At 63.1% G+C, this 112,429-nt stretch carries 115 protein-coding genes and 1 riboswitch (2 of these 116 running past the window's edge); of the genes, 47 read left to right on the top strand and 68 right to left on the bottom strand.

Annotated features, from left to right (window positions below):
- The 3 genes from P8Q88_RS03660 to P8Q88_RS03650 form a co-directional block, all read right to left on the bottom strand.
- On the bottom strand, nt 1-994 hold the 5' portion of the coding sequence (locus P8Q88_RS03660) for an O-antigen ligase family protein (protein WP_278322465.1). 425 nt of this gene lie to the left of the window's left edge; only the first 994 of its 1,419 coding nucleotides appear in the window; its start codon is at nt 992-994; the stop codon falls past the left edge of the window.
- Nucleotides 995-1,077: 83 nt separating this feature from the next.
- Nucleotides 1,078-2,412, bottom strand: coding sequence for an O-antigen ligase family protein (locus P8Q88_RS03655; protein WP_278322464.1), 1,335 nt, complete (start codon nt 2,410-2,412; stop codon nt 1,078-1,080).
- Nucleotides 2,413-2,582: 170 nt separating this feature from the next.
- Entirely contained in the window at nt 2,583-3,923 is a 1,341-nt protein-coding gene (locus P8Q88_RS03650; protein WP_278322463.1) for an exopolysaccharide biosynthesis polyprenyl glycosylphosphotransferase, read from the bottom strand.
- Nucleotides 3,924-4,199: 276 nt separating this feature from the next.
- Here P8Q88_RS03650 and P8Q88_RS03645 point away from each other — a divergent pair, with 276 nt between their 5' ends.
- The 5 genes from P8Q88_RS03645 (at nt 4,200) to P8Q88_RS03625 (ending at nt 12,141) form a co-directional block, all read left to right on the top strand.
- Nucleotides 4,200-5,420, top strand: coding sequence for an NADP-dependent isocitrate dehydrogenase (locus tag P8Q88_RS03645; RefSeq protein WP_278322462.1), 1,221 nt, complete (start codon nt 4,200-4,202; stop codon nt 5,418-5,420).
- 106 nt (nt 5,421-5,526) lie between these two features.
- A complete protein-coding gene (locus P8Q88_RS03640; RefSeq protein WP_278322461.1) occupies nt 5,527-7,182 on the top strand; it encodes a carbon-nitrogen hydrolase family protein in 1,656 nt (551 codons plus the stop codon).
- Between the two features lie 227 nt (nt 7,183-7,409).
- A complete protein-coding gene (locus tag P8Q88_RS03635; protein WP_278322460.1) occupies nt 7,410-9,989 on the top strand; it encodes a M10 family metallopeptidase C-terminal domain-containing protein in 2,580 nt (859 codons plus the stop codon).
- 162 nt (nt 9,990-10,151) lie between these two features.
- The gene (locus tag P8Q88_RS03630; protein ID WP_278322459.1) at nt 10,152-11,912 is read left to right on the top strand and encodes a cation:proton antiporter domain-containing protein; all 1,761 of its coding nucleotides are present in this window, start codon (nt 10,152-10,154) and stop codon (nt 11,910-11,912) included.
- A 43-nt stretch (nt 11,913-11,955) separates the two neighbouring features.
- Nucleotides 11,956-12,141, top strand: a complete 186-nt coding sequence (locus tag P8Q88_RS03625; RefSeq protein ID WP_278322458.1) for a hypothetical protein — start codon at nt 11,956-11,958, stop codon at nt 12,139-12,141.
- Between the two features lie 58 nt (nt 12,142-12,199).
- Here P8Q88_RS03625 and alaS read toward each other — a convergent pair whose 3' ends face one another.
- The 10 genes from alaS to dapA form a co-directional block, all read right to left on the bottom strand.
- Nucleotides 12,200-14,851, bottom strand: coding sequence for an alanine--tRNA ligase (gene alaS, locus P8Q88_RS03620; RefSeq protein WP_278322457.1), 2,652 nt, complete (start codon nt 14,849-14,851; stop codon nt 12,200-12,202).
- 54 nt (nt 14,852-14,905) lie between these two features.
- Nucleotides 14,906-15,736 carry a class I SAM-dependent methyltransferase gene (locus tag P8Q88_RS03615; protein ID WP_278322456.1) on the bottom strand — a complete coding sequence of 277 codons (831 nt, stop codon included), beginning with the start codon at nt 15,734-15,736 and terminating at the stop codon, nt 14,906-14,908.
- Nucleotides 15,737-15,740: 4 nt separating this feature from the next.
- Nucleotides 15,741-16,763, bottom strand: coding sequence for an NAD-dependent epimerase/dehydratase family protein (locus P8Q88_RS03610; protein ID WP_278322455.1), 1,023 nt, complete (start codon nt 16,761-16,763; stop codon nt 15,741-15,743).
- Entirely contained in the window at nt 16,763-17,929 is a 1,167-nt protein-coding gene (locus P8Q88_RS03605) for a nucleotide sugar dehydrogenase (protein ID WP_278322454.1), read from the bottom strand. The genes P8Q88_RS03610 and P8Q88_RS03605 overlap by 1 nt, the downstream gene beginning before the upstream one ends.
- Before the next feature lie 92 nt (nt 17,930-18,021).
- Nucleotides 18,022-18,648: a glutathione S-transferase family protein gene (locus P8Q88_RS03600; RefSeq protein WP_278322453.1), complete on the bottom strand. Its 627-nt coding sequence runs from the start codon at nt 18,646-18,648 to the stop codon at nt 18,022-18,024.
- A 225-nt stretch (nt 18,649-18,873) separates the two neighbouring features.
- Nucleotides 18,874-19,938 (bottom strand): recombinase RecA, encoded by a 1,065-nt coding sequence (gene recA / locus P8Q88_RS03595; protein WP_278322452.1) that lies wholly within the window; start codon nt 19,936-19,938, stop codon nt 18,874-18,876.
- Between the two features lie 134 nt (nt 19,939-20,072).
- Nucleotides 20,073-22,550 (bottom strand): hybrid sensor histidine kinase/response regulator, encoded by a 2,478-nt coding sequence (locus P8Q88_RS03590; RefSeq protein ID WP_278322451.1) that lies wholly within the window; start codon nt 22,548-22,550, stop codon nt 20,073-20,075.
- Nucleotides 22,547-23,152 (bottom strand): DUF2062 domain-containing protein, encoded by a 606-nt coding sequence (locus P8Q88_RS03585; RefSeq protein ID WP_278322450.1) that lies wholly within the window; start codon nt 23,150-23,152, stop codon nt 22,547-22,549. The genes P8Q88_RS03590 and P8Q88_RS03585 overlap by 4 nt, the downstream gene beginning before the upstream one ends.
- Nucleotides 23,153-23,260: 108 nt before the next feature.
- Entirely contained in the window at nt 23,261-23,743 is a 483-nt protein-coding gene (smpB, locus tag P8Q88_RS03580; protein ID WP_278322449.1) for an SsrA-binding protein SmpB, read from the bottom strand.
- Between the two features lie 46 nt (nt 23,744-23,789).
- Nucleotides 23,790-24,671: a 4-hydroxy-tetrahydrodipicolinate synthase gene (gene dapA, locus P8Q88_RS03575; protein WP_278322448.1), complete on the bottom strand. Its 882-nt coding sequence runs from the start codon at nt 24,669-24,671 to the stop codon at nt 23,790-23,792.
- Between the two features lie 104 nt (nt 24,672-24,775).
- On the opposite strand from dapA, the gene P8Q88_RS03570 reads away from it, so the two are divergent.
- The 3 genes from P8Q88_RS03570 to P8Q88_RS03560 are packed head-to-tail and all read left to right on the top strand — an operon-like array spanning nt 24,776 to nt 27,708.
- Nucleotides 24,776-26,719, top strand: a complete 1,944-nt coding sequence (locus tag P8Q88_RS03570) for a lytic transglycosylase domain-containing protein (RefSeq protein ID WP_278322447.1) — start codon at nt 24,776-24,778, stop codon at nt 26,717-26,719.
- Nucleotides 26,720-26,741: 22 nt separating this feature from the next.
- Nucleotides 26,742-27,233: a GreA/GreB family elongation factor gene (locus tag P8Q88_RS03565; RefSeq protein WP_278322446.1), complete on the top strand. Its 492-nt coding sequence runs from the start codon at nt 26,742-26,744 to the stop codon at nt 27,231-27,233.
- Nucleotides 27,226-27,708 carry an invasion associated locus B family protein gene (locus P8Q88_RS03560; protein WP_278322445.1) on the top strand — a complete coding sequence of 161 codons (483 nt, stop codon included), beginning with the start codon at nt 27,226-27,228 and terminating at the stop codon, nt 27,706-27,708. The genes P8Q88_RS03565 and P8Q88_RS03560 overlap by 8 nt, the downstream gene beginning before the upstream one ends.
- 60 nt (nt 27,709-27,768) lie before the next feature.
- On the opposite strand, the gene P8Q88_RS03555 is transcribed toward P8Q88_RS03560, so the two are convergent.
- Nucleotides 27,769-28,437, bottom strand: a complete 669-nt coding sequence (locus P8Q88_RS03555) for an outer membrane protein (protein WP_278322444.1) — start codon at nt 28,435-28,437, stop codon at nt 27,769-27,771.
- Between the two features lie 280 nt (nt 28,438-28,717).
- Here P8Q88_RS03555 and rlmN point away from each other — a divergent pair, with 280 nt between their 5' ends.
- From rlmN to P8Q88_RS03515, 8 genes are all read left to right on the top strand, one after another.
- Entirely contained in the window at nt 28,718-29,959 is a 1,242-nt protein-coding gene (rlmN, locus tag P8Q88_RS03550) for a dual-specificity RNA methyltransferase RlmN (RefSeq protein ID WP_278322443.1), read from the top strand.
- 4 nt (nt 29,960-29,963) lie between these two features.
- On the top strand, nt 29,964-30,971 hold the full coding sequence (locus P8Q88_RS03545) for a septation protein IspZ (RefSeq protein ID WP_278322442.1): 1,008 nt from the start codon (nt 29,964-29,966) through the stop codon (nt 30,969-30,971).
- The gene (locus P8Q88_RS03540; RefSeq protein ID WP_278322441.1) at nt 30,968-31,564 is read left to right on the top strand and encodes a class I SAM-dependent DNA methyltransferase; all 597 of its coding nucleotides are present in this window, start codon (nt 30,968-30,970) and stop codon (nt 31,562-31,564) included. The genes P8Q88_RS03545 and P8Q88_RS03540 overlap by 4 nt, the downstream gene beginning before the upstream one ends.
- A gap of 178 nt (nt 31,565-31,742) precedes the next feature.
- The gene (locus P8Q88_RS03535) at nt 31,743-32,390 is read left to right on the top strand and encodes an MOSC domain-containing protein (RefSeq protein ID WP_278322440.1); all 648 of its coding nucleotides are present in this window, start codon (nt 31,743-31,745) and stop codon (nt 32,388-32,390) included.
- 131 nt (nt 32,391-32,521) lie between these two features.
- Entirely contained in the window at nt 32,522-32,908 is a 387-nt protein-coding gene (locus P8Q88_RS03530; protein ID WP_278322439.1) for a glycine zipper 2TM domain-containing protein, read from the top strand.
- Nucleotides 32,909-33,023: 115 nt separating this feature from the next.
- A complete protein-coding gene (locus P8Q88_RS03525) occupies nt 33,024-33,797 on the top strand; it encodes an SDR family oxidoreductase (RefSeq protein WP_278322438.1) in 774 nt (257 codons plus the stop codon).
- Nucleotides 33,794-34,465: a cytochrome b/b6 domain-containing protein gene (locus P8Q88_RS03520; RefSeq protein ID WP_278322437.1), complete on the top strand. Its 672-nt coding sequence runs from the start codon at nt 33,794-33,796 to the stop codon at nt 34,463-34,465. Before P8Q88_RS03525 ends, P8Q88_RS03520 begins: the two co-directional genes overlap by 4 nt.
- Complete coding sequence (locus P8Q88_RS03515) at nt 34,455-35,195, top strand: molybdopterin-dependent oxidoreductase (protein ID WP_278322436.1); 741 nt, start codon at nt 34,455-34,457, stop codon at nt 35,193-35,195. The genes P8Q88_RS03520 and P8Q88_RS03515 overlap by 11 nt, the downstream gene beginning before the upstream one ends.
- Before the next feature lie 3 nt (nt 35,196-35,198).
- On the opposite strand, the gene P8Q88_RS03510 is transcribed toward P8Q88_RS03515, so the two are convergent.
- Nucleotides 35,199-35,636, bottom strand: a complete 438-nt coding sequence (locus P8Q88_RS03510) for a DUF1801 domain-containing protein (RefSeq protein WP_278322435.1) — start codon at nt 35,634-35,636, stop codon at nt 35,199-35,201.
- A gap of 53 nt (nt 35,637-35,689) precedes the next feature.
- Here P8Q88_RS03510 and P8Q88_RS03505 point away from each other — a divergent pair, with 53 nt between their 5' ends.
- The 5 genes from P8Q88_RS03505 to P8Q88_RS03485 all read left to right on the top strand — a co-directional run bounded on the left by P8Q88_RS03505 (nt 35,690) and on the right by P8Q88_RS03485 (nt 41,580).
- Nucleotides 35,690-36,940, top strand: a complete 1,251-nt coding sequence (locus tag P8Q88_RS03505; RefSeq protein ID WP_278322434.1) for an SAM-dependent methyltransferase — start codon at nt 35,690-35,692, stop codon at nt 36,938-36,940.
- Between the two features lie 53 nt (nt 36,941-36,993).
- Nucleotides 36,994-38,175 (top strand): hypothetical protein, encoded by a 1,182-nt coding sequence (locus tag P8Q88_RS03500; protein WP_278322433.1) that lies wholly within the window; start codon nt 36,994-36,996, stop codon nt 38,173-38,175.
- Nucleotides 38,176-38,232: 57 nt separating this feature from the next.
- On the top strand, nt 38,233-38,706 hold the full coding sequence (locus P8Q88_RS03495) for a hypothetical protein (protein WP_278322432.1): 474 nt from the start codon (nt 38,233-38,235) through the stop codon (nt 38,704-38,706).
- Nucleotides 38,707-38,918: 212 nt separating this feature from the next.
- Nucleotides 38,919-40,133 carry an argininosuccinate synthase gene (locus P8Q88_RS03490; protein WP_278322431.1) on the top strand — a complete coding sequence of 405 codons (1,215 nt, stop codon included), beginning with the start codon at nt 38,919-38,921 and terminating at the stop codon, nt 40,131-40,133.
- Nucleotides 40,134-41,112: 979 nt separating this feature from the next.
- Nucleotides 41,113-41,580, top strand: a complete 468-nt coding sequence (locus P8Q88_RS03485) for a septal ring lytic transglycosylase RlpA family protein (RefSeq protein ID WP_446532534.1) — start codon at nt 41,113-41,115, stop codon at nt 41,578-41,580.
- 253 nt (nt 41,581-41,833) lie between these two features.
- Here the strand turns inward: P8Q88_RS03485 and P8Q88_RS03480 are convergent, their stop codons facing one another.
- From P8Q88_RS03480 to uvrA, 6 genes are all read right to left on the bottom strand, one after another.
- The gene (locus tag P8Q88_RS03480; RefSeq protein WP_278322429.1) at nt 41,834-42,475 is read right to left on the bottom strand and encodes a hypothetical protein; all 642 of its coding nucleotides are present in this window, start codon (nt 42,473-42,475) and stop codon (nt 41,834-41,836) included.
- Nucleotides 42,476-42,558: 83 nt separating this feature from the next.
- Entirely contained in the window at nt 42,559-42,864 is a 306-nt protein-coding gene (locus P8Q88_RS03475; RefSeq protein ID WP_278322428.1) for a hypothetical protein, read from the bottom strand.
- Nucleotides 42,865-42,939: 75 nt separating this feature from the next.
- Entirely contained in the window at nt 42,940-43,296 is a 357-nt protein-coding gene (locus P8Q88_RS03470; protein ID WP_278322427.1) for a hypothetical protein, read from the bottom strand.
- A 622-nt stretch (nt 43,297-43,918) separates the two neighbouring features.
- A complete protein-coding gene (locus P8Q88_RS03465; RefSeq protein WP_278322426.1) occupies nt 43,919-44,581 on the bottom strand; it encodes a hypothetical protein in 663 nt (220 codons plus the stop codon).
- Complete coding sequence (locus P8Q88_RS03460) at nt 44,574-45,266, bottom strand: hypothetical protein (protein ID WP_278322425.1); 693 nt, start codon at nt 45,264-45,266, stop codon at nt 44,574-44,576. Before P8Q88_RS03460 ends, P8Q88_RS03465 begins: the two co-directional genes overlap by 8 nt.
- Nucleotides 45,267-45,386: 120 nt before the next feature.
- On the bottom strand, nt 45,387-48,338 hold the full coding sequence (uvrA, locus tag P8Q88_RS03455) for an excinuclease ABC subunit UvrA (protein WP_278322424.1): 2,952 nt from the start codon (nt 48,336-48,338) through the stop codon (nt 45,387-45,389).
- Between the two features lie 106 nt (nt 48,339-48,444).
- Here uvrA and P8Q88_RS03450 point away from each other — a divergent pair, with 106 nt between their 5' ends.
- The 6 genes from P8Q88_RS03450 to P8Q88_RS03425 all read left to right on the top strand — a co-directional run bounded on the left by P8Q88_RS03450 (nt 48,445) and on the right by P8Q88_RS03425 (nt 56,241).
- Nucleotides 48,445-49,536, top strand: coding sequence for a helix-turn-helix transcriptional regulator (locus P8Q88_RS03450; RefSeq protein WP_278322423.1), 1,092 nt, complete (start codon nt 48,445-48,447; stop codon nt 49,534-49,536).
- A 131-nt stretch (nt 49,537-49,667) separates the two neighbouring features.
- Complete coding sequence (locus P8Q88_RS03445) at nt 49,668-50,837, top strand: GGDEF domain-containing protein (RefSeq protein ID WP_278322422.1); 1,170 nt, start codon at nt 49,668-49,670, stop codon at nt 50,835-50,837.
- Nucleotides 50,838-51,009: 172 nt separating this feature from the next.
- Nucleotides 51,010-51,912 (top strand): lysozyme, encoded by a 903-nt coding sequence (locus P8Q88_RS03440; RefSeq protein WP_278322421.1) that lies wholly within the window; start codon nt 51,010-51,012, stop codon nt 51,910-51,912.
- A 53-nt stretch (nt 51,913-51,965) separates the two neighbouring features.
- Nucleotides 51,966-52,547 (top strand): RNA 2',3'-cyclic phosphodiesterase, encoded by a 582-nt coding sequence (gene thpR / locus P8Q88_RS03435; RefSeq protein ID WP_278322420.1) that lies wholly within the window; start codon nt 51,966-51,968, stop codon nt 52,545-52,547.
- Nucleotides 52,548-52,676: 129 nt separating this feature from the next.
- Nucleotides 52,677-54,923, top strand: a complete 2,247-nt coding sequence (locus P8Q88_RS03430; protein ID WP_278322419.1) for a M3 family metallopeptidase — start codon at nt 52,677-52,679, stop codon at nt 54,921-54,923.
- A gap of 118 nt (nt 54,924-55,041) precedes the next feature.
- The gene (locus P8Q88_RS03425; protein WP_278322418.1) at nt 55,042-56,241 is read left to right on the top strand and encodes a GGDEF domain-containing protein; all 1,200 of its coding nucleotides are present in this window, start codon (nt 55,042-55,044) and stop codon (nt 56,239-56,241) included.
- Nucleotides 56,242-56,244: 3 nt separating this feature from the next.
- On the opposite strand, the gene P8Q88_RS03420 is transcribed toward P8Q88_RS03425, so the two are convergent.
- The 5 genes from P8Q88_RS03420 to P8Q88_RS03400 are packed head-to-tail and all read right to left on the bottom strand — an operon-like array spanning nt 56,245 to nt 60,893.
- The gene (locus P8Q88_RS03420; RefSeq protein ID WP_278322417.1) at nt 56,245-56,535 is read right to left on the bottom strand and encodes a GCN5-related N-acetyltransferase; all 291 of its coding nucleotides are present in this window, start codon (nt 56,533-56,535) and stop codon (nt 56,245-56,247) included.
- Nucleotides 56,532-57,278: an ABC transporter ATP-binding protein gene (locus P8Q88_RS03415; RefSeq protein ID WP_278322416.1), complete on the bottom strand. Its 747-nt coding sequence runs from the start codon at nt 57,276-57,278 to the stop codon at nt 56,532-56,534. Before P8Q88_RS03415 ends, P8Q88_RS03420 begins: the two co-directional genes overlap by 4 nt.
- Complete coding sequence (locus P8Q88_RS03410) at nt 57,275-58,228, bottom strand: FecCD family ABC transporter permease (RefSeq protein WP_278322415.1); 954 nt, start codon at nt 58,226-58,228, stop codon at nt 57,275-57,277. The genes P8Q88_RS03415 and P8Q88_RS03410 overlap by 4 nt, the downstream gene beginning before the upstream one ends.
- On the bottom strand, nt 58,225-59,037 hold the full coding sequence (locus P8Q88_RS03405) for an ABC transporter substrate-binding protein (RefSeq protein ID WP_278322414.1): 813 nt from the start codon (nt 59,035-59,037) through the stop codon (nt 58,225-58,227). Before P8Q88_RS03405 ends, P8Q88_RS03410 begins: the two co-directional genes overlap by 4 nt.
- On the bottom strand, nt 59,034-60,893 hold the full coding sequence (locus P8Q88_RS03400) for a TonB-dependent receptor plug domain-containing protein (RefSeq protein ID WP_278322413.1): 1,860 nt from the start codon (nt 60,891-60,893) through the stop codon (nt 59,034-59,036). The genes P8Q88_RS03405 and P8Q88_RS03400 overlap by 4 nt, the downstream gene beginning before the upstream one ends.
- 115 nt (nt 60,894-61,008) lie before the next feature.
- A riboswitch (cobalamin riboswitch) is annotated at nt 61,009-61,197 on the bottom strand.
- Nucleotides 61,198-61,392: 195 nt separating this feature from the next.
- On the opposite strand from P8Q88_RS03400, the gene P8Q88_RS03395 reads away from it, so the two are divergent.
- The 14 genes from P8Q88_RS03395 to P8Q88_RS03330 all read left to right on the top strand — a co-directional run bounded on the left by P8Q88_RS03395 (nt 61,393) and on the right by P8Q88_RS03330 (nt 75,996).
- Nucleotides 61,393-62,400 carry a cell wall hydrolase gene (locus P8Q88_RS03395; protein ID WP_278322412.1) on the top strand — a complete coding sequence of 336 codons (1,008 nt, stop codon included), beginning with the start codon at nt 61,393-61,395 and terminating at the stop codon, nt 62,398-62,400.
- 135 nt (nt 62,401-62,535) lie between these two features.
- Complete coding sequence (locus P8Q88_RS03390) at nt 62,536-62,865, top strand: hypothetical protein (protein ID WP_278322411.1); 330 nt, start codon at nt 62,536-62,538, stop codon at nt 62,863-62,865.
- Nucleotides 62,866-63,107: 242 nt separating this feature from the next.
- A complete protein-coding gene (mdh, locus tag P8Q88_RS03385) occupies nt 63,108-64,070 on the top strand; it encodes a malate dehydrogenase (RefSeq protein WP_278322410.1) in 963 nt (320 codons plus the stop codon).
- Nucleotides 64,070-64,312, top strand: a complete 243-nt coding sequence (locus tag P8Q88_RS03380; protein ID WP_278322409.1) for a hypothetical protein — start codon at nt 64,070-64,072, stop codon at nt 64,310-64,312. Before mdh ends, P8Q88_RS03380 begins: the two co-directional genes overlap by 1 nt.
- Entirely contained in the window at nt 64,313-65,203 is an 891-nt protein-coding gene (gene sucD / locus P8Q88_RS03375; RefSeq protein WP_278322408.1) for a succinate--CoA ligase subunit alpha, read from the top strand. It begins immediately after the preceding gene.
- A 100-nt stretch (nt 65,204-65,303) separates the two neighbouring features.
- Complete coding sequence (locus P8Q88_RS03370) at nt 65,304-68,138, top strand: 2-oxoglutarate dehydrogenase E1 component (RefSeq protein ID WP_278322407.1); 2,835 nt, start codon at nt 65,304-65,306, stop codon at nt 68,136-68,138.
- Nucleotides 68,139-68,179: 41 nt separating this feature from the next.
- Nucleotides 68,180-69,433 (top strand): 2-oxoglutarate dehydrogenase complex dihydrolipoyllysine-residue succinyltransferase, encoded by a 1,254-nt coding sequence (gene odhB, locus P8Q88_RS03365; protein ID WP_278322406.1) that lies wholly within the window; start codon nt 68,180-68,182, stop codon nt 69,431-69,433.
- Between the two features lie 11 nt (nt 69,434-69,444).
- A complete protein-coding gene (locus P8Q88_RS03360) occupies nt 69,445-69,750 on the top strand; it encodes a hypothetical protein (protein ID WP_278322405.1) in 306 nt (101 codons plus the stop codon).
- Between the two features lie 2 nt (nt 69,751-69,752).
- On the top strand, nt 69,753-71,165 hold the full coding sequence (gene lpdA, locus P8Q88_RS03355; RefSeq protein WP_278322404.1) for a dihydrolipoyl dehydrogenase: 1,413 nt from the start codon (nt 69,753-69,755) through the stop codon (nt 71,163-71,165).
- A gap of 66 nt (nt 71,166-71,231) precedes the next feature.
- On the top strand, nt 71,232-72,392 hold the full coding sequence (locus P8Q88_RS03350; RefSeq protein ID WP_278322403.1) for a serine hydrolase domain-containing protein: 1,161 nt from the start codon (nt 71,232-71,234) through the stop codon (nt 72,390-72,392).
- A gap of 48 nt (nt 72,393-72,440) precedes the next feature.
- Nucleotides 72,441-73,253 carry a hypothetical protein gene (locus tag P8Q88_RS03345; protein ID WP_278322402.1) on the top strand — a complete coding sequence of 271 codons (813 nt, stop codon included), beginning with the start codon at nt 72,441-72,443 and terminating at the stop codon, nt 73,251-73,253.
- A gap of 50 nt (nt 73,254-73,303) precedes the next feature.
- The gene (locus P8Q88_RS03340) at nt 73,304-74,638 is read left to right on the top strand and encodes an amidase family protein (RefSeq protein ID WP_278322401.1); all 1,335 of its coding nucleotides are present in this window, start codon (nt 73,304-73,306) and stop codon (nt 74,636-74,638) included.
- Nucleotides 74,639-74,653: 15 nt separating this feature from the next.
- Nucleotides 74,654-75,379: a PepSY domain-containing protein gene (locus tag P8Q88_RS03335; protein ID WP_278322400.1), complete on the top strand. Its 726-nt coding sequence runs from the start codon at nt 74,654-74,656 to the stop codon at nt 75,377-75,379.
- Complete coding sequence (locus P8Q88_RS03330) at nt 75,376-75,996, top strand: trimeric intracellular cation channel family protein (RefSeq protein ID WP_278322399.1); 621 nt, start codon at nt 75,376-75,378, stop codon at nt 75,994-75,996. Before P8Q88_RS03335 ends, P8Q88_RS03330 begins: the two co-directional genes overlap by 4 nt.
- Here P8Q88_RS03330 and P8Q88_RS03325 read toward each other — a convergent pair.
- The 38 genes from P8Q88_RS03325 to P8Q88_RS03140 all read right to left on the bottom strand — a co-directional run bounded on the left by P8Q88_RS03325 (nt 75,993) and on the right by P8Q88_RS03140 (nt 103,606).
- Nucleotides 75,993-76,733, bottom strand: coding sequence for a hypothetical protein (locus tag P8Q88_RS03325; RefSeq protein WP_278322398.1), 741 nt, complete (start codon nt 76,731-76,733; stop codon nt 75,993-75,995). The two genes, P8Q88_RS03330 and P8Q88_RS03325, sit on opposite strands and share 4 nt — an antisense overlap.
- Before the next feature lie 123 nt (nt 76,734-76,856).
- Nucleotides 76,857-77,435: a hypothetical protein gene (locus P8Q88_RS03320; RefSeq protein ID WP_278322397.1), complete on the bottom strand. Its 579-nt coding sequence runs from the start codon at nt 77,433-77,435 to the stop codon at nt 76,857-76,859.
- A 133-nt stretch (nt 77,436-77,568) separates the two neighbouring features.
- Nucleotides 77,569-78,930 carry a serine hydrolase domain-containing protein gene (locus tag P8Q88_RS03315; RefSeq protein ID WP_278322396.1) on the bottom strand — a complete coding sequence of 454 codons (1,362 nt, stop codon included), beginning with the start codon at nt 78,928-78,930 and terminating at the stop codon, nt 77,569-77,571.
- A gap of 90 nt (nt 78,931-79,020) precedes the next feature.
- Entirely contained in the window at nt 79,021-79,440 is a 420-nt protein-coding gene (gene rplQ, locus P8Q88_RS03310; protein ID WP_278322395.1) for a 50S ribosomal protein L17, read from the bottom strand.
- Between the two features lie 91 nt (nt 79,441-79,531).
- Nucleotides 79,532-80,587: a DNA-directed RNA polymerase subunit alpha gene (locus P8Q88_RS03305; protein WP_278322394.1), complete on the bottom strand. Its 1,056-nt coding sequence runs from the start codon at nt 80,585-80,587 to the stop codon at nt 79,532-79,534.
- 107 nt (nt 80,588-80,694) lie between these two features.
- On the bottom strand, nt 80,695-81,084 hold the full coding sequence (gene rpsK / locus P8Q88_RS03300) for a 30S ribosomal protein S11 (protein ID WP_006831904.1): 390 nt from the start codon (nt 81,082-81,084) through the stop codon (nt 80,695-80,697).
- A 56-nt stretch (nt 81,085-81,140) separates the two neighbouring features.
- A complete protein-coding gene (gene rpsM, locus P8Q88_RS03295) occupies nt 81,141-81,509 on the bottom strand; it encodes a 30S ribosomal protein S13 (protein WP_278322393.1) in 369 nt (122 codons plus the stop codon).
- 288 nt (nt 81,510-81,797) lie between these two features.
- Nucleotides 81,798-83,159 carry an NADP-specific glutamate dehydrogenase gene (gene gdhA / locus P8Q88_RS03290; RefSeq protein WP_278322392.1) on the bottom strand — a complete coding sequence of 454 codons (1,362 nt, stop codon included), beginning with the start codon at nt 83,157-83,159 and terminating at the stop codon, nt 81,798-81,800.
- A 104-nt stretch (nt 83,160-83,263) separates the two neighbouring features.
- Nucleotides 83,264-83,821: an SRPBCC family protein gene (locus tag P8Q88_RS03285; RefSeq protein WP_278322391.1), complete on the bottom strand. Its 558-nt coding sequence runs from the start codon at nt 83,819-83,821 to the stop codon at nt 83,264-83,266.
- An 85-nt stretch (nt 83,822-83,906) separates the two neighbouring features.
- Nucleotides 83,907-84,554 carry an adenylate kinase gene (locus tag P8Q88_RS03280; RefSeq protein WP_278322390.1) on the bottom strand — a complete coding sequence of 216 codons (648 nt, stop codon included), beginning with the start codon at nt 84,552-84,554 and terminating at the stop codon, nt 83,907-83,909.
- Nucleotides 84,555-84,588: 34 nt separating this feature from the next.
- Nucleotides 84,589-85,953, bottom strand: a complete 1,365-nt coding sequence (gene secY, locus P8Q88_RS03275) for a preprotein translocase subunit SecY (protein WP_278322389.1) — start codon at nt 85,951-85,953, stop codon at nt 84,589-84,591.
- A 104-nt stretch (nt 85,954-86,057) separates the two neighbouring features.
- A complete protein-coding gene (gene rplO, locus P8Q88_RS03270; RefSeq protein ID WP_278322764.1) occupies nt 86,058-86,582 on the bottom strand; it encodes a 50S ribosomal protein L15 in 525 nt (174 codons plus the stop codon).
- 116 nt (nt 86,583-86,698) lie between these two features.
- On the bottom strand, nt 86,699-86,884 hold the full coding sequence (gene rpmD, locus P8Q88_RS03265) for a 50S ribosomal protein L30 (protein WP_278322388.1): 186 nt from the start codon (nt 86,882-86,884) through the stop codon (nt 86,699-86,701).
- Between the two features lie 5 nt (nt 86,885-86,889).
- A complete protein-coding gene (gene rpsE, locus P8Q88_RS03260; protein WP_278322387.1) occupies nt 86,890-87,741 on the bottom strand; it encodes a 30S ribosomal protein S5 in 852 nt (283 codons plus the stop codon).
- Nucleotides 87,741-88,085, bottom strand: a complete 345-nt coding sequence (gene rplR, locus P8Q88_RS03255; protein WP_278322386.1) for a 50S ribosomal protein L18 — start codon at nt 88,083-88,085, stop codon at nt 87,741-87,743. Before rplR ends, rpsE begins: the two co-directional genes overlap by 1 nt.
- 1 nt (nt 88,086) lies before the next feature.
- Nucleotides 88,087-88,620 (bottom strand): 50S ribosomal protein L6, encoded by a 534-nt coding sequence (gene rplF, locus P8Q88_RS03250; protein ID WP_278322385.1) that lies wholly within the window; start codon nt 88,618-88,620, stop codon nt 88,087-88,089.
- Entirely contained in the window at nt 88,620-89,015 is a 396-nt protein-coding gene (gene rpsH, locus P8Q88_RS03245; protein WP_278322384.1) for a 30S ribosomal protein S8, read from the bottom strand. Before rpsH ends, rplF begins: the two co-directional genes overlap by 1 nt.
- Nucleotides 89,016-89,026: 11 nt before the next feature.
- On the bottom strand, nt 89,027-89,332 hold the full coding sequence (gene rpsN, locus P8Q88_RS03240) for a 30S ribosomal protein S14 (RefSeq protein WP_278322383.1): 306 nt from the start codon (nt 89,330-89,332) through the stop codon (nt 89,027-89,029).
- Nucleotides 89,333-89,358: 26 nt separating this feature from the next.
- The gene (gene rplE / locus P8Q88_RS03235) at nt 89,359-89,937 is read right to left on the bottom strand and encodes a 50S ribosomal protein L5 (protein ID WP_278322382.1); all 579 of its coding nucleotides are present in this window, start codon (nt 89,935-89,937) and stop codon (nt 89,359-89,361) included.
- Nucleotides 89,930-90,250, bottom strand: a complete 321-nt coding sequence (rplX, locus tag P8Q88_RS03230) for a 50S ribosomal protein L24 (RefSeq protein WP_278322381.1) — start codon at nt 90,248-90,250, stop codon at nt 89,930-89,932. The genes rplE and rplX overlap by 8 nt, the downstream gene beginning before the upstream one ends.
- Nucleotides 90,250-90,618 (bottom strand): 50S ribosomal protein L14, encoded by a 369-nt coding sequence (gene rplN / locus P8Q88_RS03225; protein ID WP_067464754.1) that lies wholly within the window; start codon nt 90,616-90,618, stop codon nt 90,250-90,252. Before rplN ends, rplX begins: the two co-directional genes overlap by 1 nt.
- A 73-nt stretch (nt 90,619-90,691) precedes the next feature.
- Entirely contained in the window at nt 90,692-90,982 is a 291-nt protein-coding gene (rpsQ, locus tag P8Q88_RS03220) for a 30S ribosomal protein S17 (protein ID WP_278322380.1), read from the bottom strand.
- 10 nt (nt 90,983-90,992) lie between these two features.
- Nucleotides 90,993-91,205: a 50S ribosomal protein L29 gene (rpmC, locus tag P8Q88_RS03215; protein ID WP_278322379.1), complete on the bottom strand. Its 213-nt coding sequence runs from the start codon at nt 91,203-91,205 to the stop codon at nt 90,993-90,995.
- Nucleotides 91,205-91,639 carry a 50S ribosomal protein L16 gene (gene rplP / locus P8Q88_RS03210; protein ID WP_278322378.1) on the bottom strand — a complete coding sequence of 145 codons (435 nt, stop codon included), beginning with the start codon at nt 91,637-91,639 and terminating at the stop codon, nt 91,205-91,207. Before rplP ends, rpmC begins: the two co-directional genes overlap by 1 nt.
- Before the next feature lie 21 nt (nt 91,640-91,660).
- Nucleotides 91,661-92,356 carry a 30S ribosomal protein S3 gene (gene rpsC / locus P8Q88_RS03205; RefSeq protein ID WP_278322377.1) on the bottom strand — a complete coding sequence of 232 codons (696 nt, stop codon included), beginning with the start codon at nt 92,354-92,356 and terminating at the stop codon, nt 91,661-91,663.
- A gap of 1 nt (nt 92,357) precedes the next feature.
- Nucleotides 92,358-92,735: a 50S ribosomal protein L22 gene (gene rplV / locus P8Q88_RS03200; protein WP_278322376.1), complete on the bottom strand. Its 378-nt coding sequence runs from the start codon at nt 92,733-92,735 to the stop codon at nt 92,358-92,360.
- Complete coding sequence (gene rpsS, locus P8Q88_RS03195) at nt 92,735-93,010, bottom strand: 30S ribosomal protein S19 (RefSeq protein WP_278322375.1); 276 nt, start codon at nt 93,008-93,010, stop codon at nt 92,735-92,737. The genes rplV and rpsS overlap by 1 nt, the downstream gene beginning before the upstream one ends.
- A 6-nt stretch (nt 93,011-93,016) precedes the next feature.
- The gene (rplB, locus tag P8Q88_RS03190) at nt 93,017-93,853 is read right to left on the bottom strand and encodes a 50S ribosomal protein L2 (protein ID WP_278322374.1); all 837 of its coding nucleotides are present in this window, start codon (nt 93,851-93,853) and stop codon (nt 93,017-93,019) included.
- Between the two features lie 14 nt (nt 93,854-93,867).
- Nucleotides 93,868-94,176 (bottom strand): 50S ribosomal protein L23, encoded by a 309-nt coding sequence (locus tag P8Q88_RS03185; RefSeq protein ID WP_278322373.1) that lies wholly within the window; start codon nt 94,174-94,176, stop codon nt 93,868-93,870.
- On the bottom strand, nt 94,169-94,792 hold the full coding sequence (gene rplD / locus P8Q88_RS03180) for a 50S ribosomal protein L4 (protein ID WP_278322372.1): 624 nt from the start codon (nt 94,790-94,792) through the stop codon (nt 94,169-94,171). The genes P8Q88_RS03185 and rplD overlap by 8 nt, the downstream gene beginning before the upstream one ends.
- Before the next feature lie 3 nt (nt 94,793-94,795).
- The gene (gene rplC, locus P8Q88_RS03175; protein WP_278322371.1) at nt 94,796-95,677 is read right to left on the bottom strand and encodes a 50S ribosomal protein L3; all 882 of its coding nucleotides are present in this window, start codon (nt 95,675-95,677) and stop codon (nt 94,796-94,798) included.
- A gap of 271 nt (nt 95,678-95,948) precedes the next feature.
- Nucleotides 95,949-96,260, bottom strand: a complete 312-nt coding sequence (rpsJ, locus tag P8Q88_RS03170; protein WP_006831877.1) for a 30S ribosomal protein S10 — start codon at nt 96,258-96,260, stop codon at nt 95,949-95,951.
- A gap of 324 nt (nt 96,261-96,584) precedes the next feature.
- A complete protein-coding gene (tuf, locus tag P8Q88_RS03165; RefSeq protein ID WP_278322370.1) occupies nt 96,585-97,760 on the bottom strand; it encodes an elongation factor Tu in 1,176 nt (391 codons plus the stop codon).
- Between the two features lie 93 nt (nt 97,761-97,853).
- Nucleotides 97,854-99,947 carry an elongation factor G gene (gene fusA / locus P8Q88_RS03160; RefSeq protein WP_278322369.1) on the bottom strand — a complete coding sequence of 698 codons (2,094 nt, stop codon included), beginning with the start codon at nt 99,945-99,947 and terminating at the stop codon, nt 97,854-97,856.
- Between the two features lie 107 nt (nt 99,948-100,054).
- Nucleotides 100,055-100,525 carry a 30S ribosomal protein S7 gene (gene rpsG / locus P8Q88_RS03155; protein ID WP_278322368.1) on the bottom strand — a complete coding sequence of 157 codons (471 nt, stop codon included), beginning with the start codon at nt 100,523-100,525 and terminating at the stop codon, nt 100,055-100,057.
- 143 nt (nt 100,526-100,668) lie between these two features.
- On the bottom strand, nt 100,669-101,040 hold the full coding sequence (gene rpsL, locus P8Q88_RS03150) for a 30S ribosomal protein S12 (protein ID WP_006831873.1): 372 nt from the start codon (nt 101,038-101,040) through the stop codon (nt 100,669-100,671).
- 527 nt (nt 101,041-101,567) lie between these two features.
- Complete coding sequence (locus P8Q88_RS03145) at nt 101,568-102,554, bottom strand: GTP pyrophosphokinase (protein ID WP_278322367.1); 987 nt, start codon at nt 102,552-102,554, stop codon at nt 101,568-101,570.
- Nucleotides 102,551-103,606: a nucleoid-associated protein gene (locus P8Q88_RS03140; RefSeq protein WP_278322366.1), complete on the bottom strand. Its 1,056-nt coding sequence runs from the start codon at nt 103,604-103,606 to the stop codon at nt 102,551-102,553. Before P8Q88_RS03140 ends, P8Q88_RS03145 begins: the two co-directional genes overlap by 4 nt.
- Before the next feature lie 348 nt (nt 103,607-103,954).
- On the opposite strand from P8Q88_RS03140, the gene P8Q88_RS03135 reads away from it, so the two are divergent.
- Together P8Q88_RS03135 and P8Q88_RS03130 are read left to right on the top strand one after the other, a co-directional pair.
- A complete protein-coding gene (locus P8Q88_RS03135) occupies nt 103,955-104,458 on the top strand; it encodes a hypothetical protein (protein WP_278322365.1) in 504 nt (167 codons plus the stop codon).
- Nucleotides 104,459-104,552: 94 nt separating this feature from the next.
- A complete protein-coding gene (locus P8Q88_RS03130) occupies nt 104,553-105,218 on the top strand; it encodes a GNAT family N-acetyltransferase (protein ID WP_278322364.1) in 666 nt (221 codons plus the stop codon).
- Here P8Q88_RS03130 and P8Q88_RS03125 read toward each other — a convergent pair.
- Together P8Q88_RS03125 and P8Q88_RS03120 are read right to left on the bottom strand one after the other, a co-directional pair.
- The gene (locus tag P8Q88_RS03125) at nt 105,179-105,703 is read right to left on the bottom strand and encodes a GNAT family N-acetyltransferase (RefSeq protein ID WP_278322363.1); all 525 of its coding nucleotides are present in this window, start codon (nt 105,701-105,703) and stop codon (nt 105,179-105,181) included. The two genes, P8Q88_RS03130 and P8Q88_RS03125, sit on opposite strands and share 40 nt — an antisense overlap.
- Before the next feature lie 114 nt (nt 105,704-105,817).
- The gene (locus tag P8Q88_RS03120) at nt 105,818-106,603 is read right to left on the bottom strand and encodes a LysR family transcriptional regulator (protein WP_278322362.1); all 786 of its coding nucleotides are present in this window, start codon (nt 106,601-106,603) and stop codon (nt 105,818-105,820) included.
- Between the two features lie 141 nt (nt 106,604-106,744).
- Between P8Q88_RS03120 and P8Q88_RS03115 the strand changes: the two genes are divergently transcribed.
- Nucleotides 106,745-108,916, top strand: coding sequence for an RNA degradosome polyphosphate kinase (locus P8Q88_RS03115; protein ID WP_446532533.1), 2,172 nt, complete (start codon nt 106,745-106,747; stop codon nt 108,914-108,916).
- The gene (locus P8Q88_RS03110) at nt 108,913-110,391 is read left to right on the top strand and encodes a Ppx/GppA phosphatase family protein (protein WP_278322360.1); all 1,479 of its coding nucleotides are present in this window, start codon (nt 108,913-108,915) and stop codon (nt 110,389-110,391) included. Before P8Q88_RS03115 ends, P8Q88_RS03110 begins: the two co-directional genes overlap by 4 nt.
- 23 nt (nt 110,392-110,414) lie before the next feature.
- On the opposite strand, the gene apaG is transcribed toward P8Q88_RS03110, so the two are convergent.
- Complete coding sequence (gene apaG, locus P8Q88_RS03105) at nt 110,415-110,813, bottom strand: Co2+/Mg2+ efflux facilitator ApaG/CorD (protein ID WP_278322763.1); 399 nt, start codon at nt 110,811-110,813, stop codon at nt 110,415-110,417.
- 316 nt (nt 110,814-111,129) lie between these two features.
- Complete coding sequence (locus P8Q88_RS03100; RefSeq protein ID WP_278322359.1) at nt 111,130-111,741, bottom strand: 2-hydroxychromene-2-carboxylate isomerase; 612 nt, start codon at nt 111,739-111,741, stop codon at nt 111,130-111,132.
- 79 nt (nt 111,742-111,820) lie between these two features.
- Between P8Q88_RS03100 and P8Q88_RS03095 the strand changes: the two genes are divergently transcribed.
- Nucleotides 111,821-112,306, top strand: a complete 486-nt coding sequence (locus tag P8Q88_RS03095) for an MgtC/SapB family protein (protein WP_278322358.1) — start codon at nt 111,821-111,823, stop codon at nt 112,304-112,306.
- A gap of 81 nt (nt 112,307-112,387) precedes the next feature.
- Nucleotides 112,388-112,429: the 5' portion of a DUF6628 family protein gene (locus P8Q88_RS03090; RefSeq protein WP_278322357.1), read on the top strand. It continues 372 nt past the right edge of the window; only the first 42 of its 414 coding nucleotides appear in the window; it begins with the start codon at nt 112,388-112,390; the stop codon falls past the right edge of the window.

The raw sequence follows: 112,429 nt of genomic DNA, 5'->3' as shown, positions 1-112,429 counted from the left end.
ACGAACCCAGGCCCGATCCGAATGGGAGGAAGTCCACCGCCATTGCCCGCATCTGCGGCAGGAACTGAACCCTTGCGTCGGCGGTAACGTCCGCGGCAAGTACCCTCGAAAGAGCGGTGTTTCTTTGCGAGAACGCCAGAATCGCGAAGACAGCCAGGATCGGCACGAGCAATATTCCTGCCCCAATCGCCAGTGTTACCCGGGAACGACGTCGCGAGCGTTTCAGGATGTCGCGGACCGCGCTGGTTCTGGAAAGAAGCCAGGCACTTATGATGATCGCAGGTACTGAGAGTGCAAGGCCGGCCCTCGAGCCGGCTAAGACGACCAGCGGAAAAAGAACGAGGATTGAACCGAGCGCGGTAGCAACCGAGGCTCGTGGGCTGACCCGCCCGAAAAAGCCGGTTGTCGCCGCCCAGCTCACAGCAGTCATCAGCCAGACCAGCATGACGGACTGGTGGTTCTTGTTCGCGAACAGTCCGGCCGGAAACCCGTAGTGAGCGATATCGTAAAATTGCAGAAACCGAAGACCGATGGCCTGCAGTATGCCGAAAGTCGTGCTAGCTATTGCCGCCAGAATGACAAGCCCGATCATTGCGCCCTGCCTCCTGGGGTTAAGCATAGCGCAGAGCGCGATGGTCGCGAGCGGGATCGCAAGCGAGAACAGGGTATTCCACGTACCGGCAGGATCGAGCGTAAGAGGTCGCCAGTGCGCTGTGATACCCAAAAGGTCTTCGATCTGCGAAATCGTCTCTCGCTGCGGCAGAGCCGTCCAAGCAGAGGGAGGCAGCGGTATCAGCTGCAATACCGCAATGATTGCCACGCCGGAAACTATCGCAAAAGGTATGGCGACGGAGCGCAGCTGTTCCCGCGTACAGAGATAGAGGGCAAAGGCGAGGAACAGGACGGCTGCAGGGCGAAGAAAAACAAGAGATTGTATGTCGCTGCGCGACCCGCCCCCTGTGGCAGTTACAAGGATGACGAATAACGCGGCCACCCAAAGTTGCCAATCCCGCTGCCTCCTCGCCCGCGGGTCGTGCGAACGGGATTTACGGATGCGTCCGCCCTCATACCCGGCGTTCATGCGAATGCTGCCTCCGACGTGCTGTTTGCGCCACCCGATTTCCTGCGTTCCGGCTTATTCAGCCGGTCCGCAAATGCGAGCCCTATCGCCAGCATGCACCATTCCGACAATGAAACATCGCCGCCCCCGGCAACCGACATCCGCAGCAGCGATGAGGACAGGGCGTACACGACAATCAGATAGATGCATGCGATCTCGAAACTGTCGGCTCGAAGCCCCGCCCGGTATGTCACAATCATCACGGATACGAGGTGCGCGCCTAACGCAAGCACCGCAAGCGCTCCGGCAATTCCCGCTCCATGCCATACGTGGAAGAAAAAGTTGTGTGCTTCGTCGAAGCGCACGAACATTCCCTCGATTGGCGTTCCTATACCTGCGCCCAGCCACGGGTTCTCGCTAATGTTATCGATCACGTCGCCGAAATCGCTGACGCGAGGATTGTTGACGATATCATCGATAAACTTGCCCTGAAGCACTTCGGTAACGCCGCCCGTGGAATCACTCACCGACGCGACCGAGACGGCAAGCAGCCCAATCAGCAGACCAAAAACACCCATGAGCACGAGCGGACCCGGGCGTCGCAGAACAACGAGGTGAAGAAGAAAGACGATCGGGACCAACAGCGAAAAGACCGCCGATCTGCTCATGCTGATGGCGAGAAAGAAAAGCACTGCCAGCATACTGGCGAAAATAAGTATCCTGGTCGCGGGAGTAACTTGGCGAAGCGCCACGCTGGCGATAATCGACAAGAAAACGAGCGAAAGCGCGATTGTGTGACGCGCCGCCGAGCTGTAGTTTTCCATTTCCGATGGTGCCAGGCTGTAATCATTGAACAGCTTGTAGAATACGTGATACTGCAGGGCATTGGGGTTGCCGGAGAACAGAGCCTCGAACACTACGGCAAAGAAATTCTGGCCGGCGATGGCGAATGAAATAATGATCAGAGCATAAAGGACCGCCACGGACGCCGGAAACAGGCGGGACGCGTGAAACGAAAACCGTCCCATGTCGGCTTTCACGAACCAGAAATAGATGCCGAGGGAAATGGCGAGATAGAAGAAGGATCTTGCCACCGCGCTGAGGCCCGCCGCCACATCCTCCGACCACATCAGTGAACCGAGCTGTATCACCAGCACCAGCATGAACAGGAAATAGAACGGATTGATTTGTACCTTACCCCTGCCGGAGAACGTCGTTGCCCACGCTAGCAGGCTCAGGGCGATGACAGAGAGATGAGCAACCTTGAGCGAAAATCCGCCGATGTCGACGATCGTGATCCATTGGAGCGGAAACAGCAGGATAAAAAGCGATTGGACGCTGACCGCCAGCATACTGCTGCGCCTTTGCGCTATTGGCGCGCTGATTGGCGCACCGGTCGGTTCGGTCAGGGATACATGGGCCACGGTCAAAACCTAACGGATCACTTCGTTTCTCTATAGCCGTCCGAGGCTGAAACCAAACAGGGACCCGATGGACGATCCCCGCTTATCTCGCGATCGGACTAGTAAGCGTTCGGGTGCACGACAACCCGCACCGTGGCAAAGAGGATCTTGATATCGCCCCAAAGCGACCAGTTCCGAATATATTCCAGATCGGCGCCAAGTCTGTCGACCAAATGGGATTCCGTTTCTGTTGCCCCGCGATGTCCACGCACCTGAGCCAATCCGGTCAGCCCCGGCTTAAGCGAATGCCTCTGCCAGTATTCGCTGTCGACCTCCCAGAACAGCTTGTCTCCCGCGTGAGAGCCGAGCGCATGTGGACGGGGCCCGACCAGACTCATTTCGGACCGCAGAACATTGATGAGCTGGGGCAATTCGTCGATCGACGTCTTGCGGATGAAGCGGCCGATTTTGGTGATCCGATCATCGGATCGAGAGGTGGATCGCGCGCCCTCGTGATCGCCCTTGTCTACTCGCATCGACCGGAACTTGAGCATCTTGAACAGGCAATTGTGCTGACCCATGCGCGGCTGGACAAAAAACACAGGGCCGCCGTCTTCCAGTTTGATCAGCAGTGCGACGAGCAACAGGATCGGGCTGAGCAACAGGAGAGCGGGAACGGTAATGACCAGGTCCAGCGCTCGTTTGAAAAGGCGGGCGTGCAAGGCCAGGGGCCCGGACGACACAACCAGCGACGCATTTCCGTCGACGCGACCTATAGCGATTGCGCCCAATTCCTGGACGACCGGGCTCAAGACTTCGCCACGCACGCCTGCACTTCGCAGGAGCGTCGCCCATTCAGCCCGCGCCTCGGTTTTGCAGCTCACGACAACGCGGTCGGCTCCGCGGATGAGGCGGCCTATCTTGTCGAGCGCCCGGGGATCGGCCCTCGCACCGGCAATATCGAAAGCGTTGGTTTTCACGACTTCAGCGCCCGGCACATCGACTTGCGGTCCTCCATCGAGCACCAAGAGGATCGAACTCATCGTTGGACCATAGCGTTTCCGCAGGATCGCACGCATTACCGTTCGTGACACGCCGATCCCGAGAAAGGTCAGTACGAGAGCAAGCGAAAGCATCACTCGCGAAAAGTCGGTCGCGGCCTTGGCATAGAAAATCATGACCGTGCACAGCATGGCGGTGATCACGAGGGCGAGTGCGACCTGCCCTATAGCAAAACGAACCTCATCAAGAGCCCGGATCGAATAACACCGCTGGTATACGGCAATGACGATGAAAATCGGCAGGACAGCCCAAGCCATGGCGACAGCAAACTGCAGGGGCCATTCGTTCCGATATATACCACCAGAAAGGACGAAACTGCCGAAAAGTATCACCGCATCCGTCAGGAGCATCGCGAGATAGATCTGCACCCGCTTGCTCTCCATCACCGGTCGAGCCATGGCAGTTTTCATATTCTCGAGATACACGCGCGAGACTCCAAACGCTGGTTCCCCGGGCCCGGCCGGGATTTTCATACACGAGTTCGCTTTCCCATCAGGTTGAAACGGTGCGACCCTGAATCAACCTTCCCCTTAGCGTCTTGCGCGAAGATGTTAACGCAAAAATACACATTTCTCGCCTTCGACACGCGGGAAAGGCGAAACGCGGCGCTCCCTTGCCCTCGCGCTCCCCTCTGCTAAAGCGCGCGCAACCTCATTCGAAACGACAGGAAAACGATGGCCAAGATCAAGGTTGCGAACCCGATCGTCGAACTCGACGGCGACGAAATGACGAAAATCATCTGGCAGTGGATCCGCGAGCGGCTGATCCTGCCTTATCTCGACGTCGATCTGAAATATTACGATTTGTCGATCGAAAAGCGCGACGAAACCGACGACCAGATCACGGTCGATGCGGCCAACGCGATCAAGGAACACGGCGTCGGCGTGAAATGCGCCACCATCACGCCCGACGAGGCGCGGGTCGAGGAATTCGAGCTCAAGAAGATGTGGGTCAGCCCTAACGGGACGATCCGCAATATCCTCGGCGGCGTGGTCTTTCGCGAGCCGATCGTCATCGACAACGTGCCGCGCCTGGTCCCGGGCTGGACCGACCCGATCGTGGTCGGCCGCCACGCTTTCGGCGACCAGTATCGCGCCAAGGACACGCTGATCCCCGGCAAGGGCAAGCTGCGCATGGTCTTCGAAGGCGAGGATGGCAACAACATCGACATCGACGTGTTCGAATTCCCGAGCCCGGGCGTCGCGATGACGATGTACAACCTCGACGATTCGATCCGCGACTTCGCGCGCGCCAGCTTCGCCTACGGCCTCGACCGCAAATGGCCGGTTTACCTATCGACCAAGAACACCATCCTCAAGAAATACGATGGGCGTTTCAAGGACCTGTTCCAGGAAGTCTTCGAAGCCGAATACAAGGCGGACTTCGACAAGCACGGCCTGACCTACGAACACCGTCTGATCGACGACATGGTTGCCGCCGCCCTCAAGTGGAGCGGCAAGTTCGTCTGGGCCTGCAAGAACTACGACGGCGATGTACAGTCGGACATCGTGGCGCAGGGCTTCGGCTCGCTCGGCCTGATGACCAGCGTGCTGATGACGCCCGACGGCAAGACGGTAGAGGCCGAAGCGGCGCACGGCACCGTCACTCGCCACTATCGCCAGCACCAGCAGGGCAAGGCGACTTCGACCAATCCGATCGCCAGCATCTTCGCCTGGACGCGCGGCCTGATGTATCGTGGCAAGTTCGACAACACGCCCGAAGTGGTGAAATTCGCCGAAACGCTGGAGAAGGTCTGCATCAAGACGGTCGAGAGCGGGAAGATGACCAAGGACCTCGCCTTGCTGATCGGGCCGGACCAGAGCTGGATGACCACCGAGCAGTTTTTCGAGGCGATCGTCGAGAATCTCGAGCAGGAAATGGCCAACTGGGCCTGAAACCCATTCCAGCCTGCGTCATTACGTAGGCAAGGCTAGACCAGACGGGGTCGGCATGTGCCGGCCCCGTTTGCATTTGCGGATCGTGTGAGAACGGGGAACATTCATGGCAAAGGCACCGGCGAAGAAGCGCGCTCTCAAGCGCAAGACCAGCGAAAAGTTCGGCCAGCGCCGGCTCGAGGTTCGCAACGCCAAGACCAAGGACATTCGCGGCATCGCCGATCTTGTGCGCCGGGTCTATGAGGACATGCCCGCCTATACGCACGGCGAGATCCGCGGGCAGATCAACAACTTCAAGGAAGGTTGCTTCGTCGCTCTCCTTGACGACGAAGTCGTTGGCTACTGCGCAACCATGCAGCTGGCCGAGGCTCTGGCGTTCCAAGATCACGATTGGGAAGAGATCACGGGCAACGGCTTCGGCAGCCGCCACGATCCCACGGGCGACTGGCTCTACGGCTACGAGATGTGTGTCGATCCCAAGGTGCGGGGCGTACGCATCGGCCGTCGCCTCTACGAAGAGCGCCGCGCGCTGGCCGAGGAAAAGGACCTGACCGGTATCGTCTTCGCCGGCCGCATGCCGAACTACCGCCGCTTCCGCCGCCGCGTCGAAGGGCCGCGAGACTATCTCGACAAGGTCGTTGAAGGGAAGCTGCACGATCCCGTTTTGCGCTTCCAGCTTGCCAACGGGTTCGAGCCCGAGCGTATCATGGAAAGCTACTTGCCGGAGGACAAGGCCAGCATGGCGAATGCCGTGATGATGGTCTGGCGAAATCCGTATGTAGAGCGCGACCAGCCGGTAAAAAAGCGCCTGCCCCGCGGGGTCGAGGCCGTGCGCGTCGCCACCTGCCAGCTGCAGGCGCGCGCGGTTGCCGACTACGACGAATTCATGCGCCACATCACGTATTTCGTAGACGTGGCAAGCGATTACGAGAGCGACTTCATCGTCTTTCCAGAACTCTTCACGCTGATGCTGCTGAGCTTCGAGGAAAAAGAGCTTTCCCCGGTCGAGGCGATCGAGCGCCTGTCCGAGTATACGCCGCGCCTGCAGGCGGACATCTCCGACATGGCGATGCGCTACAACATCAACATCATCGCCGGCAGCCACCCGACCCGCATGGACGATGGCGACATCCACAATGTCGCCTACGTGTGCCTGCGCGACGGATCGGTCCACGCGCAGGAAAAGATTCACCCCACCCCCAACGAGCGGTACTGGTGGAACATCAAGGGCGGCGACAAGGTCGAGGTCATCCAGACCGATTGCGGGCCGATCGGCGTGCAGATCTGCTACGATAGCGAATTCCCCGAGCTGAGCCGCCGCCTGGCCGACGAAGGCGCGCGGATCATCTTCGTGCCCTTCTGCACCGACAGCCGGCAGGGGTACCTTCGGGTCCGTTATTGCGGGCAGGCCCGGGCGATCGAGAACCAGTGCTTCGTGGTGCTGTCGGGCAATGTCGGCAACCTGCCCAACGTCGGCAATATGGACATCCAGTATGCCCAAAGCTGCATCCTGACGCCCTGCGACTTCCCCTTTGCGCGTGACGGGATCGCCGCCGAGTCGAGCGAGAACGTCGAGACGCTCACGATCAGCGACGTGAACCTCGCGGACCTCAGCTGGGCGCGCGCGGAAGGCACGGTCCGCAACCTCGCCGACAGGCGGTTCGACCTCTACCGGATCGAGTGGGACGAAGCCGGGAAACACCCCGGCAAGCCGCGCCCGCGCCGCGAGCCCCTTGGCCATGGCGGTCCGGGCGGGGGCTGATCGCCGCAAGGATTTCCGAATTGGGACCAGCGACTTGGCGAACTTGGGGACACTTGTTCTTCGATAGTGCGGAGCCGCTCTGTGCCGGATGTCACCCCACGGCAACGTAGTTCTCGATCCGTTGCTGATCGAGATCTGCGGAGAACGTTAAGGTATGGGCAATCGGTTAGACCTATTACTGTCAGTTCGACGGACTCGTATTTTTTACGTTGGGTTGGGGTGGTCAGATGTATCAATTCGCAAACTTCTCTGCGCGCGCGGCTGAAAGTCTTTCGAGCGCCGAGTTGTTTTCCATGTCGGTCCGTGCCTCTTTCGGCCTCGAGCAACTGCAGCGTGGCGAAGTCGATTTCGGCCACTTCATGGGCTGTGCTTGTGCAGGATGCTCCGCCGTCGCTAGCGAAGGGCACCCAAAGGTTCTGGCCCAGGACGAAAGCTCTCTCGCGACCTTCGCGGGCGGCGTCGATGTCCCCGGTGATCTCTCGACCGGGGCGACCATTGCAGTCGGTGGCAGCCTGACGGGCGAACTCGAGGTCGTCGGGGATACGGACTGGTATCGCATAGAGCTCGCCGCGGGCGATTCTATCGGAATCTCGCTGTTTGGTTCGGGGGCATCGCCTGTCAGCGACACATATTTGAGGATCTACGACGCCAACGGGAATCTGGTTGCGGAGAACGATGATGGCGGCGAGGGACTCAACTCTTTCCTCCGCTTCGTCTCGGACAATGGCGGGACATACTATATCGAAGCCGACTCTTATGGGAATAACAAGATCGGTGAATTCACGCTGCAGGTTTCCGAGGTCCAGCCGCTGGAATTGTATTCGAATGACCAGATCGCCTATCAACTGACCAACGGCTATTGGGGGGGTACGGCCAGATCCTGGAATGTCGGGAGTGACGGACAGCTTACCTACGATGTAAGCGCTCTGCCGGCGGACGCCCGTTTCCTTGCGCAGCAGGCTTTGCTGCTATGGGGCGACGCGACCGGAATTCAATTCGTCCCGGTAACCGGAAATGCGGAAATCACCTTTCAGGACAGTGCGAGCGGCGCATATGCCTCTTCCAGCTGGTCGGGCGGCACCATCATTTCTGCGACCGTGAACATATCCGCCCAATGGCTGGCGAATTACGGCACCGGCCTCAACAGCTATTCTTTTCAGACTTATATCCACGAAATCGGCCATGCACTTGGTCTCGGACACGGCGGTAATTATAACGGCAGCGCCAGCTATGCGACCGACGCGTCCTACCTGAACGATAGTTGGGCGACGACTGTAATGTCGTACTTCAGCCAGACGGAAAACGATTATTTTGCGCAGCTCGGCTTCTCCCAAGCCTATGTCACCACCCCGATGAGCGCTGACCTGGTAGCGGTCGATGACCTGTACGGTCTGTCGACCACGACCCGGCTTGGAAATACGGTTTATGGCTTCAACAATACGAGTGGCCGCGCCGTGTTCGATGCCGCAGCTCATCCTGCTACCGCCTATGCGATTATCGATAGCGGCGGGCGCGATACCCTGAACTACAGCGGCTTCACCGCCGATCAGCTGATCGACCTGCGTGCCGAAAAATTTTCGAGCATCGGCGGTCTGGTCGGCAATGTCAGCATTGCCCGGGGCACGGTGATCGAAGACGCACAGGGCGGATCAGGCGCAGACACGATCATCGGGAATGATGCGGCGAATACCGTTCGCGGCAATGCCGGCGACGACACCATCTTCGGCGGCCTCGGCAATGACCGTTTACTTGGCGGAGATGGCAACGATTCTATCGATGGGGAAGGCGGGAACGACCGGATCGAGGGCAACGACGGCAATGACACGATTTACGGCGGATCCGGAGATGACATTATCGACGGTAAGAATGACGCAGACACAATCTTCGGCGAAGAAGGAAAAGACCGTCTCTACGGAGCCAAGGGCAATGACCTCGTTTACGGTGGCGATGATAACGACGTTATCTACGGCGGCGGCGGCTCGGACCTGATCTTCGGCGAGAGTGGCTCGGATTGGATCTCAGGCGGGCACGGCAACGATACACTGAACGGAGACGGCGGAAACGATCGGATCGACGGGAACGAGGGAAACGACCGCATCAACGGCGGCGATGGAGGCGATACTCTGTACGGCGGTGACGGCCACGACACGATCAATGGTGGAACCGGCAATGACATCATTGATGGCAAGGATGGCGCCGACAAACTCTATGGTGATGATGGACAGGACCGCATCTATGGAGCTTGGGGGGACGATAGCATCTACGGTGGCGGCGATGGCGACGATATCTATGGCGGCGGTGGCTCAGACCTTATGTTTGGCGGCAGTGGCGCCGACCAAATCTTCGGCGGGCATGGCAACGATCTGCTTCGTGGCGACGCAGGCAATGATATTCTGAGCGGAGAGAATGGCAATGACGTCTTTTTCTTCGACCTCGCAGGCGCGGGCGATGCTGACCAGATCACCGATTTCGCTTCGGGGCAGGATACGATCAGGCTCGACATGGGCGGCGATTTCGCCGGACTGACCCAGACCGGCACTCTCTCGGCATCCGCTTTTCGGAGAGGAACGGCTGCAGGGGACGCCGATGACAGGATCATCTACGATGAGACTACCGGTAATCTCTGGTACGACGCCGATGGCGACGGTGCCCAGGCAGCTGAGCTGTTCGCGACGCTGGCCCCTAATACCGTGCTGGCCGCAAGCGATTTCGATGTCGTCAATTCCGCTTCGGCAGCAGCGGCAGCTTCGACTTCAGGTCATGCCAAGGAGCCGATCATTGAAGCCGATCAGGTTCTTTTCATCTGATCGGTCTACCGATCGCTCAATGTGCGGCAGCCGTTTTTGTCCCGTACCAAAACGGAGAGTGTAACAGCCGATTTACCGGCACTGCCCTGTGTGGGGCAATTCTTCGCGAGATTCTTGAATTCGGTGTGTGACAGGGCAGACGAAGCTTTCTAACAGGACCTCATGGCCTCTGCCGAACTTGCTTCACCCGCTCTATCCGATGCGCTTGTCATCCTGGGCGCAGCGGGTCTCGTCATCCCGGTCTTTACCCGGTTCCGCATCACGCCGGTCATCGGGTTCATCCTGATCGGAATACTGGTGGGGCCATACGGCCTCGGACGGATGGTGTTCGAGCACCCATGGCTCAATCACATAACCATATCCGACCCGGACTCCCTCGATTTATTCGCAGAGTTCGGGATCATCCTCCTCCTCTTCGCCATCGGGCTGGAGTTGAGCTTCAACCGGCTCTGGCAGATGCGCCGATTGGTCTTCGGCCTGGGCGCGCTGGAACTGATCGTCATCGGCAGCTGCCTTGCAGTGTTTCTCGCCATGATGGGGCAGTTCTGGACCGGGGCGCTGGCGCTCGGCTTCGCCCTCGCCTTCTCCTCGACCGCCATCGTGCTGCCGATATCGGGCACGCATACGCCGGTGGGCCGCGCGGCGCTGTCGATGCTGCTGTTCGAGGATATCATGATCGTCCCGATTATCTTCATCCTCGGCGCGATGGCGCCCAATGCCGAGGCGGAAGGGTGGGAGGGCCTGCTGACCACGCTATGGCAGGGCGGGCTCGTGATTCTGGCGATGATGGTGCTCGGTCGTTTCGCCCTGCCCCGCCTGTTCGGACAAGCCGCGCGTACGAAAAGTCCCGAGCTTTTTCTCGCCGCATCGCTACTGGTGGTGATCGGCGCCAGCCTGGCCACGGCCGCCGTCGGCCTGTCGCCGATCGTCGGCGCGCTGATCGCCGGCCTGCTGATCGCCGAAACCGAGTACCACGGCGAGGTCGAGGGCATTCTGGAGCCGTTCAAGGGCCTTGCGCTGGGCATCTTCCTCATCACCGTGGGCATGAGCATCGACCTGGCGACGATCTGGGACAATCTCGGCATGATTCTCACGGCAGTCGTGCTGGTGCTCGTCTTCAAGGCATCGGTGACTGGAATTCTCCTGCGCCTCATGGGCGCGCGACGCAGCACCGCAGCGGAAACCGGCATCCTCATGGCGAGCCCATCGGAAACCACGCTGATCGTGCTTGCCGCGGCGAGTTCCGCCGTCCTGATTCAGCCGGGGACCGCGCAGTTCTGGCAGATCGTGACTGCTATCGGCCTCACCGTGACGCCGCTACTCGCCATGCTGGGACGCGCCGTGGCGCGCCGGGTCGAACCGATTCCCGAGCTGCCGGACGATGACGAAGGCGAAGGCCGCGTCGTCATCATCGGCGCGGGCCGCGTCGGCTTGCTGGTTGCGCAGATGTTGCAGGCCCACGACAAGCCATATGTCGCGCTCGACGCCAATCCCGACCTGATCGAGAGCGCCAAGCGCCGTGGCTATCGCGCCACTTTCGGCGATGCTGCGCGCGGCGATGCGCTCAGCCGATTGGGGCTGGAAGATGCGCTGGCCGTGGTGCTCACCATGGATGAACCGGTGCTGGTCCAGCGACTGGTATCGAAATTGCGCAAGGAATACCCCGACCTGCTGATCGTGTGCCGCGCGCGCGATGTGAAGCATGCAGCCGAACTGTATCGAGCGGGTGCCAGCCACGCGGTACCCGAAACCCTCGAAAGTTCGCTGCAATTGTCCGAGGCGGTGCTGGTCGATATTGGCGTCGCCATGGGGCCGGTAATCGCCTCGATCCACGAAAAGCGCGACGAGTTCCGCTCCCGGATCGAGAAGGACGGTGCGCTCGACTACAAGCCGAAGCTACGCTCAAGCACGGCGGATGCCTGAACCTTTGCCGCTCCGATGCGTTGAAGGGGCAAAGGAGAAAGTCATGAGCGACAACGAAATCGATCCGACGAAGCCGATCCCCAACGACGAGAAATTCAAGCCGCAGAACGTAAAGGGTCCGCTGAAGGACCAGGCGCCCGACCAGTTGCGCGGCGCGCCGGGTGACACCGAAGGCTATGACGTGGCCCACGGTTCGCAGCCGACTACAAAGAAGACGCCTAGCGCCTGAATCTTTCTCGTGAGGAGAGAGGATACGCCCGGCAGGTTCGCGCCTGTCGGGCGTTTTCCTATGCCAGCGCGTTGCGCACCGCGGCGATGGCTTCGCCGGCCTTGGAACCGTCCGGGCCCCCGCCCTGCGCCATGTCGGCGCGACCGCCCCCGCCCTTGCCGCCAAGCGTTTCCACTCCGGCCCGAACGAGTTCGACCGCGCTGAAACGGTCGGTCAGGTCATCGGTAACCGCGACGGCAAAGGCCGCCTTGCCATCGTTGACCGCGCAGATTGCCGCGATGCCCGAACCCATGCGGGACTTTGCCTCGTCCAGCAGCGTGCGCAGTTCCTTGGGGTCGAGGCCTTCGATCACTTGGCCGGAGAATGTGACCCCGCCGATATCCTCGTCTTTCGTGGCTGCATCGCTGCCACCACCGCCGCCCAGTGCCAGTGCACGCTTGGCTTCGGCGAGTTCCTTCTCGAGCCGCTTGCGCTCCTCGACCAGAGCCGACACGCGCTGCGGCGCCTCATCGGGCGAGGTCTTCAGTGCACTCGCAATTGCGCGCACGGCCTCATCACGGGCGATGAGCCACTCGCGCGCCGCCTCGCCGGTCAGCGCCTCGATCCGCCGTACCCCCGAGCTGACCGCGCTTTCGGACACGATCTTGAACAGGCCGATATCGCCCGTCGCCTTTACATGGGTGCCGCCGCATAGCTCGACCGAATAATTGCGGCCTTCGTCGCCCTTGCGGCCCATCGACAGCACGCGGACCTCGTCGCCATATTTTTCGCCGAACAATGCGAGGGCGCCCGCGGCCACTGCATCGTCGGGCGTCATCAGGCGGGTCGAAACCTGCTCATTGGCGCGGATTTCGGCATTCACCTCGGCCTCGATCGCCGCGATGTCCTGTTCGTTCAGCGGTTTGGGATGCGAGAAATCGAAGCGGAACCTGTCGGCCGATACCAGCGAACCTTTCTGCGTCACATGCTCGCCAAGCCTGTGCCGCAGGGCCGCATGAACCAGGTGTGTGGCAGAGTGGTTTGCCCGGATGCGGTCGCGGCGATCGGCATCGATCTCGAGATGCACCGCATCCCCGACCTTGACCGAGCCTGTGCGCACCTTGCCGACATGCGTGTGAAGGCGGCCCAGTGGCTTGTTGGTCGTTTCGACCGAGAACTCGAGGCCCTCCGGCGTCCAGATCCGTCCAGCATCGCCGGTCTGGCCGCCGCTTTCGCCATAAAATGGCGTCTGGTTAGTGAGGATCACGACTTCGTCGCCCTGCGACGCGCTTTCGACTTCAACGCCGTCCCTGACGATAGCGACCACGGCCCCCTCGCCCGTATCGGAGCTGTAGCCGGTGAATTCGGTCGAGCCTTCGCGCTCGGCAATGTCGAACCAGACCTCCTCGCTCGCCGCCTCACCCGAGCCTTTCCAGGCCGCGCGAGCCGCGGCCTTCTGCTCGGCCATGGCGGCGTCGAAGCCGTCCCGGTCGACCGCGATCCCGCGGCTGCGCAGCGCATCTTCGGTGAGGTCGTAAGGGAAGCCGTAAGTGTCGTAGAGCTTGAACGCGGTTTCGCCGGGCAGCGTGCCGCCCTCGCCCATGTCGGCAGTCGCGTCGTCGAGCAGGCGCAATCCCTTGTCGAGCGTCCGGCGGAATTGCACCTCCTCGCGCTCGAGCACTTCCTGGATAAGCGCCTGCCCGCGTACGAGCTCGGGATAGGCGGCGCCCATCTCGCTCACCAGTTCCGGCACCAGGCGATGCATCAGCGGCTGGCTCGCGCCCAGCAGGTGCGCGTGGCGCATTGCGCGGCGCATGATACGGCGCAGGACATAGCCGCGGCCTTCGTTGCTCGGCAGGACCCCGTCTGCCAGCAGGAAGCTGGTCGAGCGCAGGTGATCGGCGATCACGCGGTGGCTGGCGGTCTTGTCACCCGCGGCCTTGACGCCAGTCATGTTCTCGCTCGCGCCGATCAGCGCCTTGAAGGTATCGGTATCGTAATTGTCATGAACGCCCTGCATCACCGCAGCGACGCGCTCGATCCCCATGCCGGTATCGATGCTGGGCTTTGGCAGGTCGCCGACAATCTCGTCATTCTCCTGCGTGAACTGCATGAAGACGAGGTTCCAGATCTCGACGAAGCGATCGCCGTCTTCCTCCGGCGACCCCGGAGGGCCGCCCCAGATGTGATCGCCGTGATCGTAAAAAATCTCCGAGCACGGACCGCAGGGTCCGTCAGAACCCATGGCCCAGAAATTGTCCTTGGTCGGAATGCGGATGATCTTTTCGTCGGCAAAGCCGGTGCGCTTCTTCCACAGGTCGAAGGCTTCGTCGTCCGTGTGGTAGACTGTGACCAGCAGGCGCTCGGGGTCGAGGCCCCATTCCTTGGTCAGCAGCGTCCAGGCATGATCGATCGCCTGTTCCTTGAAATAGTCGCCAAAGCTGAAATTGCCGAGCATCTCGAAGAAGGTGTGATGCCGCGCGGTGTAGCCGACATTGTCGAGGTCATTGTGCTTGCCCCCGGCGCGGACGCATTTCTGCGAACTTGTTGCGCGCGGTGCGGGCGGGGTCTCAAGACCGGTGAACGCATTCTTGAACGGCACCATGCCCGCATTGACGAACATCAGCGTGGGATCGCTGAAGGGCACCAGCGGCGCGCTCGCGACCTCTGCATGACCATTTGAGGCAAAATAGTCGAGGAAGCTGCGGCGAATGTCGTTGGTCGAGGTCATGCCAGCGCAGTTAGGCAATCCGCGCCACACCGACAAGCCGCAAATGCTGCCCTGTCAGGGGGCGCTGGCCGATACGATCCACGCCGCTGCTGGCAGCGTCACGACCCCCGCATCAAGGTGTTGGCGAAGCACCTCCTCCAGCTTCGCCAGTGCCGTTTCGCGCGCATCCTCTTCAAGCTCCGCCATCGCCCGGGCGGCCGGGCCGATACGCAGGAAATAGGACATGGCATCGCCGACAGGATCTGCACCTGCCCCTGCAATCATGGGGTAATCGACCGGCTGGAACGCGATATCCTGCCACCCGGCCTGCTCCAGTATCGGCGCAACCCGCTCGCTCCGGCCGAAAGCGAAGGGACCGGGCTCCTCCGGCGACGATGGTGGCGCAGTTTCGCTTTCCGGCAAGGCCTTGGCCAGTTCCGCCACCCATTGGTTTTCAGCCCGTTGCCGGAAACAGGAGAAGACCAGGCGAGCGCCCGATTGGGCCTGCGCACGGATATGCGCAAAGGCCGCGACGGGATCGGCGAAGAACATGACCCCGTGGCGCGACAGGACAAGGTCGGGCCGGAAATCCTCGCTAGGCATCCAGCGGGACGCATCGCCCAGCTCGATGGCTGCGTTGGAAAGGTCACGTACACGCTCGCGCGCTACGGCGACCAGATCCTGGCTGATGTCCAGCCCTATGACGCGTGCGGAGGGTTCGGCTTCCGCCAGACCGGCGGTCATCTCCCCTGCCCCGCACCCGATATCGAGCGCGGCGGTGAAGGGCCGTTCGATAGCCCGAGCGAGCAACAATTCGGTCAGCGCGCCGAAGCTGCGATCGGTTCGCCGCCATTCCCGCGCCCAGCTGGTGCCGACGCGGCCCTGCCATTCCGAAATGTCGGTCATCGCCTCAGACCTGGTAATAGTCCCGATACCACTCGACGAAGCGCCGCACGCCGTCGCGAATATCGGTTTGCGGGACATAGCCAGTCAGCGATTGGAGCAATTGCGTGTCGGCCCAGGTCGCCGGAACGTCGCCCGCCTGCATTTCCATGAAGTTCTTGTCCGCCGCGATGCCGAGCGCATTCTCGACCGCGTCGATCATGTCCATCAGCTGCACCGGCGACGAATTGCCGATATTGACGATCCGCCAGGGCGCCACGGGTGAAAGGCTGTCATGATCCGCGATTTCCTCGTCCGCTTCCGGGCGCACCGGCGGCGCATCGACCAGGCGGCGGATGGCCTCGACCAGATCCTCGACATAGGTGAAATCGCGCATCATCCGGCCGTGATTGTAGACATCGATCGCCTCGCCCCGCAGCATCGCGCGCACGAACTTGAAGAGCGCCATGTCCGGCCTTCCCCACGGTCCATAGACGGTGAAGAAACGGAACATCGTCACCGGCAGATCGAACAGGTGGGCGTAGGAATGCGCCATCGCCTCGTTCGCCTTCTTCGTCGCGGCATAGAAGGACATCTGGTGGTCGGTCTTCATCGTTTCGCGATAGGGCATTTCCGTATTGGCGCCGTAGGCGGACGACGTCGACGCGAGCAGCATGTGCTGTGGCGGATGGGCGCGTGCAGCCTCCAGCAGCTCGAACGTGCCGATGAGGTTGCTTTCCACATAGGTGCGCGGATTCTCGATCGAATACCGCACTCCGGCCTGCGCCGCGAGGTGGATCACGATATCGGGCTCGCTATCGGCCATCAGCTCCGCGAGCAAGCCGGGTGTCTCGATCGGCTGGTTGACCGCGCGAAAGCCCGCATTCTGCAGCAAGTGCGCCTGTCGCCGCCGCTTCAGCTCCGGATCGTAATAATCGGACAGGGAATCGACGCCGACGACCCGGAAGCCGTCTTCAAGCAAGCGCTTGCTTAGGAAATAGCCGATGAAGCCCGCCGAACCGGTGACAAGGGCGGAACGGGTCTCCGCCATCAGTCGGCGCCGAACAGGTCGCGCGTGAACACCTTGTCGCGCACGTCTTCCAGTTCGGGATCGAGGCGGTTGGCGATGATGATGTCCGCTTCCTGCTTGAAGGCGTCAAGATCGCGCAGCACGCGCGATCCGAAGAAGCTGTCCTCCTCCATCACCGGCTCGTAGACGACGACTTCGATACCCTTGGCCTTCACGCGCTTCATGATGCCTTGGATCGAGGATTGGCGGAAATTGTCGGAGCCGGCCTTCATGACCAGGCGGAACACGCCGACCTTGCCAGGCTTTTTCTCGATGATCCGGTCGGCAAGGAAATCCTTGCGCGTGCGGTTCGCATCGACGACGGCCCGGATGAGGTTCTGGGGCACTTCCGAATAGTTGGCGAGGAGCTGCTTCGTGTCCTTCGGCAGGCAGTATCCGCCATAGCCGAAGGACGGATTATTGTAGTGCGCGCCGATGCGCGGATCGAGCCCGATGCCTTCGATGATCTGGCGCGAATCGAGGCCGCGCGACAGCGCATAGCTATCCAGTTCGTTGAAGAAGGCGACCCGCATCGCGAGGTAGGTATTGGCGAACAGCTTGATCGCCTCGGCTTCCTCGGCATCGGTGAGCAGGACAGGGACGTCGTCCTCGAGCGCGGGCTCCAGCAGCAGGTCGGCGAACTTGCGGGCCCGGTCCGATCGCTCGCCAACGATGATCCGCGACGGATGGAGATTGTCGTAGAGCGCCTTGCCCTCGCGCAGGAATTCGGGGCTGAAGATGACATTCTGCGTGCCGAACCGCTCCCGCGCCTCGGTGGTGTAGCCAACCGGGATGGTCGATTTGATCACGATGACCGTATCGGGACTGGCATCGCGAACCTGCTCGATCACGCTGTCGACAGCTGACGTGTCGAAAAAGTTGGTGTCCGGATCGTAATTGGTGGGCACGGCAACAACGGCGAATTCGGCACCCGAGATGGCATCGGCGAAATCGGTGCTGAAGGTCAGGTCGAGATCGTCATGGGTGAGATATTCCTCGACCAGATCGTCCTGGATCGGCGAGCGGCGTTCATTCAGCATGGCGACCCGTGCAGGCGCGATATCGTATCCGACGACCGCATTTTGCTGCGCGAGCATTATGGCGTTGGAAAGCCCGACATAGCCGAGGCCGAACACTGCAATCTTCATGTTTTATCTGTGCCCTTCGATCCGGCTTGTGCCCTTCCGACCGTGTTCTGTGGGGAAGCCGACACTATTTCAAGTTGGCCAAAAGAGAGGTGCTACCATACGAAATAGGGGCCGCCGCGCTCCCGCGCGCGCTGCCAGGCAGGCCGCGAATGGACCTTCTCGACGAAGCGGGCGGCCTTCGGCGCAGTTTCCGCAAAGCCCTGCATGACGGCGATTTCCGCCGGAAAGCTCATCATCACGTCCGCTGCTGTCCAGCTGTCGCCGACGAAATGGCCATGCTCGTTGATCCCGTCCTCCATGAAGGCGACGTGGGCGGCAAACTGCTCGTCGATGCGCGGCATGATCGGCGCCGCGCCCTCCCCCAGCCGTCCGGCCATGATCTTCAGCATCACGGGGACGAAAAAGCTGCTCTCGCCGAACTGCATCCATTCAAGGTGACGGACGTGCTCTTCGCTGGCCGGGTCGGGCAGCCACTCGCCGCCGGCGTGGCGTTCGCACAGATACTGGATGATCGCGCCGCTTTCCGCGACCCTCAAACCCTCGTCCTCGATGAGCGGCGACTTGCCCAGCGGATGGGGCTCCTTCAGTTCAGGCGGAGCGAGATTGGTCTCGGCATCGCGCTGATAAGCCACGATCTCATATTCCGTGCCGAGTTCTTCGAGCAGCCAGAGGATACGCTGCGAACGGCTGTTGTTGAGATGGTGGACGGTAATCGTCATGGCGCTCTCCTGGGCAAGGCGGGAGGACCGGTCCTTCCGGTCGATTCGGGGCGACCCTAGGCGAGGCGGTCGGCGCCCGCCACATCAGACATGCCGGATACGGAAAAGCCGGTGCGGCCATCAAAAGGCGCGCACCGGCTTTCCGTTCGTTCGGGAGCACCGGGGGACAGTCCGGCTGGAACGCTCGCCCGGGGGAATGGGCGGCGCGCTCCCGCTTGAGGGGAATCAGTCCTCGTCCGCGTCCGGACCGGTCATCATCTCCTCGGCCACCTCGTCGGTGCGGCCGCGGATCGCGGCTTCCAACTTGGCGCACATCTCGGGATTTTCCTTCAGGAAGGTCTTGGCGTTCTCGCGGCCCTGGCCGATGCGGACGCTGTCGTAGCTGAACCAGCTACCCGACTTCTCGACCACGCCGGCCTTTACGCCCAGATCGAGGATCTCCCCGATCTTCGAAATGCCCTCGCCATACATGATGTCGAATTCGACCTGCTTGAACGGGGGGGCGACCTTGTTCTTGACCACCTTCACGCGGGTCGCGTTGCCGATCACCTCGTCACGGTCCTTGATCTGGCCGGTGCGACGGATGTCGAGGCGGACCGAAGCATAGAACTTGAGCGCATTGCCGCCGGTCGTCGTCTCGGGATTGCCGTACATCACGCCGATCTTCATGCGCAGCTGGTTGATGAAGATCACCATGCATTTCGAGCGGTTGATCGAACCGGTCAGCTTGCGCAGCGATTGCGACATCAGCCGGGCCTGCAGACCAACGTGGCTGTCGCCCATCTCGCCCTCGATCTCGGCCCGCGGAACGAGTGCCGCGACGGAGTCGACTACGAGCACGTCGATCGCATTGGAGCGCACCAGCGTGTCGGTGATCTCAAGTGCCTGTTCGCCCGTGTCGGGCTGCGATACGATCAGCTCGTCGATGTCGACGCCCAGCTTCTTGGCATAGACCGGATCGAGCGCGTGTTCCGCATCGACGAAGGCGGCCGTGCCGCCGGCCTTCTGCGCTTCGGCGATGACATGCAGCGCCAGCGTCGTCTTGCCCGAACTTTCCGGGCCGTAAACCTCGATCACGCGGCCCTTCGGCAGGCCGCCAATACCCAGTGCGATGTCGAGACCGAGCGAGCCGGTCGAAATCGCTTCGACATTCATCGTTTCCTTCGAGCCCAGCTTCATCGCCGAGCCCTTGCCGAAAGCACGATCGATCTGAGAGAGCGCGGCATCGAGTGCCTTCTGACGGTCTGCGTCCACTTGCTTTCCTTCTACCAGCTTCAGATTGGCCGCCATGACATCACCTCCTGCGCTTGCAAAGAGCCGCCCTCCGACTCTTCAACTGCCACGGTATGTATCTGCTTTGTTCCGCAAGAACAAGTAGGGAACGAAACTTTTTTTCCCATACCCGCGCTCGGCCCGCTCGCGGATCAGTCGCGGTTCTGATCGGCGAGGACCTCGGCCACCTTGGCATTGATCTGCTGTACGCTGAACGGCTTGGCGATGAAGAACATGTTGTCGATGTCGATATCGTTGCGCAGCTGTTCCTCGGCATAGCCGGACATGAAGAGGATCGGCACCTTCGGCCTTACCTTGCGGATGGCACGCGCCATGGCTGGCCCGTCCATCGCCGGCATCACCACGTCGGAAACGATCAGGTCGAAATTTTCCGACCCGTTCGCCACTGCGGCGAGCCCTTCTTCCCCATCGGATGCGGTGGTGACGGTATAGCCTGCGCGGGCGAGCGCGCGTTCCGCCACGGCGCGAACCATGTCCTCGTCTTCTACCAGCAGCAGCTTGCCGCCGCCCGACCACTGGCTCGCGCGCGCCTCCGCCTCTTCGTCGCGGCGCATGGCAATCGGCAGTTCGCCCTTGTGCACGGGGAGGTAGATCGTGAAGCGCGCGCCGGCGGTCTGTCCGTCCGGGCCGCGCACATTGTCGGCGAAAATGAAGCCGTTCGACTGCTTCACGATGCCATAGACGGTGGAGAGCCCAAGACCCGTGCCCTTGCCCTGTTCCTTGGTGGTGAAAAAGGGCTCGAAGATCTTGCTGATCAGTTCGGGCGGAATGCCCCCACCCGTATCCTGCACGATAAGCACGGTGTAATCATCCGCCGGCATGATATCGCTGCCCATCTTGCGCACGTCGCGCGCCGAAACGCGCCGGGTGGCCAGCGTCAGGCGGCCCTGCCAGTCCTGCTTGCCCGACTTTTCGGCATGCGCCTGCATCGCATCGCGCGCGTTCACAGCAAGATTGATGATGACCTGTTCGAGTTGCTGCGGGTCGGCCCGAACCGGGCCAAGCTCGCGGTCGTGACGCACGACGAATTCGATCTTGTCGCCCATCAGGCGCTTGAGCAACTGGCTGACCTCGCTCACCACGTCGGGCAATTGCAGCACCACCGGGCGCAGCGTCTGCTGACGGCTGAAAGCGAGCAACTGGCGGGTCAGGCTGGCCGCGCGGTTGGAGTTCGCCTTGATTTGCTGGATATCATCGTAATCGCTGTCGCCCGGCGTGTGGCGCAGGAGCATGAGGTCGCAATAGCCGATGATGGCGGTCAGCACGTTGTTGAAGTCATGCGCCACGCCGCCCGCCAGCTGGCCGACCGCCTGCATCTTGGTCGCCTGCGCAACCTGGCGACGCAGGCGCTTTTCCTCGGTCGAGTCGGTGATCGACAAGAGGACGGCGGCATCGCCCATGCCGCGAATGCCGGCGAGACCGATCGAGACCGGTTCCTCGCGATTGCTGGCAAGATGCACCGCCATGTCGCCGCTGGTGCTGGCACCCTTGGCGAAGCGCCGAACCGTATCGGCGATGGCCGCCTTGTCTTCGCGCACGACGAGATCGGACGGGAATTGCGGGAGACCCTTGCCGTCGCGTTCGACAGCGCGAAGGAAGGCCGCATTGGCAAACAGGAAGCGTCCGTCGCGATCGGTCAGCGCGAGGCCCAGTGGCAGGGCCGACAACAGCGCCTCGAGCTGCGGGATCGCGGCCTTGCCGCTACCCTCCCAGCCGCCACCGATGCCGACCGTCCGGTCGATCAGCAGCATCAGCGAGGGCGCCTGATCTGCATCCTTGCTCCGCGCCCCGCTGGGTAGCTCGAGCGGGACATGAACCAGCGTCTGCGGCGAGCCCTGCTGGCCCTCGCGCGCGAAGAATATCCGGTCGCGATCGTCGGACCGCAAAAGCTGCACGAATTCCATGCCGACGAGCGAGCGCCTGGCATCGCCCGTCGCCCGTTCGGCGAGACCCGCGGTCGCCGCCTGAACGATGCCGTCGGGCGCAACCATCGCGAGTTCGAGCCCGGCACGCGACATGACCTCGCCGAATGGTCCCTCGACTCGTTCGGCAAGCCCATCATAGCTGCGCTCGGCAACGATTTCGGAGAACCGCCAGACGAGAAAATCCTCGCCCCGTCCGGCGCGCTCGACCTTGAGCCGGAATCGCTTGTCGGCCCCGTCGATGCTGAGCAGATCGACCCGCGAGCCGCCGTCGCGCCAGGCCTCGCGTGCCGCCATGCCGAGCCGCTCGCCCGATTTGGCGGCGAACTCGATCTCATTGGGCGGCAGTGCGCCGCCAAACCACTCTTCATAGGCCGAATTGGCACAGATCAGGCGGTTGGCACGATCGGTTATCGCGACTGCCTTTCCGCTATCCTCGACGGCGGCGGCCGTGACCGACCAGTCCGGCACGCCCGCTTCGCTTTCGACCGGGCCGCTACGCAGGCGCGCGGCGAGCAGAAGCATCAGCAACAGGGCGACCAGCGCCCCGCCGTAAGCCATTGCGACAACCGATTGCTCGCCCACGATCCAGACCAGCCCGATCGACACGATGGTAGCCGAGACCACCCCCACGATCAGCGGGAGCGGTGGAAGGCGGGCGATCGTCGTATCCTCTGCAGGAATCACTTCTTGCGCTCCGCCAGGCGCTCGTCGAGCCGCCGCTCCATAATCCTGAGGCGCCGCCGCCGCTTCGTGGCGACCATGTTACGCCAGACGAGACTCGCCACCACATAGCCGAGCGCCGAGCCGACGACGGCAAGCACCACGAAACCGAAGACCGTGACCAGCACTGTCACCCCGACCCCCTCGAACATCTCGAGGAACCACGACCAGCGTCCACTCGCCATCTCCTCCTGCGCTGCCCCTCCGGTCACGTGCACATCCGCCCTCAAAATGAAGGAGCCGACCCGGTTGGCGAGCACGGCCCAGAACGGGAAGGTGAAGGGATTGGTGATGAAGGTGACGAGTGCCGACAGGGGCACGTTTGCCCGTGCAGGCAGGGCCATGAAGGCGGCGAGGAAAATCTGCCCCACCGGGATGATAAAGCCCGCAAAGATACCCAGCGCGACACCACGCGGCACGCTGCGACGGGTGAAGCGCCATAATTCCGGGGTCAGGAACCGGTGAGCGATAGGCTTGAGATACTTGTTCGCGGCAAGCTGCTCGCGCGTGGGCATGTACTTGCGGATCAGGTCCGCCAGGAAGGTCTTGGACTTCGGGTTCGTCATGGCCACAATGTGAAGATGCGCGTGCAGGGGTGCGAGTGCAAGGTGGTGCGCTCTAGCGTGTCGCCATGAATGCGCAATGGACAGGGTGCGACGCCCGGATGACAGCCCCTACCCACGCTCGCGCATCAGGCGCGCCTTGTCGCGCTGCCAGTCGCGGTCCTTGATCGTCTGGCGCTTGTCATGCGCCTGCTTGCCCTTGGCCAGCGCCAGCTCCACCTTCGCGCGCCCGGTCGAGTTGAAATAGATCGACAGCGGGACCAGCGTCATGCCCTTGCGCTCGACCGCGCCGAACAGCTTCTCGATCTCGCGCGCATGCAGCAGCAGCTTGCGCGGTCGCCGCGGCTCGTGGTTCAGCCGGTTGCCGTGGCTGTATTCGGGAATGTTGGCATTGATCAACCAGACCTGCCCGTCGCGCACCTCGGCATAGCTTTCCTTGATGCTTGCCTCGCCCGCGCGCAGCGCCTTCACCTCGGTCCCCTGCAAGGCAAGCCCCGCTTCGAACGTCTCCTCGACATGATAGTCGAACCGCACGCGCCGATTGTCGGCGACGGTCTTCTGCTTGTCGAAAGTTGCGGGTTTGGGACGGGCCATAGGGTGGGCGCATGTAGGGGTGGTAAAAGCGAAAGGAAAGACTTGGCTAGATTAGCCCGGCAATTTCCAGCGCCTCGTCGACCGCCTTGCGGCTGGCTTCGCTTGCATTGCAGAGCGGCAGGCGCACGTCTTCGGAAAACCAGTCGTGGACCCTGCTGAGGGCATATTTCACCGGCGCGGGGCTGGCGTCGGAGAACATGGCATAATGCAGCGGGAACAGCCGGTCGTTGAGGCGGCGTGCGGTGATGAGGTCGGCCGCCGCGATCGCTTCGTGGAATTCGGCGCACAGCGCGGGGGCGACATTGGCCGTCACCGAAATGCACCCGGCCCCGCCCGCGGCGGAGTGCGGGAGCCACAATTCGTCATTGCCCGATAGCTGGCAGAAATCATGGCCGATCCCCATGCGATGGTCGGCTACGCGCGACAGGTCGCCGCTGGCATCCTTGATGGCTATGATCCGCTCGGGGTATTTCGTGACGAGCTCGACTACGGTCTCGTCCTCGATATCGGTCACCGTCCGGCTCGGCACGTTGTACAGCACGATCGGCAAGTCGCTGTTCTCGGCAAGGAAGCTGAAATGCGCGATCAGGCCTGCCTGGCTGGGGCGGTTGTAATAGGGTGCGACGCACAGGCCGGCGGCGGCGCCGGCCTTTTTCGCGAAGTTCATGTGCAGCAGCGCATTGCGCGTATCGTTGCTGCCGCAGCCGGCAATCACCGGTACGCGACCGGCAGCCTGTTCGATGCACACTTCGACGACGCGGTGATGCTCCGCATTCGATATCGTCGAGGCCTCGCCGGTCGTGCCGCAGGGCACCAGCGCCTTGCTGCCATTGTCGATCTGCCAGTCGACCAGTCGACGGAATGCCGCCTCGTCGAACGATCCGTCGCGGAAAGGAGTCGCCAGAGCCGGAATCGAGCCTGAGAACATTTACGCTGGTCCTGCATTGATTAGATGAAGAAGCGCGATGTTCATCGCGCCGCGGGGTTTTTCATTCAGCGCCTGATAAGGAGGCAGCAGCCACTATGTCCAGCATGGGCAACAAAACAGCACTTTCGTCGATCCTTCTTGCCAGCGCGGCATTCGTCATGCCGACAACGGCTCAGGCGCAGGAGGATCTGCGCGGCAATATGGTGGCGCAGCAGCCTGCGCGGATGGATGCGGTGATCGCGCAGTGGGAATATCTGACGAAGCGCGACGATCTATCCTTCGCCTCCTATGCGAATTTCATCAACAGCTACTCGGACTTTCCCAAGCAGGACTTGCTGCAGCGTCGCGCGGAAAACGCGCTCGACAATGAAGCGGCCTCGCCGCAGGCGCTGGTGTCCTTCTTCGATCGCCATGCGCCGCTGACCAACAGCGGACGCGCGCGTTATGCTCTCGCGCTTGCCTCGATGAACCGCTCGGAAGCGTTCGATGTGGCGCGCGAAGCGTGGCGCAACGGCACGATGAGCGGGCCGGCGGAACTGTATCTCGTTGGGCTGTTCGGCAGTCGTTTCGCGCCAGAGGACCACGATGCGCGCATGGATGCGTTGCTGTGGCAGGGCAATCTCGAAGCGGCATCGCGGCATATCGTGCGCGTCTCGCCTGCCTATCGCCAGATGGCGCAAGCCCGGCTGGCGCTGCTCGGCGGGTCGAACCCGGCGGCATCGGGCATTCCCGTGCCGCAGGACGCGATGAGCGATGCAGGTTACGTCTACAATCTGACCCGCCACTATCGCAGTTCGGGCCAGCCGCTGCAGGCGGTCAATCTGCTCGGCAATCGCGCGAATTTCGCTGCGCCCGCCTTCGATGGTGCGCAATTCGTGACCGAAGCGCTGGCCGTGGCGAAAAGCGCTGGCGCGCCGTCGCAGGCCGTGGCGATCGCGTCGAAGATAGACGATGTGTTCGCGCCTGGCGCTGACATTTCCGACGGCTCCTTCACGCTGCGCGACAAATACACCGATCTGATGTGGCTCGGCGGTACTAAGGCGCTCTGGTCGATGGGCGACGGCAATCGCGCCGCGCCGCTATTCTATCGTTACGGCACGGCGGCCAAGACGCCGCTGACACGCTCCAAGGGCTTTTACTGGGCCGGGCGCGCTGCCTCGCGCGCTGGTGACCGGGCAGAGGCCCAGCGCTATTGGGAACTCGCAGCAGAGTATCCGGAATGGTATTACGGCCAGCTGGCCCTGAAGGAATTGGGCCGCCCGGTACCGAGCTTCGCCGCTCTACCCCAGCCACAGGCCACAGCTGACGAGCGCGCGGCTTTCTACAATGATCCCCTGACGCAGGCGATCCGCACGCTGTCGCGCAACCGCCAGGACTGGCGCACGGAGCGCGCTTTCTTCGAAGCCATCGCCGACAAGGCTGACACGCCGGCCGAGATGGCTCTCCTTGGCGAGCTTGCCCGCGAAACCGGGCTGGAAGAAATGGCAGTTGTTGCCGGCCTCGTCGCGGGGGAACATGGCCTCAAGGGTTACGAACGCATCGGCTTCCCGACAGTCGACACGCATAGCGGGGCTAACTGGACGATGGTTCACGCGATTGCCCGCCAGGAAAGCGAATTCGACCGCAACCGCGTCAGCCACGCCGGCGCGCGCGGGATGATGCAGCTTATGCCCGGGACCGCGCGCGAGGAAGCGGGCAAGATCGGTGTCGCCTACATGTCGGCCAACCTTACGGAAAGTCCGAGCTATAACATTCGCCTCGGCGATGCGCACTTCGCGCGCCTCATGGACCGGTACAATGGCGCCTACCCGCTGGCCATCGCGGCTTACAACGCAGGTCCCGGCCGGGTGAACGAATGGCTGCGCCTGAATGGCGACCCGCGCACCGGCGCTGTCGACTGGGTGACCTGGATCGAACAGATCCCGGCGAACTTCGAGACGCGCTATTACGTCATGCGTGTCATCGGCAATGCCGTGGCTTATGCCAACATGCATCCCGACAAGTCGACCGCACGCCAGCGCGACATCGCCAGTTACCTGCCGCGATAGAATGCGCTAGGTGCGGGCCGCTATGGCCACGCAGAAATCCGTTCCGGGCAACCCGATCACGCCGGGAGGCTATGCCGCGCTCAAGGCGCGCTACGATCATCTTCTCGGCACCGAGCGGCCGCAGATTGTCGAGATCGTGAGCTGGGCCGCCGGCAATGGCGACCGGAGCGAGAATGGCGATTACCTCTACGGGCGCAAGCGCATGCGCGAGATCGACCGCGAGCTCGCCCATCTTGCGCGCCGCATGAAGCATGCGCGGGTGATCGAGCCCTCCGACCAGCCCGACAAGTCGCGCGCCTTCTTCGGTGCGACGGTGACCCTGGCCGACGAGGATGACAGGGAAACGGCGGTGACGCTGGTCGGGGATGACGAACAGGACGCTTCAGCCGGGCGGATCGGCTGGTCCTCCCCCCTCGCCCGGGCCCTGAAGGGAGCCGCCGTCGGGGATTTGCGGACCGTCAGGTTGCCCGGCGGGATCAAGGAATGGGAAGTGACGGCGATAGACTATGCTTAGAGCCATCGCTCTTCTTGCGGGTGTCCTGGCCGCTCCGCTCGCGGCCAAGGACAGCCTCGGCGTCTTTTCCAACTGGGGGGCCTTTCGCGACCCGTCGGTCCCGCGCTGTTACGCCATCGCAAAGCCCGAGCCGAACCGGCGCGCGCGCGACCACGATGGTTTTGCCACGATTGGCACCTGGCCAGGCCGGCAGGTGCGCGGACAGGTCCATTTCCGCCTCTCGCGCATGCTGGCGGAGCGTCCATCGCTGCAGCTGCGGATCGGGTCGCAGCGGTTCGATCTCACCGGTGGCGGTGCAGACGCCTGGGCGCAGAACCGCACTATGGACGCGGCGATCGTGGCCGCCATGCGGACGGCAACGCGTATGACCATCCGCGGTACAGACAGTCGCGGCAGGCGCTTTTCCGACAGCTACGCGCTGGCCGGCGCCGCGACGGCCATGGACGCCGCCACGCTCGGCTGCGCCCGCCGCTGACAAGATAAAGGGCCGGCAGCGCAAGGCGCCACCGGCCCCGTGGTTGTCCTGCAAGCTCGCTTAGAAGCGATAGCCGAAGCCAAGCATGACCTGGTGACGGTCGAGATCGGTCTCGCCCAGGTCCAGGTCGGGCTGCTCGCCTTCGAAATCCAGTTCCGCTTCGCTGTAGTTCGAATAGCGATATTCGAGCTTGGCGTAGGTGTTGGTGTTCAGCGCGTATTCCGCACCGGCACCGAGACGGAAACCGTCGGTGTCGATCTTGGCGCGATATTCGTCGCCGTCGAACGAGCTGTTCACGTTGTAGCGCGCATTGGTGTAGCCGCCCTTCACATAAAGCAGCAGGTCCGGATTGGCGAGCACGCCGGCGCGTGCGCCGACATAGAGGTCACGACCGGCATTGACGTTGCCGAGGCCGAAGAATTCGCCATCCGCACCGTCGAATTCGACGTCCGCGGTCGAATCGGTCAGTTCACCTTCAAGGCCGAGGACGACCCCGCCAGCGTTGAAATCATAACCGAGCCCGATGCCGTAGTTCACGCCGTCGATCGACTGGTCGTTGTCTTCGTTCACATCATCGTCGATGGTGCTGCCAGCCTTGCTGATATCGTAGCCGACGAGAACTTCGGCGCGCGGGCCGGTAAAGGTGCCGTCACCGGCTTCCTGGGCGACTGCCGGGGCGGCGATTGCCGCCATCGAGGCGGCGGCGAAAAGTGCGACTGTCTTTTTCATTGTTATACTCCGTTTCGTTCAGCACCGCTCTTTTTGGCGGCGTGGACCGATGAAACGGGGCGTCGAGGCCTATGGTTTCATTAACCTCCCACAACATGAAAGTGTTGCAATAGCGACACATTATTACGCCGAACCGTGCAGCGGTGAAGACGGAATGCCGATCGCGAAATTCTCATTTCCATTTGCGACGAGCGGTGGGAACCCGATGGCGGTGGAGGCGATTGGAACGCCCCTTGCGGGCTGGCCAAAAGCCCGCAAGCGCCCTATATGCGCCGTTCCCATGGCCGATACGACCCTGATGAGCATCCCCGGGCAAGTGGACCCGGTTCCCGTCGCGCGTGACATCACGCCGCGCGAAGATGGCCGCGTAGACCTCATCGGACTCCCAAAGGACCGCATTCGTGAGCTGTTCGCCGAGGCGGGCCTCGATCCGAAACAGGCCAAGCTACGCGCGAAGCAGGTGTTTCACTGGCTCTATCACCGTGGCGTCACCGATTTCGAGGCGATGACCGATATCGCCAAGACCATGCGCCCGTGGCTGACGGAACGCTTCGTGATCGGTCGCCCCGAAGTGGTCGAGGCGCAGCATTCGACCGACGGCACGCGCAAATGGCTGCTCAAGACCGCCGACGGACATGAATTCGAAATGGTCTTCATCCCCGATGCGGACCGCGGAACGCTCTGCGTGTCGAGCCAGGTCGGCTGCACGCTCAACTGCCGCTTCTGCCACACCGGCACGATGAAGCTGGTGCGCAATCTGACGCCGGGCGAGATCGTCGGCCAGGTCATGCTGGCCCGCGATGCGCTGGGCGAATGGCCCAAGGGCTCGATGGCCGGTTTGGACGAAGCCGAAGACGAGGGCCACTATACCTCCGACGGACGCCTGCTGACCAACATCGTGATGATGGGCATGGGCGAACCGCTCTACAATTTCGAAAATGTGAAGGGCGCGCTGAAGCTGGTTATGGACGGTGATGGCCTCGCCCTCTCCAAGCGCCGGATCACCCTGTCGACCAGCGGCGTCGTGCCGATGATGGATCGCTGCGGACAGGAGATCGGCGTCAATCTCGCGGTTTCCCTCCACGCGGTTACCAAGGAAATTCGCGACGAGATCGTGCCGCTGAACAAGAAATACGGCATCGAGGAATTGTTGCAGGCCTGCGCCGATTATCCCGGCGCCAGCAACGCCCGGCGCATCACCTTCGAATATGTGATGTTGAAGGACAAGAACGATACCGACGAGCATGCGCGCGAACTTGTGCGGCTGCTCAAGCAGTACAAGCTGCCTGCCAAGGTAAATCTGATCCCCTTCAACCCCTGGCCCGGCGCTGCCTACGACACTTCCACGCCCGAGCGGGTCAAGCGGTTCTCCGACATCGTGTTCGAAGGCGGGATCTCGGCCCCCGTGCGCACCCCGCGCGGGCGCGATATCGACGCGGCCTGCGGCCAGCTGAAGACGTCAGCGGAGAAAAAGAGCCGCGCCCAGCGGGACCGGGAAGCGGCCGAAGCGATCGAAGCGTAAGGCCATGGCAGGGGTGACGATCTGGCGCTATCGGCGCCGCTTTCGGATCGGTTCCACCACCGGTCTGGTGACGCTCCGCTCGCGCAGCGATGGCCTGTTCTCGGAACTAAGCCTCGATGGCAAGGTCGTTTCGATGGATGCGACGCCCGCAATCGGCCCCGATGCCGTGCGCAATCATCGCTTGTCCGCTCCGCTTCCCGACGGTTCGCTGATAGAGGTCGAAGCCGGCTATATCAGTTCCGTAAACGTCGGCATCGCGGTCCGGCGCGACGGGGAACTCATCCACGAAAGCCACCCAGGCAAAACCATCGCATATCCCGCGAAATATCGGGATATGGTGGAGAGCCATGCCAACGGAACGGTCGGTGACGCACTGTCGCAGGGCTTCAAGGACGACGCGGGCGAACACAACTCCCACATCGATTTCGGCGCCTTCAAGCGCAATCGCATTCCGCTGGCGGTCGACATTCTGCTCGGCCTGCTCTTTTTCGTCGTTGCCAAGCTGACCGATCTCACCACCGCTGCGCTGGTCGGGGCTGCGGTCGGCGTCGCCTTATTGGTGGCACAGCGGTTGACCAAGATCGATTTGCTCGGAGGGCTAGCGCTATTCGGCATAGCCTTGCTGTTGCTTTCAGCAGGCCTCGCGTTGGTTTTCCAGTCCGACGATGCGGTGAAATATCGCTCGTCGGTCGTCGGACTCGTTAGCGCCTCGCTGTTCTTTTTCGACGGTGTAGCCGGCGGAAACCGGCTCGCAGTCCGGCTGAAGCGCTATCTGCCCTATCGCGACATAGATGCCGCGCGACTCGGCATTGGCATGGGCGTGCTGGGCGCGATCATGGCGGGTCTAAACCTGGTTGTCGCGTTCTACGGCTCCACCGATTTCTGGCTCTTCTACAGCACTTTCGCAGACTTCTTCGTAACGATGGTGCTGATCCTGACGGTCTTCCGGTACGCACAGGGCAAGATGCTGCGCGATGTTGCGCCGGTCTATCGAGAGCCACCATCGGAATGAGCGACCCGGCGACGATAGCGTTCTACGAAAAGAACGCGCCTCGCTATACATTGGGCTTCGGCCAAGCGCCGAGCCGCCATCTCGATGCTTTTCTCGATCGACTTGGAGAAAGTGCACACATTCTCGAATTGGGATGTGGCGGCGGGCGGGACTCGGCCCGGATTGTCGAGCGCGGGTTCGACCTTGATGCGACCGACGGCACGCCCGCAATGGTCCGCAAGGCAAACGAGCGTTTCGATGTCGGCGCGCGCCTGCTTCGCTTCGACGAGCTCGACTCTGTATCCGAATATGATGCCGTCTGGGCGCATGCGTGCCTGCTGCATGTTGCGCGAAGCGACCTGCCGTCCGTGCTCGCTGCCATCCATCGCGCCCTGGTTCCGGGAGGATGGCATTATGCCAGCTTCAAGCTCGGCGATGGCGAAGGTCGCGACCTGCTCGGCCGGCTGCACAATTTTCCCGATCCCGGCTGGCTGGAGCATGCCTATCGCGCGGCCGGGTTCGGCATCGTCGCAACGGACATCTATGCCGGCAAGGGAGCGGACGGCACGCAACGCGACTGGATGGCGCTGACCGTGCAACGGCCTGCAGGCTGACCCGCACCGCAAGGCACCTTTCCTACTCCAGCAGGCTATGCTCAAACACCGCCATGACCGCCACATTACAGCCTGAACCCGCGAGAACTCGCCGCTTTGCGCGTGGCTGGTTTTTTCCCGCCAGGACAGTGGTCCATGCGGTCCATGTTTCCGATCCTGCTGAAAGGCCGCTCGCGCTGTGAGCGTGATCGCGACTGCGATCTGCGTCGGCCTGCCCCGCCCCTTCAACGGTGCGGAGCTGAGCGCGATCGACAAGCGGCCGCTGGATGGCCGGGCCGGTATCCGCAGCTTCGGAATCGAAGGCGATATGGTCGCCGATGGCAAGCATCACGGCGGTCCGGACATGGCGGTGCACCACTACGCCACTGACCATTACCCGAGCTGGGACGAGTGGCTCGGCGGCCATTCGCTGCTGCGCGGCCCCGCAGCGTTTGGCGAGAATCTGATGAGCACCGGCCTTGCCGAAAGCAATGTCCGCATCGGCGACCGCTTCCGGCTCGGCACAACCCTGCTCGAGGTCAGCCAGCCACGCCAGCCGTGCTGGAAGATCGAGCACCGCTTCGACCGCAAGGGCATGGTGAAGCGGATCCTGCGAACGCACTGCTGCGGTTGGTACTACAGGGTGATCGAGGAAGGAGTGGCCCGGGCGGGCGAACCGCTTGAGCTGGTGGAGGAAGGACCGGGGGACTGGACCGTGGCGCGGGTCTTCGCCGCCATCTATGATCCGGCATTGCCCATGAACCCGTCGGAACTGCGCTCCATCGCGGCACTAGAGGTGTTGAGCGCCGCCATGCGGGACAAGGCGAAAAGCAGGCTGGGGGAGTAACCGTTCGTCGCATCGGACCGTTCGGTTTATCGCTAATCGCGCCTTAACGCCGCTCGTTCATCGGAGGTTGTGGACCCCGTCTCCACCTCGCCGATTGATGAGCCGAAGCACTGATATTTGAGGCAAGAACAATGAAGAAACTCGCTCTCTCGATTGCCGCCGGCACCATGGCCCTGACCGGCCTCGGAACCGCCGCCCCCGCTGCTGCGGACCCGCCGCCCTGGGCGCCTGCCCACGGTAAGCGCGCCAAGGACCGCGCGATCTACGACAGCCGCGGCTACTATGTCGAACCGCGCCGCATATCGCGCGATAGCTACATGTGGCGCGGGCGCGATGGGCGCTACTATTGCCGCCGCGACAACGGCACGACCGGTCTCGTGATCGGTGCCGGCGTCGGCGCGTTGGCAGGGCATGAGCTTGCCGGCCGCGGGGACCGCACGCTTGGCGCGATCCTCGGCGGGGCCGTTGGCGCAGTCATCGGCCGCGAGATCGACCGCGGAAGCCTGCGCTGCCGCTGATCTGAACGAGATTCGAGGGGCATAGCCCTTCGGGTACGCGGGAGGCGCGTCATGTCCGGCATCGTTCGGGGATGGCGCGCCTTTCCATTGGCCAGCGTTCGGCTATGGTAGAGCCATGGTGGATCGCAGCAAACCGGCAGTGCTCGTGACAGGCGGCGCCAAGCGGCTGGGTGCGGCGATCGCACGAGCCTTTGGCGCAGCAGGCTGGCATGTCGTGATCCACTACCGGCGCTCAGCGGAAACAGCGGAGTGCCTGGCTGCAGAGCTGGACAGCAGCGAAACGATCGCCTGCGACCTGTCGGACGGCGATGCCGCCGTGGCGATGGTCGAGGAGCTCGCGGGGCGCCTCAGCAATTGGCGGGTGCTGATCAACAATGCCTCGCTGTTCGAACGCGACGATGTAACCACGCTCGATCCGGCAACGAACCGCAGGGCGATGAAAGTGAACGCCGTCACCCCTGCCCGCATGGCGCAAGCCTTCCTCGCCAGATCGAGGGCGACGGAGGGACGGCGGGTCATTCAGGTTACCGACCAGAAGCTTGCCAACCCCAATCCCGACTTCTTCAGCTACACCATGAGCAAGCATGCCCTCGCAGCTACCGTCCCCATGCTGGCCATGGCTCCAGCACGCGAGAGCGACCGGATCTATGCGCTGGCGCCTGGAGCGATCCTGCCAAGCCACGATCAGACCGAGGACGAAACCCAGGTATCACATCGGCTGAATCTGCTCCGCCGGAAAACAGGGCCAGACGAGATCGCCGATGCAGCGCTGTTCCTCGCCGAGGGGCATTTGGCCAGCGGGCAAACTCTCTTCATCGACAGCGGCCAGCACCTGCTTTCCCAGCCGCGCGATGTCATCTACCTTGCGCGCGAAGGGGAGCGACTGTGAAGAAGCACGCGCTATCGACGAGGCTTTGGCACTGGCTGAACCTGCTATGCGTGATCGTCCTCTTCATGTCCGGCCTGACCATCAGCAATGCGCACCGCCTGCTCTATTGGGGCGACTGGGGCTTCGACCGCAGCCAGGCCTGGCTCGAAGTGCCGCGCTTCCCGGACTGGATGACCATTCCCGGCTATTACAGCCTGGCGGTCGCGCGGGACTGGCATATCCTGATGGCATGGCCGTTTGCGCTCGGGCTGCTGTTCATGTGGATCGCAATGCTGGCCAACCGCCATTTCAAGCGCGACCTGACGACGACACGTCGTGAGTGGCGCCCGAAGGCCATTCGGACCGACATTGTCGAGCATTTGAAGCTCAATTTCGACCACGGCGAAGGCAAGTACAACTTCCTCCAGAAGCTCGCATATGGCCTGGTACTGGGCGTTTTCCTGCCGATGATGGTCTTCACCGGCATCGCCATCAGCCCCGGTATGGAGCCGACCTTCGGCTGGCTGGTCGACCTGCTCGGCGGCCGCCAGTCGGCACGCAGCCTGCATTTCATCTTCGCCTTCACCATCCTGGGCTTCTTTATCGTGCATGTCGCGCTCGTCCTGCTGTCCGGTCCGATAGGCCAAATCCGCAGCATGCTCACCGGAGGATCGACCGATGAAGCGTAGAGGTTTCCTTGCCGCTGCCGGTGCCGCCTTCGTCGCCGGCTGCAACAAAGTCGCCGATAGCGATGCCGGTGCTCGGCTCCTGTCGGCCGCGGAGAAGTGGCACATGGGCGCGCACCGCCTGCTCTCCAACGGCGAGGCGCTCGCCCCCGAGTACCCGCGCAGCGCCATCTCGCCCTACTTTCGTGGCAATGGATCGGTCGACCCGCAGAATGGCGACTACCCCCGTCATGTCGAGGAGGGCTTCGCCAACTGGCGGCTCACCGTCGGCGGGCTGGTCGAGAACCCGCTCGCCCTTACGCTCGACAACATCCGCCGCCTGCCCCAACGGTCGCAGGTCACCCGTCACGATTGCGTAGAGGGGTGGAGCGCGATCGGCGAATGGACCGGACCGCAGCTCTCCCTCCTGCTCGACGAGGCGCAGCTTCGGCCCGAAGCGCAGTTCATCGTCTTCCGCTGCGCCGACAACCTCAACGGCCAGGACTATTACGAGAGCGTCGATCTGATCGACGCCTACCACCCCCAGACCATCATCGCCCACAGCCTCAACGGCGAGCCCCTCCCCGTCCGCAACGGCGCGCCCCTGCGCATGCGGATCGAGCGGCAACTGGGCTACAAGCACGCCAAGTACCTCACCGCTATCGAAGCCGTCGCTAGCCTCGACGACATCGGCGAGGGACAGGGCGGCTACTGGGAGGACCGCGCGGGCTACCAGTGGTACGCCGGCATCTGATCCTCAATCCGGATAGGTGCGCGCCATCGCCTCCCAATCGTTGCGGATCAGCTGCTCGAGCACATCCATGTCCACATCGGCCAGCTTGTTGATGTAGAGGCAGCTCTTGCCGGTCTTGTATTTGCCCAGCTTGTCCAGCAGCGCGTCGCGCCGCTCCCCCGCTTCTTCGTCGCAATAGCCCCCCATCAGATAGAGCGAGTGCTTCGCCTTGCGCGGGCTGAACCCGGCGCGCATCCAGGCAACGTCCCGCCCGCTGGCATAGGTCGTCTCGTACACGCCATAGCCGATGATGCTCGGGCCCCACATCTGCGGCGCCTCGCCGGTGACCTTGCGGAACAGCGCGTCGAGTTCGCGCGCTTCCTCGCGCTTTCGCTCCGGCTCGACGGCGGCGATGAAGTCCTCGGGTTCGACCCCGGTCGGCTTGGTCTTCGCCTCTGCCATGGCGCTCTCCCATTCGGACTCGACAAGGCCGGATTGTGACGCAAGATGCCCGTATGAGCAAACGCCTGCTGTCCCGCTTCCTCGGCTCCGTCATCGAGAAGGGCGTCCTCGAAGCGCGCTTCGCCGACGGCACCACCACCCGCTTCGGCCAGCCTGCCGAGGGCTATCCCGAACTTGCCGTCATCTTCCGCGACGCCAAAGTCCCGCGCGACATTCTGCTCGATCCGCGCATCGGCGCGGCGGAGGCCTACATGGACCAGCGCCTCGACCTCGAGGGCGGCGGCATCATGGAGCTCGTCCAGCTGCTCCGCTCCAACGCCGTGTGGGAGCGGGGCGGCAGGCTGCGCCCGCCCTCGCTCGGTCGCCGCCTCCGCAACCGCGCCAGCTTCGCCATCGGCTCGATCAACGACCGCATCGGCGCGCGCAAGAACGTCGCCCATCACTACGACATCGGCAACGACCTCTACCGTCTCATGCTCGACCCCGAGCACATGCAATACAGCTGCGCCTACTGGCCCGAAGGGGTCGAGACCCTTGCCGAAGCACAACATGCCAAGCTCGCCCATATCGCCGCCAAGCTGGCGCTGGCCGACGGGCAGCGTGTGCTCGACATCGGTTGCGGCTGGGGCGGCATGGCAATCTTCCTCGCGCAGCACTTCGACGTTAAGGTCCACGGCATCACCCTGTCCGAGGAACAGCTCGCCCTCGCCCGCAACCGCGCGCGCGAGGCCGGAGTCGACGACCGCGTGATGTTCGAGCTGGTCGATTACCGCGATCTCGCCAAACGCGGGGAGCGGTTCGACCGCATCGTCTCGGTCGGCATGTTCGAGCATGTCGGCCGCCCGCAGTTCGAGACCTTCTTCCGCGCCTGCGCCAACCTGCTGGCCGACGATGGCGTCATGCTGGTCCACACCATCGGCCGCTTCGGCGGGCCGGGCACGACCGATGCCTTCACCTCCAAGTACATCTTCCCCGGCGGCTACATCCCCGCCCTGTCGGAGACGCTGGCGGCGAGCGAGAAGAGCCGCCTGATCCACTCCGACATCGAGACGCTGCGGCTGCACTACGCGAAGACCCTGCGCGAATGGTATGCCCGCTGCGAAGCCAACCGCGCGGCCATCGTCGACCTTTACGACGAGCGCTTTTACCGCATGTGGACCTTCTACCTCTCCGGCGCGACCGCCGCCTTCGAATGGGGCGGCATGGGCAATTACCAGATCCAGTACGTCCGCGACCGCCGCGCCTTGCCGATCACGCGCGATTACATGGCGGCGGCGGAGAAGCGGCTGCTGGGTGGGGATTGAGGGCAAGGCTGTGCGCCCGAGAGCCGTGTAGGACGAAATGAGGGTTCGCCCTTGTGCAGTCCTACGACATGGACCGCATGTTACACGGTCCAATGGGGAAAAAGCTGCGTGGTTACGTGGTAGGTTTACAGTGCCGGAAAGACGCGGGGTGGACGCAGCAATTGCCATGCGGTCCGGTACCACCACGCTGGATGAGTAGGAAAGCGCGGGTAATATCGATGAAGCGTAGAAGCAAAATTCTGGCCGGAATAACGCTGACAATCGGCCTCTGCTTCCTGGGCGTGCTCTGGCTCATCACCGGCTCGCCTCTTCCGTCCATACCCCCTTCGCGGACGCCCCCTCCCGTGGGCTTCGATGCCGCAGAATACGCAGCCCTTCCGTCGGTACGAACGACTGACGACGCCGAGGTCCTGAATATCGGCAGCTACGGCAATCCCTTCGATGCGAATCTGCATCCCGCTGCCCTCGTCACGAGTTTTCACGTCAATACCGACGATGATAGGCGCCGCCTCTTGTTCGTGGACCGGAGCGGAAAGTTGATCGGGGAGATCGCCGATAATTCAGAGCTTCGTTCTGCAGGCTCGTTCATGATCGCACCGGGCGGCTATTACGAGATCAGCACCGACAGCATTTCTCGGCGCCTGCCGATGACCTATCTCGGTGAGATCAATGATCGCGACCTTCGCCGCCTGATCGAACAAAGCGAACTGTACGCCAGTTTCGACGAGACCATCTCGATGGATAGCCTCGAGGGCGGTTCGACCATGCAGAGAAACCACCTGATGCGGCATCGCGGTGTCTGGAAGCGCGCCGTGACGCAAGGCCAGGAATACTATCCCTGGAAGACCGGCGACCTTCGCGATTTCGAAGGAGTTTACGACATCGGACGCTCGAATGCGTCTAACGATGCGCCGAACTTCTTTGGCGGACGTTACAGAGTGGAGCTCACCCATTTCGATCAGCAGGAGTTTTTCCCTCACCGTAACGCCCCCATGGGAAGCACGACCGGCACTCCGCGATACGCGCATTGGACGGGAACCGGCTATTACACCGTGCTTGCGGATGACCGTCCGGTGCTGCGCTTCCGGGTCGATCGAGATCGTGAGTACGTCGGAGAAATGAGCGGGACCACCCTGGTCGCGGAAGGGCTCGGCTCGCTCGATTTCGTGATCCTGCAAGTCACCGACCATAACAATCGGCGCGACATGGTGGTAGTCAGCATTCGCGATCGATAGTTTTTTCGCAGAAAGCGCCGTGTCTCGTCACGGCCGATAACCGGATGAGTGCCAGAGATGGAGCGCGAAACACAGGTCTTCTTGGATACTACGGCGGCGCTACGCGATCACGCGAATTCGCTAATGGCGCGCGCTGCGAGCATTGAAGACGATGCCAGCTTCGCACCCGAACTCGAAGCCGTTTACGACGTCAGCCCGAGAGACAAGATTCCGGCGTTGTTGCGCGAAGCGGCCAAGCTTTGCGAACTGTTCCATGATCGGATCGAAGCCGCCTTGGCGCAAGCCAAGGCACAGGAAGCGCTGACTTTGCTGGTTTCCTCCATGTCTCACGTCGACCGGCTCCTATGGGAAAGGCGACCGGATATGGAATTCGAAAACTGGGGGGTGCCATGGCTCCGTTCCAGGATAGCACCGATCTATTTGCGGGCCGTTCCGCTATTCGATCTGGATGCGGAACCTTACGACCTTTCTTCCCAGGAGGAGTTTTCCTGCTGGCTTGATGAGAACCCGAACCCGTGGGATGGAAGTTAAATCGCTCGGTATCTCGACAGCTTATGTCGAATTGCCGAGATTTGGCATGGCCCCCAACCTGAGCACTACAATACACCCTTGCCAGTAAAGTCGCGCACAAAAGCCCGACCCACTGACACCCCAAATCATCTTCAACCTCCCAAGCACATTCCCATTTGCCTACAGCGTCACGCTCCTGCTAGCGGCGCGGCCAAGCTAGCGAAGGTGTATCCATGTCCGAGATCAAACGCGTCGTTCTCGCCTATTCCGGCGGCCTCGATACTTCCGTCATCGCCAAATGGCTCGAGGTGGAGCGCGGGCTGGAGGTGGTCACCTTCACCGCCGATCTCGGCCAGGGCGAGGAGATCGAGCCGGCGCGCGCAAAGGCCCGGGCCATGGGCATTCCCGACAAGCACATCTTCATCGAGGACCTGCGCGAGGAATTCGTGCGCGACTTCGTCTTCCCGATGATGCGCGCCAATGCCCGCTACGAGGGCGATTACCTGCTCGGCACCAGCATTGCGCGCCCGCTGATCTCCAAGCGCCTCGTCGAGATCGCGCACGAAACCGGCGCCGATGCCATCGCCCATGGCGCGACCGGCAAGGGCAACGACCAGGTGCGTTTCGAACTGTCGGCCTATGCGCTCGACCCGGACATCCGTGTGATCGCTCCGTGGCGCGAGTGGGACCTGACCAGCCGCACCGCGCTGATCGCCTGGGCCGAAGCGCACCAGATCGCCGTGCCCAAGGACAAGCGCGGCGAGAGCCCCTTCTCGACCGATGCGAACCTCCTGCACACCTCGAGCGAGGGCAAGGTGCTGGAGGACCCGTGGGAGGAGACGCCCGACTACGTCTATTCGCGCACCGACCACCCGGAGGATGCGCCCGACACGCCGGAATATATCACCATCGATTTCGAAAAGGGCGACGGCACGGCGCTGAACGGCGAGGCGATGAGCCCCGCGACGCTGCTGGCCGCGCTCAACGATCTCGGTCGCAAGCACGGCATCGGGCGGCTCGACCTGGTCGAGAACCGCTTCGTCGGCATGAAGAGCCGCGGGATGTACGAGACCCCGGGCGGCGAGATCTACGCCCGCGCCCATCGCGGCATCGAGCAGATCACGCTCGATCGCGGGGCCGCGCATCTCAAGGACGAGCTGATGCCGCGCTATGCCGAGCTCGTGTACAACGGTCTGTGGTTCAGCCCCGAGCGCGAAATGCTGCAGGCGGCGGTGGACCTCAGCCAGGAGAAGGTCAGCGGGACCGTCCGCCTGAAGCTGTACAAGGGCAATGCGATGGTGGTGGGCCGCAAGTCCGCGAACTCGCTCTATTCCGAGGCGCATGTAACATTCGAGGACGACGCAGGCGCCTATGACCAGAAAGACGCGGAAGGCTTCATCAAGCTCAACGCCTTGCGCCTGCGGTTGCTGGCCAAACGCGATCGTTAGTTGCGCCGCAGCGCAATTGTGCGTTGCGATATTGCGCTCGCGAGATCGTGAGCGACAGGAATTTGCGACGAGCGGTTGACTTATCCACTCCCCTCCACAGCGAAATCCGGGGAAAGTGGAAAAGTCAGCTCTTGCCAGCTTGCAGAATCGGCTGCGGAGGCGCAGCTTCAACCCATCGGAACGGCGCGGAAACAAGCTGAACTGGACAGTCGAAAGACTTGAAAGAGCAGAGTTTTTCCAAACCGGGATGACGTTGCGGAACCTGTCCGCGCGGTTCAAGAGACCCTCGTGCAGAGGACTTCGGTCCAAAGCAAGGCGGGTCGATGACGGAACCGCGAAGGTGTTTCGGAACGAGCTTGGCCAACCCGGCCGGAAGCCGAAGGTGGCGTCGATGAAAGGTCTTCGGACCGGACAACGATGTGACCGTTCGAGGCGGAAGGCCACTAGTGGAAAGTCAAGCTGCGGAACCACCTGATGAAGGTCGGTCTGCGACGGAAGCGAGGGTCTTCGGACCTGGCGCACCCGAGCGGGTCAGCTGGAGGGAGGATCCGGATGCCGGTGCGAGCGCCGGTGATAGAACCTGAAGACTGTTTTCAGACAGCCGGAAGGGAAAACATCGGATGCCAAGTCTGCGTCCCTTGAACTTCGGTTGAAGGAACACGGCCACGCATCGGTGAGAGTGGGGTCGGCAGCGATGCCGGCCCCATTTGCTTTGCAGCATCCCGATTGAGCGGTCGCATTGCATCGCTTTGAATCACCCGAGTCCATTGCTGGTAGTGTGGTCGCCTGGCACCCCCAAAACCTTGTATGAGCGCGTTGCCACCCCCGATGGTCACGACGAACTGTGGCGCGAATGGGGCAGTTGACGTCCGCGTTAAGGACTCTCCGGACACCCTCGGCTATAGCAGCGCGAACCGAACGGGAGGTCCAGTTCATGGCCAAACGCATGCTTCGCAGCGCGGTTTTCGCGGCTGCTTTCATCCTGCCCGCCACCGCGGCGCACCCGGAAGAGCGGGCGAGCGACACGCTCGAGACCGCCAGTTTCGACAGCCAGTTCGCCGGTTTTGCGGCCCTGCCCCCGGCACCCGAGCCCGCGGGCAAGGCGGTCGACCTCGGCACCTTCGATCCGCCGGTCGAGCCGGAGCCGGCCATCACCGCCATCACCGGCGGCAATGCCTCCTATTACGGTCGCAAGTTCCATGGCCGCCGCACCGCCAGCGGCGAGGCCTTCGACATGCGCGCCATGACCGCCGCGCACCGTACCCTGCCCTTCGGCACGCTGGTGCAGGTGACCAACCCGCGCAACGGCAAGAGCGTGACGGTACGCATCAACGATCGCGGCCCCTTCCACGGCAACCGCGTCATCGACGTAAGCCGCGCCGCCGCCGAGCAGCTCGGCCTGATCCAGCGCGGCCACGGCCCAGTGGAGCTGGCGCTTCTTGATTAGCCTCAAGCGCCGGCGGCCGCATCCGCGGCCTTAGGCTATCCTCGCTCCCTCCGGTCGCTGCGGGCGCACGTCCAGGTGGCCTTTGGCCAGCTGCGTCTTCGACTTCGCTTCCGTGCTTGCCTCGCTGGTGCTTGGTTCTCTGGGAGGCGCACCGTCGAGCCAAGCATCGCCCTTTCCTCTCCTAGAGCACCGGGGCGGCGGAGCCCCGGCAAGCGTGACCACGCGCCCGCAGCGGGCGCAGCTTGCTGCGCGTCTAGCGAGGATGCACCTGCGGATGCAGGGGCGTAACACAAGAACTCTCCCCCTCGGCCACCCACTCCCCCGCCGCGTTGCGCGTGTGGAGCGCCCAGTCTGCGCCGTAGCGCCACCAGTCTTCGTCGCCCGCTTCGAAGGCGGCCATCTGGCATGCCTCCACCTCCCACGCATGGCCCGTCAGCTCCTCGACAGGCGGCGCATCGGCGGGGCGCGCTTCGTCCATTTCCTCGATCAGGCGAGAGACGCGCGGGTAGTGCGGGCATTCGCGGCATTCTGGCCAGCTCGGCGCGGCGCAGCATAGCGCAGCAGCCCCATCCGCCGTCTCACCCACATTGCACACCGGCTCCCACCCTTCGGGCCCGACGCGGTAGTGCGGCTGCCCGTCATCGGTGCCGAGCCGCGCGCCGATGCAGTCGCAGGCCGGTTCGGCCGGAGCACCCGCCGAACCCTCGCCGCCAGAAGACATGGACCGCATGTTACACGGTCCAGGGGACAAAATCTCGGCGGTATCGGCGGGCGGCTCCACCTCGATTGCTCCCCCACGCCGCATGCGGGTGAGCATCGCATCGAAATTCTCCGCCAGCTCCTCGATCCGCGTGTCGGTGCGCAGGCGGTCGAGCCGGCCGAGATGCGAGAGCAACAGGCGGTCGGAGAGGCGGCGGCGCGTGCCTACGAGCTCGCCCCTTCAACTGCCTGCCAAGGCAGGCGCTCAGGACAGGCTACCTACCACACCTCCTCCTCCACGCCGTTCATGGCGCAATCCGCCAGCTTCGCCTCCGCCGCCGCACGCGCGACAACCAGCGCGGCATCCCACGCCCGCCCGAAGGCCGCGGAGCCCCGCCGCGCGCGATAGCAGGTCTGGTGCGAGACCTTCACCCGCCGCGCCGCGGCCCGCACCGATCCGGTGACCGCCAGCGCCTCGAGAAACGCCACCTGCCGCTCGGCCACGAACTGCGTCTGCGGAGCACGCTCGTGCTCTGCGAAGAGATCGGAGTGGAGGACGATGGGGTGGTTGCTGAGATCGGTCATGCGGTTCACCTTGCGAAGGAGGAAGGGAACCGGGTCATTTATACTAGAGCGATCGAGTAGGAAAATGGATCGGCGCTAGGAATGCGCGAGCAGCAGGCGGCTGTCATAGCGCCTGCGCTGCGCGCCCTCCTCCCCGTGATAGAACACCGCCGCCTCCACTTCGTTGAGCGCGCGATCGGCGAGCGTCGCCTCGGCATGCGCCCGCGCCGCGAGCAGCGCCGCATCCCACGCCTGCGCCAGCGCCACAGAGGCCCGCTGCTGGCGATAGGCCGTCTGCGCCGAGACCCCCGCCGCGCGGCAGGCGAGCCGGACGTTGCCGAACAGCTGGAGGCTTGCGAGAAACTCGGCCTGCCGCCGGGGCGAAAATACTGTGTGCCCGTCGCCGTGAGGACCGGCGGTGGGGGTGGGTTCGATGGTGACGATTGCGTTCATGGTTCACCTCTTTTATTTGAGTGAACCGGGTTAGTTATATAAGGGAAAGGCAGTAGGACAGTCTAGAGTACCGCGATGACTCAATGCAAATGAATCGCATTTGTTCTCAGTTGGTTAGCTCGATACGGCTAAACTGAAACGTATCTAGTAACCGATCCCTGAGCGCTCTCATCTTCGCTTTTCCCGTAACATCTTCCGACCCTCGAATAATCGCATGTTCGTCATTGCTGCCTTCGATAGGGTCGTCATAAACAAAAAAGGCTTGGTCATCAGTGTCGGGAATTAAGATACCGCGAATTTCCGCTACACGAGCAAAAAGCGGAGACCGAGGTTCACGTTTTTCTCCCGCGATTTCGCCCGACCTGCGGGATAATTCCTCCAACGACAAGTTCGTTGATCGATCGATTGAAGACCCGTCGGACTCACCGCAGATGTTGGAATAGCTTTTTTTTCCCTGAAATAATTCACTAGTCGTAAATCGACTCTCAGCCGGATCAAAGATCTTACTATGCAAATGACGCACAACTTCCTCGCCGTCCTCAACCTCCGAGGACAGTGGTGCGCAACTCGGCAAAAGTTCCGAGTGGGATGTCCAACCCTTCCGTGACATTAAACTTGTGAGCTAAACTGCTCTTCCAAGAAAGTCATCCAATGAGAATGTCGTCAGTGTGGCGGAATCGATTTCTACCAACTCATTCTTTTTCCGATCATCAATGTAAGCTTCGACAGAACCCGAGTCCCCGAAAGCGATGACCGAAACTTTATCGTCGGCTCTCCATCGAAATCCAATCTCTCCATCTGCGTCAATGTAAGCCTCAGGAGAGTTTGTCTGACGAGTCATGATCATAGCTTTCAATCGTCGCGCGTTCTCCAAAGAAGCCTTACTTGGTGCCCTCGATTGCGGGCCCGCCCACCCATCTGACAATGAGGCCCAACGTGTGAGCGCATCAGACAATTTCGTCCAACCGTTCGAATGATGCTCTGAAATGCTAGAGAATTTTTGGCCTAAGTATGTAGCTCCAGATACTTTCTTCGCCGAAGGTTTTTGCCATAGAGCAGCGTTGGAGTTCGTTTTGTTGTCAATCAATATAAGGGGAAGACCTTTTTCGACCATTTCGTCATCTGATGCGAACGCCGTAGTTGGGCCTACCAAAAAGCTAGCAGCAAGAACGATTTCACCAAGCGTCTGTTTAGGACCCTTACCTTTTTTAACCGAGGAGTCGGACTCATAGTATGGCGAATGGCTTTGGGTGCTTTCTGCTCCGACCAATTGGTAACTATGCATTGCTTGCCTCCAGATCGATTTCCTTGACGTAGGCATCGAGAAGAGCCGCAACATCCTCAGTAGGAATTTCCGAAGTTGGAACACTGTTGAAATCCAAAGATTTCTTAAAGTAATAGATTGATTTCATAGCTGGCGTTGGACCAACTGGCTGGCCTCCCGCCACTTGAAATTCGATAAATTGAAGCTGCACAACAGAGTGATCAAAAATAAAATTCGACCTGTAATTATTGACCGAACGAATTTTATTATATCGAAAATGCAACTCTGAAGCACCCTCAATGGAATTCAATCCTGTTGCATTATAAAAAGATTCTATAGCCGCCTGCTCCGTATCGCACTTTCGCACCAGATTTGCTACGCACGAGACACGGCTAGGGTTCAGTTCACCAAAGAACTTTTGAACTTGCGGTAGATAGAACTGCAGTTGCGATATTGGTGCATCGACCATCGGGGGATCATTTCGCGGCGCATCTATGACCAAGTCCACTCGACCAGGCCGGGTAGTAATAGATTGCCGCACAGAGTCCCTGAAACCACTGGCCCTGCGACCAGGCAATGGCCCAGGCTCGGGTGCCACCTCCTCGAAATCAGACTTAAATACATCGCGATAAATTTCGTCACAGCGCATTTGTTCTGAATTCGCGGTAAATGCGACAAAGAGCAGATTTTCCGCTTGCCAATCCATATTATCTCCAACTTTCAGTCCGGCACTGACACATTCTCGAATGGTAGGAAACTAATAATTTTTGGCTAAAGTTCGATACACTGGTCGAGCAACCTGCTGCACCGAATGTCGCTGATTCCCTCACTCCGCCGCCTCGCGCTGCCGCTCCAGCATCGGCTTGAGATACTGCCCCGTATAGCTCCCCTCGACCGCAGCAACCTCCTCCGGCGTGCCCTCCGCCACGATCTCCCCGCCCCGCACGCCGCCGCCGGGGCCGAGGTCGAGGATGTGGTCCGCGGTCTTGATGACGTCGAGATTGTGCTCGATCACGACGACCGAATTGCCCTGGTCCACCAGCCGGTGGAGCACTTCGAGGAGCTTGCGGACATCCTCGAAATGGAGGCCCGTGGTGGGCTCGTCGAGGATGTAGAGCGTCTGCCCGGTGCTGCGCTTGCTGAGCTCCTTGGCGAGCTTCACGCGCTGCGCCTCGCCGCCCGAGAGCGTGGTCGCCTGCTGGCCGACCTTGACGTAGCCCAGCCCCACCTCGTTCAGCATGTGCATCTTGTCGCGGATCGGGGGGACGGCCTTGAAGAAGCCTTCCGCATCCTCGATCGTCATGTCGAGCACGTCGGCGATGGAGTGGCCCTTGAACTTCACTTCCAGCGTTTCGCGGTTGTAGCGCTTGCCGCCGCATTCCTCGCAGGTGACGTAGACGTCGGGCAGGAAGTGCATCTCGATCTTGATCAGGCCATCGCCCTGGCACGCCTCGCAGCGGCCACCCTTCACGTTGAAGCTGAAGCGGCCGGGCTTGTAGCCGCGCGCCTGCGCTTCGGGGAGGGCGGCGAACCAGTCGCGGATCTGGGTGAAGGCGCCGGTGTAGGTCGCCGGGTTGGAGCGCGGGGTGCGGCCGATGGGCGACTGGTCGATCTCGATCACCTTGTCGCAATATTCGAGGCCGGTGACCTTGTCGTGCGCGCCGGCGACCACGCGTGCGCCGTTCAGCTGGCGCGCGGCGGAGGCGTAGAGCGTGTCGATGGTGAAGGACGACTTGCCCGAACCCGAGACGCCGGTGATGCAGGTGAAGGTGCCGAGCGGGATGGAGGCGGTGACGTCATTGAGGTTGTTCGCCCGTGCGCCGTGGACGGTGAGCTGGTGCCCGTTGCCCTTGCGACGCTCGGTCGGGACGGCGATTTCGCGGCGGCCGGTGAGGTAGGCCGCGGTGAGCGATTTCTTGGACTTCAGCACCTGTTTCAGCGTGCCCTGCGCCACGACCTCGCCGCCGTGCACGCCCGCGCCGGGGCCGAGGTCGACCACGTGGTCGGCGGTGCGGATGGCGTCCTCGTCATGCTCGACCACGATCACCGTATTGCCGAGATCGCGCAGGCGCTTGAGGGTTTCAAGCAGCCGGTCGTTGTCGCGCTGGTGGAGGCCGATGCTGGGCTCGTCGAGCACGTAGAGCACGCCCGAGAGGCCCGAGCCGATTTGCGACGCGAGGCGGATGCGCTGGCTCTCCCCGCCGGACAGCGTGCCGCTCGTGCGGTCGAGATTGAGGTAGTCGAGCCCGACATTGTCGAGGAAGCCGAGCCGCTCGTTGATCTCCTTGAGGATGGCCTTGGCGATCTGTTGCTGCGTGTCGTTCAGCGCATCGGGGAGCTTGAGGAAATAGTCCTTCGCATCGGCGACGCTCATCTTGGTGGGGGTGGCGATGTCGGTGCCCGCGATCTTTACCGCCAAGGCCTTCTCGTTGAGGCGCTTGCCGTCGCAGGTCTCGCATGGCTGCGCGGTCTGGAACTTGGCCAGCTCCTCGCGCATCCACGCGCTTTCGGTCTGCAGCATGCGGCGGTTGAGATTGCCGATCACGCCCTCGAACGGCTTCTTCACCGTGTATTGCTTGCGCCCGTCCTTGAAGGTGAGCGGGATGGCGCGGCCCTTGGTGCCGTAGAGGATGATGTCGCGGATCTCCTTGTCGAATTCCTCCCACGGGGTGGTGAGATCGAACTCGTATTCCTTCGCGAGGCTGGCGAGCACCTGCATGTAATAGGGGCTTGGCGGGTTGCTCTTCGCCCAGGGCACCACCGCGCCCTTCTTGAGGCTGAGCGCTTCGTTGGGCACGACCAGCTGCGGGTCGAACAGCTGCTTCTCGCCGATCCCGTCGCAGGTCGGGCAGGCCCCTTGCGGCGCGTTGAAGGAGAATAGGCGCGGCTCGACTTCTTCGATGGTGAAGCCGCTGACGGGGCAGGAGAAACGCTCCGAAAACACGATGCGGTTGTCCGGCAGGCCTGCGCCTTTCATTGCACCGCCCTTGCCTGCGTCCGGCCCAATGGTCGCCGGGCGCACATCCTGCCGCTCCGCCAGTGCTTCGGCAACGGTCGTATCGGCGAGATCGACATAGGCGAGCCCATCGGCCAGCTTCAACGCGGTTTCGAAGCTGTCGGCAAGGCGCGTTTCCAGCCCTTCCTTCACCGCCAGGCGGTCGACAACCACTTCGATGTCGTGCTTGAACTTTTTGTCGAGGGCGGGCGCCTCCTCGATTGCGTACATTTCGCCATCGATGCGCACGCGGGTGAAGCCCGCCTTCTGCCACTCGGCCAGCTCCTTGCGGTATTCGCCCTTGCGCCCGCGCACCACCGGCGCGAGCAGATAGAGTCGCGTCCCCTCGGGCAGCGCCATAACGCGATCGACCATGTTGGAGACTGTCTGCGCCTCGATCGGCAGGCCGGTGGCGGGGGAATACGGCACCCCCACCCGCGCCCACAGCAAGCGCATGTAGTCGTAGATCTCGGTCACCGTCGCCACGGTACTGCGCGGATTGCGGCTGGTCGTCTTCTGCTCGATCGAAATAGCGGGAGAAAGCCCGTCGATATGCTCGACATCGGGCTTCTGCATCATCTCGAGGAACTGGCGAGCATAGGCGCTGAGGCTTTCGACATAGCGCCGCTGCCCCTCGGCATAGATGGTGTCGAACGCCAGGCTCGACTTGCCCGAGCCGGACAGGCCGGTGATCACGATCAGGCTGTCGCGCGGCAGGTCGATGTCGACGCCCTTGAGATTGTGCTCTCGGGCGCCGCGTACTGAAATCTTGGTGAGTGCCATGGCGCTCCAAGTGGGGGCTGTCAGCGCGCAAGTCCAGTGGCGATCGCGGGGCATTTCGTACCCCTGCGGGACAGGCCGAAGCGCCCTTCCTTGATCCTCCGCCGGAATGCTGGTCTACCCTTCGATCATGGGGGCCACTTTCGAACAGCTCGCCCAGCGGTGCGAGGCGGCGAGCCTTGGCGAATATGCCTGGGCGCGGCTGTTGCAGGACATCGCCGAATGGGTCGGCGGGTCGAAAGCCATGCTGCTGGGAATGCCCGACAACGGCCCCTATCGCCATGCGCTGGACTGGAACCACGACCCGGCGGCGATTGCGCGCTACAACACGCACTATAATCGCTTTGACCCGCGCGCCGGCCTGTCGCTGCGCACGCCCGTCCACCAGACCCAGCTGGGCCAGCAATATGTCCGCAACGAGGACATCGCGCACACCGAGTATTTCGAGGCCATCAACCGCTTCGGCGATGTGCGCGACAGTGTGCACGGAATCATCGGTGACGATGCGGAATTCGGACGCCAGTCGATCAGCGTCCAGCGTGGCTTTGGCGAGGACCTGTTCGCGCAGGGAGAAGCCGAACGCCTGCGATCCCTCCTTCCGATCCTCGACAAGGCGCTGCGCAATTCGCTGCGCGTCGCCCGCATGCTGGGATCGCACCGGTCGGGCGGGCAGGCGGCATGCCATGTGGTCGACCGCGATCTCAACCTGCGCTTGTCCGATGAGGGGGAGCCGACCGAAGCCGGCGTGCCTTGCGGGAATGTCGTGATCGGCCGGAGCCGCATCGACAGCGACGATCGGGCGAGCCTCGCGCTAATCGAGGCCGCGATCGGTCGCGCCTTGCGCGGCGAAACGCTGCGCTTCCGGATCGGGAATGCGGAGATCGAAGCCGCGCCCTTGCCGCCGCCCTTGCGCTGGATCGGCGAGGATTGTGCCTTTCTCGTCATATCCCGCGCCCGCGATCAGGTCAGCAGCCGTGCCGATCTGTTCGCCGCCGCCCATGCGCTGACGGCGCGCGAACGCGCCATCCTCGAAGCGCTCATGCGCGAGCCGGACATGCGGACCGCGGCACGCAGCGAAGGGATCAGTTACGAGACCCTGCGCTGGCACGTGAAGAACATGTGCCAGAAGACGCACCATTCCCGCCGCGAGGCGATGATATACGCAGCTCTTGCCAGCAAGTTCGACGACCTAGCGAATTAGCGTACGAGACATCCGCGCGATGGCTCATGCTCGCCAGGCCAGACCGGCCGGTTTTTCAATGATCATTTATTAACCCGTAGGTCCTAGGCCTAACTGCACCTGTATCGACCGACGAGAGGCAGTGGGGATTGGTGGACGGAGACGGACTGCGGGCGGGGGCGAAACGCCCCGCCGATCGCGACCGTACCTTCGAGGTGCGGCGCGAAGCCGTGCTCTCCATGCTCGAGCGCGAACGCCATGCCCTCGTCGCCAGCCTGCTGGCGCTGGCGGTGATGGCCGTGAGCGTCAACGCGCTCGGAAACCCGGGTATGCTCGGGCTGTTCCTGGCCTTTCGCATCGTCTCTTTCGTGTTCACCCGCTGGGCTGCCACGCGGCTGGAGCGCCGGATGCGATCGCGCAGCCCGATCGGCAATGCAGAATATGTGCTGTTCTTCGCCATGATGACGACCGGCGCGACGCTTGCCTTGATGCTGTGGCCCGCGCCACCGGGCGCCGGCGTGGCCGCCAGCTCGACCATCCAGCTCGTGGTACTGATCGCGGTCACGCTGATCGCCGTGACGATGGCCGCCTTTCCGATGGCCCGCGACGGCATGCTGGGCGCGTTCTGGCTCGTGTCCTGCAGCGTCGTCACTTATCATCCGGAGCGGCTGGACGATGTGTTCCTGCTGATCTCGACGATCTTCACGCTTGGAGTGCGCGTCTATGCGTCCAACACCGGGCGGCACATCGTTCATGCGGCGAAAACGACCGTGGAAAACGCCCATCTGACTTCGGATCTTGCCGAGGCGCTCGCAAAAGCCGAGTTCCTCAGCTGGCGCGACCCGCTGACGGGCCTCTACAACCGGCGCCGCCTGTTCGAGGAAACCGACTGGCATCGCCCGGCAAACAGCCTGCATCTCCTGACCATCGATCTCGACCGGTTCAAGGCGATCAACGACCGCCACGGGCATGCGGCTGGGGACCGGGTGCTGGTCGCCACAGCACAGAAAATCCGCAGCGTGCTGGAGGAGCATTCCTGGCGGCTCGACCACCTGGCTTTTCGCCTCGGGGGCGAGGAATTTCTAATTACTTTGCAAGGACTTGATCTGGCCGAGGCGGAAAGCGTCTCCGAATGCCTGCGCAGGGCGATCGAGACCATCGGTGAAGAGCTGCCCGAATACGAAAGCCTGCAAGTGTCGGCCTCGATCGGGCTAGCCGAATGGCGACCGGGAGAATCGCTCGACACGGCGCTGCAACGCTCGGACGTTGCCTGTTACCAGGCCAAGGACGCCGGTCGAAACCGCGTGAGATGCGCCGCCTGACCCTTCCTGGCGGCCCGCAGGGCGTGCGCCACGAGCGGTAGGATGGGGACCGAACAAGCCGTGCCGACCGTTGTATACCTAAACCCGGCGTGCCCCGGCGGACGCGTGTTTTCACCGTCCTCCCACGGGTTTGCGCGCCCAAAGAAGTTATAAAGAAAGCCATTCTCGCCCCATGTCCGAGCAAAAGGAAACACAAACACCACGCCCGGAGCAATCCGACCGCCTCAAAGCTCTCCTCGCAGACCTCGATCGCCCGCTTGAACCGGGTGACTGGGAGCGCAAGTCTTCCGACGGACGGCGCGAGCGTTCGCGCAATCCCGTGTCGAAGCTGGTGCGCGCTCGCCGTCACCGCCGCGACCTCAAGGACGCGCGTCGCGCAGCTCAGCGCGCATTCGGCATCAAGACGCGACATTCCACCCGCAGGCAGGCAACGATGATGCTGACCGCCGGCGCCGTGGGCCTCACGGCCTTTACCGGGCCGCAGGTGGCGACACCGATCAACAAGATGCCCGCACCAATCACCGCCTTTGCCGATCCCACGGCCGAGGAAGCAGTCTATGCGCGCAAGCCCGCGGCGCTGCTCGAGGCAAGCGATGCGTTCAAGAACGCACTCGTGGAGGAAGAGGGCGTGCGCTACACCGTCTATCGCGATGTGGCAGGCTACCCGACCGTAGGGGTCGGACACCTTATCGATCCGGCTGACGGCCTTTCGCTCGGCGACCGCATTTCCGAAGAGCAAGCCATGCAATTTCTTGCAGAGGACCTGCGCGAAGCGGAGCGCGGCGTGAGGCAGCTGGTAGGCGATCTGCCGCTGCACCAGCATGAGTTCGACGCACTGGTCGACCTCGTATACAATGTTGGGCTCGGCAATGTATTGCCCGAACAGAGCCCTCAACTGAATGCCGCAATCGAGGCGCGTGACTATGAGGGTGTAGCCTCGCAGCTCGACTACACGCACGCCGGCGGTGCCGTGGCTAGGGGCCTCGAATATCGGTCTGAACGACGCGCGGCGATGTTTGCCGAAGCCGACTATTCCGATCCGCGCGAAATCGGATCTTCCAGCCGCAACGCCTGACGCGGCGCGCCAGTGTCGCCCCGTAGGCGTATCGTGCTAGGAGCGATTGCGCCATGCACCGCTTGTTTGTCGCTCTCCGCCCGCCCGCTCCCGTCCGCGATCATCTGATCGATGTGATGGAAGGCGTTGACGGTGCGCGCTGGCAGGATGAGGACCAGCTTCATCTTACTCTGCGATATATCGGCGAGGTAGAGCGCTCGCTTGCCAACGATCTGGCCGACGCCTTACAGGATGTCGCAATGCCGCCATTCGAGGTCGCCTTGCGCGGCACAGGTGTATTCTCGCGCAAAGGCCGTCCGCATACGCTATGGGCCGGAGTGGAGCCGCAGCTCGAACTCGCCCGTTTGCAGCGAAAGATCGAGCGCCGGTGCCAGCTGGTGGGGATCGAGCCCGAACATCGCAAGTTCATGCCGCACGTCACTATCGCCCGCCTCAATACGGCGTCCGGTCCCGTCGACGCTTTCCTGGCCGAGCATGCCGCGACCCGGTTTAGCAATTGGCAGGCCGAGAGTTTCGGTCTGTTCGAAAGCCATTTGCGCACAGGCGGATCGCTGTATCGGGAGGTCGTGGACTACCCGCTTTTTCCCGCCAAACAGCCTGTTCAGGAACGTGCAAGCCGCGGTCCCGTTCGATAAACCATCAATCTGCGCCGACCGGCGTCCGCAGGTGGCTTGCAAGCCACGTCCGGTTCCGGTTCAAGCGCCTATCGCATTCACCGATCCCAGCCGCGCACCCGCGCGCTGTTCGATAACAGGGAGTTTTTCATGAAGGCCCAAATCCTGGCCACTGCCGCACTTGCCGCCCTTGCCGCAGGCTGCACCACCACCCCCGGCGGAGACATCGAGACCATGGCCGAAGCCAGCGCGATACCCGAAGGCACCGGATATTTCGCATCCGACAGCACGCTGCCGTTCAAGGCGCCCGACTTCACCAAGATTTCCGAAGACGACTACATGCCCGCCTTCGAGCAGGGCATGGCCATCCAGAAGGCCGAGATCCAGGCGATCATCGACAATCCGGCGCCGCCCACCTTCGAGAACACGATCGTCGCGCTGGAGAAATCGGGCCGCATGCTCGGCCGCGTGGCGCGCGTGTTCTATGCTCTGACCGGCTCGAATACGACCGATCGGCTGGACGAGATCCAGACCGAAGTCGGTCCGAAGCTGACCGCTCACGGGGACTCCATCACACTCAACCCGGAACTCTTTGCGCGGGTGAAGGCCGTCTATGACAATCGCGCCGCGATGACGATGACGGTCGAGGATGCAAAGCTGCTGGAAGAGACCTACGCCGGCATGGTCCACGCCGGTGCGCTGCTGACCGATGCTCAGCGCGAGCGCGTGAAGCAGATCAACACCGAACTTTCCGAAATCACGACCGAATTCGGCCAGACCGTGCGTTCGGCCATGAGCGACCAGCCGCTGATCGTCGACACGCGCGAGGAACTGGCGGGCCTGTCCGAGGCCGACATCAAGGCCGCTGCCGAACTGGCCGCGGAAAAGGGCCAGCCGGGCAAGTTCGCTCTGGCGCTCCAGAACACCACGCAGCAACCGCTGCTGCCCACGCTGGAAAACCGCGCCACGCGCGAGAAGCTGTTCAAGCTGTCCTATCACCGCGCCGATGGCCAGCGCGCTTTCGATACGCGCGACCAGGTGCGCAAGATCGCTGCGCTGCGGGCCGAAAAGGCAGCGCTGTTCGGCGAACCTGACTGGGCGACCTATGCGATGTGGGACCGGATGGCGGAAAAGCCCGCGACTGCGCTCGGCTTCATGGAACAGATGGTCCCCGCCCTCGCCGCGACGCAGCGGCGCGAAGCCGCGCTGCTGAATGCCGCGATCGCTGCCGATGGCGGCGATTACGAGGTGCAGCCGTGGGACTGGTACCGCTATGCCAACAAGGTGAAGGCGGAGAACTTCGACCTCGATGAAGATGCGGTGATGGAATATTTTCAGCTCGACCGCGTGCTGGAAGACGGCATCTTCTATGCTGCGAACAAGCTCTACGGCCTCAGCTTCGAGAAGCGCACCGACCTGCCGGTCTATCACCCCGATGTGACGACCTACACTGTGTTCGATCGTGACGGTTCGGAGCTCGGCCTTTTCTACTTCGACCCGTTCCAGCGCCCCTCGAAGCGCGGCGGCGCGTGGATGAGCAATTTCGTCGACCAGAGCGATCTGTGGGGCACCAAGCCGGTGATCTACAACGTGCTCAACATCCCCAAGGCTCCGGCGGGCGAAGTGCAGCTGGTCAGCTTCGACAACGTCAACACGCTGTTCCACGAATTCGGCCACGCTCTGCATGGTTTCTTCGCCGACCAGATGTACGAAAGCCTCTCGGGCACCGCCACGGCGCGCGACTTCGTCGAGTATCCGAGCCAGGTGAACGAGATGTGGGCGACCTATCCCGAAGTCCTGTCGAACTACGCCAAGCATTACGAGACCGGCGAGACCATTCCGCCCGAAATGATCGAGCGCATCGAGGCGGCCTCGCTGTTCAACCAGGGCTATGACTTCGGCGAAGTCGTGGCCGCGGCGCTGCTCGACATGAAGTGGAGTGCGCTCTCGCCCGCCCAAGCCGCTGCCATCGATACGCCGGCCAAGGTCGATGCGTTCGAGCGTCAGGCGCTGGAAGAGCTCGGCCTCGAGATCGACCTCGTGCCGCCGCGCTATCGCAGCAGCTATTTCAACCACATCTTCAGCGGACCAGCCGGCTATTCGGCAGGCTACTACAGCTATCTGTGGACCGAAATGCTCGATCGCGACAGCCGCAAGTGGTTCCTCGACAATGGAGGCCTCACACGCGAGAATGGCGATCATTATCGCGCCACCGTGCTCAGTCGTGGCGGGACGATGGACTATTACCAGATGTTCCAGAACTTCATGGGGCGTGCTCCCGAAGTCGGCCCGATGCTCGAAGCACGCGGGCTGGTCCCAGGCGACGAAGCGACGGACAGCGAGGCATCGGACGGCAAGCTGCCGCCGCGCACCATGAGCAGTCCGGCAACCAACTGACGCGCGAGCGGATGACAATTCGGGCCGGGGCAGGAATGTCCCGGCCCCTTTCTTTTGCATGTGATCCTTAAGCGGTTCGCAAGGGTTTCCACTTAGCCTGGGGCCAGGGACGCTCACGGTGCTACATCAGACCATTCCATTCTCCGATGTATCGGACCAGCGTGTCCCCCGCGACGCTGCCTGGCATGCCGAGGTGCGCCGCCAGATCGTGGGCGGTTTGGCCGATCGCGAGGCGCATTCCATGCCGGCGAGTGTGGTCGGTGCCACGCTGTGTCTCATCATCGGTTCTATCATCGGGCTCAGCCCCGTCCTGCTGCTGGCTCTGAGCCTCCGCATAGTCTCGATCGGCCTGACGCGCTGGGCCTGCGTCCATTTGCGCCGCGCGCTCGCCGCCGGGCAGCCTTTCGAAAAGCGCTTTGCAGTCGCCGGCACTGCGCTTGCCCTGTCGGGCCTAAGCTGGGGCTTCCTCACCTGGCCGATCCTGGACTCCGTGCTGGTCGATCCGGCCGGGCTCGCCATGCTGACCCTCGTCATCACCGGGGTTTGCCTGATCTGTTCGATGGTGGGTCTCAGCCCGCCCGTGCTCGTCGGCTTCGCCTCGTGCTTCGGCATCTCGGTGCTGGTCGGCAGCTTCGTCATGACCGGCGGTTCGCAGCCGCTACTGGCCGCGGCAGTCCTGCTGCCGCTGATCGGTGCGGTCCCCTTTGGGATCGGCCAGCGCCGCCAGGCGATCCAGGCGGCCGAGGACGCGGTCGACAATCTGCACCTGAGCGATGAAATCGCGAGCGCGCTTCACCATGCCGAATTCCTGTCGCGCCACGATGCGCTGACCGGCCTGCGCAATCGCCGCGCCCTGTTCGAGGAATTCGGAGAGGGTCCGACCCAAGAGAATAGTCACGCGATCCTCGCGCTCGATCTGGATTATTTCAAGGCGATCAACGATCGCTATGGCCACAAGGCCGGCGACGATGTGCTGATCGCCGTGGCCGACGTCCTGCGCGCCGCACTCCGCACAACCGCTTCACCCCTGTCGGGCGCATACCGGCTGGGTGGCGAGGAATTCCTGCTGGTCATCCACTCCGCCGACCGGAGCGTGGGGGTCGCGCTGGCAGAGCATCTGCGGGTGGCAATCGCCAATCTGAAACCGATTGCCGCCGATCCGGCCTTGCGCGTCACCGCGTCGCTGGGCGTGGTCGAATGGTCCGGCGAAACCAGCCTGACCGCTGCGCTCGGCGCCGTCGACCGGATGCTTTACGCCGCCAAGGCATCGGGCCGCGACTGCGTGCATTGCGACCGCTCCGATGCGATCGCAGCCTGACCCCTAGCGCTTGTCGCGCCAGGCCAGCGAATTGCGATTGAGCGCCACCAGATCCTCGGTCCCGTCGATCGCTCCCCGCCCCAGGGCAATTGCTCGCTCCAGAGTATCGTCCGACGCATGCCGATAGGCTGGCGCCGGGATTTCCCCGCTCCACTTCGCGCCGACTGCATTGTCGAGCAGGATGCGCTGGAAACAGTGATCGAAACGGACGGGCCAGTCGCGCTGTCCGGCGATGCCCGGCATCTCGTCACGGGTGAGTGCGAACCAGCGGTCGACGAGGTCGGAGCGTGTCATGAAGAGGGAACGCGCGGGGCGGTAACCAGTGCCCGCCATCCGTCGTGTTCGATCCACTGCACGCCCGTCTTCCAGACCGTTTCGATGGTCGCAGCCGAAAGCGCCTCGGATGGCAGGCCATCGGCCGCGACACGCCCCTGGTCGAGCACGATCACCCTGTCGGCATGATTCATCGCATGGGCGAGATCGTGCAGCACGAGGACGATCCCCTTCCCCACCGTTGCTGCAGCGCGCAAATGGGCCAGCAGGGCGAGCTGATGCGCAATGTCGAGCGCGGCGAGCGGCTCGTCGGCCAGGATCCATTCGGGCTCCCCGGCCAGCACCCTGGCGAGCAGCACACGCGCCGTTTCCCCGCCGGACAGGGACTGCGCGCGGCGCTCGGCCAGATGCGCAATATCGAGCGCCCGAAGCGCGGCATCGACCGGTGCGGCGTTGCGATCCGCGTGCGGCATTCGGCCCAACTCCACCAGATTGCGTACCGGGACATCCCAGGCGATCTCATGTGTCTGCGGAAGATAGCCGATACGCTTCGCGCGCTCGCGGCCCGGCAGTTGCGATAGATCCACCCGGTCCAGCGTCACCGTTCCCGCATCCGGCGCCAGCAGGCCGGCCAGCGCTTCGATCAGCGTCGATTTGCCCGCGCCGTTGGGGCCGCAGATCGCGGTAATCCGTCCGCGCTCCAGCAGGGCCGAGGCGTCGGTCAGGCGGCCGTCGATCGTCAGGGCGGATGCAGCGAGGCTCATGCAAGCCCCCGCCGCATGCGCAACAGCAGCCACAAGAAGAAGGGCGCGCCAAGCAGGCTGAGCGCGATTCCGAGGCGCAATTCCGTCACCAGCGGCAGGATGCGCACGATGCTGTCGGCTACCAGAACCAGCAGCGCCCCCGCGAGCGCGCTGGGCAAGACCAGCTGCGAAGGCCGGTTATCGGTGAACGGCCGCACGAGATGCGGGACGATCAGACCGACGAAGCCGATAATGCCTGCCACCGCGACGCTTGCGCCGACGGTCAGCCCCACCCCGGCAATGAGAAGCCATAGCAGCGCACGCGTATCGATACCCAGCGAACGGGCGACCGGTTCGCCCAGCGTCAGCGCATCGAGCGCGTGCCCGCTCCGCCACAGCAGCGCGATGCCGAGCGCGACCAGCGGGCTGGCGATCGCCACTTCGCGCCAGCTGCGATCGGTCAGCGCACCGTTGAGCCAGAGCACGATCTCGCTCATGGCGAAGGCGTTGGGAGCCATGCTGATGGCAAGCGCGGTCAGCGCGCCGGCAAGGCTCGCCACCATCAAACCTGCCAGCGTGAACAGCGCGATCCCTCCGGTCCTCCCCGCGATTGCGGCGAGCAGCGCCATTGCGCCGCCCGCGCCCAGAAGCGCGAGGAGCGGCAGCAACCAGGCGCTGGCGGAATAGCCGAACCACAGGGCAGTGACCGCGCCCAGTGCCGCGCCGGGCGCGATGCCGAACAGGCCCGGATCGGCCAGCGGATTGCGCAGATAGCCCTGCATCGCCGCGCCCGCCGCGCCGAGCCCACCCCCGACCACGATCGCCAGGACGGCGCGCGGGAGGCGCAATTCCGCGAGGATCAGCGCCGCATTGGGCGTGGTGGCAGGATCAAGCCAGACCCGTCCCGCCAGTAGCGAAAGCGGGAATGCGACGAGCAGGAGCGCAGCAAAGATCAGGCTCGCGCGATTCACGTCGCATTCCGGCGGATGGCGGCCAACCGCTCGGCGGCACGGATGATCGTGGGGCCGCCACAATAAAGCAGGCGGGTATCGAAGGCCTCGCGGCGCATGCCGGGAAATTGGTCGAGCACGGGATGGCGCTGGCCCTGTTCGCTTCCGGCGACGAGCAGAACCTGCGGCGGATCGGCAAGAACCTCTTCGAGCGAGAGATAATCCGCTTGCTCCATGCCACGCGCAGCTGAGTAGCTGGCGAAGCCGGTTCGCCGGAGGAGATCGCTGACGAGCGCGCGTTCGCCGGGGACGATGCCGCCGGGCTGCCACAGGGCGGCCTCGACCGTAGCCGGCTGCGCCGCGGCGGCAGCGAGCACCCGTTCGATGTCGCGGACCAGCGCTTCGCCTGCCGAGGGATTGCCCGCCAGTGCCGCAAGCTCGCGAACCTGCGCCACGCTCGTCTCGACCGAGTTGGCCGCATCGAAGGTCACTAGCCGCATGCCAAGGTCTTCGAGCGCGGCGCGGGTCGCGGGCGCGATGAAGCTGCTAGCAATGACGATATCGGGATCGAGCGCAAGCACCTCTTCGACCGTCCCGCCGGTTGCGCGGTAGTGTGCAGCCGTTTGCGGCATCATGGACGAGGCGCGCGGATCCTTGCTGTAATGCGAGATTGCCAGCAATTGGCCGGGCACGGTCACTTCGGCGAGGATGGCATCGGTGCAGGGATTGAGGCTGACGATGGTCGGCCGCTCACCCTGCGGCGCCCGCACCGGCCCTTCCCCCGCGCACGCCGCGAGCAGCAGGGCCAGCGCGGGCAGGAGCCGTATCACATCCTGGCCCTCACTCCAATGAAACCACCGCGCCCGGGCGAAGCGTAACCGAGCGCCGTGCGGTAGTCGGCGTCGAACACATTCTCGACCCGGCCATAGATTTCCAATCGCTCGCCAAGCGGCAACGCGGCGCGCAGGTCGAGCACCTCGTAGCCGTCGAGAGCAATCGTGTTGGCGGCGTTGTCGAAACTCTCGCCGGCAAACCGCAGATCGGCGCCAAGCCTGAGATCGAAGGGCGCCTGCCAATCGGCAAACAGCGTGCCGAAATGTCGCGGGCGGCGGGCGAGGTCGAAGCCGCTGGTACGGTCCCTGGCGTCCACATAGGAGACGACGCCCGAGATCCGCAGCCTTGCGGTGACGTCGAAGCCGGCTTCCGCCTCGAACCCCTGCGCGCGGGCGCGAGCGGTGTTGTCGTAGAACCCGAAGGGCCGTGCAGCGCTGAACGCGAAACCGATCAGATCGGTAGTGTCGCGCCGGAAGGCGGTGAGCGCCACATGCGGTCCGCGCCCGCGCTCGCCCTTCTCCACGCCGATATCGAAGCTGGTGCTTTCCTCGGGACGCAGGTCCGGATTGCCGTAGAAACTGCGCAGCTGAAACAGCGTCGGCGCCTTGAACCCCTCGCCCAGACTTGCGCGAAGGCGCCAGTCATCGCCGAGGCCATAGGAGATGTCCGCACCATAGCTGCCATTGGTACCGAACAGCTCGTGGTCGTCTACCCGCGAGCCGACGTGCGCCGCGAACTTGCCTAACGCGACACCGAGCTGGACATAGGCGCCCGAGATTTCGACACCCGCCGCCGTGTCGAAAGTGATTTCGTAGTCGTTCCACTCGTGCTCCGCCCCGAAAGCCACCGTGACCGGCCCGATCGCGCGATATTCGCCGCGCAGCTGGACGCGCTCCGAGTGGCCGTCGCCCGCGAAGGTCACATTGCCCGCGCCGTCGAGATTATCCCGCTGCGTATCGGAAAGGCTGTATGCGCCACGCAGGGTGAGATCGTTGCCGTAATAGGCAAAGCCGACATCGCCCCAGTGCCGGCGCGTCTCCTGGGTTTCCAGCGTATCGGCCAACGTGAAGGTTGGCGGCGGAAATCCGTCGATGTCGAGCGTGCCCTCGCTCCAATTGGCATGGGCGAAGAGTTCGAGATTGTCGGTGATATCGAGAAACGCCGACCCGCCGAGCGCGAGCTGTTCAAAACCGTCGGGCTCGCTTCCCGAGGCGGCGGCGGAGAAGCCGTCGGTCGTGTAGAAGGCGCCGGTGAGTCCGACGAAATAGCGATCGCCATCGATGCCGCCGACGGCGCTGGCATACAGCGTGTCTCGCGAGCCGTATTCGATATTGCCCGAAAGCCCGCGCTCACCCCGGGTCGAGACATCGACCACTCCGCCAATCGCATCCGAGCCCCAGATGGTGCTATTCGACCCGCGCAGGATGTCGAACTTGCCGACCGTGCCGAGAAGCAAATTGCCGAAATCGAAGCCGCCTGCCGGCGCAGAAGGATCGTTGACCTTCACCCCGTCGACCAGCACCAGCAGCTGCTCCGAATTCGACCCGCGTATGCTGACGCCGGTGAAGCCGCCGACGCCGCCGTTGCGGGTGAGTGATAGACCGGGCGTGCGCTGGAGGACGCGGGTTGCATCCGGGCCCTGCACGCTTTCGATCTCTTCACGATCGATGATTGTGACTGCCTGGCCGGTGTTGCCGATATCGGTGCCGAGGCCGTTGGCGGTTACGGTTATTGTCGGTTCCAACGGAGTGTAAGCATGATGGCCCGGTGCAGTCGCCAGCGGGTCTTCGATCTCTACCTCGTCGACGACATCCTGCGCCATCGCGGCACAGGGAAACGCAGAAACAGTCATAAAAAGCAGATATTTAGACACAAAACCTCCTGTCAAAAGCGAAACGTCGCTCATGACGGGAGGGAGCGGGATTGCTCGCATCCACGTTTGCCATCGGTACACCCCGCCCGCGGCCGAACGACACGCATGGGCAGGTCTCCTGGCTCCCGGATCGACGCCGTCCCGCCGCCTTCCCGGACCAATGCGGCCAGTGGCATGTGGCGGGATCGCTCCCCGGTCACAGTTGCGGGGGCAGCGGGGGCTTCGCACCCCCTTCCCTCTTAGGGCCTGCGCGAACAGGCCAACCTATGACGCGTTCGGCGCTCCTACAGCGCGATATTGCGATGCACAAGCGCGAGCTTGTGTTAAGGGTTTGCGTGATAATCGAAGGACCGCTCCGGCGAAAGGACAGTTTCTGGCCCAACGGCTCGCCATCGATGCAGACGCGACAGCGCATGCCCGCCATGCGCCGCTTCCGCGCGCGCAGCGACGCGAACGGCGCCAGCGCGAGCGCCGGCGGATGACCAAGCGCCTGGCGCTTCTCGTCGCTCTGGTCGCGGTGCCGACGGTGGCGGCGCAAGGCGGGATCGGCGAGAGCCTGCGCCAGACGCTCGGCCTCGGTGAAGAGCGCCTGCCGCTTTCCCCGATGCCCTTCGAAATCGCGGGCGAGAACTTTCCCGGCTCTGCCTTCTACTATCTCGAGGATGCGCCGCGCCTGACCACCGACCTTGCCGAGCTGCGCCAGGAAGAAGGCGTACTGGAGACGGTCGAATTCGCCGAGAGCCACGGTGCAGGGGCGGCGGCACAGGCATTCCGCTCGGCAGGCGGAGGGCTCGACAAGGCGCGTGCGCTCCAGTGCCTGGCGATGGCCGTCTATTACGAAGCGGCGAGCGAAAGCTATTCGGGTCAGCAGGCGGTGGCGCAGGTGGTGCTCAACCGCGTGGCGCATCCGGCCTATCCCGCCAGCGTTTGCGGTGTGGTCTTCCAGGGATCCGAGCGCCAGACCGGCTGCCAGTTCACCTTTACCTGCGACGGCTCGCTGCGGCGCAGCCCGTCGCGCAGCGGCTATGCCCGCGCGCAGTCGATCGCCCTGGCGGCGCTGGCAGGCGAGGTCTATGCGCCGGTCGGCCTCGCCACGCATTATCACACCAATTACGTGAACCCCTACTGGGCCTCCAGCCTCGACTACATTCGCACGATCGGCGCGCACCGCTTCTATCGCTGGAAAGGCCGCGCGGGCACGCCCGGAGCCTTCACCGATGCCTATGCCGGCGTTGAGCCTGGCGCAGCCTCCGCCGTGCGGCGCGCCGAGGTCGAGATGCCCGGTCCGGTCCGCGCCGAGCCGCCGCCATCCAACTCGGCCATCGGAGTCGGCCCCGCCTCCTCCGCCCCGGTCGGCGCTGCGCGAGCCGAAACGCAGCCGGCGCCGGCCTCCGCTCCGCTGGACAAGCTGCCGCAAAGCGGGCGCGTGCGCGAGGAATATGCCAATAGCGGGCGATGGATCCGGCAGCCCGGCAAGACCGAATAGCTCTCGCCGGGCATGCGCCCGCCCCGAACCGTTTACATCTGCACAACCATGATGCGGAACCGATACTTAGCGGAGGACTCGCTAGGGACGGCTCAGCGCCGCAGAGGCGCACCAAATCCAGTCGCAGGATCGCCCATGCCCCTCCACTTCGCCGCCGCCCGGTCCACCGCCAATTCGCCAATTGCCCGGGCGTTGGCGCGCAAGGCACTCGCCCGCGCGGCCAATGACAATGGCGATGTGGCCGATGCGGTCTCTTTCGACACGACCATGCGCGCCGCCCTGCGGCATTTCGCCGAACATGGCTTGAATGCTGCGAAGGAGGCTGCCCGCCTGGCCGAGGACGCGCATTTTTCAGGCGACATGCAAGGCTATCGCTGGTGGCTCGCCATCTGCCGCCGCCTCGACCGCAAGGCCGCGGACAGGCTGGCGCACCGGTTGGAAGTCGCAAGCGCCCTGATCTACTAGCGGCGCGGCCACAGGCGCGGCCCGGACGCTCCGTCACATCACTTTAATGCTATTGCGAACCAGTTGCAAAGATAGTTTTGCGACCGCACCAATTGCCGGTTGCATTCGGGCCTGCGCGGGCCTAGGTCGCACTCGCAATCGACCGGGTGCCGTGCCGCCTTCGCGGGACATAACGGCGTGGCCCACCAATCGGTCCTTCGTTTCATGATCGGTCCCGCGACAGGACAAGGACCTTTCCACACATGGCACGCAAGAAGATCGCGCTCATCGGCTCCGGCATGATCGGCGGCACCCTCGCCCACCTCGCTGCGAAGAAGGAAATGGGCGACATCGTCCTGTTCGACATCGCCGAGGGCATGCCGCAGGGCAAGGCGCTCGATCTTTCCCAGTGTGGCCCGATCGAAGGGTTCGACGCGAAGATCACCGGCTCGAACGACTATGCCGACATCGCGGGCGCGGACGTCGTGATCGTCACCGCGGGCGTGCCGCGCAAGCCCGGCATGAGCCGCGACGATCTGCTCGGCATCAACCTCAAGGTGATGAAGGCGGTCGGCGAAGGCATCAAGAACAACTGCCCCGACGCTTTCGTGATCTGCATCACCAACCCGCTCGACGCGATGGTATGGGCGCTGCGCGAATTTTCCGGCCTGCCGCACAACAAGGTCGTCGGCATGGCCGGCGTGCTCGACAGCGCGCGCTTCGCCACCTTCCTCGCCTGGGAATTCGACGTGTCGGTGAAGGACGTGAACGCCTTCGTCCTCGGCGGCCACGGCGACACGATGGTCCCGGTCACCAGTTACACCACGATCAACGGCATCCCGGTCAACGACTACGCCAAGATCAAGGGAGTCTCGGCCGATCGCATCGACGAGATCGTCAAGCGCACCCGCGGCGGCGGCGGCGAAATCGTCGGCCTGCTCGGCAACGGCTCGGCCTATTACGCCCCGGCAACCAGCGCGATCAGCATGGCCGAAGCCTATCTCGGCGACCAGAAGCGCGTCCTGCCCTGTGCCAGCTATGTCGAAGGCAAGTACGGTCTCGACGGGCTGTATGTCGGCGTCCCCACCGTAATCGGCGCAGGTGGCACCGAGGAAGTGATCGAGATCGAGCTGTCGGACGAGGAAAAGTCCAACCTCAAGGTCTCGACCGACGCGGTCGAGGAACTGCTCGAGGCGTGCAAGGGGCTGGATAGCTCGCTGGCTTGATGAGCAACTCCGCCCACCATCGTTACCTCACGGCCAAGTGGCTGCTGGTTTCGGGATTGTTCGCGATAGTGGCGACAGTCCCACTGGCCATCGCGACGTGGGGCAGCGCATGGGGTGGCGTAGCCTTGCTTGCACCTTTGTACGGCTTGATCGCAATCGTGGCATCTACCGTGCTCGGCATTTTTAACTTGATAGCGCTGCGCCAAGGCAACGGCCGCGCAACATCGGATGGAGCTGAATAAATGAGCATCCTCGTAGACAAGAACACCAAGGTCATCACACAGGGGATGACCGGCGACACCGGCACCTTCCACACGCAGCAGGCGCTCGATTACGGGACGCAGATGGTTGCGGGCGTCACGCCGGGTAAGGGCGGCACCGAGCACATCGGCCTGCCGGTCTACAACACCGTCGCCGAAGCCAAGCACGCGACCGGCGCGACCGCATCGTGCATCTATGTCCCGCCGCCGTTCGCTGCGGACTCGATCCTTGAGGCGATCGATGCCGAGGTCGAGCTGATCGTTGCGATCACCGAGGGTATTCCGGTGCTCGACATGGTGCGCGTGAAGCGGGCGCTCTCGGGCTCGAAGTCGCGCCTGATCGGCCCGAACTGCCCTGGCGTCCTGACCCCCGGCGAATGCAAGATCGGCATCATGCCTGGCTCCATCTTCAAGCAGGGCAGCGTCGGCGTCGTCTCGCGCTCTGGCACGCTGACTTATGAAGCGGTTCACCAGACCACCATGGTCGGCCTCGGCCAGACCACGGCAGTCGGCATTGGTGGCGACCCGGTGAACGGCACCAACTTCATCGACGTGCTCGAGCTGTTCCTCAAGGACGATGCCACGAAGTCGATCATTATGATCGGCGAGATCGGCGGGAGCGCCGAGGAAGAGGCTGCCGAATTCATCGCCCATCAGGCGAAGAAGGGCGTGAAAAAGCCGATGGTCGGCTTCATCGCCGGTCGCACCGCGCCTCCGGGCCGCCGCATGGGTCATGCCGGCGCGATCGTGTCGGGCGGCCAAGGCGGCGCAGACGACAAGATCGAGGCGATGGAAAAGGCCGGCATCCGCGTTTCGCCTTCGCCCAGCGAACTCGGCACCACGCTGGATGCGCTGTTGAAGGAACTCGCCTGAGCCTTCGCAGCGGACAGGCCGTCTCCTCCACGGGAGCCTTCCGCACCGCCGAAGCATTGGCACTATGAACCGACATCAAGGTCGGTGCGAAAGGGACCCGATGGGTAACGAGAGCCACGATTTCCTGCCCGAGATGGGCGACCAGGAAGGGCCGCAGCAGGGCCCGAGCTGGGGCAACCCGCGCTGGCTGGCCGAGGTGGTCGACAGCGAGGCGGATCTTGTCGCCGCGCTCGATCCGACGCAGATGCGCGTGGCGGTTGCGCAGGCGGCCGAGAAAGCCGGCAAGCAGCTCGATCCCAAGGCGCTGGAACAGGCGGCGGACGACAGCATCCGGGCGATGCTGCTGGTGCGCCTCTATCGTGTGCGCGGGCACCTTGCCGCCGATCTCGATCCGCTGGGCCTGTCGCACCGCGAAGTGCCCGAGGACCTGACGCTGGAATGGCACGGGTTCGAGGGACAGCTGGACAAGGAAGTCTATGTCGGCGGCGTCTTCGGTTTCGAATGGGTTTCCGTCGGCGAGCTGCACAAAGCGCTGAAGGCGACCTATTGCGGCAATGTCGGCCTTGAATACATGCATATCTCGGACACGGAGGAACGCCGCTTCCTTCAGGACAAGTTCGAGCAGCCCGAAGATACAATCCAGTTCACCGAGGAAGGCAAGCGCGCGATCCTCGCCGCCGTGATCCGCGGCGAGCAGTACGAGAAGTTCCTCGGCAAGAAATACGTCGGCACCAAGCGCTTCGGCCTCGATGGCGGCGAGTCCATGATCCCCGCCCTCGAAGCCGTCATCAAGTATGGCGGCCAGCTCGGCGTGCGCGAGATCATCTACGGCATGGCCCACCGCGGCCGGTTGAACGTGCTCGCGAACGTCATGGGCAAGCCGTACAAGGTCATCTTCCACGAGTTTTCGGGTGGCAGCTCCAATCCCGACGACGTGGGCGGCTCGGGCGATGTGAAATACCACCTCGGCACCAGCACCGACCGCGAATTCGACGGCATCGATGTGCACATGAGCCTCGTTCCGAACCCCAGCCACCTCGAGGCGGTGAACCCGGTCGTGCTCGGCAAAACGAGAGCGCAGCAGGCGATCCGCGACGACCTCAAGAAGCACGAGCAAGTGCTGCCCGTGCTGCTCCACGGCGATGCTGCTTTCGCCGGTCAGGGCATCGTGTGGGAGTGCCTCGGCTTCTCCGGCGTGCGCGGCTACAATACCGGCGGCTGCCTGCATTTCGTCATCAACAACCAGATCGGCTTCACCACCAGTCCGCAATTCGCGCGCTCCAGCCCCTATCCCAGCGATGTGGCCAAGGGCGTCCAGGCGCCGATCCTGCACGTCAACGGCGATGATCCGGAGGCGGTGACCTTCGCCTGCAAGCTGGCGATCGAGTATCGCCAGACCTTCGGGCGCGACATCGTGATCGACATGTGGTGCTATCGCCGCTTCGGCCACAATGAGGGTGACGAGCCCAAGTTCACCCAGCCGCTGATGTATGACGAGATCCGCCAGCATCCCAAGGTTAGCGAGCTCTACACCAAGCGGCTCGAAGACGAAGGCGTCATCGAGAAGGGCTATGCCGACCAGCTGATCGACGAATTCACGAGCCTGCTCGAAGACGAGTTCGCCGCCGCCAAGGACTACAAGCCGAACGAGGCCGACTGGTTCGGCGGCCGCTGGGCGGGCATGAACAAGCCGGCCGACCCTGAGAACGCGCGACGCAACGTCGAAACCGCGATCGACAAGAAGCTGTTCGACAGCCTCGGTCGCACGCTGACCACCGTTCCCGACGATATCACGATCCACAAGACGCTGGGCCGGGTGCTCGATGCCAAGCGCGAGATGTTCGCCAGCGGCGAAGGCTTCGACTGGGCGACCGGCGAAGCACTCGCCTTCGGCAGCCTCGTGACCGAAGGCTTCGGCGTGCGCCTGTCCGGCCAGGATTCGGGCCGCGGCACCTTCAGCCAGCGCCACGCCGTCTGGGTCGATCAGAAGGACGAGCGCAAGTACATTCCGCTCACCACCCTGCCCCACGGCAAATTCGAGGTCTATGACAGCCCGCTGTCCGAATATGGCGTGCTGGGCTTCGAATACGGTTTCGCCATGGCGGACCCGAAGAGCCTGGTGATGTGGGAAGCGCAATTCGGCGATTTCGCCAATGGCGCGCAGATCATGATCGACCAGTTCATCGCGGCGGGCGAGGCCAAGTGGCTGCGTGCCAACGGTCTCGTGATGCTGCTGCCGCACGGCTATGAGGGCCAAGGTCCGGAACACAGTTCCGCGCGGCTCGAACGCTTCCTGCAGCTGTGCGCGAACGACAATATCCAGGTCTGCAACATCACGACCCCGGCGAATTACTTCCATGTCCTGCGCCGCCAGATGCTGCGCAGCTTCCGCAAGCCGCTGGTCATCATGACGCCCAAGAGCCTGCTCCGTCATCCGCTCGCCAAATCGACGGCGGAGGAATTCATGGGCGATCATCACTTCATGCGGATCAAGTCCGACACGACGGAAATCGATGACAAGAAAGTGAAGCGTCTGGTCCTGTGCAGCGGCAAGGTTGCTTACGACCTCATGCAGCGCCGCGACGAGGCGGGGCTGGAAGACGTCTCCATCGTGCGCATCGAACAGCTCTACCCCTTCCCGGGCGAGCCGCTGGCCGTGCGCCTCGAGCGCATGACCAATCTCGAGAAGATCGTCTGGTGCCAGGAAGAACCGAAGAACAACGGATCGTGGTTCTTCGTCGACCGCCTGATCGAGGAAGCAGCCGAAAAGGCAGGCCATGCCGGGATGCGTCCCTGCTATGCCGGGCGCGAAGTCGCGGCATCGCCCGCCACCGGCTACGCCAGCCGCCACCAGGTCCAGCAGGAAGCGCTGGTGAACGTCGCGCTCGGCCTGAACGACGGCGACACCTCCGCTGCCACCACGACCTGCAACTGATCCGTTTCACGCTTTAGGGCCAAAGAAGGAACCCGAACGACATGGCCACCGAAGTCAAAGTCCCCACGCTGGGCGAAAGCGTTACCGAAGCTAGCGTCGGCGAGCTGCTGAAGCAGGTCGGCGATGCGGTCGCCGTGGACGAACCGATCATCAGCCTCGAAACCGACAAGGTCGCGGTCGAGGCGCCCTCGCCCGTCGCCGGCGTGATCAAGGAGTTCAAGGTCGCGGTCGGTGACACGGTCGAAGTCGACGCGGTCATTGCCGTGATCGAGGAAGGCGCCACCGGCGCTGCGTCCGGGGAAGAAGCCGGTCGCGCCAAGCAGGAACGCGAGGAGGGCAAGGAAGAGCGCTCCGACGCGCCTGCGCCCTCTCCTGCGCCCGCAGCCTCCTCCGACGGCTCGCAGACCCTCTCGCCAGCCGTTCGACGCGCGGTGCTGGAGCACGGGGTCGATCCCTCGACCATCAAGGGCACCGGCAAGGATGGCCGCCTGACCAAGGAAGACGTGATCGCGGCTGCGAAAGCCAAGAAGGACGGCGGCTCGGTCGCCGACGCCGCGCCGCAGCAGGCGCCCACGCCCTCCGCCCCTGCGGGCGAACGCCGCGAGGAACGCGTCAAGATGACGCGCATGCGCCAGACCATCGCCAAGCGCCTGAAGGGCGCGCAGGACAATGCGGCGCTCCTTACCACCTTCAACGATGTCGACATGTCGGCGGTGATGGAAGCGCGCGGCAAGTACAAGGATCTGTTCGCCAAGAAGCATGACATCCGCCTCGGCTTCATGGGCTTCTTTGCCAAGGCTGCCTGTCTCGCATTGAAGGATGTACCCGCGGTCAACGCCTACATCGAGGGCGACGAGATCGTCTATCACGACTATGTCGATATTTCGGTCGCGGTTTCGGCCCCCAACGGCCTCGTCGTGCCGGTCGTTCGCGATGCGCAGGACAAGGGCTTCGCGCAGATCGAGAAGGACATCGCCGACTTCGGCAAGCGCGCCAAGGAAGGCACGCTGACGATGGACGACATGAAGGGCGGCACCTTCACCATCTCCAACGGTGGGGTGTTCGGCAGTCTCATGTCGACGCCGATCATCAATCCGCCGCAGAGCGCCGTCCTAGGCCTGCACCGGATCGAGGACCGCCCGGTCGTCGTCGACGGCGAAATCGTCATCCGCCCGATGATGTATATCGCCCTGTCCTACGACCACCGCCTGATCGACGGCCGCGAGGCGGTCACTGCACTCAAGATCATCAAGGAAGCGATCGAAGATCCGACCCGGATGCTGATCGACCTTTGAGGAGAATTCCGATGACGAAGGTAGCAATCTGCGCGCTCGCGCTCGTCGCATTGTCTGGTTGCGATATGGCAACCGAAATGGCGGGCGACGCCATCAAGAGCGAAGTGCGCACGCAATATATCGAGCGTTGTCAGGGCGTGGCTGAAAGTGCCGGTATTGCCGCCGAGCGTATTTCGGCTGCCTGCGAATGCTCGGCCGACACCTTCGCGGAGGATTTCGCCGCCGATGGCAGCCTCGACATCGATCGCGCGCGGATCGAGGACGTGCTTAGAATGTGTGTAGAAGACAATGGCGCAGCCGCGCCTGCGGAAGGGTAGAAATGGCTGAATACGACTACGACGTCCTCGTCATCGGCGCTGGCCCGGGTGGCTATGTCGCTGCGATCCGCGCGGCGCAGCTGGGCCTCAAGGTGGCGTGTGCCGAGAGCCGCGAGACGCTGGGCGGCACCTGCCTCAACGTCGGCTGCATCCCCTCCAAAGCGATGCTGCATGCGAGCGAATTCTTCGATGCAGCCAAGAACGGCGCGATGGCTGAAATGGGCATCGAGACCACGCCGAAGCTCAACCTCGACAAGATGCACGACCAACGCCTCGACGCGGTCGACGGGCTGACCAAGGGCATCGAATTCCTGTTCAAGAAGAACAAGGTCGACTGGAAGAAGGGCCACGCCACTTTCCAGGATGCGCACACGGTCAAGGTGGGTGACGAGACGGTCACTGCGAAGGACGTGATCATCGCCACCGGCTCCTCGGTCACGCCCCTTCCCGGCGTCGAGGTCGACAACGACAAGCAGGTGGTGGTCGATTCCACCGGCGCGTTGCAGCTTGCGAAGGTGCCGCAGAAAATGGTCGTCATCGGCGGCGGCGTGATCGGGCTCGAAATGGGCTCGATCTGGAACCGCCTCGGCGCAGAAGTCATCGTGGTCGAGTTCCTCGATCAGCTCCTGCCCGGCATGGACGGCGACGTTCGCAAGGAAGCGGCCAAGATCTTCAAGAAGCAGGGCATGGAACTGCGGATGAAGACCAAGGTCACCGGCTGCACCGTCAAGGGAAAGAAGGCGGTGCTGACGCTCGAACCTGCCGCCGGCGGTGAGGAAGAGACGCTCGAAGCGGATTGCGTGCTCGTGTCGATCGGTCGCCGCCCGAACACCGAAGGGCTGGGCCTCGAGAACATCGGTCTCGAAGTGAACCAGCGCGGCCAGATCGAGACCGATCACGACTTCCGCACCAAGGTCGATGGCGTCTGGGCGATTGGCGACTGTGTCCCCGGCCCCATGCTTGCGCACAAGGCCGAGGACGAGGGCATTGCCTGCGCGGAGAACGTCGCGGGCCAGACCGGGATCGTGAACCACGACATCATTCCGGGCGTGGTCTACACCCTGCCCGAATTCGCCGGCGTCGGCCTGACGCAGGAAGAGGCGCTGGAGAAATTCGGCGGCGACAAGGCCAAAATCAAGGTCGGCAAGTTCCCGATGATGGCGAACAGCCGTGCCAAGACCAATCACGAGCCGGATGGCTTCGTGAAGGTCATCGCCGAGGCCGAGAGCGACCGCGTGCTGGGCGTCTGGTGCATCAACAACGTCGCCGGCACGATGATCGCGCAAGCCGCGCAGGCAATGGAATTCGGCGCGACGAGCGAGGACATCGCCTACACCTGCCACGCCCATCCGACGCATTCGGAAGCGCTGAAGGAAGCGGCGATGGCGGTTCAGGGCAAGCCGATCCACGTGTGATCGGCACGGTTGATTTCTCCCTTTCGAACTGTATCACAAAGGCAATACAGTTCGAAAGGGAGCACGATGCGTTTACTTCTGGCGGTTTTGGCCGCGAGCCTTGCTGGCTGCACGACGGTCGATGACACCGCGTTCGAGACCGAGCCGCAGCTTTCCGGGCCGCCGCCGCGTGTCGAGATGGCGGCGCAAAGCGTTCTCTCGAGGCCCAATATTTCGGCTATCGGAATGGCCCGCATCGTTGACGGACGGCTCGCTTGGACAGGCTACTGGGGAGAACAGACGGATGGCATCCCCGTCGGACCGTACACGGCCTTTAACGTCGCATCGGTGGCCAAGACCATTTTGGCAGAAACCACCCTGCGCCTCGCCGATCGGACCGAACTCGATCTCGACGACCCGATCAGCGAATATTACATCCATCCCGACTTGGGGCGGGACGGGCGATATGCGAAGCTGACTCCCCGCATACTCCTCTCGCATCAGGCAGCTTTGCTAAACTGGCCCTATGCGTATGACGATGGCAAACTGGCCTTCGTGGGCGAGCCGGGCAGCGGCGAAATTCATTATTCAGGCGCTGGGTTCACGATCCTTATGCGCTACCTGGAAGAGCGCTTTGGAAGGAAATACCCCGCGTTGGTCGAAGACTACCTGTTCGGACCATTGCAGATATCCGGCATCGCAGTCTCGCGCGAGCCCTGGCTTGAGGGCCGTGTGCCGCAACCGGTGGACAAGGAGGGTAGGGAGTACGCGCCTTTCACCAACGACAGCAGCGGCGCATTGATCGCGCCGGGCGAATATAATCCCGCGGACAACCTTTATGCGACCGTGCCGTCCTATGCCAAATATCTTATCCGGCTGATCGAGGGCAGCGATCTGTCCCCCGAACTTCGGCAAGAACGACAGCAGCTTCTGTCGAGATCGGATACGGTTTTGGGATATGTATGCGTGGCTCGTCAGGAGGACTGTCCGGACCCCCTCGGATTTGGCTTGGGCTGGACCTTGTTCGGGGAACCGGACCGCATGATCATCAATCACAGCGGTAATGACTTCGCCGAACACGCGCAGGTCTATTTCAGCCCGGACTCGCGGGAAGGACTGGTCATTTTCATGGTCGGTGGCGAAGCATTCGAACAGGGCCTTGAACTGATCGAAGCGACTGATCCGAACCTGTTGATGGCACGACACTATCGGGCTCTCTTCGACAGCATGAAGCGCGATGGGAGCTGAGCCGGCTTTGGGTGCCAAGCTGTCACAGCGAAACTGTCTGCGCGGCGGATGAAGGGCACTCGCCTGATTGCCTCCGCGACCCTTGCGGCACCCGTGCTGGCGGGCATCGCCTATCTGGCGATATTCGGGGCACCAAGCAATTATGCCAGGGTCAATGGGATCGCGCTCGGCGTTGCTGCTCTTGTCGTCTTCTTGAGCCCACGCCTTTCGACGCTTGAGACACGCCGCCTCGTTGCAGTGATCCTGCTCACCCTGCTGTTTCTCCCGCTCATCACAGGCCCGGCGATCAGCGGCATTTCCAGATGGCTCCCGCTCGGCCCGGTTGTGCTGCATAGCGGCATGCTGGCCGTGCCTTTGCTCGTCGTCTTCGCGGCGCGTGACGAGCGCTATACCGAGCCGATCCTGCTCGCCGCGATTTTTGCCGCGCTCCTCCAGCCGGATGGGGCCACCGGTCTTGCTCTAACCTTTGCGGCCGTCGGGCTCTACAACGCCACGCGCGACTGGAAAGCCGGTGTGGTGGCCGGGACCGGTTTTATCGCCAGCCTTGTCATGTGGATGCGCGGCGAACTACCGGCACAGCCCTTCGTGGAACGGGTGCTTGTCGATGCTGCGATGGTCGAGCCGCTGGCGGCGGTGGGGCTGTTTTTGGCGCTGATCGCAAGTTTCTTCCTGATCCTGCACGCTCTTCCCGGTGCAAAGGCGCCACGCCACGCGCTGGCCGGAACACTGTTCGGGTTTTCGCTGGCTGCAGTGCTGTCGAACTATCCCAGTGCGCTGATCGGCTATGGCGCTGCCCCGATCCTCGGCTTCGGCCTGGCACTGTCGCAATTCGCGAAGCCGCCAGCGTCACCCCACGAGTAGGCTTGCTCCTGCGCCTGCACGATCTACACTGCCAGCGAGAGGGGATGCGCATGGCTTATCCGCAACTGACCAAGAAACCCGGCGCGCTGGAAACGGCGGCCGCAATCCGGCGGGGCGAGATGTCGCCCTACGAGGCGGTCGAGGCAGCCATCGCGCGGATCGAGCATCTCGATGCCCACGTCAATGCCGTGGTCGTGCCCGATTTTGACCGCGCGCTGGACCGCGCGCGCGCGATGGACGCATCGCATATCGCGGATAGCCAGCCGCTGTTCGGCGTGCCGATGACGATCAAGGAGAGTTTCGACATCGCAGGTTTGCCGACCTGCTGGGGTCACGAACAGTTTGCCGACAATATCGCCACGCGCGATGCGCGGGTGGTTCGCCAGCTGAAAAAGGCTGGCGCGGTCATCCTTGGCAAAACCAACGTCCCCCCGGACCTGGCCGACTGGCAGTCTGCGAACCCGGTGTATGGACGCACCAACAATCCGCACAACCACAGCCGCTCGCCCGGCGGGTCCTCGGGCGGATCGGCGGCAGCGGTGGCCAGCGGTATGGTGCCCTGCGACTTCGGCACCGACATCGGCGGATCGGTCCGCGTGCCCGCGCATTTCTGCGGCATCTGGGGACACAAGGCGAGCTGGGGCTTGGTATCGAAACAGGGCCACGACCATCCGGCGATGGCCGGCAATGATGCCCATGACGGAGCTTTGTCGATCGCCGGGCCGCTGGCGCGAAATGCAGCCGATGTGCGCATGCTGCTACAGCTGACGGCCACCCTGCCCTTGCGGGCGACTGCCAAGCCATTGGCGGAATGTCGCATGCTGGCACTGCTCGATCATCCCGTCTGCCCGACCGACGCTGCAGTTCGTGGCCCGATCGAAGCGGCACTGTCGGCGCTGGAGGCCGCAGGTATCGCCATCGACCGGGCAAGCACGCTCCTGCCCGACCTCGAGGCACAGCACGGCGATTATATGCGCATGCTGAATGTCGCGATGGCGCGCGGTGCGCCTGCCCCCGACGGCAAGCGCGCCAGCGCGACCGACTGGTTCGACATGCTCGATCAGCAGGCCCGCAACGAACTGGCCTGGGTTGCCCTGTTCGAGGATTACGACTTCGTCCTCGCTCCGCCTGCGCCGGTATTGGCGGTGCCGCACCGCGAAGGCAGGGTATTCGACGGAACGATCGCGATCGACGGATCGAAACAGCCCGGTGCCGCCGCGCTGTGCTGGGCGGGGCTGGCGACCTATCCCAACCTGCCGTCGACCGTCCTTCCTGTGGGCGAATCCGGTGATCTGCCTTGTGGCCTGCAGGTGATTTCGCGAAGGTGGGCCGATCTCGATTGCATCGCCGCGGCAGAGGCGATCGGGCGCATTCTCCACGGATAGGGGCCGGGATCGATCATGAGTCGTCAGCGCGCGATGCAGCGCTTTGCGCAATGGCATATCTGGCTGGGCTGGCTGGTCGGCCTGCCGATCCTGATGTGGACGGTGACCGGACTGATCATGGTGGCAAAGCCGATCGAGGAGGTGCGCGGCAATCACCTGCGCAAGGCGAATGCCGAAACGCTACTCCCCGCCGGCAATCCGCGCCCCATTTCCTTCCCCGTCGAGAATCCCGCAAGCTACACCGAGATGCGCGTGGCGATGCAGGGTGACAGGGCGGTGTGGTTCCTCACGCGTGAGGATGGCGGGATCGAACGCTACCCGGCCGACGACGAGGCCGCGCCGCTCCCCGAAATCGATGAGGCCTACGTCCGTGCCCTGGTGGCCGAGAAAATCAGCGGCGGGGGACGCATCGCGCGGATCGCAAGGTTCGAGGCAGCGCAAGTCCCCTTCGATTTCCGCCGTCCGATGCCGGTCTGGCAAGCGGCGCTGGACGACGGAACGCATGTCTATGTCGGCGCTGAAACCGGCGAGATCGAGGCGGTGAGAACGCGCTGGTGGCGATTGTTCGATTTCGTCTGGGGCCTGCACATCATGGACCTCGAAACCCGCGAGGACACCCATCATCCGATCCTGGTGCTGTTCGCCGCCATGTCCGTGATCGGCGCGCTGCTCGGTTGCATCCTGATGTTCCGCCGGCGCAAGGCCCGCCCTTCCGCTCCGGCCAAAGTCGCGGCGCCGTGAATTCCGAAGTCCTTACGCCCGTACTCGACTGGCTCGATCTAGCCGGCGTGGCGATCTTCGCCCTCACTGGCGCGCTCATTGCCGCCCGCGAGAAACAGACGTTTGTCACACTCGCCTTTTTCGCCTTGCTGACCGGGGTCGGCGGCGGGACGGTGCGCGACCTGCTGATCGGCGCGCCGGTCTTCTGGATACATGATGGAATGGTGGCCGTGGTGTGCCTCGCCATCGCCTTGCTTGCCTGGTTCACCCCTACGCGGTGGTGGGATGGCAAACTGCTCGACGTGGCCGATGGCCTCGGCCTGACTGCCTATGCCGTATTGGGCACGGCGAAGGCGCTGGAGTATGGCGTGCCACCTGTCCCGGCGGCGATGATGGGCGTGGTAACCGGCACGGTCGGCGGCATTATCCGCGATGTGATCGCCGGCCGGCCTTCGATCCTGATGCGGCCGGAGCTTTACGTTACCGCAGCCGCCTTGTCCGCAACGCTGACCGTGGCGGGCGAATTCGTCCCCCTGGCCAGGAGTGCGGTCTGGGTCATTGCCGCTGCCAGCGGCTTCGGCCTGCGGCTTGCGGCAATTCGCTGGAGCCTGGCGCTGCCCGCCTATCAGCGCGACTAGACGCCCGCCCCGCGATAACCGTCGCCGTAGTCGAGTTCGCCGTCCTCTGCAGCTTCGCCGGGCAGCGGACCGCCGGGATAGGACGGCTGGGCGTCGACCGGTGCCTGCCCATCAATGCGCGCACGGGCCGAGGCGTAGTAATCCTCGTCATACTGCCGGTCGTCCTGCGGTGCCTCGGCGCTGAATTCGGGGACCTCGGCTTCGGACTGCCACGCTGCTCCGGCGCGGCCGTAGTCGATCGCATCGATCCGGCCGTCCTGCCCGATCGAGCAGGAAAAGCCTTCGCCATTGTAGAGCGAGCCGGTCACCTGCCAGCCGCGCGCAGTGCGATTGACGCTGTCGACGCTCTCGATGCGCACGTTGCGCTCGATCTCGTCGGCGCACATCTCGACGGCCCGGTCGATCCCCCGGGCATCGTAGTCCTGGCGATAGTCGCCACGGCGGGTGTCGCGATAGCGGCGATCCTGCGAGTTCTTTGCGGCGTTGGCAATGGCGGCAATGCCCCCGATGATCAGGACCCCGGCCAGCACGTCGCCCGCATCGACCCCGCGGTGCCGACGATAGCGATAGCGACGATGATAGTCCGAAGCTTCCTCACTCGGTGCCCAGGCGGGCGCAGCCTCGACCGGCTTCGCCAGCACGACTGCAGGCATCTCTGCGGCAGCGGCAGGCGTGGCGGCAAGCGACAGGGCTGCAAGCACGGTCGGTGCTGCGGCGATAGAGCGAAAGGACGTCATGACAAAAGCACCCCATTGCGCGGACCCCACCCCTGCCCGCAGTATCGGAACGCGAAAAAACTAGGCGGCTCAGGCTGCATGGAGCCTGAACCGCCCAGGTTGGTGATAGGTGTAGACCGAGGGTCAGCGAAGGCCGCGAATTCCCGAGAAGTCGACATCCGTCACGCGGCCACGTTCGATGCGGCAGGTAAACTTGCCGCTGTCGCGGTCATTCCAGCGCTGGTAGCGATTGTAGCGGTCGCGATAGCCATAACGGTCGTAGCGTCCGCCGCGATAATTGCCGTCGACCAGAATGCGGCCCTTGACCTTCCAGCCATAGCGCGTGTCATCGACATCGCGAATGTCGGTCACCTGTGCATAGCGATAGCCATAGCGGCGCGCGTCGCTGCGCGCGGCATTCACGCAGCGCTCGACAGCGGCGCGCGGATTGCCCCGACTGCGCCAGCGATCGCCCCGATAATGGCGGTCGCGATAGCGGCGGTCGTCATAGCGATGATCGTAGCGGTCGCGGCTCGCGGCATTGGCCACGGCGGCGATCCCGCCGATGATCACGGCGCCTGCGATAACGTCGCCGACGGAAATTCCGTCGCGGTCGCGGTCACGATACTGGGCTTGCGCGGGCGTTGCGGTGGCCAGCGCCATTGCGCCGACGGTAGCCGCTGCGATCCCACCCTTCGCGAAGCTTGTGATGTTCTTGGTCATATGAGGCTCTCCTCGTCTGCACCGCGGCGGGACTGCCTCGGTTGACTATTGTTATAGGAGAGCGCCACTGAGGCGAGGCTGAATTCGGGTTACAGTCTTTGTTCAGTTAAACACCATTTAATCTTAACAGCAATTATCGAAGCGTTTCAAGTACATCGCGCGTGAACGCGACGATATCGAAGCGCGAGCCGGCAGGATCTTCGCCGCGGCGGACGATCACCGTGTTCAGGCTGGGCACGATCACTACGTACTGACCGCGATTCCCCATCGCGGCGAAAGCGTCCGACGGGATGCCCTGATGATCGTTGAACAGCCAGAAGCCCGCGCCATAGCCAAATCCGTTGTCCGGCTGCGGCCCCGATGGCTCGGAGACGTAGTCCACCCAGCCCTCGGGTAGGACGCGGGTGCCGCGCCAGATCCCGTCATTGAGGTAGAGCTGCCCGAACCGCGCAAGATCGGCCGCGCTCGTCCAGACCTGGCTCGAAAGGATGTAATCGCCCTGCCAGTCGGTCTCTGCCGCGGTACTGTGCATCCCCAATCGCTCGAACAGTGCCACGGGCGGGTTCTCCGCCAGATAGCTGTCGATCGCCATCACCGCTGCGAGCGTGTCGTTATTGGCATAGCGATAGACCGTGCCCGGCGGGTTGAGCAGTGGCCAGTCGAGTGCGCTCTCGGCCACTGTCGTCCCGCCCATGTAGAGGGGATCGGTACGGTTGCCCGGCGTGTCGGAGTAGCGGCCCGATGCCATGCGCAGGGCGTCGTCGATCGTGATTGCCCGCCGGGGGTCCGTGCTGTCGATGCCCAGCCCCGCCGACTGCGAAACGTCAGCCGCCCCCGCTTGAACCGCGGCACCGACCAGCGTGGCGGCAAGGCTTTTGGCGACCGACCAGGTGCGCTGCGTGCTGTTGGCGTCGAAACCGGGGGCGAAGGCTTTTCCCCTCGTCACATCGCCCTGCCGGACGAGCACGGCCGTGGTCCTCGTCCCCTCTCCGTAGGACGCGCCCAATGCTTTTTCGGCGGCCGCAGTGACCGTCGGGGACAGCGTCTCGGCAATGGGGGCGACGGTGGGATCGCCGACCCTGTCGATCGGGCCAGCGCGAACGATCTCTTCCGTCGGCAGCGCTGCACCGATGGGAAGAAGCGCGCAGCCGGTCACCCCGCGATATTCGGCCACCCGTGGCGGCATATCGTCCGCCCAATCGGTCGCGACGTAGTCGATCATGCCATCGCTGCCGCGCTCGACGCGATGCTCGAGCTCACGCACCAGCGGATCGAGTGCGCCGTAGATGCCGGTCAGTTCGTATTCTTCGACCGACCGTTCGTTCCGCCGCAGGCCGGTGGGATCGGAAGCCATCGCGCCGCACAGGAAGAGCGACTTGTATCCTGCCGCGAGCGCGCGCTCGTAACGGACCTCCAAATCCTCCTGACTAACGGATTGTGCGGCGAGCGGAGCGGTGGCGAGCAGCGCGGTCGCTGCAAGGACGGATCTGATCATGGCGCGGTCATGCCACGGCTTTTGCCGCGCGCAAACCAAAAGGGCCGGAGGATCGCTCCCCCGGCCCCATTTGCTGGTTTGACGAAGCGCTTACGCGTCTTCGAAATCTTCTTCATTCATCACCGGGCCGCTGTCCTGGCCCTTGGCGTCGACGTCACGGTCGACCAGTTCGATGATCGCCATCTGCGCCGCGTCGCTGCTGCGATAGCCGGCCTTGATCACGCGAGTATAGCCACCCTCGCGGTCGGCGTAACGCTCGGCAAGGACGTCGAACAGTTTCTTGAGCTGGGTTTCATCCTGCAGGCGGCTCATGGCGAGGCGACGGTTCGAAAGGCCGCCACGCTTTGCGAGCGTGATCAGCTTCTCGATGTACGGACGCATTTCCTTCGCCTTGGGCAGCGTGGTCATGATCTGCTCGTGCTTGATCAGCGCGGCAGCCATGTTGCGGAACATCGCATTGCGGTGGCCGGTCTTGCGCTGCAGCTTGCGGCCGGAAATCTTGTGACGCATTTCAACTTGTCCTTCGTTCGTAAGGGGCCCGTTCTAGGTAGCCCGGTACGGGCCGGATTAGCGGGTCCGGCCCATTCCCGTGTGCGAGGTCTTAACCGAGCAGCTCTTGTTCGAGCTTCTTGGCCATTTCCTCAATGTTCTCCGGCGGCCAGCCGGGGATGTCCATGCCGAGGCGCAGGCCCATCGAGCTCAGGACTTCCTTGATCTCGTTGAGCGACTTGCGGCCGAAGTTCGGCGTGCGGAGCATCTCGGCCTCGGTCTTCTGGACCAGGTCGCCGATGTAGATGATGTTGTCGTTCTTGAGGCAGTTGGCCGAACGGACCGACAGTTCCAGCTCATCGACCTTCTTGAGGAGGTAGCGGTTGAGCTGGTTGGTGTCGCTTTCCTGCGGCTCTGCAGCCTGGCCGATCATGGCCGAGCTGGGCTGCGGGATGCCGTCTTCGAAGTGGACGAACAGCGTCAACTGGTCCTGGAGGATGCGCGCGGCATAGGCCACGGCGTCTTCCGGTGTGACGGTACCGTCGGTTTCCACGTTGAGCGAGAGCTTGTCGTAGTCCAGTTCCTGGCCGACGCGGGCGTTCTCGACCTTGTAGCTGACCTGGCGGACCGGCGAATACAGGCTGTCGACCGGGATGAGACCGATCGGCGCGTCGGCCGGACGGTTCATCACGGCGGGGCGGTAGCCCTTGCCGGTGTCTGCGGTCAGTTCCATGTTCAGCGTCGCGCCTTCGTCGAGGTGGCAGAGCACGAGATCCTTGTTCATGATCTCGATGTCGCCCGAAACGGCGATGTCGCCGGCTTTCACTTCGGCAGGGCCGGTGGCGGAAAGCTGCAGGCGCTTCATGCCCTCGCCTTCCATCTTCAGCGCGATCTGCTTCACGTTGAGCACGATGTCGGTCACGTCTTCGCGAACGCCGGCGAGCGACGAGAATTCGTGCAGCACGCCTTCGATCTTGATCGAGGTGATCGCGGCGCCCTGGAGCGAGCTCAGGAGCACGCGGCGCAGGGCATTGCCGAGCGTCAGGCCGAAACCACGCTCGAGCGGTTCGGCGACGAAGGTGGCCTTGCGGGCCTTGTCACCGGAGCCCTTGATATCAAGGGTATTGGGTTTCTTGAGTTCCTGCCAGTTCTTGATGTTGACGGACATTGAAATCCCCTGGTTAGGATGCGGGCGGGACCGGAGCCCAAAATCGGGCGTCCGGTCCGTGGAGGGTTGTCGGCGGCCTGTGGATCAGGCCGCCAGGCAGGTACGGATCAGACGCGACGACGCTTGGAGGGACGGACCCCGTTGTGCGGGATCGGCGTCACGTCGCGGATCGAAGTGATCGTGAACCCGACTGCGGCGAGACCCCGCAGTGCGCTTTCACGGCCCGAGCCCGGGCCCTTCACTTCGACTTCGAGGGTACGCACGCCGTGCTCGGCGGCCTTGCGGCCCGCGTCGTCGGCGGCGACCTGCGCGGCGTAGGGAGTCGACTTGCGGCTGCCCTTGAAGCCCATCATGCCGGCGCTGGACCAGCTGATCGCATTGCCCTGCGCGTCGGTGATGGTGATCATCGTATTGTTGAAGCTGGCGTTGATGTGCGCAACGCCGCTCGAAATGTTCTTTTTGTCGCGGCGCCTTACGCGGCCGGGTTCGCGTGCCATGGTGTTTCTTCCTTACATTCTCTCAAGAAGGGAAAAGCGTCGGGAAAGCCCGAAGCTTACTTCTTCTTGCCGGCGATCGGCTTGGCCTTGCCCTTGCGGGTGCGGGCGTTGGTGTGAGTGCGCTGGCCGCGAACGGGCAGACCGGCACGATGGCGAAGGCCGCGATAGGAACGCAGGTCCATCAGGCGCTTGATGTTCATCGCGGTGTCGCGACGAAGGTCGCCTTCGACCATGTGATCTTCATCGATCGTCTCGCGAATGCGCAGGACTTCCTCGTCGGTCAGGTCCTGCACGCGGGTCTTGTGATCGATGCCGAGCTTGTCGGCGATCTCGACGGCCGTGGTACGGCCGATACCGTGAATATAGGTGAGCGCGATGATTACGCGCTTGTTGGTGGGGATATTTACCCCGGCAATACGAGCCACTTACTTCTCCATGCTCCACAGGGGACTGCCGGTTCGGGCCGACACCCCTATCTCATCGCTCAAAACTCATCCGACACATGCGGGCGGTAGCTAACGCAAAAAGCCCGGATGGCGCGCAATAGGCTGCCGCCTGCCGGACTCGCCGCAACTGTCGAATGAAAGGCGCGCTTAGGAGGATTCGCCGGATAGGTCAACAGCCTGCGCGCGCAATTGCGAGCCGCCGATATGGGCGGCCTGCACCGGATTGCAAGCGGCCTATACGATTACACCGCCCCAGTCAAAATCCGGTCACATCACTCCGAAGGCCAGCATGGCACCCGCTACCCTTTCGAACCCCGCGATATTGGCGCCTTTCACGTAGTTGACGCGCCCCCTGCTGCCGGCCCCGCGATCCACGCATTTGTCGTGAATGTCGCTCATCAGATCGAGCAGCATGTCGTCGAGCTTCTCACGATTCCAGCTGACCCGCTCGGCATTCTGGCTCATCTCCAAGCCCGACACCGCGACACCGCCCGCATTGGCGGCCTTGCCCGGCGCATAAAGGACGTCGGCCTCGTGGAAGACGTCCACGCCATTCTTCGTGGTCGGCATATTGGCACCTTCGCACACGGCCATCACGCCATTGTCGACCAAGGCCCGAGCCTCGTCGGCTTCGAGTTCGTTCTGCGTTGCACAGGGCATCGCGACGTCGCATTCGACGTGCCAAGGTCGCTTGCCCTCATGATAGGTCGCGCCCGTGAATTCCTCGACATATTCGCTGATCCGGCCTCGTCGCTCGTTCTTCAGCTCGCGCACCCAGGCGATCTTGTCCTGGTCGATGCCATCGGGATCGTGGACGAAGCCGTCGCTGTCCGACAGGGTCAGCACCTTGCCACCCAGCGCGTTGATCTTTTTCGCTGCATGCGTGGCGACATTGCCCGCGCCCGAGATCACCGCCGTCTTGCCCTCGACATCATGCTCTGACCGGGTCAGCATGTTGCGCAGGAAATAGACCGCGCCATAGCCAGTCGCTTCAGGGCGCATGGCCGAGCCGCCATATTCGCATCCCTTGCCCGTCAGCACGCCTTCCCAGCGCCCGGTCAGGCGCTTGTACTGGCCGAAGAGATAGCCGATCTCGCGGCTCCCGACGCCGATATCGCCCGCCGGCACGTCGGTATGCGGGCCGATATGGCGGTAGAGCTCGGTCATGAAGCTCTGGCAGAAGCGCATGACCTCATTGTCGCTCTTGCCCCTGGGATTGAAGTTCGATCCGCCCTTGCCCCCGCCCATGGGCAGGCCGGTCAGCGAATTCTTGAAGGTCTGCTCGAAGGCGAGGAACTTGAGCACGCTCTCGTTCACGGTGGGGTGGAAGCGAATGCCGCCCTTGTAGGGACCGATCGCATTGTTATTCTGGACCCGCCAGCCCCGCTCCACGCGAACATTGTTGTCGTCATCTTCCCAACAGACGCGAAAGCTGACGATCCGGTCCGGCTCCGCGATACGGCGGAGGATCTGCGCCTCGTGATATTCGGGCTTGTCCTCGATGAAGGGGAACACATCCGCAGCCACTTCGCGGACGGCCTGGACGAATTCGTCTTGACCCGGATTGCGTTTTTCGACGCCTTCCATGAATGTGTCGAAATCGACCTGCCTGTCGTAAACCGATGCCATATCCAAACCCTGTCCGGCGGTTGCGTGAACCCTCAGACATAGAACGCAGGACCGCTTCACTCGTGCCGCCTTGCACGAAGTGGGGGGCACGAAATGGGGGCAGGCTATTCGGCTGCGGGTTCCGCCAGATGGTCGCGCAGACCCGCCAGCTGCTGGCTCATTACAGCATCCACCGCCTTCGAGATTTCCGCGATCTCATATCGCATCGGGCCGCCGACATTGTATTCCCACAGTACGCGGGTCCCCTCGTCGACCTCCTTCAGGGTGATGGTCAGAATTCCCGTGGCAGGCTCGCCCTGCAGCGGGCCGAGGCCACCGCGCATCCGCAGGACGCGCAAGGGATAGGCCTGGACCACGGTCATGTGCAGCGCGCTGCCATCGAGCGAAAAACCGTCCTCGCGATCTTCGCCGGGGACGCGCTCGCAAAAGCAGCCGCCAGCCTGCGGCTCCAGCGACATGTTCGCAGGATCGCCCGACCATGTGTGCGACGGGTTCCACCATTGGCCGGGCCGCGTCAGCGCAAGCCAGGTTTCCATCGGACTGGCCGCCACGACCGCCGTGTCGCGAGTGACGAAGCCATCCTCGCGCGTTTCCACGATTTCCGCGGCCAGCGGCGCAGATAGCGCAGCGGCAGCGCAAAACGATACGATATGGCGAAGCATGCCGACCTCCCTTGTCGCGCACCGTGTTAGGCGAAGCACGCAAGGCTTGCCAAGCGCTGCGTTCGGTGCGCCGACCGAATAGTATTCAGCGCGAGAGGATGGCGTCGAGAGCGTGGGTCACTTCGGCGATCGGTGCCATGCCGTCCACCCGGCTCACGATCCCGCGCGCCTCATAGCCCGGCAGGATCGGCGCGGTTTCCTTGCGATAGATGCCCATGCGATTGCGCACGGTTTCCTCGTTGTCGTCGGGACGGCGCTTGAACTCGGTGGAGCCGCATTCGTCGCACTTGCCCGGCACCTCGGGCTGCTTGAAGCTGTCGTGATAACCCTCGCCGCATTCGGCGCAGGTGAAGCGGCCCGTGATCCGCGTGACCAGCTCGTCCTCGTTCACTTCGAGTTCGATGACATGGTCGAGCTTGCGGCCATGCTTGGCGAGAATATCGTCGAGCATTTTGGCCTGCGCTTCGGTGCGGGGATAGCCGTCGAAGATGGCGCCGGTTTCCGGGCCCATCGCGGCCAGTTCGGCGTCGATCAACTCGCTGACGATCTCGTCGGAAACGAGGTCGCCACGGTCCATGATTTCCTTGGCCTTGATGCCGATCGGTGTGCCCGCCTTGACGGCCGCGCGCAGCATGTCTCCGGTCGAAAGCTGGCGCATGCCGTGATGCTCTTCGAGCCGGTGCGCCTGCGTGCCCTTGCCTGCGCCCGGAGGGCCGAGAAGAATGATATCCATGGTCGATTGAACCCCTGTCGCCCGTGGTCCTGCTCTAACGCAGGCGGCCCTTCAACTTGGCCTTCTTGATAAGGTCGCCATACTGGTGCGCCAACAGGTGCGACTGGATCTGGCTGATCGTATCCACCGTGACGTTCACCACGATGAGCAGACTGGTGCCGCCGAGGAACAGCGGAACGCCGGTCTGCGCAATCATGTATTCGGGCACCACGCAAACCACGGTCAGGTAGATGGCACCGATCACGGTGATGCGCGTGAGGACGTAGTCGAGATACTCCTCGGTGCGCTTGCCCGGGCGGATGCCGGGGATGAAGCCGCCGTTCTTCTTCAGGTTCTCCGCCGTCTCCTCGGGATTGAACACGATCGCGGTGTAGAAGAAGCAGAAGAAGATGATGCCGAGGCCGTAGAGCGTCATGTAGAGCGGCTGGCCGTGCTGGAGGTATTGCAGCGTCGTCTGCAACACTCCGCCGGTGGCCGACTCGGTGTCGACCGAATTGCCGGCAAACTGCGTGATGGTGAGCGGCAGCAGCAGCAGCGAGCTGGCGAAGATCGGCGGAATGACGCCCGCGGTGTTGAGCTTCAACGGCAGGTGCGAACGATCGGCCTGCATCATGCCGCGCTGCGTTGCGCGCTTGGGATACTGGATCAGCAGGCGGCGCTGGGCGCGCTCGAAGAAGCAGATGCCCAGGATTAGCACGACCACCATCAGGATGAAGCCGACGACGATCCCGGTCGAGATCGAACCTTCGGAATAACCGGAACCCATGTTGGACACGAAGGTCGGGAACTGGGCGACGATGCCCGCCATGATGATCAGCGAGACGCCATTGCCGATGCCGCGACTGGTGATCTGTTCGCCCAGCCACAACAGGAACATGGTGCCACCGACGAGGCTGATGACCGCGCCGATGCGGAACATGTAGCCAGGGTCGACCACAGCGGCGATCCCGTTGGACGCGCCGAAGCTTTCAAGACCTGCCGCGAGGAACCAGCCTTGAATCGAACACAGGAAAACCGTGCCGTAACGGGTGTACTGGTTCAGCTTCTGCCGACCGGCGGTGCCTTCCTTCTTGAGCGCGGCGAGCGCCGGATGGAGCGCGGCGGCAAGCTGCACCACGATCGAGGCGGTAATGTAGGGCATTACGCCGAGCGCGATGAGGCTCATGCGCTCAAGACTGCCGCCGGTGAACATGTTGAACATGTCGAGAATGCCGCCCTGAGCGACATCGGCCAGCTGGTTCAGCGCGCGGGCATTGATGCCCGGCAGCGGAACGAAGCTGAGGAAGCGGAAGACGATCAGCGCACCGATAGTGAACCAGATGCGGTTCTTGAGCTCGGTGGCCTTGGAAAAATTAGCGAGGCTTAGATTGCTCGCGATATTGTCGGCGCGTGATGCCATTGGTCGATTTCGATCCTGACTTGCGGCCGGCCCGTCCCGGCGCTGACCGGACAGATAGTGAGCGGGGGGCGGAATGTCGAACCCCGCCCCCCGCTTTTTATCGGTTACTTGGCTTTCTTGGCCTTGTTGGCTTCGGTGCGGGCAGCCTTCTTCTCATGCTCGGGCTGCGCCTTGGGCAGAACGTCGACGCTGCCGCCAGCCTTCTCGACCGCCTCGATGGCGCCCTTCGACGCACCGGCGACGACGAACTTGACCTTGGTCGTGATCTCGCCCTTCCCGAGCAGTCGGACACCGTCCTTGCCGCCGCGTGCGAGGCCCGCGGCCTTCAACGCTGCGTGGTCGATGTCCTTCTTGGCGTCGAGCTTCTTCGCGTCGATGAACTTCTGAACCATGCCCAGGTTCACTTCGGCATAGTCCTTGCCGAACGGATTGTTGAAGCCGCGCTTCGGGAGGCGCATGTGCAGCGGCATCTGGCCGCCTTCGAAGCCCTTGATGGCGACGCCCGAACGGCTCTTCTGGCCCTTCTGGCCGCGGCCACCGGTCTTGCCCTTGCCCGAGCCGATGCCACGGCCGACGCGGATGCGGTCCTTGCGGGCGCCGGGATTGTCGCGGATTTCGTTCAGTTTGATAGACATGTACGCACTCGCTTTCGCTTTCTAGGCCCCATACCGGGGTTCGCGCTGAAAAATGGAAGCGGCCCGCTATCGCAGCAGGCCGCCCCCGTCAAATTGTATCGCCCGAAGGGTCAGTCGACGATTTCGACCAGATGCGGGATCTTGGCAACCGCGCCGCGCACCTCGGGGGTGTCCTGGCGGGTGACCGTCTTGTGCATCTTGTTCAGCCCGAGACCGATCAGGATCTTGCGCTGCGCTTCCGGACGGCGGATCGGCGAACCGATCTGCTTCAGGGTGATGGTGTCTTTTTTCGCCATCGATCTTACTCCGCGATAGCGGCGGCGTCGGCTTCAGCCTCGGCCTCCGATGCACCACCCCGGCCCAGAAGGTCGGCGACCTTCTTGCCGCGACGCTGCGCAACCGACTTCGGCGAAGTCTGGTCCTGCAGCGCGTCGAAGGTGGCGCGGATCATGTTGTAGGGGTTGGACGTGCCGACCGACTTGGTCACAACGTCCGAGACGCCGAGGCTCTCGAACACGGCACGCATCGGACCACCGGCGATGATGCCGGTACCCGGAGGCGCGGTGCGGACGGTCACCTTGCCGGCACCGAAACGGCCCTTGCCGTCGTGGTGCAGCGTGCGGCCTTCCTTGAGCGCGACGCGGATCATGTGCTTGCGCGCAGCGGCAGTCGCCTTGCTGATCGCCTCGGGCACTTCGCGGGCCTTGCCCTTGCCGAAACCGACGCGGCCCTGGCCGTCACCGACCACGACGAGCGCAGCGAAGCCGAAGCGCTTACCACCCTTCACGGTCTTCGAGACGCGGTTGATGTGAACCAGCTTCTCGATGATGCCGTCGTCTTCTTCCTCGCGGCGACCGCCACGACGATTGTCGCGACCACCGCGGCCACGGCCACGATCGTTGCCGCCACGGCCACCGCGGCCCTGGCGCTCGCGCGGCTGACCTTCGGCACCCTGAGCGGGGCTCTGGTTCTCGGCCGCTTCCGACGGGGTATCGGCGACAGCCGGTTCCTCGTTGGTCACGGCGTGCTGGGTTTCCGCTTCGGCGACGCCGGAATCGGCCTTCGCCTTGGCGACCTCGGGCGTTTCGGGAACGCCGGGCGCCTGTTCGGGCGTCGCTTCGGTTTCGGGGGTCTTGTTTTCGTCAGCCATCATCAGAACTCCAGCCCGCCTTCGCGGGCGGCGTCGGCCAGCGCCTTGACGCGACCGTGGAAAAGGAACCCGCCGCGATCGAACACGACGTTGGTGACACCGGCCTTCTTGGCAGCGGCGGCGATGTCGCTACCGACCTGCTTGGCGGCATCGACATTCGCGCCCGAGCCCTTCACGCCAAGCGTCGAGGCAGCAGCGAGCGTCTTGCCCGCCGCATCGTCGATCACCTGCGCGTAAATGTGCTTGCCGGTGCGGTGGACCGAAAGGCGCGGCTTGCCACCCGAGACGCTGCGAAGCGCGGTGCGCACGCGGCGGCGGCGGCGTTCAAAGAGAGAGAGCTTTGCCATCTTACTTCTTCTTCCCTTCCTTGCGGAAGATGTATTCGCCGCGGTACTTGATACCCTTGCCCTTATAGGGTTCGGGCTTGCGCCAGCGGCGGATTTCGGCGGCAAACTGGCCCACGGCCTGCTTGTCGATGCCGGAAATCTCCACGGTGGTCTGGTCCGGGGTCTTCACCTCGATACCTTCGGGAACGTCGAGATCGACGTCGTGCGAATAGCCGAGTTGAAGCTTGAGCTTCTTGCCCTGCGCCTGTGCACGGTAGCCGACGCCCGAGATTTCGAGAACCTTGGTGAAGCCTTCGGTAACACCTTCGACGAGGTTGGAAACCAGCGTGCGCTGCATGCCCCAGTGGTTGCGGGCATCGCGCGTGTCATTGGCCGGCTTGACCGAAATCTCGCCGTCTTCCAGCTTGTATTCGATCAGGTCGGACATGCCCATCGAGAGAGTGCCTTTGGGCCCCTTCACGCTCAGCGTGTCGCCTTCGATATTGGCAGTGACCCCGCTCGGGATCGCCACCGGCTTCTTGCCGATGCGGCTCATCAGAACACCTCCGCCAGCACTTCGCCACCGACGTTTTCGGTGCGCGCTTCCGCGTCGGAAAGCACACCCTTCGGCGTCGAGACGATGGTAATGCCGAGGCCATTGCGCACAACCGGAAGTTCCTTGGAACCCGAATAGACGCGGCGGCCAGGCTTGGAGACACGGGCGACATGCTTGATCGCAGGTTCGCCTTCGAAATACTTCAGTTCGATCCGCAGCTGCGGGTGCTTGCCCGAAGCGTCATCGCTGAAGCCACGGATGTAGCCTTCGCGCTGGAGCACTTCGAGAACGTTCGCACGCAGTTTGCTGGCGGGCGAAAGGACGCTGTCCTTCTTCGCGCGCTGGCCGTTGCGGATGCGGGTGAGCATATCACCCAGGGGATCGGTCATAGCCATCTGTCTTTACCTCACCAGCTCGACTTGGTCAGGCCAGGAATCAGGCCCTTGTTGCCGAGGTCACGCAGTTCGATGCGGTTCAGGCCGAACTTGCGGTAGTAGCCGCGCGGGCGGCCGGTGGTGGAGCAGCGGTTGCGCACCCGGGTCGGGTTCGCATTGCGCGGAATCTCCGCCATCTTGAGCCGGGCCATAAGGCGCTCGGTCTCGTCGAGGCTTTCGTCGTCCGCGATAGCTTTCAGCTTCGCGTACTTGTCCGCATACTGCTTGACGAGCTTCTTGCGACGCTCGTTCTTGTTGATCGAACTCAGTTTCGCCATTGGACTTAAGTTCCTCTTCTAGCGGCTCACGCCGCCTCCTTCTCTTCCGACTTTTCAGCCGGGAACGGGAAACCGAACAGCTTCAGAAGCTCGCGAGCTTCTTCGTCGGTCTTCGCCGTGGTGGTTACGATGATGTCCATGCCCCGAACCTTCTCGATCTTGTCGTAAGAGATTTCGGGGAAGACGATCTGTTCCTTCAGGCCCATGGCGTAGTTGCCACGGCCGTCGAACGACTTCGGATTGAGGCCACGGAAGTCGCGGATGCGGGGCATTGCGACGGTGACCAGACGGTCGAGGAATTCATACATGCGATCGCGGCGCAGGGTTACCTTCGCACCGATCGGCATGCCTTCACGCAGCTTGAACTGCGCGATCGACTTCTTCGCCTTGGTGATGACCGGCTTCTGGCCGGCGATCAGCGCCATTTCCTCGGCAGCGGTCTGGACCTTCTTCTTGTCCTGGCTCGCTTCGCCCACGCCCATGTTGAGCGTGATCTTTTCGAGCTTGGGGACTTCGAGGCGATTCTTGTAACCGAATTTCTCGGTCATCGCCTTGACGATCTGGTCTTCGAACTTCTGCTTCAGGCGGGGGGTGTAATCAGCCATCGATGGTCTCCCCACTCTTCACGGCAACGCGCACCTTCTTGCCGTCCTTCTCTTCGAAACGGACGCGGGTGGGCTTGCCATCCTTCGGGTCTGCAACGGCGACCTTGCTGATCGGCATCGGCGCTTCGAAGCGATCGATACCGCCCTGCGGGTTCTGCTGCGTCGGCTTGCGGTGACGTGCTGCGATGTTGACGCCTTCGACGACGATCTTGCCGTCCTTCGGCATGACCTTCGCGACGGTGCCGGTCTTGCCCTTGTCCTTGCCGGACAGGACGACGACGCTGTCACCCTTCTTGATCTTTGCGGAAGCCATTACAGCACCTCCGGAGCGAGCGAGATGATCTTCATGAAGCCGCGGCCGCGCAGTTCGCGCACGACGGGTCCGAAGATACGGGTGCCGATCGGCTCTTCGCTCTTGTTCACGAGCACGGCGGCGTTGCTGTCGAAGCGGATCACGCTGCCATCGGGGCGGCGGACGTCCTTCTTCGTGCGCACGATGACGGCGCGATGGACGTCGCCCTTCTTCACCTTGGTGCGCGGCTGGGCTTCCTTCACGGAAACCACGATCACGTCGCCCACGGACGCAGTACGACGCTTCGAGCCGCCCAGTACCTTGATGCACTGGACGCGCTTGGCGCCGCTGTTGTCCGCGACGTCGAGATTGGATTGCATCTGGATCATCGATCCGGTTCCTTCTCACTGGCTTGCCGGGACGCCCATATCTTGAAGGGGCCCGGCAGTTCCTACGTCTAAATCAGTTGCTGGCGGCTTCGACTTCGAGGTCGGCCTCGACAGCCTGGGTGCCACCTGCCGTCACGCGATCCTTGACCATCCAGGTCTTGGTCTTCGAGATCGGCTTGGTTTCTTCGATGCGCACAACGTCACCGAGCGTGTACTCGTTGTTCTCGTCATGAGCATGGTACTTCTTCGAGCGACGGATGATCTTCCCGTAGAGCGGGTGCTTCACCTTGCGCTCGACGAGCACGGTAACGGTCTTGTCGGTCTTGTCGGAGGTGACGGTCCCGATCAGAATACGCTTGGGCATGGTCTACTCCTTACGCCTTCGCCGCTTCCGAGCGCGAACGCTCGTTCTGCAGCGTCTTGATCTTGGCGATCGTGCGACGGACTTCGCGGATGCGCGCCGGGGCTTCGAGCTGGTTGGTCGCAGCCTGGAAGCGCAGGTTGAACTGCTCGCGCTTCAGGTTGGTCAGCTCTTCGGACAGCTGATCGTCCGACTTCTGGCGCAGGTCTTCGGTCTTCTGGGCCATCATTCGCCTCCCAGGTGAGATTCATCGCCGAGCCGAGCAACGACCTTGGTCTTGATCGGCAGCTTCATCGCCGCGCGGCTGAACGCTTCGGCGGCCAGCGGGCCGGCAACGCCGTCCAGTTCGAACAGGATACGGCCCGGCTTCACGCGAGCAGCCCAGTATTCGACCGAACCCTTGCCCTTACCCTGACGGACTTCGGCAGGCTTCTTCGATACCGGCACGTCCGGGAACACACGGATCCAGAGACGGCCCTGGCGCTTGATGTGGCGCGTGATCGCACGGCGAGCCGCCTCGATCTGGCGGGCGGTAATCCGCTCGGGCTCCAGCGCCTTCAGGCCGTACGACCCGAAGTTCAGCGTGGTGCCGCCCTTGGCATTGCCATGGATCTTGCCCTTGAACGCCTTGCGGTACTTGGTTTTCTTCGGTTGCAGCATGGTTCTTTCCTAATCCTGCAATCAGCGCGCCGGACGGACGCCAGAGGTCTGGGCTTCCATCATGAGGCGGTCCTGAGCGGTCGGGTCGTGCGCCATGATCTCGCCCTTGAAGATCCAGCACTTGATGCCGATGATCCCGTAGGCGGTAAGCGCTTCGGCTTCCGCATAGTCGACGTTGGCGCGCAGCGTGTGCAGCGGAACGCGACCTTCGCGATACCATTCCACACGGGCGATTTCAGCACCGCCGAGACGGCCGCCGCACACGATCTTGATGCCTTCCGCGCCAAGGCGGAGGGCCGACTGCACGGCGCGCTTCATGGCGCGACGGAAGGCGACGCGGCGGATCAGCTGGTCGGCGATGCCCTGGGCGACGAGCTTGGCGTCAATTTCCGGCTTGCGGATTTCGACGATGTTCAGCTTCACTTCGCTTTCGGTCATCTGCGACAGCTTGGTGCGCAGCTTCTCGATGTCCGCACCCTTCTTGCCGATGATCACACCGGGGCGGGCTGCGTAGATCGAGATGCGGCACAGCTTGGCCGGACGCTCGATCACCACCTTCGAAATCGCGGCCTGGGCAGCGTTTTCGAGGATGTACTTGCGGATTTCGATGTCTTCGCTGAGCAGCTTGGCATAGTCGCGCCCTTCGGCGTACCAGCGGCTGTCCCAGGTGCGGTTGATCTGCAGGCGCAGACCGATCGGATTGCTCTTCTGGCCCATCTTACGCCTCTTCCTGCTCGCGGACGACGATGCGCAGGCGGCTGAACGGCTTCAGAATGCGCGTCGACTTGCCACGACCGCGCGTCATGAAGCGCTTCATCGTGATCGACTTGCCTACCGAAGCCTCGGCAACGACCAGGGCGTCGACATCGAGGTTGTGGTTGTTTTCCGCATTGGCGATCGCCGAGGCGAGCACCTTCGTGGCATCCTTCGCCATGGCCTTCTTGGAGAAGGCGAGGATGTTGAGGGCCTCTTCGGCCTTCTTGCCGCGGATCAATTCGGCAACGAGGTTGAGCTTCTGGGCCGAACCACGGATCGTGGTGCCCACAGCCAAGGCCTCGTTATCGGCGACGCGGCGCGGAGCTTTCTGCTTGCTCATCAGCGCTTACCCTTCTTGTCGGCGGCGTGACCCGGGAAGGTCCGGGTCGGCGCGAATTCGCCGAGCTTGTGGCCGACCATCTCTTCGGAGACGGAGACCGGGATGAACTTGTGACCGTTGTAGACGTTGAACGTCAGGCCGACGAAGTCGGGCAGGATGGTGGAGCGGCGCGACCAGGTCTTGATCGGCTTGCTGCCATTGGCGTCCTGCGCTTCCTGCGCCTTCTTCAGAAGGCTGAGTTCGACGAACGGACCTTTCCAGACGGAACGTGCCATGTCCGATTACCTCTTCTTCTTCGCGTGCCGCGAACGGATGATCATCTTGTCCGTCTGCTTGTTCTTGCGGGTACGGGCGCCCTTGGTCGGCTTGCCCCACGGAGTGACCGGGTGACGGCCACCGCTGGTGCGGCCTTCACCACCACCGTGCGGGTGGTCGACCGGGTTCTTGGCGACACCGCGCGTCAGCGGCTTGATGCCCATCCAGCGACGACGACCGGCCTTGCCCAGGTTCTGGTTCTGGTTGTCCGGGTTCGACACGGCGCCAACGGTGCCCATGCAGTCGGCGCGCAGGTAACGCTGCTCGCCGCTGTTGAGGCGCACGATGACCATGCCGCGATCGCGACCGACCAGCTGGACGTAGGAACCTGCAGCGCGAGCGATCTGGCCGCCCTTGCCCGGCTTCATTTCCACATTGTGGCAGATCGTGCCAACCGGCATCTGGCCGAGCAGCATGGCATTGCCGGGCTTGGTGTCGGCCTTCTCGGCCGCGATCACCTTGTCGCCGACAGCCAGGCGCTGCGGAGCCAGGATATAGGCCAGCTCGCCATCGTCATACTTGACGAGAGCGATGAACGCCGTGCGGTTCGGATCGTATTCGAGCCGCTCGACGGTGCCTTCGACGTCCCACTTGCGACGCTTGAAGTCGACGAAGCGATACTTCTGCTTGTGGCCGCCGGCCATGCCGCGCGAGGTGACGTGACCCTTGTTGTTGCGGCCACCGGTCTTGCGCTTGCCTTCGACGAGCGACTTGACCGGCTTGCCCTTGTAGAGGCCCGACTTGTCGACGAGGATCAGGCCGCGACGGCCCGGGCTCGTGGGTTTGTAATTCTTGAGTGCCATGTCTTCCTAGCCCCTCAGATACCGCTGGTGACGTCGATGGAATCGCCGTCCTTCAGGGTGACCACGGCCTTCTTCAGGTCGTTGCGCTTGTAGGGCTTGCCCCTCCAGCGCTTGGTCTTGCCCTTCACGTTGATCGTGTTGACGCCGGTGACGCTGACATCGAAGATCGCCTCGACGGCTTCCTTGATCTGCGGCTTGGTGGCGTCGTTCGCTACCTTGAAGACGACGGCATTGTGCTCGGAAGCCAGCGTCGACTTTTCGGTGATGTGCGGTGCGAGCACGACGTCATAGTGACGCGCGGCTACTTCCTGCTTCTTAGCCATTGAAACGGCCCTCCAGCTTCTCGACCGCGTCCTTGGTGAGGACCAGCGTGTCGTGCTTCAGGATGTCGTAGACATTGGCGCCCATCGCGGGGAGGACGTTCACGCCCGGCAAGTTGCCGGCGGCCTTCTTGAAGCCGTCGTTCACGCTTTCGCCGTCGATGACGAGGACCTTGCCGGCCCAGCCATTCTTGTCGAAGTGACCCTTCAGCGCCTTGGTCTTGGCATCCTTGAGCTCGAGGCTGTCGACGACGACGAGGCCGTCCTTCGCCTTGCTCGACAGGGCCATCTTCAGACCGAGTGCGCGGATCTTCTTGTTCAGCGACTGCTCGAAGTCGCGCTTGCGCGCACCGTGAGCCTTGCCGCCGCCGATGAAGATCGGAGCGCCGCGGTCGCCGTGACGAGCCGTGCCGCCACCCTTCTGGCGACCGAACTTCTTGCCGGTACGGGCAACGTCCGAACGCTCGCGCGTCGGGCGGGCGGTGCCGCGACGGTTCTCAAGCTGCCACGTCACGACGCGGTGCAGGATGTCGGCACGCGGCTCAACGCCGAACACGTCGTCATTGAGCTCGATGTCGCCCGACGCCTTGCCGTCGATTTTCTGGACCTTCACCTTCACGGATCAGCCCTCCTTATTCTCGCCGGCGTCCTTGTCGACGCTCGGCGTGGTGCTGTTGTCATCGGCCGCGCCGGGTTCGGCATCCGCACCAGCGTCCTGCTGCTGCATCAGCTTTTCCTGCTGCTCGGGCGAAACCTCGGTGCCGACTTCCTGCTCGGCCGCGCTTTCGACCAGGCCGGGAGCGGCTTCTTCGTGCTCGAACTCGTCACGATTGCGGTACATCACGCCCGGAAACGGCAGTTCCTCGTGCTTGACCTTCACCGCGTCCTTGACGAGCAGCCAGCCATTCTTCGCGCCCGGGACCGAACCCTTGACGAAGAGCAGGCCGCGATCGGCGTCGGTGCGCACGATCTCGAGATTCTGCTGCGTGCGCTGACGGTCGCCCATGTGGCCGGCCATCTTCTTGCCCTTGAACACGCGGCCCGGATCCTGGCGGTTACCCGTCGAACCGTGCGAACGGTGCGAGATCGACACGCCGTGCGTTGCACGAAGACCGCCGAAGCCCCAGCGCTTCATGGCGCCGGCAAAGCCCTTGCCCTGCGTGTGGCCGGTGATGTCGACCTTCTGGCCAGCGACGAAGTGCTCGGCCGAAATGCGGGCACCGACCGGAAGCAGCGCTTCCTCGGTGTCGACGCGGAATTCGGCAACCTTCATCTTCAGCGGAACCTCGGCCTTGGCGAAGGCTTCACGCTGCGGCTTGTTGACGTTCTTCTGCTTGGCTTCACCCGAGCCGACCTGGACTGCGAAATAGCCATCGCGGTCTTCGGTGCGGTGAGCGGTAACCTGACAGTTTTCCAGCGCGAGAACGGTGACCGGCACGTGCCGACCGTCCTCCTGGAAGAGGCGGGTCATCCCGACTTTCTTTGCGATAACGCCTGTGCGCATCGTAAACTCCTAACACAGAGGCACACGGGCCCATCCCGCGTGCTTGCCAGCCCGTTTGTGATGCGTCGCCCCGTCCGGGCTGAGTGCAATCCGTGGCCGAAGCCCTGGAGAGCGAGACGGGGGACGCAGACCCGGATCAGATCCGGCGGTATCCCGATGTCTTGCCGAACCTTTCGGTGCGGCGGGGCTATCGAGCGCCCCGAAACTTCCTGGAAATTTAGGGTCCGACCAGGAGGACCGCACTTCCCGCCATCGCGGGAACCGCACTCGCTTAAGCGAGCTTGATCTCGACGTTGACGCCAGCCGCGAGGTCGAGCTTCATCAGCGCGTCTACGGTCTGAGCGTTGGGCTGCACGATGTCGAGCAACCGCTTGTAGGTGCGCACCTCGAACTGCTCGCGCGACTTCTTGTCGATATGCGGGCCGCGGTTCACGGTGAACTTCTCGATACGCGTCGGCATGGGAATGGGGCCACGAATAAGGGCACCCGTACGACGTGCGGTGTCTGCGATTTCACCAGTAGCCTGGTCGAGAACGCGATGATCGAACGCCTTGAGGCGAATGCGGATATTCTGAGCTTCCATTACCTACACCGATGCGAAAGAGCCAAAGGGCAGCCTTCATCCGAAAATTTGGGCAACCCTCAAAAAACAAAGGCCGGCCCCGCTATGCCCGGTTTCCCCGCAGCGGGCGGCCCTTCTGAATTGGGTTGGCGGAGACGAATCCCTGCCTGTGGGCGCGCATATACGGGGGAGACCCCGATCTGGCAACCCCCGAAATCCGCGCATTTCGTCACGCGGACCCGAGAGGCGACGAAGCGTGCCTGACGCTCCATCGCTCGCCCTCATAAAAAGCGAAGGGCCCGCCCTTCCCGCAGGAAGAACGGGCCCTGCTATTTCAGCCGAAGCTTACTTCTGGATCGAAGCAACCACGCCCGAGCCGACGGTGCGGCCACCTTCGCGGATAGCGAAGCGCAGACCTTCGTCCATGGCGATCGGAGCGATCAGCTTGACGTTGATCGTCACATTGTCGCCCGGCATCACCATGTCCGTGCCTTCGGGAAGGATCACTTCGCCGGTGACGTCGGTGGTGCGGAAGTAGAACTGCGGACGGTAGTTCGCGAAGAACGGCGTGTGACGGCCGCCCTCGTCCTTCGACAGGACGTAGACTTCAGCGCTGAACTCGGTGTGCGGCGTAACCGAACCGGGCTTCGCCAGAACCTGGCCACGCTCGACTTCTTCACGGCCGACGCCACGGATCAGGGCACCGATGTTGTCGCCAGCTTCACCGCGGTCGAGCAGCTTGCGGAACATTTCGACGCCGGTGACGGTCGTCTTGGTGGTGTCCTTGATGCCGACGATTTCGACTTCGTCGCCGACGTTCACGACGCCGGTTTCGACACGGCCGGTAACAACCGTACCACGGCCCGAGATCGAGAAGACGTCCTCGATCGGCATGAGGAAGTCCTTGTCGACCGGACGGTCAGGGGTCGGGATGTATTCGTCGACCGCGGCCATCAGTTCCTTGATCGAGTTTTCGCCGATTTCCGGATCGCGACCTTCTAGAGCGGCCAGAGCCGAACCCTTGATGATCGGAATGTTGTCGCCGTCGAAGTCGTACGAGCTGAGCAGTTCGCGAACTTCCAGCTCGACGAGCTCGAGGATTTCCTCGTCATCGACCTGGTCGACCTTGTTCAGGTACACGACCAGCTGCGGAACGCCGACCTGGCGCGCCAGCAGGATGTGCTCGCGGGTCTGCGGCATCGGGCCGTCAGCAGCGTTCACTACCAGGATAGCGCCGTCCATCTGGGCGGCACCGGTGATCATGTTCTTCACGTAGTCGGCGTGGCCCGGGCAGTCGACGTGCGCGTAGTGACGGTTGTCGGTTTCGTATTCGACGTGCGCGGTCGAAATTGTGATGCCGCGCTCACGCTCTTCGGGAGCCTTATCGATGTTCGCGAAATCGACGGCCGAACCCTGGACCTTGGTGATCGCCGCGGTCAGCGTGGTCTTGCCGTGGTCGACGTGACCGATGGTGCCGACATTGACGTGCGGCTTGTTACGCTCGAACTTTTCCTTCGCCATTTTCCAATAACCTCTGTCTTAAAATTTGGGATTTCTGCGGGTAGGAAACGGCGCCCGCTGAATCAGGCGCCGCCCCTAGACCGGTCGGCTCGCTTACGCAAGCTTCTCCTTGACTTCCTGCGCCACGTTCGCCGGAACTTCGTCGTAGTGGCTGAACTGCATCGAGTACTGTGCACGGCCTTGGGTGAACGAACGCAGCTCGTTCACGTAACCGAACATGTTCGCGAGCGGCACGTGGGCTTCCACGACCTGCGCATTGCCACGGCTGTCGGTGCCCTGGATCTGGCCACGACGGCTGTTGAGGTCGCCGATCACGTCACCGAGATAGTCCTCGGGTGTCACAACTTCGACCTTCATGATCGGTTCGAGCAGCTTGATGCCTGCCCGTTCCGCCACTTCGCGCATCGCACCGCGGCCGGCGATTTCGAACGCGATCGCGCTCGAGTCGACGTCGTGATACGCACCGTCATACAGGTTCACGGTAAAGTCGATGATCGGGAAGCCGACGAGATGGCCGCTTTCGGCCTGCTCGCGGAAACCCTTTTCGATCGCCGGAATGTACTCCTTCGGGATGTTGCCGCCCTTGATTTCGTCTTCGAAGACGAAGCCCTGGCCGCGCTCGCCCGGGGTGACCTTGACCTTGACGCGGCCGAATTGGCCCGAACCACCCGACTGCTTCTTGTGGGTGTAGTCGACGTCGACCGGCTTGCCGAGATATTCGCGATAAGCGACCTGCGGTGCGCCGACATTGGCTTCGACCTTGAACTCGCGCTTCATGCGATCGACGAGGATGTCGAGGTGAAGCTCGCCCATGCCCTTGATGATCGTCTGGCCGCTTTCGTGATCGGTCGAGACGCGGAAGCTCGGATCCTCGGCAGCCAGGCGGTTGAGGGCAACGCCCATCTTTTCCTGGTCGGCCTTGGTCTTGGGTTCCACGGACAGTTCGATGACCGGCTCGGGGAATTCCATGCGCTCGAGGATGATCGGCTTGGAGGCATCACACAGCGTGTCGCCGGTCGTCGTTTCCTTCAGACCTGCGATCGCGACGATGTCGCCCGCGAATGCCTCATCGATGTCCTCGCGGTTGTTCGAGTGCATCAGCAGCATGCGGCCGATCTTTTCCTTCTTCTCCTTCACCGAGTTCAGGACGCTGCCCTTCGACAGCTGGCCCGAATAGATGCGGGTGAACGTGAGCGAGCCGACGAACGGGTCGTTCATGATCTTGAACGCCAGCGCGGCGAAAGGCGCATCGTCCGACGACGGACGGGTCGCTTCTTCGTCGCTGTCGGGCAGAACGCCCTTGATGGCCGGAACGTCGAGCGGGCTCGGCATGTAATCGACCACGGCGTCGAGCAGGGGCTGCACGCCCTTGTTCTTGAACGCCGAGCCGCACAGCACGGGCACGAAGTCGCGGTTCATGGTACCCTTACGGATCAGACGCTTGAGCGTCGCCGCGTCGGGCTCGTTGCCCTCGAGGTACTGTTCCATAACGTCGTCGTCCTGCTCGACGGCAGTCTCGACCAGCTTTTCGCGGTACTCGGCAGCCTTGTCGGCAAGATCGGCGGGGATGTCGACATAGTCGAACTTTGCGCCGAGGTCTTCGGCCTGCCAAACGATGCCGCGCATGTTGACGAGGTCGACCACGCCCTGAAGGTCGCTTTCCGCGCCGATCGGGAGATAGAGGACCAGCGGGTTAGCGCCGAGGCGGTCGATGATCGACTGCACGCAGTAGTAGAAGTCTGCGCCGGTGCGGTCCAATTTATTCACGAAGCACATCCGGGGGACGCCGTACTTGTCGGCCTGGCGCCAGACGGTTTCGGATTGGGGCTCGACACCCGCGACGCCGTCGAACACAGCGACCGCGCCGTCGAGGACGCGGAGCGAACGTTCGACTTCGATGGTGAAGTCGACGTGGCCGGGGGTGTCGATGATGTTGATGCGGTGCTTGGGGCCTTCGCCGTCTTCGGCCGACCAGAAGGTGGTCGTCGCCGCCGACGTAATGGTGATGCCGCGCTCCTGCTCCTGCTCCATCCAGTCCATGGTCGCGGCGCCGTCGTGGACTTCGCCGATCTTGTAGGACTTGCCGGTGTAGTAGAGGATGCGTTCGGTCGTGGTGGTCTTGCCGGCATCGATGTGTGCCATGATGCCGATATTGCGGTACCGCTCCAGCGGATATTCGCGGGCCATGTGGAATTCCTCGTAAGTCGGGGGTGAGCTAACTCCGCCCCCATGTAGGGATTAGTGCGACAGTTTCGAGACCGGGAGCACGCCCCCGGTCCCAAACATGCCCCGCCTTACCAGCGGTAGTGGCTGAAGGCGCGGTTCGCGTCCGCCATGCGGTGCGTGTCTTCGCGCTTCTTGACGGCGTTGCCGCGGTTGTTCGACGCATCCATCAACTCGCCCGACAGGCGTGCGGCCATGGTGGTCTCCGGACGGCCGCGCGCAGCCGTGATCAGCCAGCGGATCGCCAGCGCCTGGGCACGCTCGGGGCGCACCTCGACCGGCACCTGGTAGGTCGCACCGCCGACACGGCGGCTGCGCACTTCGACCTGCGGCTTGATGTTGTCGAGCGCTGCATGGAACAGCTCGACCGGATTGGCCTTGGCCTTGGCTTCGACCGTGTCGAGAGCGCCATAAACGATCTTCTCGGCAACGGCCTTTTTACCGTCGAGCATGAGGTTGTTCATGAACTTCGACAGGACCTGATCACCAAACTTCGGATCAGGCAGGATCTCCCGCTTCTCGGGACGACGACGACGTGACATAACTCTTAACTCCTTCGGAGTGGTCGCTCACCTCCGTGAGCGCCCTGCGGCTCCGGCCCGCTCCCCCGCCCGGCCACCCAGAGACTACCTCACGAGGTAGCCGGGCGGGCGAACGGTCCGGAGCCGGACCAACCGCGCCAAACTTACTTCGGACGCTTCGCGCCGTACTTCGAACGGCTCTGCTTGCGGTCCTTCACACCCTGCGTGTCGAGCACGCCGCGAAGGACGTGGTAGCGCACGCCGGGAAGGTCGCGCACACGGCCGCCGCGGATCAGCACGACGCTGTGTTCCTGCAGGTTGTGGCCTTCGCCCGGGATGTAGGAGATGACTTCGCGCTGGTTGGTCAGGCGGACCTTGGCAACTTTACGCAGAGCCGAGTTCGGCTTCTTCGGGGTCGTCGTATAGACGCGGGTGCAAACGCCGCGCTTCTGCGGGTTCTGCTCCATCGCAGGGACCTTGGACTTGGCCTTCTGCGGAACGCGGCCCTTGCGGACCAGCTGGTTGATCGTCGGCATAGATTCTCTTCTCTTCACCGTTTGCGGGATTGCGCTCCGATCTCTGTCCCGTTTGCCCTGAGCCTGTCGAAGGGCCGTTCTTCTTTTCCGGCACTGCGCCAGAAGAAAGTACGGTGGTTGACCTACGGTCGGCTTCGCAACCGACAAGCTCAGCACGAACGGGTGAGGAAGGTTCGCTCACCCATGAAAGTGGCGACTAGGGGTTGCAGATGGATTGTTCGGGGCCTCGCGCTTTGCCGTCACCCCGGACTTGATCCGGGGTCCAGCTGGACAAAACGCCGCGCGCAGCGCGACACATCGCCTACCAGCACGAGCCTGAAACACTCCACCCACCGGCCCCACGGCCACCGGGTTACTTTGACGGCTGCCCACCGGCGGGAGGGATACCCCCGCCGCAATAGAAAAGAGCCCGAGTGCATGACGCACCAGGCCCCGGGACATGACCGGCAATGTTCAGCTCTATCTGACCGACGGTGGACGAATCCAACACCGGATGGCCGCGCACTTAGGGGGAATGGGGGGTGGGGTCAAGTCGCGCTTTCGCCCAAGTCATTCAACAGCGGCTCAATTTCTCTATCCGTAAGACGCCAGTTTTCGAGAGCTCGTTGACCACGCTTCACGATATCGAGATAGACTAGCCAGATTGACGGCTGTTTGAAAATTGGGTTCCCCTCGCTGACGCGCTCTTTTACCCTATCAACCAAGAAGGGCTTTTCGGCGATAAGTTTTTCGACTTCCAATGCGTATTCGCCTTCGGCTACCGTGTCGTAGCCGTCCAAAATAAGCCCCTCGAGTATAGTTGGTTCAGCGGCAAAGCCGACCTCCTTCCTATAGATTTCGGAAAGTGTCGTTGTCACCTCGCTGAGTGAGCCGATGATGTTTGCCACACGACCTGACACTTTCTCGAAATAGTCGTTGGTTGCCTCCAACAAAGCCATTGCTTTGGCAGCGTCACGTTTCATCTCCGACGTCGCCTGAATCTGAGGTTTATAAATCGTATCGTGCGTCAGTTCGCTATAGGCATGCTGAAGCAACGTCTTAATCTGGACTTCGCAAGGGGTGCCGGCGGAAATTCCAACGCCGCCAAAATCCAGATCGCTTTTGCACCTCACCACGTAGTGGACAGCAGCGTAGTCAAAAGAGATGGGATTCCTATTTTGTTCCTCTTCGTAATCGCGATCTTTTGAGAATTCAAGCCCATCAACACTCATGAGCGCTTCTTCGGCAACCTTTATATCGCTGCCCAAAAGTACCACGAACCGCACTCCCACCTTGTCCGTGATGTCGTCGTAGGGGTTTGGATAATTCTTGCCGCGATAGAATGCCTTCGCAACTAGACCATCAGCATCCTTCAAACGTGGGCGAGTGGCCGTTCGCAAGAAATAATCGACATCAATAGGTGAGGTAAGCGGACGAAGCTTAGTGCGAACTTCTTGCGCAACGAACTGTCCAAACGCTTCATAACCGACCTTCTCACGATCCCAACGCTGCAAAAATTCTTGGTCGCGGGTCATTCTTGCCCTTCCACGCGGCCACGCACGATAATACGAGTCCACTGCCTACCGTTTTCACCCTCGATGTCCTCTATGGTTACAAGGTCAGCTACAGCCTCTGGTGGCCCCGATAGCTGAATCTTTCGGGGGAACCGAACCCTTCGCATACGTAGCTGTCCTTCCACCTCCGATAGGTCTCTTGGCATAGCTCTCGTAGTAACACCTCGATCACGCATAAAATCGCGATATTGCTGCTCCACGTCGCCCGCCAAGAACCGTTCGGCAAATTCGCCGACCTGGATCGTAGGCGTACGCTCAACTTTTAGATACGAATACAAGGAGTTGAAGAGGTCTACACGTTCCTCAGGGGGAAGGCCCGCAGAGGCAATAAAATCCTTCGAACTTTCGAAAAACCTTCGCACTAAAAATGCCGCGTTTTCCGGCATCCCGAGGCCGAGGAAGCTGGAATGAAAATATGTAGCCGCTCCGTCTCGGTTTCGGGCCGACAAATTGCTATCAAATACATAAGGTGTGAAGCGCTCATCCAAGCGCTGGGCACCTTCGTCGGTTTCGACAAAGATCGCGATTTTGTAGAGTTTCGCCTTTGGGCTCAGGAAAAGGTTATCTACAAACGTCGCTTGCAGGTCGTCTTCGCGAAGAAAAGCTTCTTGCAATTCCGCTTTCATTACAGCGAAATATCGCCGTGCAGGGTGTCCCACCAGACCGTCGAAACACGCGACTATGCCACCCGGATATGATCTAGACGTTTGAGCTTGAGCTAAAAGCTCGGCGAACTCAAAGCTGTTTCGCACGAAAGCAGCGTTATCGGTTTCTAAAAGCGCGAGGCCCTTTTCTGCTGCTGAACCACCGAATGGCTCTAGGACCTCCATCTCCATACATTTAGCATCGCTGCGGAAAGCGCCAATGATGCGGCTCTGAAAAGCGCGGCGGGCATCACCCTCAAGGTCAAGCTGCCGCGTGCCACGAAGAGGCTCTTGAATAGAACCATCATCCGCTCTCCGGTAAACCTCATGCAACGTGACGCGCCGAATAGAGAAATTTTCTAAAAGCATGAGCCCCTCGAAGAGCCTGAACAAAATTGAATAAAGCTGGTCTCATTTGTTATAGAGCCAACTGGTCCGACGCCAAGCGCTTCTACTCAGTTATCCTTCCAGAAAATTCGGAGATGTGTCCAAAGTCGATCTAACCTCCGCACCACCAGCCAGACGCTGCATGGCGCCCACGAACCGGATTTCGCGAGCTAGAAACCATTTTCCTACTCCGCAGTTTTTTGTTTTCGTCCCTCAAACGCCGGGCGGAGCGCATCCGCGCTCCTTGGCTTCGCGGCATAAGCCGCGGCGGGCGGCCGCCCTTGCCTCGCCTGCGGCTCGGTGATTTCGCCAGATAGAGAGGTTCCGCTTTTGTCAGACCGCCCCACCCCCACCCGCGCCATTGCGCGTCAGGCGACCTCCGCCGTCGCCTATACCTCCGACCTGCCGGAGGAGGACGATCCGCTCCTCGCCTTCACCCCCTATCTCCATAAGCAGCCGCGCCGCAATTCGATCACGCCCAATCTCCAGCGGCGCTTCGTCGCCACGCTGGCGGCGACCGGGATCGTCGTGCAGGCCGCCCGCTCGATCGGGAAGAGCATGGAGGCGCTCTACAAGCTGCGGAAGCTGCCCGGGGCGGAAGGGTTTGCGGCGGCGTGGGACGAGGCGGTGGAATACGGCGTGTGGCGGCTGGAGGACTGCGCGACGGAACGGGCGCTGGCCGAGGGGTTCTCCAACCCGCGGGCCAATTCGCTATTGTGCTTCATCCTCGCCTATCGCGGCCAGTATCGCGAGGACATGCGGCGCATCGTCGCCGGCCACCCGCTCTACGAAAACATCCGCGACGAAGTGCTGGCGGAGGAAGGGCTGGTCTGACGGCCTCGCCGCCAACCGTGGCCGCTCTGGCGCGGCTGCGGGAAAGGCCCTACCCTGCCTGCTCGCACGGCAAGCGGTTTGCAGGGAATGCGCGATGACGGAGAGGCAGGACAGCGGCCAGAGCAGCGAACGGCGCTGGACCGGCGCGTGCGGCGATGCCTCCATCCAGACGCGGATGGAGGACGGGCGGCGCATCTGCATCCGCACGGTGACACCCGCCGACGAGGCGCGGCTGCGTGAAGGGATCGCGCGGATGAGCCCGCGCTCGCGCTACCTGCGCTTCTTTTCCGGCGCCACGACCCCGCCCGACTGGGTGATCGACCGGCTGCTGGATGCCGACGGCACGCTGCACCTCGCTTGGGGGGCGATCGACCTGACCGACGCGCGCGAGCCGGCGGTGGCGGTGGTCCATGCGATGCGGCCCGATGCGGGGGAGCGGGTGATGGAGTTCTCGGTCGGCGTGCTGGACGAGTACCACGGGCGCGGGCTCGGGCGGTTGCTGACGGCGACGCTGCTGCTGGATGCGCGCGACGAGGCGGTGGATGCGTTCAGCGCGCATGTGCTGGCGGAAAACGAGGCGGCACGCGGCTTCATCCGCAAGCTGGGGGCCGAACGCGTGGGCCAGCGCGGGCCGGAGGCGGAGTACCGGCTGGAGGTCGCCCCGGCGCTGGCCAAGCTGCGCGGGGAGACCGACCCGCCGGGCCTTGCCGACGTTTTCGCTTACTTCGACGGTCTGGAATCGGAGGCGAGCAGGCCGTAGACCGCGACGTCGCACAGACCCTTGTGGGTGGTCTCGTGCTCGCGGAACAGCGCCTCGCGAGTGAAGCCGAGCCGTTCGAGCAGGCGGATGGAGGGGGCGTTCTCGACATCGACCTCGGCGATGAGCTTGCGGATGCCCCTGGCGAAGAGGTGCTCGATCAAGGCGGCCGTGCATTCGCGCGCCACGCCCTCGCCCTGCCGCTCCCTGCAGGTGATGTAGCCGATCTCGAGCACGCCGTCCTCATGGGCGGGTACGGCGACGAAGCGGCCAGCCACCCGGCCCTCGCCATCCTCCGCGATCCAGGTGCGCCCCGGCCAGTCCGGCGCGGCGAGCCAGCCCCACAGCTCCTCCGGCGAAGTGAATGCGGGACGCGAGAGATAGAGGCACTGCGCCTCGTCGGACATCGTCGGGAACAGCGCCTGCTCGTCGCCTGCGCGCAAAGGGCGCAGAGTGAAGCGCTCGGTGTGCATGGTGGAATCGGTCATGGTGCGCGGTGATAACCGAGGCACCAGCCGAGGCAAGCGTGACCACGCGCCCGCAGCGGGTGCAGCTTGCTGCACGTCTAGCGAGGACGCAGCCGAGGATGCGGCTGCGAAAGACTAGGACGTCAGGAAGGCGACCAGCGCCTTGACCTTCTTCGTCCGCCACTGCGGCGTCGGGGCGACCAGCCAGTAGGCGCGCGTGCCCGGCTCCGGCCCGTCGAGCAGCTCCAGCCGCCCCGCCTCGATCGCATCCTTGGCGAGCAGTTCGGGCAGGATCGCCCGGCCCAGCCCCGCCATCGCGGAGGACAGCGCCTGCCCGGCATTGCTGACGGTGACATGCGCCGGCTGGCCGTCCTGCAGCGGCAGGCCCCAGTCGATCCAGCGATCGGGCGCGCCGGGGGCAGCCACCGTCACGCGGCGCGCGGCGGCCAGTTCGACACCCTGCAGGTCGCCCGGCCCGTCGACCAGCCGGATCGCGAAGTCGAGGTTCACCTCGGTGAAATCGGCATTCTCGTCGGGCACGAAGGTGAAGCTGATGTCGGGATTCTCCGCGACATACTTTGCCAGCCGCGGCGCCAGCCATTGCGCGTAGAATTCGCGCGGCACGGCGATGGTATAGCTGTCGTTCGCCTGCCCGGCCTGCATGGCGGACACACTTTCCTCGAACTTGAGGAAGCCTTCGCGCAGGGCATCGAGCCCGGCCGCGCCTTCCTGCGTCAGTTCCAGCCCCTTGCTGGTACGGCGGAACAGCACGGTGCCGAGGTGATCTTCCAGCGCGCGAATCTGCTGGCCCACGGCGGCGGGCGTCACAGCCAGCTCGTCCGCGGCGCGGGTGAACGAGAGGTGCCGGGCGGCGGCATCGTAAACGCGCAAGGCGTTCAGGGGCAGGTGCGTGCGCTTCATCGGACAGGCGACTTAGGCAATGCTGCGTTGCGGCACAAGCCATGCGATCGCCTAGCCCCGACACCGCCATGCATGCGCAAACCCTTGTCACGCCCCTGCAACATGCGCCAGACACGTGCCATGGCCAACACCCCGCTCGCGATGAACGACGATACGACCTCTGTTTCGGCCCCCGAGAAGCCGCCGCGGTTCGACACGCCGGAAACGCGTTACGTCAATCGCGAGCTGTCCTGGCTCAGCTTCAACCGCCGCGTGCTGGCCGAGGCTGAGAACGAGGCATTTCCCCTATTGGAGCGGCTGCGCTTCCTGTCGATCAGCGCCAGCAATCTCGACGAATTCGTGATGATCCGCGTCGCGGGTCTCGAAGGGCAGGCCAGCCGCGGTCTGGAAACGCTCGGTATTGACGGCCGCGATCCGCGCCAGCAGCTCGAGGCGATCCGCGAACAGATGGGCGCGCTGGTCGTGCGGCAGCAACGCGTGCTCGACGATCTCCGGCGCCTGCTCGCCATCGAAGGTATCTGGATCGCCACAATCGAGGATCTCGACAAGAAGCAGAAGGCCTGGCTGCAGGACTATTTCGAAAACGACATCCTGCCGCTGATCACCCCCCAGGCGATCGACCCGAGCCACCCCTTCCCCTTCGTGGCCAATTTCGGTGCCGGCGTGATCTTCCGGCTGAAGCGCGGCAAGCGCAAGGCCGACCTGATGGAAATGGTCCTGATCCCCCCCGCCGCCCCGCGCTTCGTCCGGGTGCCGGGGGAAAAGGCGGTGTATGTTTCCATCGAACAGCTGGTGGTGCAATTTGCCAATCTGCTGTTCCCGGGCTTCAAGATCCTCGGCGACGGGCTGTTCCGCGTGCTGCGCGACAGCGACATCGAGGTGGAGGAAGAAGCCGAGGATCTCGTGCGCTATTTCCGCACTGCGATCCAGCGCCGCCGCCGCGGGAATGTCGTGCTGCTGGAACTGGACGACGAATGCGACGAGGTGGCCGAAGCGCTGCTGCGCGAGCAGTTCGAGGTCGATGAGGCGATGACCGTCAAGACCAGCGGCATGCTGGGCCTGGCCGACCTTTCCGCCGTGTGCAGCGAACCGCGGCCCGATCTGAAATTCGACCCCTTCAGCCCGCGCTATCCCGAACGCATCCTGGCGCATGACGGCGATTGCTTTTCCGCGATCCGCGAGAAGGATATCGTCATCCACCACCCCTACGAGACGTTCGAGGTCGTGGTCGATTTCCTGCGCCAGGCGGCGCGCGATCCGGCGGTCGTGTCGATCAAGCAGACGCTCTATCGCGCGGGCGACCAGTCTCCCGTGATCGCGGCGCTGATCGAGGCGGCCGAAAACGGCAAGGCAGTGACCGCCGTGGTGGAGCTGAAGGCGCGCTTCGACGAGGAACGCAACCTGCAATGGGCAACCGAACTGGAACGCGCCGGCGTGCAGGTGATCTATGGCTTCACCGAATGGAAGACCCACGCCAAGGTCAGTCTGGTGGTGCGTCGCGACGAGGATGGCTATGCCACCTATTGTCACTTCGGCACCGGAAACTACCACCCGGTCAACGCCAAGATCTACACCGATTTCAGCTATTTCACCGCCGATCCGGCCCTGGGCCGCGACGCCGCGAAAATGTTCAATTTCGTCACCGGCTATATCGAACCGACCGATCTGGAAAAGCTGGCGATCTCGCCCATCGGCTTGCAGGACAAGCTCTACCAGCTGATCGATCGCGAGATCGCCAATGCGAAGAAGAACAAGCCTGCAGGCATCTGGGCCAAGATGAATTCGATCACCAATCAGGGCGTGATCGACAAGCTCTACGAGGCGAGCGCGGCCGGGGTGGAGATCGTGCTGGTGGTGCGCGGCATCTGCTCCCTGCGGGCGGGCGTGCCGGGCCTGTCCGACAATATCAGCGTGAAGTCGATCATCGGCCGCTTCCTCGAGCATTCGCGCATGTGGGTGTTCGCCAACGGGGCCGACCTGCCGAGCAAGAAGGCGGATGTCTGGATCACCAGCGCCGATGCGATGAGCCGCAATCTCGAACACCGGGTGGAAGTCCTGGTGCCGGTCACCAACAAGACCGTGCACGACCAGCTGGTCGATCAGGTGATGCTTGCCAATATTCTCGATACCGAGCGCAGCTGGCGGCTGGGACCCGATGGCCAGTACGAGCGCATGCGGGTGGATGGCACGGACGGCCGCAGCGGCTTCAATTGCCACCAGTATTTCATGGACAACCCCTCGCTGTCCGGGCGCGGCTCGGCGCTCAAGTCGCAGGAAGTGCCGCGCCTGACGCTCAAGGGCGAGACGGCGTGAGGTCGCGCCACGCGCAGGCCGCCCGCCTGCTGAAACCGCCGCGTGCGGTGATCGACATCGGCTCCAACACCGTGCGGCTGGTGATCTACGAAGGCAGCAAACGCGCGCCCGAAACGGTCTGGAACGAGAAGGTTGCCGCGCGGCTCGGCCGCGACCTGTCGGAAACCGGACGCATACCGCAGGAGGCCGAGGACGAGGCGCTGGCGGCGCTGGCCCGCTATGCGCTGATCATCCGCGACCTGGGCATCGAGGACGTGCAGGCGGTGGCGACCGCCGCCGCGCGCGATGCGGAGAACGGGCAGGAATTCCTCGACAAGGTTGCCGAGCTCGGCCTCGAACCGCGGCTCCTGTCGGGTGAGGAGGAAGCGCGGATATCGGCCAATGGGGCGCTCGGCGCCTTTCCGGGCGCGCATGGCGTTGTGGCCGACCTCGGCGGCGGCAGCCTCGAACTGGTCTCGATCCATTCCAACGCGTGCCACCACGGCAAGTCGCTGCCCTTCGGCACGCTGCGGCTGCCGGCGCTGCGAGCGCAGGGCGGATTCGACCAACGCGTGCATGAGGCACTCGAAGACATCGACTGGGCGGCAAGCCATCCGGGGCCGCTCTACATGATCGGCGGGACATGGCGCGCGCTGGCGGCCTATGCGATGCGCGAGCTCGACTATCCGCTCGACGATCCGCACGGTTTCATGCTGTCGGTCGAGGATGCGGATCGGATGGCGGCCGAACTGGTCGATGCAAAGCCGGACAAGCTGTCGAATATCAGCGGCATCTCCAGCATGCGCGCCGAATATCTGCCCAATGCTGCCGCGCTGCTGCGCCCACTGCTGGCGGAGTTCGAGCCGGAATCGCTGGTGTTTTCGAGCTGGGGCATCCGCGAGGGGCTGCTCTATTCGCGGCTCGACGCAGCCCAGCAGGCGCGCGATCCGCTGCTCGCCGGGGTGGCCGCCTTCGCCGCGGTGCGCGACAGCCATGTAACCGATGCGACGCTGGTTTCGGCGTGGACCGCTGATCTGGTCGAAAATTCGAAGCCGGGGGACGAACGCAAGCGGATCGCCGCCGCGCAGCTTGCCGCCGCGCTGCGCCGGGTGGAGCCCAATCTGCGGCTCAACCATGCGGTCGAATGGTCGCTCGACAAGCGCTGGATCGACCTCAGCCCGCGGGGCCGCGCGATGATGTGCGCGGCACTCGTCGGCTCGCTGAGGCGGACCGAGTTGCCCGACCGCCTGCGCGTCCTCGCCAGCGACGACGATCTGCGCGAAGGCATGACCTGGGGCCTTGGCTTGCGGCTGGCCCAGCGTCTGGGCGCGGGCACGCGCGAGAGCCTGTCGCACAGCCGCCTGCTGCGCGAGAACGGGGCGCTGGTCTTGCAGCTCGATCCGGAACGGGCGGCGCTGGCCGCAGGGCCGGTCGAAAGCGAACTGTCCATGCTGGCCGACTGGCTCGGGCTGGAAGCGAAAATTTCGGTTGGCTGAGGACCCGGCGCCTGCCGGCGCGATCAGTCCGCCGTGGCAGGCGCGGCGAGCGGGAAGAACGGGATCCTTACTTCCAGCGGCGAGCCGTCTTCGGCGTGGAAGGTGTAGAAGCCTTCCATCGAACCATGCGGCGTTTCGAGCGGGCATCCGCTGACGTAATCGTGGCTCTGCCCCGGCATCAGCACCGGCTGTTCGCCGACCACGCCCTCGCCATCGACATGCGCGACCATGCCGCGCCCATCGGTGATGCGCCAGTGGCGGGTCATCAGCTGCACGCGCTCGTGCGAGCCGTTCTCGATGCGGATGTGATAGACCCAGAACCACTTGCCCGCATCGGGCTGCGACTGTTCGGGGAGGAAATTCACCGCGACCCGGACGGTGATCCCGTCGGTCGTGGCGGCATGCTGGAAAAGCTCCTTGATCACGCTTCCCAAGGTAATGGTCCTGCGCACGGGTGCAAGGGCCTGTTCGGCCGCGCGGGGCAGTTATCCTCCGTTGAGCGGGCCCTGAAATGGTTAAAATCGGTTTACCCTGTCGCGATAGACCGCGCTAATATCCTTAGCATTACCTTACGGCACAGGGATTTTCGTAACGGGACGGAACGGGACAGGTTCGATGGTCTATGCATTCATCCAGCGGCTGGTTCGCGACCAGAGCGGGAACGGCGCCTTCTGGGTCGCCCCCGTCATCATGGCGAGCACGACGCTGCTGGCACTCTCTTAAGGCGCAGCCTGCCGCTCAGGGCCTGCCGCCCGCGAGATAGCGCTCGATCTGTTCGAGCCGCTCCTTGCCGAACCACATCTCTTCGCCGACGAAGACGGTCGGTATTCCGAATGCGCCCCGCTCCACCGCGTGCTCGGTATTCTTCGCAAGCTGCGACTTCACGTCCGGATCCTGCGTCGAGGCGAGCAGCCGCTCGGCGTCGAAGCCCCCCTCCTCCAGCACGGCGCGCACCGCCTCTGCATCGCCGCAATCGATGTTCCTTTCCCACACCGCCGGCTGGAAGAGGTCGACCAGCGCCTGCATCTGTGCCTGGTCCTCGGCGGCGACCAAGATGCGCTGGAGCAGGATCGAGTTGAATGGCAGCGCGGGATGCATGCGAAAGCGGGTCATCGCATGCCGGTCGAGGAAGCGCTGGAATTCCAGCGCGGCATAGGGAACTTTCCCCTTCACATCGGCATCGCGCATCATCGGCGGCGAATTTCCGGTCAGCTTGTGCATCCCGCCCAGGAACACGGGCGTCACCATCAGTTCAGCCCCGGTCCGCGCGGCAATATCCTTCAGCGGATACCAGGCGAGATAGCCATTGGGCGCTGCGAGATCGAGAATGTATTCGATGGTTTTCGTCATGGTCCGCCCTTGATGCCGACGCTCCGGTTGCGTCGGCAGGTTTGACGGAAACGAACGCAAGCCGCAACGTTGGCCATTCATGACAGATATGTTTCAGCCAACCACGCTTAGCTGGCTGGAGGTCACAGCCCGGCTCGCGGCAGCAGTGATCTTCCCGCTCATCGTCGGCCTCGAACGGTTCTTCCACAAGAAACCGATCGATTTTCGCCCCTTCGTCATAATCTCCGTCGCAGCCTGCGGCCTTCTGATCGGATCCATCGAGCTGTTGCAAACAACCAGCGGCGACGAGCAGGCGCGAATCGACCCGACACGCGTTATCGAGGGGGTCATCACCGGCATCGGCTTCATCGGTGCCGGAGCGATGTTCCGCCAAGGCAATTACGTGCAGGGCGCAGGTTCTGCCGCATCAATCTGGTGCGCAGGGGCGATCGGGCTCGTCTGCGGGATGGGTGAGTTGTGGCTGGGGGCGGTCATTGCTCTCCTGGTGCTGATACTATTGCTGGTCAGTCGACCCTTCACCGAACGCTGGGACCCCGGCAACCACCCTGCGCAGGAACAGGAATGAGCGAGGCACCTCACGAAGACCTTTCCACTTCCTAATTGAGAATGACTTGCATTAGCACGATTGCGTTGTAGTAAGCGGGGCATGAAAACACCTGCCGCCGCTCCGTCGCTCGCCGTCCCGCTT

Source organism: Qipengyuania marincola, assembly GCF_029688625.1.
Taxonomy (GTDB): Bacteria; Pseudomonadota; Alphaproteobacteria; order Sphingomonadales; family Sphingomonadaceae; genus Qipengyuania.
Note: the sequence above shows the minus strand (reverse complement) of the source record. Positions and strands in the feature narration are given on the sequence as shown.

Bases quoted from the DNA above. Each gene is read 5' to 3' on its own strand.
- sucD (WP_278322408.1), top strand. From the start codon at position 64,313: ATGAGCATCCTCGTAGACAAGAACACCAAGGTCATCACACAGGGGATG.
- P8Q88_RS03130 (WP_278322364.1), top strand. From the start codon at position 104,553: ATGACGGAGAGGCAGGACAGCGGCCAGAGCAGCGAACGGCGCTGGACC.
- P8Q88_RS03615 (WP_278322456.1), bottom strand. From the start codon at position 15,736: ATGACCGACATTTCGGAATGGCAGGGCCGCGTCGGCACCAGCTGGGCG.
- P8Q88_RS03515 (WP_278322436.1), top strand. From the start codon at position 34,455: ATGAAGCGTAGAGGTTTCCTTGCCGCTGCCGGTGCCGCCTTCGTCGCC.
- P8Q88_RS03370 (WP_278322407.1), top strand. From the start codon at position 65,304: ATGGGTAACGAGAGCCACGATTTCCTGCCCGAGATGGGCGACCAGGAA.
- P8Q88_RS03640 (WP_278322461.1), top strand. From the start codon at position 5,527: ATGGCAAAGGCACCGGCGAAGAAGCGCGCTCTCAAGCGCAAGACCAGC.
- rpmC (WP_278322379.1), bottom strand. From the start codon at position 91,205: ATGGCCCAGAAGACCGAAGACCTGCGCCAGAAGTCGGACGATCAGCTG.
- P8Q88_RS03120 (WP_278322362.1), bottom strand. From the start codon at position 106,603: ATGAAGCGCACGCACCTGCCCCTGAACGCCTTGCGCGTTTACGATGCC.
- tuf (WP_278322370.1), bottom strand. From the start codon at position 97,760: ATGGCGAAGGAAAAGTTCGAGCGTAACAAGCCGCACGTCAATGTCGGC.
- P8Q88_RS03395 (WP_278322412.1), top strand. From the start codon at position 61,393: ATGACCAAGCGCCTGGCGCTTCTCGTCGCTCTGGTCGCGGTGCCGACG.
- uvrA (WP_278322424.1), bottom strand. From the start codon at position 48,338: ATGGCACTCACCAAGATTTCAGTACGCGGCGCCCGAGAGCACAATCTC.
- P8Q88_RS03600 (WP_278322453.1), bottom strand. From the start codon at position 18,648: ATGACGATTACCGTCCACCATCTCAACAACAGCCGTTCGCAGCGTATC.
- rpsH (WP_278322384.1), bottom strand. From the start codon at position 89,015: ATGGCTATGACCGATCCCCTGGGTGATATGCTCACCCGCATCCGCAAC.
- P8Q88_RS03560 (WP_278322445.1), top strand. From the start codon at position 27,226: ATGCTTAGAGCCATCGCTCTTCTTGCGGGTGTCCTGGCCGCTCCGCTC.
- rplV (WP_278322376.1), bottom strand. From the start codon at position 92,735: ATGAGCAAGCAGAAAGCTCCGCGCCGCGTCGCCGATAACGAGGCCTTG.
- P8Q88_RS03525 (WP_278322438.1), top strand. From the start codon at position 33,024: ATGGTGGATCGCAGCAAACCGGCAGTGCTCGTGACAGGCGGCGCCAAG.
- P8Q88_RS03635 (WP_278322460.1), top strand. From the start codon at position 7,410: ATGTATCAATTCGCAAACTTCTCTGCGCGCGCGGCTGAAAGTCTTTCG.
- rlmN (WP_278322443.1), top strand. From the start codon at position 28,718: ATGGCCGATACGACCCTGATGAGCATCCCCGGGCAAGTGGACCCGGTT.
- gdhA (WP_278322392.1), bottom strand. From the start codon at position 83,159: ATGGCATCGGTTTACGACAGGCAGGTCGATTTCGACACATTCATGGAA.
- P8Q88_RS03305 (WP_278322394.1), bottom strand. From the start codon at position 80,587: ATGTCCGTCAACATCAAGAACTGGCAGGAACTCAAGAAACCCAATACC.
- P8Q88_RS03100 (WP_278322359.1), bottom strand. From the start codon at position 111,741: ATGACGAAAACCATCGAATACATTCTCGATCTCGCAGCGCCCAATGGC.
- P8Q88_RS03315 (WP_278322396.1), bottom strand. From the start codon at position 78,930: ATGATCAGATCCGTCCTTGCAGCGACCGCGCTGCTCGCCACCGCTCCG.
- rpsS (WP_278322375.1), bottom strand. From the start codon at position 93,010: ATGGCACGTTCCGTCTGGAAAGGTCCGTTCGTCGAACTCAGCCTTCTG.
- P8Q88_RS03545 (WP_278322442.1), top strand. From the start codon at position 29,964: ATGGCAGGGGTGACGATCTGGCGCTATCGGCGCCGCTTTCGGATCGGT.
- P8Q88_RS03530 (WP_278322439.1), top strand. From the start codon at position 32,522: ATGAAGAAACTCGCTCTCTCGATTGCCGCCGGCACCATGGCCCTGACC.
- rplQ (WP_278322395.1), bottom strand. From the start codon at position 79,440: ATGCGTCACAAGATTTCCGGCCGCAAGCTGCAGCGCAAGACCGGCCAC.
- P8Q88_RS03390 (WP_278322411.1), top strand. From the start codon at position 62,536: ATGCCCCTCCACTTCGCCGCCGCCCGGTCCACCGCCAATTCGCCAATT.
- P8Q88_RS03440 (WP_278322421.1), top strand. From the start codon at position 51,010: ATGTCCGAGCAAAAGGAAACACAAACACCACGCCCGGAGCAATCCGAC.
- P8Q88_RS03470 (WP_278322427.1), bottom strand. From the start codon at position 43,296: ATGAACGCAATCGTCACCATCGAACCCACCCCCACCGCCGGTCCTCAC.
- P8Q88_RS03360 (WP_278322405.1), top strand. From the start codon at position 69,445: ATGACGAAGGTAGCAATCTGCGCGCTCGCGCTCGTCGCATTGTCTGGT.
- P8Q88_RS03605 (WP_278322454.1), bottom strand. From the start codon at position 17,929: ATGAAGATTGCAGTGTTCGGCCTCGGCTATGTCGGGCTTTCCAACGCC.
- P8Q88_RS03555 (WP_278322444.1), bottom strand. From the start codon at position 28,437: ATGAAAAAGACAGTCGCACTTTTCGCCGCCGCCTCGATGGCGGCAATC.
- fusA (WP_278322369.1), bottom strand. From the start codon at position 99,947: ATGGCCCGCGAATATCCGCTGGAGCGGTACCGCAATATCGGCATCATG.
- rplN (WP_067464754.1), bottom strand. From the start codon at position 90,618: ATGATCCAGATGCAATCCAATCTCGACGTCGCGGACAACAGCGGCGCC.
- P8Q88_RS03565 (WP_278322446.1), top strand. From the start codon at position 26,742: ATGGCCACGCAGAAATCCGTTCCGGGCAACCCGATCACGCCGGGAGGC.
- P8Q88_RS03475 (WP_278322428.1), bottom strand. From the start codon at position 42,864: ATGACCGATCTCAGCAACCACCCCATCGTCCTCCACTCCGATCTCTTC.
- P8Q88_RS03490 (WP_278322431.1), top strand. From the start codon at position 38,919: ATGTCCGAGATCAAACGCGTCGTTCTCGCCTATTCCGGCGGCCTCGAT.
- P8Q88_RS03630 (WP_278322459.1), top strand. From the start codon at position 10,152: ATGGCCTCTGCCGAACTTGCTTCACCCGCTCTATCCGATGCGCTTGTC.
- P8Q88_RS03095 (WP_278322358.1), top strand. From the start codon at position 111,821: ATGACAGATATGTTTCAGCCAACCACGCTTAGCTGGCTGGAGGTCACA.
- P8Q88_RS03380 (WP_278322409.1), top strand. From the start codon at position 64,070: ATGAGCAACTCCGCCCACCATCGTTACCTCACGGCCAAGTGGCTGCTG.
- rpsK (WP_006831904.1), bottom strand. From the start codon at position 81,084: ATGGCACGCGAACCCGGCCGCGTAAGGCGCCGCGACAAAAAGAACATT.
- rpsE (WP_278322387.1), bottom strand. From the start codon at position 87,741: ATGATGGCTGACGAAAACAAGACCCCCGAAACCGAAGCGACGCCCGAA.
- P8Q88_RS03505 (WP_278322434.1), top strand. From the start codon at position 35,690: ATGAGCAAACGCCTGCTGTCCCGCTTCCTCGGCTCCGTCATCGAGAAG.
- P8Q88_RS03655 (WP_278322464.1), bottom strand. From the start codon at position 2,412: ATGCTGGCGGTCAGCGTCCAATCGCTTTTTATCCTGCTGTTTCCGCTC.
- thpR (WP_278322420.1), top strand. From the start codon at position 51,966: ATGCACCGCTTGTTTGTCGCTCTCCGCCCGCCCGCTCCCGTCCGCGAT.
- recA (WP_278322452.1), bottom strand. From the start codon at position 19,938: ATGGCGGCCAATCTGAAGCTGGTAGAAGGAAAGCAAGTGGACGCAGAC.
- rplC (WP_278322371.1), bottom strand. From the start codon at position 95,677: ATGCGCACAGGCGTTATCGCAAAGAAAGTCGGGATGACCCGCCTCTTC.
- alaS (WP_278322457.1), bottom strand. From the start codon at position 14,851: ATGACCTCGACCAACGACATTCGCCGCAGCTTCCTCGACTATTTTGCC.
- rpsJ (WP_006831877.1), bottom strand. From the start codon at position 96,260: ATGGAAGCTCAGAATATCCGCATTCGCCTCAAGGCGTTCGATCATCGC.
- mdh (WP_278322410.1), top strand. From the start codon at position 63,108: ATGGCACGCAAGAAGATCGCGCTCATCGGCTCCGGCATGATCGGCGGC.
- P8Q88_RS03540 (WP_278322441.1), top strand. From the start codon at position 30,968: ATGAGCGACCCGGCGACGATAGCGTTCTACGAAAAGAACGCGCCTCGC.
- rpsN (WP_278322383.1), bottom strand. From the start codon at position 89,332: ATGGCGAAACTGAGTTCGATCAACAAGAACGAGCGTCGCAAGAAGCTC.
- P8Q88_RS03350 (WP_278322403.1), top strand. From the start codon at position 71,232: ATGCGTTTACTTCTGGCGGTTTTGGCCGCGAGCCTTGCTGGCTGCACG.
- rplR (WP_278322386.1), bottom strand. From the start codon at position 88,085: ATGGCAAAGCTCTCTCTCTTTGAACGCCGCCGCCGCCGCGTGCGCACC.
- P8Q88_RS03125 (WP_278322363.1), bottom strand. From the start codon at position 105,703: ATGACCGATTCCACCATGCACACCGAGCGCTTCACTCTGCGCCCTTTG.
- rpsL (WP_006831873.1), bottom strand. From the start codon at position 101,040: ATGCCGACGATCAACCAGCTGGTCCGCAAGGGCCGCGTTCCGCAGAAG.
- P8Q88_RS03115 (WP_446532533.1), top strand. From the start codon at position 106,745: ATGAACGACGATACGACCTCTGTTTCGGCCCCCGAGAAGCCGCCGCGG.
- P8Q88_RS03320 (WP_278322397.1), bottom strand. From the start codon at position 77,435: ATGACCAAGAACATCACAAGCTTCGCGAAGGGTGGGATCGCAGCGGCT.
- P8Q88_RS03400 (WP_278322413.1), bottom strand. From the start codon at position 60,893: ATGACTGTTTCTGCGTTTCCCTGTGCCGCGATGGCGCAGGATGTCGTC.
- P8Q88_RS03420 (WP_278322417.1), bottom strand. From the start codon at position 56,535: ATGACACGCTCCGACCTCGTCGACCGCTGGTTCGCACTCACCCGTGAC.
- P8Q88_RS03465 (WP_278322426.1), bottom strand. From the start codon at position 44,581: ATGCATAGTTACCAATTGGTCGGAGCAGAAAGCACCCAAAGCCATTCG.
- P8Q88_RS03345 (WP_278322402.1), top strand. From the start codon at position 72,441: ATGAAGGGCACTCGCCTGATTGCCTCCGCGACCCTTGCGGCACCCGTG.
- P8Q88_RS03285 (WP_278322391.1), bottom strand. From the start codon at position 83,821: ATGCTTCGCCATATCGTATCGTTTTGCGCTGCCGCTGCGCTATCTGCG.
- rplX (WP_278322381.1), bottom strand. From the start codon at position 90,250: ATGGCTTCCGCAAAGATCAAGAAGGGTGACAGCGTCGTCGTCCTGTCC.
- dapA (WP_278322448.1), bottom strand. From the start codon at position 24,671: ATGTTCTCAGGCTCGATTCCGGCTCTGGCGACTCCTTTCCGCGACGGA.
- P8Q88_RS03585 (WP_278322450.1), bottom strand. From the start codon at position 23,152: ATGACGAACCCGAAGTCCAAGACCTTCCTGGCGGACCTGATCCGCAAG.
- P8Q88_RS03610 (WP_278322455.1), bottom strand. From the start codon at position 16,763: ATGGCGGAGACCCGTTCCGCCCTTGTCACCGGTTCGGCGGGCTTCATC.
- P8Q88_RS03645 (WP_278322462.1), top strand. From the start codon at position 4,200: ATGGCCAAGATCAAGGTTGCGAACCCGATCGTCGAACTCGACGGCGAC.
- smpB (WP_278322449.1), bottom strand. From the start codon at position 23,743: ATGGCCCGTCCCAAACCCGCAACTTTCGACAAGCAGAAGACCGTCGCC.
- rpsQ (WP_278322380.1), bottom strand. From the start codon at position 90,982: ATGCCCAAGCGTATTCTGATCGGGACCGTCACCTCCGACAAGACCGAC.
- P8Q88_RS03415 (WP_278322416.1), bottom strand. From the start codon at position 57,278: ATGAGCCTCGCTGCATCCGCCCTGACGATCGACGGCCGCCTGACCGAC.
- lpdA (WP_278322404.1), top strand. From the start codon at position 69,753: ATGGCTGAATACGACTACGACGTCCTCGTCATCGGCGCTGGCCCGGGT.
- odhB (WP_278322406.1), top strand. From the start codon at position 68,180: ATGGCCACCGAAGTCAAAGTCCCCACGCTGGGCGAAAGCGTTACCGAA.
- rplF (WP_278322385.1), bottom strand. From the start codon at position 88,620: ATGAGCCGCATCGGCAAGAAGCCGGTGGCGATCCCGAGCGGGGTCACT.
- rplB (WP_278322374.1), bottom strand. From the start codon at position 93,853: ATGGCACTCAAGAATTACAAACCCACGAGCCCGGGCCGTCGCGGCCTG.
- secY (WP_278322389.1), bottom strand. From the start codon at position 85,953: ATGGCATCACGCGCCGACAATATCGCGAGCAATCTAAGCCTCGCTAAT.
- P8Q88_RS03570 (WP_278322447.1), top strand. From the start codon at position 24,776: ATGGGCAACAAAACAGCACTTTCGTCGATCCTTCTTGCCAGCGCGGCA.
- P8Q88_RS03325 (WP_278322398.1), bottom strand. From the start codon at position 76,733: ATGACGTCCTTTCGCTCTATCGCCGCAGCACCGACCGTGCTTGCAGCC.
- P8Q88_RS03495 (WP_278322432.1), top strand. From the start codon at position 38,233: ATGGAGCGCGAAACACAGGTCTTCTTGGATACTACGGCGGCGCTACGC.
- P8Q88_RS03430 (WP_278322419.1), top strand. From the start codon at position 52,677: ATGAAGGCCCAAATCCTGGCCACTGCCGCACTTGCCGCCCTTGCCGCA.
- rplE (WP_278322382.1), bottom strand. From the start codon at position 89,937: ATGGCTGATTACACCCCCCGCCTGAAGCAGAAGTTCGAAGACCAGATC.
- rplP (WP_278322378.1), bottom strand. From the start codon at position 91,639: ATGCTGCAACCGAAGAAAACCAAGTACCGCAAGGCGTTCAAGGGCAAG.
- P8Q88_RS03450 (WP_278322423.1), top strand. From the start codon at position 48,445: ATGCTGGTCTACCCTTCGATCATGGGGGCCACTTTCGAACAGCTCGCC.
- P8Q88_RS03460 (WP_278322425.1), bottom strand. From the start codon at position 45,266: ATGGATTGGCAAGCGGAAAATCTGCTCTTTGTCGCATTTACCGCGAAT.
- P8Q88_RS03280 (WP_278322390.1), bottom strand. From the start codon at position 84,554: ATGGATATCATTCTTCTCGGCCCTCCGGGCGCAGGCAAGGGCACGCAG.
- rpsC (WP_278322377.1), bottom strand. From the start codon at position 92,356: ATGGGCCAGAAGAGCAATCCGATCGGTCTGCGCCTGCAGATCAACCGC.
- P8Q88_RS03185 (WP_278322373.1), bottom strand. From the start codon at position 94,176: ATGGCTAAGAAGCAGGAAGTAGCCGCGCGTCACTATGACGTCGTGCTC.
- rpmD (WP_278322388.1), bottom strand. From the start codon at position 86,884: ATGGCGAAAAAAGACACCATCACCCTGAAGCAGATCGGTTCGCCGATC.
- P8Q88_RS03510 (WP_278322435.1), bottom strand. From the start codon at position 35,636: ATGGCAGAGGCGAAGACCAAGCCGACCGGGGTCGAACCCGAGGACTTC.
- P8Q88_RS03625 (WP_278322458.1), top strand. From the start codon at position 11,956: ATGAGCGACAACGAAATCGATCCGACGAAGCCGATCCCCAACGACGAG.
- P8Q88_RS03335 (WP_278322400.1), top strand. From the start codon at position 74,654: ATGAGTCGTCAGCGCGCGATGCAGCGCTTTGCGCAATGGCATATCTGG.
- P8Q88_RS03140 (WP_278322366.1), bottom strand. From the start codon at position 103,606: ATGCTTTTAGAAAATTTCTCTATTCGGCGCGTCACGTTGCATGAGGTT.
- P8Q88_RS03650 (WP_278322463.1), bottom strand. From the start codon at position 3,923: ATGGCTCGACCGGTGATGGAGAGCAAGCGGGTGCAGATCTATCTCGCG.
- rpsG (WP_278322368.1), bottom strand. From the start codon at position 100,525: ATGTCACGTCGTCGTCGTCCCGAGAAGCGGGAGATCCTGCCTGATCCG.
- P8Q88_RS03340 (WP_278322401.1), top strand. From the start codon at position 73,304: ATGGCTTATCCGCAACTGACCAAGAAACCCGGCGCGCTGGAAACGGCG.
- P8Q88_RS03145 (WP_278322367.1), bottom strand. From the start codon at position 102,554: ATGACCCGCGACCAAGAATTTTTGCAGCGTTGGGATCGTGAGAAGGTC.